This is a genomic window from Micrococcus endophyticus, assembly GCF_014205115.1.
GTDB classification, from domain to species: Bacteria; Actinomycetota; Actinomycetes; order Actinomycetales; family Micrococcaceae; genus Micrococcus; species Micrococcus endophyticus.
The window spans coordinates 854,711-967,575 of record NZ_JACHMW010000001.1; the positions used below are offsets into that span (position 1 = coordinate 854,711).

Here is a 112,865-nt window from a genome sequence, read left to right on the forward strand (position 1 = left end):
GCGCCGAAGGGCACCAGCTTGGTGACCTTGCCCGGCACGACCTGGCCGAGGGCGTGGGTGCGGGCGAAGAGCTGCCACGGGTCCTCCTGGGTCGCCTTCAGCGACAGGGAGACACGCTCGCGGTCCATGTCCACCTCGAGGACCTCGACGGTGACCTCCTGGCCCACCTCGACGACCTCGGACGGGTGGTCGATGTGCTTCCAGGACAGCTCGGAGACGTGCACGAGGCCGTCCACGCCGCCCAGGTCGACGAAGGCGCCGAAGTTGACGATGGAGGACACGGTGCCGTTGCGGACCTGGCCCTTCTCCAGCTTGTGGAGGAAGTTGGAGCGGACCTCGGACTGGGTCTGCTCGAGCCAGGCGCGGCGGGAAAGCACCACGTTGTTGCGGTTCTTGTCCAGCTCGATGATCTTCGCCTCGAGCTTCTGGCCGATGTAGGGGGCCAGGTCGCGCACGCGGCGCATCTCGACGAGCGAGGCCGGGAGGAAGCCGCGCAGGCCGATGTCCAGGATGAGGCCGCCCTTGACGACCTCGATGACGGTGCCCTCGACGACGCCGTCCTCCTCCTTGATCTTCTCGATGTCGCCCCAGGCGCGCTCGTACTGGGCGCGCTTCTTCGAGAGGATCAGGCGACCCTCCTTGTCCTCCTTGGTGAGGACCAGGGCCTCGACGGTGTCGCCCACGGCCACGACCTCGTCCGGGTCCACGTCGTGCTTGATGGACAGCTCGCGGGACGGGATGACGCCCTCGGTCTTGTAGCCGATGTCGAGCAGGACCTCGTCGCGGTCCACCTTGACGACGGTGCCCTCGACGAGGTCGCCATCGTTGAAGTACTTGATGGTCGCGTCGATGGCGGCGAGCAGGTCCTCGGCGGTGCCGATGTCGTTGATGGCGACCTGCGGGGCGTTGGAAGTGGTGGTCATGTAGGAGGGACTCCGTTGGGATCAGGGGTCACGCCGGGATCCATGCCGTCGGGCGACGGCGTCCGGGCGCCTCAGGCGCCCCACCCGGCGTGGGTCGTGATGGACATGTTTCAAGTGCGCACGAATGTGCTCGACCAGCGTATCAGAAGCCCGTGAGCAGATGCACGGCGGCCGCGGGGGCCAGCAGCGCGTCCAGCCGGGCGGCCGCGCCCGGCTCCCGCTCGTCCACGACGCCGGCCCGCACGAGCGCGCCGGCGCGCACGCCGCCGAGCCACACCGCGGACAAGTGCGCGACGTCCAGGGCCAGGTCCGCCCGTGCGTCGTCGGCGAGCCGCTCGGCGCGGCCGGCCCCGTCGGCCACGCGCAGCCGCCACGTGCCGGCCGCGTGGCCAGCGGCGTCCGCCACGGCCAGCACGGCCTCGCCGGCGACCTCGGGCGCGTAGCCGCGCCCGCCCAGGCACGCCGGCACGTCCAGGACGCGCAGGTAGAGGTCGTCCCAGACCGACTTCGTGCGCACCCGCCGGCGGTCGGCGAGGACCTGCTCGAGCCCGCCGTCGTCCGGGCAGCGGGTCATGCGCAGCCTCTCGATCAGGTCCAGGCGCGTCAGGTACCGCCACAGCTGGCGGGCGGCGGCGTCCGTGGCGGCGAGGAACACCTCGACGGACACGGTGGCCGGCTCCTTCTCCCACCCGTCGAAGCGGTAGAGCGCGACGCCCTGCACGGCCCCGTCCGCGTCGCGGTGCACGGCGGCGAACAGGCCCGAGCCCCTGCCGTCGTTCTTCGCGGCGCTGCGGTCCTCCCACCGGATGACGTGCCCCGTCGGGCGGTGCACGCTGCCGGGGGTGCCGCGCCGCACGCGATCGTGCAGCGCCTCGACGACGCCGGCCAGCTCCCGCGGGTCCTCCCGCAGCACCGTCCCGGCGTCCTCGTCCGGCCGGCCGGCGGCGTCGGCCGCCAGCACGACGTCGCCGCGCACGTCCACGCGCACGCTGCGCCCGGTGCAGGCCGGGCCAAAGCCGAAGCGGCCGTAGATGGTGGCCTCCGAGGCGGTGAGGGCGGCGACGGGCATCCCGGCGGCGACGGCCTCCTCGAGCGAGGCCGTCATCATGCCGCGCAGGATCCCGCGGCGACGGTGCCCGGGCGAGACGGTCACGTTCGAGATCATCCACACCGGCAGCTCGGCCCCCGGCGAGGTGGTCAGCCGGGACGTCCAGTCCACGAACGTGCCCACGGGCTCGCGCCGCGCCGGGTCGTCCGCGGCGAGGTAGACGCCGCGCAGGACCTTCGCGTCGTCCGCGGAGACGCCCAGATCCTGGTCCGCCGCCGCCCCCTGGGGCACCTCCTCGTAGAAGCCCTTCTCCACGGCGGCGGTGTGCCGCACGTGCGCGGGGTGCTCGGCGCGGGCCGGGTCCGCGCCGTCGACGCCGCGGCTCAGCGGGGCCAGGGTGCGCAGGACGAGGCCGTGCCGGGCCAGGGCGTCCTGCGCGGCGGGGGCGTCAGCGGCGTCGGCGTCAGCGGCATGGGCAGCGGCGGCGGGATCGATGCTCATCGGGTCCTCGGGGTCCTTCGGGCGGGGCGGGCTCAGAAGCCGGTCAGCGAGTAGGGCGGGCGCGCCTGCCGCAGCAGGGTGTCCAGGTCGGCGGCGGCGCCAGGGCGGTGCGCCAGGAGGATGCCGGCCTCCCGCATCATCTCCGCCTTGACCCCGCCGAGCAGCACGGAGCCCAGCTCGGCGACGTCGAGGGTGAGCTCTGCCGCGTCCTGCGGCGCGGGCCGGACCCGCCCGACGCCGTCGGCCGCGGCGATCTCCCAGGTGCCGGCGGCATAGCCCAGGTCGTCCTCCACGGTCACCGTGACGGCGCCCTCGTGCAGGTAGGGGCGCGCCTCGAAGCACGCGGCCACGTCGAGCACCCGGTGCCACAGGTGGTGGTGGACGCCGCGGGTGTAGATGCGGGACTCGTCCAGCACGAGGAACTCGAGCAGGCGGTCGGCGGCGACCGCCGGCAGGCGCAGGCGCACCACGAGGTCCAGGTTGCCCAGGAACTCCAGCAGCGCCCGGTGCGCCTCGGGGGTGGCGGCCCACAGGGCCACCACGGTGGCGGTCACGGGGTCGTCGGCGACCAGCTCGGCCGTGGAGCCGGTCACCCGGTACACGGCCACGCCGAGGTCCTCGCCGTCCGGCGCGGAGTACACCACGGCCCGCAGGCCCTGGGGCCGGCCCTCCCCCACGCGCGGGTCCCGGTCCGTCTCGCGGGCCGCGTGGAAGCGGATGCGCTCCACCGAGCCGGCCTGCGCCTCGAAGGCCCGGCGCCACAGGCCGTCGATCAGCGCGCCGGAGGCGGTCGGCTCGACGAACCGGAAGGAGCCGTCCGGGCGGCGTCCGCGCAGCTGCACCCCGCGGGTCACGTCCAGCCACACGGAGCGGTGGTAGGTGGAGACCCCGAAGCCGAAGCGCCGGTAGAGGGTGGCCTCGGTGGCCGTGAGCAGGGCGATCGGCACCCGGGCGGCGTGGGCGCGGCGCAGCGACTCGGTCATCATGGCGCGCAGGATCCCGCGGCGCCGGTGCGTGGGCGAGACCGTCACCTCGGTGAGGCACCAGGCCGGCAGCATCCGCCCGTCCCCCACGTTGAGGTCCTTCGTGAAGTCCACCAGGGTGCCCACCGGGTCCGTGGCGGCCGGGTCCGCGCCCTGCGGGTACACCCCGCTGAGGCGGCGGCGGTCCCCCTGCTCCACGCCGATGAACCGGTCCGCGAGCGCGAAGTCGGGGTCGCCGACCTCGTGGAAGTTGCGCTGCAGCACGGCCGTGTGGCGGCGCACGGCGGGCGCGTCGGCCCAGCGGCGGGCGTGGTCGAAGGGGGCGTCGGGGTCGGCGTCGCCGGTCTCCCACGGGGAGGGCACCCGCAGCAGCTCGAGGCCGTGGGCCGCGAGCGCCTCCGCGGTGGCGGGGGCGGGGTCGAGCCAGGCGTCGGGGGCGTCAGTGCGCGGCGTCATGCCAGCTCCTCCCCTGCCCGACGTGCACGTCCAGCGGCACGGCGAGCTCGGCGGCGCGGCCCATGCGCTCCTGCAGCAGGGCGGTGGCCTGCTCGAGCTCGGCGGCGGGGACCTCGAGGATGAGCTCGTCGTGCACCTGCAGCAGCAGCCGCGAGGCCATGCCGTGCTCGGCGAGGCCGGCCTGCACGTCGAGCATGGCGCGCTTGATGATGTCCGCGGCGGAGCCCTGGATGGGGGCGTTGAGGGCGGCGCGCTCGGCCATGTCCCGCAGCTGCCGGTTGTCCGAGCTGAGGTCCGGCAGGTAGCGGCGGCGCCCCTCGATGGTGGAGGTGTAGCCGTCCTGGCGGGCCTGGGCGACGACGTCGCGCAGGTAGTCCCGCACCCCGCCGAAGCGGTCGAAGTAGCCCTTCATGAGGCCGCGGGCCTCGTCCACGGAGATCTTCAGCTGCTTGGACAGGCCGAAGGAGCTCAGTCCGTACGCCAGGCCGTAGCTCATGGCCTTGACCTTGGCGCGCTGCTCGGAGCTGACCTCGTCCGGGGCCACGCCGAACACCTGGGAGCCCACGAAGGAGTGCAGGTCCTCCCCCTCGCGGAACGCCTGGATCAGGCCCGCGTCCTCGGAGAGGTGGGCCATGATGCGCATCTCGATCTGCGAGTAGTCGGCGGAGAGCAGGACGGCGTCCTCGCCGGCGACCCGGTCGGCCACGAACACCTCGCGGATGCGGCGGCCGGCCTCGGTGCGCACGGGGATGTTCTGCAGGTTGGGGTGCAGGGAGGACAGGCGCCCGGTGGCGGCGGCGGTCTGCGAGTAGGTGGTGTGGATGCGCCCGTCCGGGGCCACGGTCTCGAGCAGGCCCTCGACGGTCTGGCGCAGCTTCGTGGCGTCGCGGTGGCGCATGAGGTTCTCGAGGAACGGGTGGCGGGTCTGCTCGAGCAGGTCCTGCAGCGAGTCGACGTCGGTGGACCAGCCGGTCTTCGTCTTGCGGGTGCGCGGCATGTCCAGGTGCTCGAACAGCACCTCCTGCAGCTGCTTGGGCGAGCCGAGGTTGACCTTCATCCCCCCGGTCTCTTCCGCCACGGAGGCCCAGGCGGACTCCTGGGCGGCGGCGGCCGCCTCGGAGAAGTCGGCGCGCAGGGTCGCGAGCGCCTGGGCGTCCACGGCGATGCCGGTGAGCTCCATGCGGGCCAGCAGGCGGGCCAGCGGGATCTCGAGCTCCTGGAGCAGGCGCTGGGCGCCGCGCTCGAGGACCTGCGGGGTGAACAGGACGGAGAGGCGGCGGACGACCCATGCCCCGCGGACGGCGTCGGCGGCCCGGGCGGCGCGCTCGGCGGCGGCCGCGCCGCCGTCGAGGTCGAAGGCCCCCTGCGCGTCGGCCTCGGCGGGCTCGCGGGGGGCGGCCAGCGGGGTGTGCAGGTGCGCCTCGGCCAGCGCCTCGAGGGAGGTGTCGCGGCGGTCCGGCTGGATGAGGTAGGCGGAGAGCAGGACGTCGTCCACGACGCCGTCCAGGGGCGTGCCGGCCTCGAGGGCGGTCGCCTCGGCGGGCTCGGCGATCGCCTTGAGGACGCGCTTGAGGTCGTGGACGGCCTTGGAGAGCCCGCCCTCGCCGAGGGCCTCCCGCAGGGCGGCCAGCAGCGCGGGGTCGGGCGCGTCGGCGTCGAGGCTGACGTGCAGGCCGGCGTGCTCGCCCACGAGGGCGACGCCCACGGCGGTGCCGAAGGTCCCCGGCACGGGCACCTTGCGCTTGGGCAGCAGGGCCGGGCCCTCCACGTCCACGTGCACGCCGAGCAGGTTCCCGGCCTCGGCGGCGAGGAAGTCGGCGACGTCCTGGGCCGTGGCGGCCTCGGTGAACTCCGGCGCCTCCTCCACCTGGGCGGCGGGCGCCGTCTCGCCGACCCGCTCGGAGAACACCTCGAACACCCGCTCGCGGATGCGGTTGAACTGCAGGGCGTCGAAGAGCTCCTCCACGGGCTCCCGCTCGGGCATCTCCAGGGCCATGGCCTCGAGGCCGATCGGCAGGTCCAGGTCCCGGACGAGGGCGTTGAGGCGGCGGTTGCGGCGCACGTCGTCCAGGTGGGCGCGCAGGGCCTCGCCCTTCTTGCCCTTGATCTCGTCCGCGTGGGCCAGGACGCCGTCGAGGTCCCCGTACTGGGTGAGCCACTTGGCGGCGAAGCCGGGGCCCACGCCGGGCACGCCGGGCAGGTTGTCCGCCGCCTCGCCCACGAGGGCGGCCAGCTCCGGGTACTGGGCCGGGGACACCCCGTACTTGGCCATCACCGCGTCGGCGTCCATCGGGGGGATGTCCGATACGCCCTTCTTCGGGTAGAGCACGGTGGTGCGCTCGGAGATCAGCTGGAACGCGTCGCGGTCGCCGGAGACGACGACGGCCTCCCAGCCGGCCTCCTCGGCGCGGGCGGAGAGGGTGGCCACGATGTCGTCCGCCTCGTAGCCCTCCAGGGTGATCGTGGGGATGCCGAGGGCCTCCATGACCTTCACGGTCAGCTCGATCTGCCCGGCGAACTCCGCGGGGGTCTCGGAGCGCCCCGCCTTGTACTCGCCGTACTCCTCGGAGCGGAACGTGGGGCCCGAGAGGTCGAACGCGACCGCCACGTGCGTGGGGCGCTGCTGGCGGATCATGGTGAGCAGCATGGCGGTGAAGCCGTACACGGCGTTGGTGTGCTGGCCCGTGTCCGTGGCGAAGTTCTCGGCGGGCAGCGCGTAGAACGCGCGGAACGCCATCGAGTGACCGTCCAGGACCAGCAGGCGCTGCGGGTCCTCCGGGGTCGGATCTGCCGCCATGGGTGCTCACGTCTCCTCTCGGCGCGCGGCGCGGTCGCGCCCGTCGCGTGTGCCAGCCTAGTGGCCATGACCGACCACGCCGAGCGCGCCGACGCCGCCCCCGCCCCGACCTCCGACCTCGTCTACCGGCCCGGGGTGACCCCCGGGCTGACCGACGCGCAGCTGGAGGCCGCGTGCGCCGCCGCGGGCCTGACGCCCGAGCTCGTGGCCGCCCTCGGCGGGGCCAACGTGAGCCCCCTGGCCCAGAAGATGGGCATCCGCTTCCTCGAGCTCACCCCCGAGCGCGCGGTCGCCACGATGCCCGTCGCCGGCAACGAGCAGCCCGCCGGCCTGCTGCACGGCGGCGCCCACCTGGTGCTCGCCGAGTCCCTCGGGTCCATGGCGGCGAAGCTGCACGCCGGACCCGAGCGCGGCGTCGTCGGGATCGAGATCGGCGCCACCCACCACCGCGCCGCCCGCTCCGGGCTGGTCACGGGCACGGCCACGGCGATCCACCTCGGCGGCACGCTCACCACCCACGAGGTGGTGATGACGGACGAGCAGGGCCGGCGCCTGTCCACCGCCCGCATCACGAACATGGTGCTGCGCGGGCGCGGCTGAGCCGCCGGGCGGGCGCCCTCAGGCGGTGCCCGCGTTCAGGCAGCGCCTGTGCTCAGGACGCGTCGGGGGTGCGCGGGGCGGGCTCGCCGTGCTCGCGGCCCGGCGTGTCCTCGGCGAGCTCGTCGTAGTGGCCCGGGTTCATGGGCACGCCCGTGAGGTACGCCGACCGGCCCAGGGCCATGGTGGCCACGGCGGCCGAGCCCAGCTGCAGGACCACGATCAGGGCGACCTTGACGACGTTTGCCACGCTCGGGGCGAGCACGAGCCCGCCCACCACGATGAGGATCATCCCCACGCCGCCGGCCGTGCCGGTCGCGGAGATGCGGGTGTACGGGTCGGGGAAGCGGATGAGGCCGAGCCCGGCGGTGACGAACACCAGGGCGCCGGCCACCACGAGCACCGAGCCGATGACGGTCAGGACGAGGTCCACGGAGTCCTCCTCAACGCTTGCCGCGCGTGAGCGCGCGGGCCAGGGACATGCCGGACAGGAACGCGACGATCGAGGCCACCAGGACGAGGTCGAAGGTGAACGGGTTGTCCATGCGCACGCCGAACAGCACCAGCATCCCGAGGATGCTGAACGTGAGCAGGTCGCCGGAGACCGCGCGGTCCGCGTCGAGTGGGCCCTTCACGATCCGGTAGGCCGAGACCAGCGCCGCCACGGCCAGCAGGGCCACGGCCACGTCGATCCCGAGGTGGGACCAGTCGTAGTCCACGGGCATCAGGCCACCCCCTGCTTCCGCATCGCGTGGAGCAGCCGGCGCTCCATATCATGGATCTCCCCGCGCAGGGCGTCCGCGTCGTCCGCGTAGAGCCCGTGCACGTAGAGCAGGCGCGTCGCGCCCGGGTCCCCCGGCTCCTCGCCGCGGGCGCCGGCCCGGCGCGTGCCGAGCGTCAGCGTGCCCGGGGTGAGCGTGATGAGCGCGGAGAGCAGGGTCACCTCCGTGTCCGTGCGGCAGTTGCTGCGGATCCGGGCGATCCCGGAGCGCGCCTGGTCGCCGGGCGTCACCAGGTCCTTGAGGACGGCCTTGGAGGAGGTGACCAGCGCCCAGGCGTACCAGCACCAGAACACCAGCCAGCGCCAGGGCCAGGACAGCGCCGAGGCGCGGCCCGGCGCCAGCACCACGGTGCCGTCGGCGGGGACGGGCCGGTCGGATGAGGGGTCGGCGTGCACGGGGACTGCTCCTCTCGAGCCGTCGGTCGGGGTGCTCGTCACGGGGCCAGCACCGCCTCGATGTACCGCGCGGGGTCCAGCAGGCCCTGCGCGGCGACGTCGGTGAGGGTCCACAGCCCCTGGCCGGCGAGGCCGAGCACCAGGGTGGCGGCCGCGAGCACGACGCCCGGCATCGCCAGGCGGACCGGGATGCGCGAGCGCGTCACGTCCTCGTCCGCGGCGAAGGTGACCGGCATGACGCCGGTGGGCGGGTCGATGGTCTGGGTGGAGGTCCACGACTCGGTCCGCTCGTGGTCCGTGCTGGAGCCCCGGCCCGAGGGCCCGGTCCGCTCCGCCCCGAGCCCCACCACGGGCAGGGCGGCGGTGGCCAGTCGCTCCCGCAGGCCGTGCGGCGATCCGGGCTGACCCCAGAACCAGGCGTCCCACACGCGCAGCAGCGCCCACAGGCTCACGAGGCTGCCCACGAGGACCACGGCGACCGTGACGAGGCGCCCGGCCTCGACGCCCGCGGTGACCAGCATGAGCTTGCCGACGAAGCCGGAGAACGGCGGGATGCCCACGATCGAGAGCAGCCCCACGAAGAAGACCACGGCGACGAGCGGCTCGCGCCGGGCCAGCCCCTGCAGGTCCGCGAGCCGCCCGGTGCCGTAGCGCACCTCGACGGCGGCCGTCGCGGCCAGCAGGCACCCCATGGCGACCATGTGGTGGACGAGGTAGAACAGGCCAGCGGACAGCCCCAGCTGCGTGGACAGCCCGAGCCCGACGAGGATGCCGCCGATGCCGCTGACCATCTGCCAGGAGAGCACGAGGCGCACGCCGTGCACGCCGACGGAGGCCAGGGCGCCCACGGCCAGCGTGAGCCCGGCCAACGCGAGCAGCAGCGGCAGGAAGCGGGCGTCGTTGTCGAAGAGCACGGAGAACACCCGGTACAGGGCGTAGACGGCGACCTTGGTGTGCAGGGCCGCGAAGATCGCGGTGACCGCGGGCGACGTCGAGGGGTAGGCCCGGGCCAGCCAGCCGTGCAGGGGCACGACGGAGGCCTTGATGGACAGGGCGAACAGCACGAGGCCGCCGGCGATCGCCACCCGCTCGTCGCGCGCCGCCGCCCCGGCCATGACGGCGAGGTTGACGGTGCCGGTGAGGGCGTAGAGGAAGCCCACGGCCACCACGAGGATCGTGGAGGTGAGCAGGTTCAGCGTCACGTACAGGCGGGCGCCGTCCACGCGGCGCAGCGGCTCGCGACGGTTCGCGGAGAGGACGTAGAGGCCGTAGCTGGGCAGCAGCATGACCTCGATGAACACGAAGAGGTTGAACAGGTCCGCGGTGAGCAGCGCCCCGTTCACGCCGGCCATCAGCACGAGCATGAGCGGGCCGAAGTACAGCGAGTTCACCACGCGGGTGCCGTGGGCCAGGTTGACGCCCACCAGGGTGAGCAGGCTCGTGAGCAGGAGCATGAGCCCCGTGAGCATGTCCGCAGCGAAGCCGATGCCGATGCCGCCCGGCCAGCCGCCCACGGAGGTGGCGAGCACGTCGCCGTCGAGGGAGCGGGCGACGATCAGCGCGCCGGCGCCCGCGGTGAGGCAGAGGACGAGCGCGACGACGAGCCGGTGCACGCGCGGCCGGTCGCCGGCGAGCGTCAGCAGGCCGGCCGTGATCAGCGGGACGGCGACGAAGAGGGGCAGCAGCTGCCCGAGCGCCTCGGGGCTCATGCGCGGCCCCCGTCCCGGGCCTCGGCCTCGCGGCCCAGCTGGGCGGCGGCGGCGCGCAGCTCCTCGCGCGGGAAGCGGGCGTCGGCGGCGGCCTGCTCGAGGGGGTCCGGCGCCTCGTGGCCGTCCGCCACGGCGTCGTCGTCGCGGCCGGTGACGGCCAGGGTGAGCAGCAGGACGGTGATCGCGAAGGCGATCACGATGGCGGTGAGCACGAACGCCTGCGGCAGCGCGTCGGCCTGGGTCTCGACGTCGCCGCGGCCGGCGAACGGCAGGCCGCGGCGGTCCGTGCCGCCGGCGGCGATGATCGCGAGGTTGGCGGCGTGCCCGAGCAGCACCATGCCCAGGATGACGCGCAGCAGCTCGCGCTTGGAGAACAGGTAGAACGCCCCGAAGGTCAGCAGTCCCACCGTGATGGCGATGGTCATCGACTCGTCTCCTCTCGTGCGGCGGCGGGGGTCGGCGCCGTGGTCTGCCCCGTGGTCTGCTCAGCGGCCGGGTCGGCGATCGGCGACGTGGGGTCGGGCTCGGCGCCCGCCTCCGTCTCCGAGCGCTCGGGTCCGAGCAGGGAGAACGCCGCCACGATCAGGCCGAGCACGGCGAGGTAGACGCCCAGGTCGAACGCGAGCGTCGTGGACAGGCCGTAGCCGAGGATCTTGACGCCGGCCGCCCCGAGGAAGCCCTTGCCCGTGAGGTAGCCGGCGACGCCGGTGAGCGCGCCCAGGGCGATGCCGCCGCCGATCAGCGTGAGGTACGGCCACTGCAGCCGGCGGTCCGTGTCGTGGTCCGCGGCGAGGTAGAGCAGGGCGTAGCCGGCGCCGGCGACGAGGGCGGCGATGAAGCCGCCGCCCGGCTCGTAGTGGCCGCGCAGCAGCAGGAGCACGGAGAGCGCGATAATCAGCATCCCGAAGACGCGGCCGAACACCCGGATGTGCACGAGGTTCTCGCGCACGTGCGCCAGGGGCGAGCGCAGGTCCACCGCCGAGCGCTGGGGCGGGGCAGGGCGGCGGTTGAGCAGCAGGGCGGCCACGGTCAGGCCCGTGGCGCCGAGGACGGTCATCTCCCCCAGCGTGTCCAGCGCGCGGAAGTCGACGAGGATCACGTTGACCACGTTCACGCCGCCCGCCTGCGCGTAGGTCTGCGTGAGGTAGAAGTGCGCGATCTCGGACATCTCGCTGCGTCCGGTGAACGCGAGCACGCCGAGGGTGGCGGCGACGCCGGCGATGGTCGCGGCGACGACGGCCTGCACCCGGTGGGGGGCCTCCTCGTCCCGGAACCGCCCCGGCAGGCGCCGCAGCAGCAGCACCATGACGCAGACGGTGAGCACCTCCACGAGCAGCTGGGTGAGCGCGACGTCCACGGCGCCGAGGGTGAAGAACCATAGGGTCACGCCGAAGCCGACCACGCCCACCACGACCATGGCGCTGATGCGCGTCTTGGCGCGGATGGTGGCCACGACGCCGGCGCCGACGAGCACCACCAGCGCCCAGTCGTGCCACCGGGAGGGGGCGCCCACCACGGCGGGCAGGTCGTCCACGGTGAGCGCACCGGCGAGGGCGAAGGCCCCGAGCACGAGGGCCGGGATCAGCAGGTGCACGCGCGGGGCGACGGAGCCGGACGCCCGGTCCACGAGGGCGCCGAGCCGGACCAGGCCGTGGCGCGCCTCATCCACCGCGCCGAGGCCGGAGACGGGCAGGGCCGCCCGGGCGGCGACCCGCTCGACGGGCCGGCGCAGCAGCACCAGCACGGCTCCCGTGGCGATCACGGCCGCGGAGACCAGCAGGGCCGGATTCACCCCGTGCCACAGGGCCAGGTGGGCGTGGTGCTCCTCGCCGGCGGCCGCGTGGGCGGCGGCGGAGACGGGGGCGTCGAGCACGTGCGGGACCAGGCCCAGCACGACGCCGGCCGCCGCGGCCAGCACGGGCATCGCCCAGAACGCGGCGGGCGCCTCGTGGACCTCCTCGCCGCGGCCGGACTCCCAGGGCTCGGGCGCGCCGGCGGGGCTCGGCCCCCACAGGCCGAGGGCGCCGAGCACGAGGCGGCCGGAGTAGGCGACCGTGAAGACGGAGGCCAGGGCGATGGCCGCCGTGACGGCCGGGCCCGCCCAGGCCGGCCCGGGGGTGCCGAGGGCGGCGTCGAGCAGGCCCTCCTTGGAGACGAAGCCGAGCAGCGGCGGGATGCCCGCCATCGACAGGGCGGCCACGGCCAGGGCGGTGCCCGTGACCGGCAGCCGGACCCGCCGGCCGGCCAGGACGCGCAGGTCCCGGGTCCCGGCCTCGTGGTCCACGACCCCGATGAGCATGAACAGGGAGCTCTTGAACAGCGCGTGCGCCACGGTGTGCACGATCGCGGCGGTCAGGGCCGCGGGGGTGCCGATGCCGATGACGGCGGTCAGCAGGCCGAGCTGGCTCATGGTGGAGTAGGCCAGCAGCCCCTTGAGGTCGTGGCGGCGGACGGCGGCCACCGCGCCGAACACCGCGGTGGTCAGGCCGGAGATGAGCAGCAGCGCGGACCAGACGGCGTGGCCGGCCAGCACGGGGCTGAACACGAGCAGCAGGAACACGCCGGCCTTCACCATCGCCGCGGCGTGCAGGTACGCCGAGACCGGGGAGATGGCCACCATGGAGTCCGGCAGCCAGGACTGGAACGGGAACTGGGCGGACTTCGTGAAGGCCGCCACGGCCAGGAGCACCGCGAGCACCGTGCTGAGCGTCGGGTCCTGCCAGATCCCGCTGTCGAGCACCCCGCTCAGGGACGCGGTGCCCGTGGTGGCGACCATGGTCGCGACCGCGGCCAGCAGGGCGAGCCCGCCGCCGACCGTCACGAGCAGCGTGCGGATCGCGGGGTCGCGGGCGTGGTCGCCTGAGCGTCCGATGAGGAAGAAGGAGGCGAAGGAGGTGAACTCCCACGCGACGAACAGGACGACGAGGTTGTCGGCGAGCACCAGCAGGAGCATGGAGGCCGCGAACGCCGTCATGAGGAGGTAGAACGTGCCGTGCCGGTGCACCGCGGGGTCGCGACCCAGGTAGCGGCTGGAGTAGGCCAGGATCGCGGCGCCGATCACGAGCACGATCATGGAGAACACGAGGGCGAGGCCGTTGAGGCGCAGGTCCAGGTCCACCCCGATCGCGGGGATCCACGGGTGGTCCTCCGCCTCGACGCCGCCGCGCCACGCGGCGGCCAGCACGCCGGCGGCGGCCAGCAGCGGCAGGGCGAGCACCCAGCCCGCGTCCCTGCCCAGCCGGCGGGAGACCGGCACGGCGGCCGCCACCGGGAGGAGGGTCAGCAGGAGGCTGGTCAGGAGCACGGGACACCCTCGGGTTCGGTCGTACGGACACGGATGCGGCGGCGCGGACCGTGGCCGCACGCCTGCGGTGCCCGAAGTGGGACTCGAACCCACACGCCTCTCGGCACCGCATTTTGAGTGCGGCGTGTCTACCGATTCCACCATTCGGGCAGGGCCGCCCGGAGGCGGGGTGTGACCACCCTATCAGCGCCCCGGAGCCCTCCGGCCGGGCGGGAACACGAACCGGCCCGCCCCGGACGGGGGCCGCGCGGGGCGGTAGCCTGGAGGCTGACCGGCGTCGCCACCCGCGGCGCGCCGCCCGGCCCTGCACGCGAAGGAGCTGACGTGTCGATGACGACGCCTGCCGAGGGGACCGGCCTGCGGGCCGTCGTCGCCGAGGACGAGACCCTGATCCGCCTAGACCTGGTGGAGGTGCTGACCGGCGCCGGCTACGAGGTGGTCGCCGAGGCCGGCGACGGCGCCGCCGCCGTGGCCGCGGTGCGCGAGCACCGCCCGGACATCGTCGTGATGGACGTGCAGATGCCCGTCATGGACGGCATCGCGGCGGCGAGCGAGATCGCGCAGGAGCGCCTGGCCCCGGTCGTCATGCTCACCGCGTTCAGCCAGCGCGACCTCGTGGAGCGCGCCCGCACGGCCGGCGCCATGGCGTACGTGGTCAAGCCGTTCACCGAGCACGACCTCGTGCCCGCAGTCGAGCTCGCCGTGGCCCGGTTCGAGGAGCTGCGCAGCCTCGAGTCCGAGGTGCGGGACCTGGGCGACCGACTCGAGACGCGCAAGCTCGTCGACCGCGCCAAGTCGGTGCTGCAGGACCGCTTGCGCCTGAGCGAGGCGGAGTCCTTCCGCTGGATCCAGAAGACCTCCATGGACCGCCGGCTGACCATGCGCGAGGTGGCCCAGGCCGTCATCGACCAGGTGCGCTGAGCCGCCCCGCGCCCGCCCCGCTCAGAGCGGGGACCGGGCCGGCCAGAAGCCCACCGGCTCCTTCTGGACCGGGCGCGCCGGGGACGAGCCGCCGCCGGCGTCGTCCCCCACGCGGTGCACGCGCAGCGTGTTCGTCGAGCCGACCATTCCGGGAGGCGAGCCGGCCGCGATCACCACGAGGTCCCCGCGCTCGGCGATGCCCTCGGAGGTGAGCGACTCCTCCACCTGGAGGGTCATCTTGTCCGTGGAGTCCTGGAAGGAGACCATCTTCGGGTAGACGCCCCACGTCAGGCACAGGATGTTGTGGGTGTGCTCGCGGTGCGTGAACGCGTAGATGGGCTGGCGCGGGCGCAGCCGGCTCAGGCGCCGGGCCGAGTCCCCGGACTCGGTGAACGTGGCCAGGAACGGGATGTCCAGCTGGTCCGCGACCTCGACGGCGGCCCGGGTGATGGCGCCGCCGCGGGTGCGCGGGCGCGAGCCGAGCGGGTGGATCATCTCGAGCCCGTGGGTCTCCGTGGACTCGATGATCCGGGCCATGGTCTGGACCGTCTCGACCGGGTAGCGGCCCACGGAGGTCTCGCCGGAGAGCATGACGGCGTCGGCGCCGTCGAGGACCGCGTTGGCGCAGTCCGAGGCCTCCGCCCGGGTGGGGCGCGGGTTCTCGATCATGGACTCGAGCACCTGGGTGGCCACGATCACGGGCTTCGCCCAGCGGCGGGCCAGGTCCACGGCGCGCTTCTGCACGACCGGCACGTCCTCCAGGGGCAGCTCGACGCCGAGGTCGCCGCGGGCCACCATGACGGCGTCGAACGCGTCCACGATCGCCTCGAGGTTGTCCACGGCCTGCGGCTTCTCGATCTTGGCGATGACGGGGATGCGGCGCTCCTCCTCGTCCATGATCGCGTGCACGCGCTCGATGTCTGCGGCGTCACGCACGAAGGACAGGGCCACCATGTCGACGCCGATGCGCAGGGCCCAGCGCAGGTCCTCCTCGTCCTTGTCCGAGAGGGCCGGCACGTCCACGGCCACGCCGGGCAGGTTGATGCCCTTGCTGTCGGACACGTCGCCGCCGACCTCGACCTCGGTGACGACGTCCGTGTCCGTCACCTCGACCGCGCGCAGGCGCACCTTGCCGTCGTCCACGAGGAGGGTGTCGCCCGGGCGGACGTCCCCGGGCAGGCCGGCGTGGGTCGTCCCCACGAGCTCCGCGGTGCCCTCGACGTCGCGCGTGGTGATGGTGAAGCGGTCCCCCGTCTCGAGGCGGTGGGGGCCGTCGGCGAAGCGGCCCAGGCGGATCTTGGGGCCCTGCAGGTCCGCGAAGATCGCGACCGGGCGCCGCTCCTCCACGCTGAGCCGGCGCACCCGCTCGAAGGAGGCCGCGTGCACCTCGTGGTCGCCGTGGCTCATGTTGAGGCGGACCACGTCCGCCCCCGCCCGGATGATCGAGCGGGTGGTCTCGTCGGAGGAGGTGGCTGGCCCGAAGGTGGCGATGATCTTTGCGTGTCGCATGGGTCCACTCTAGGCGCGGGCGCGCTCCTCGTCCGAGGGGCGCGCCCCGCCGTTCACCTCAGGACGAAACCGTGGTCGGAGGGCCGGACCGGCGCCGGGAGCATGGTGTCCCCCGTGAGGAACCGGTCCACCTCGGCCGCGACGGCGCGGCCCTCGGCGATCGCCCACACCACGAGCGAGGCGCCGCGGGAGACGTCGCCGCAGGCGAACACGCCCGGGGCCTGCGTGGCGTACGTCTCGTCGCGGACCACGAGGCCGCGCTCAAGGCTCACGGCGGAGCGGTCCACGAGCTCGTCCAGGTCCGCTCCCGTGAAGCCGAGGGCCAGCAGCACGAGGTCAGCCGGGATCTCGTGCTCGGTGCCGGCCCGCGGGCCGCGGGTGCCGTCGGCCCGGATCTCGGTCTCGGCCACCTTGAGGGCGCGCACCCGGCCGTCCGCGTCGCCGAGGAACTCGACGGTGGAGGCCAGGTAGGTGCGCTCGCCGCCCTCGGCGTGCGCGGAGGCGACCTCGAACAGGGTGGGCACGGTGGGCCAGGGCTGATGCTCGGGGCGCTGCTCCGGTGGCCGCCTGCCGATCGCCAGCGTGGTGACCGAGGCGGCCCCCTGGCGGTGGGCGGTGCCGATGCAGTCCGCGCCCGTGTCGCCGCCGCCGAGGATCACGACGTGCCGACCCTGGGCGCTGATCGGCTCGGGCGCGCCGCCGGCGACCCGCCGGTTGACGGGCACGAGGTAGTCCATGGCCAGGTGGATGCCGTCCAGGCCACGGCCCGGCAGGGGCAGCTCCCGGCCGACGGGGGCGCCGGTGGCCAGCACCACGGCGTCGTAGCGGCGCTGCAGCGCCTCCCAGCTCATGTCCGTGCCGATCCGCACGCCGGTGCGGAACCGGGTGCCCTCCTCGGTCATCTGGGCGATGCGGCGGTCGATCAGATGCTTCTCCAGCTTGAAGTCCGGGATGCCGAACCGCAGCAGCCCGCCGAGCGCCTCGTCCTTCTCGTAGACCACCACGGTGTACCCCGAGCGGGTCAGCTGCTGGGCGGCGGCCAGGCCCGCCGGGCCCGAGCCGACGACGGCGACGGTCAGCCCGTTCTGCCGCTGCGGCGGGTGCGGGGTGAGGGAGGGCGCGTCGAAGAGGTGGTCCGCGATCGACTCCTCCACCTGCTTGATGGACACGGCCGGCTGGTTGATGCCGAGCACGCACGAGGCCTCGCACGGGGCGGGGCAGATCCGGCCGGTGAACTCGGGGAAGTTGTTCGTGGCCTCGAGGCGGGCGCCGGCCTCGTCCCAGTCGTCCCGGTACACGAGGTCGTTGAACTCGGGGATGAGGTTGCCCAGGGGGCAGCCGGCGTGGCAGAAGGGCACGCCGCAGTCCATGCAGCGGGAGGCCTCCGTGCGCACGATCGCCTCGTCCTGGCGCACGTGGACGTCCTTGAAGTCCATGATGCGGACGGAGACGGGGCGCGAGGGGCGCGCGACGCGCTCGCGATGCTTCAGGAATCCGCGCGGGTCAGCCACGGGTCACCTCCAGGATTCGGGCCCAGGCGGCGTCGCCGTCGGGGTCGGTGCCGGCGTCCCGGCTCTCGGTTCGGATCTCCTGCACGGCCGCGTAGCGGCGCGGCAGGACGGTGGTGAAGCGCTCCCAGAGCGCCTCGGCGGCCTCGGCGGGGCCGTCCAGCTCGGTGAGCAGGCGCGCGGCCAGGTCCGAGCCGGTGGCGGCCCGGTGCTCCTCGAGCAGCTCGCGGATGAGCGCGCGGTCCGCACCCTCGGGGCGGCCGAGCAGCAGCTCGTCCTCCTTGACGGCGAGCGGGTTGAGCTGGGCGGGGTCCAGGTCCAGGAAGAACCCGACGCCGCCGGACATGCCGGCCGCGAGGTTGCGGCCGGTGTTCCCCAGCACGAGGGCGGTGCCGCCCGTCATGTACTCGAGGCCGTGGTCGCCGATGCCCTCGACGACGGCGACCGCCCCCGAGTTGCGGACCAGGAACCGCTCCCCCACGCGGCCGTTGAGGAACAGCCGCCCCGAGGTGGCGCCGTAGCCCACCACGTTGCCGGCGATCATGTTCTCCTCGGCCGCGAAGGGGGCCTCGGGGGCGGGTCGCAGGGCCACCGTGCCGCCGGAGAGGCCCTTGCCTACGTAGTCGTTGGCGTCCCCGGACAGGGTGATGCTCACGCCGGCCGGCAGGAAGGCGCCGAGGGACTGGCCGGCCTCGCCGGTCAGCTCGATGCGGATGGTGTCCCGGGGCAGCTCGTCGTCGAGCCGGGCCGCGGTGACGCGGTGGCCCAGCAGGGTGCCCACGGAGCGGTCGGTGTTCACGAGGCGGTCCGTGACGGTCACGGGCGTCTCGGTGACCACGGCGTCCGCCACCTGGTCCAGCCAGCGCTGGTCCGCCTGGTCCTGGAGCCGGTGGTCCTGCTCCGTGAGCCGGCGGCGCGGGGCCTCCTCGGGCACCCCGGCGTCCGAGAGCACGCCGGACAGGTCCAGGCCCTCGGTCTTGAAGTGCCCGATCGCCGCGTCCTTGTGCAGCAGGTCCTGGCGGCCGATCGCCTCGTCCAGGGAGCGCAGGCCGAGCTCGGCGAGCAGCTCGCGCACCTCCTGGGCGATGTACTCGAAGAACGTCACCACGAACTCCGGCCGGCCGGTGAAGCGGGCGCGCAGCTCGGGGTTCTGCGTGGCCACGCCCACGGGGCAGGTGTCCAGGTGGCACACGCGCATCATGATGCAGCCCGAGACCACGAGCGGCGCCGTCGCGAAGCCGAACTCCTCGGCGCCGAGCAGGGCCGCGATCACCACGTCCCGGCCAGTCTTGAGCTGGCCGTCCACCTGCACGGTCACGCGGTCGCGCAGCCCGTTGAGCCGCAGCGTCTGCTGGGCCTCGCTCAGCCCCAGCTCCCACGGGGTGCCGGCGTGCTTGAGCGAGTTCAGCGGGGAGGCGCCGGTGCCGCCGTCGTGCCCCGAGATGAGCACGACGTCGGCCTTCGCCTTGGTCACGCCGGCCGCCACCGTGCCCACGCCGGTCTCGGAGACCAGCTTGACGTGCACGCGGGCCTGCGGGTTGGCGCGCTTGAGGTCGTGGATCAGCTGGGCGAGGTCCTCGATCGAGTAGATGTCGTGGTGCGGCGGCGGGGAGACGAGGGAGACTCCCGGCGTCGAGTGCCGCGTGCGCGCCACCCACGGGTACACCTTGGCGCCCATGAGCTGGCCGCCCTCGCCGGGCTTGGCGCCCTGGGCCATCTTGATCTGCAGGTCCGTGGCGGTGGACAGGTACAGGCTCGTGACGCCGAACCGGCCCGAGGCGATCTGCTTGACGCGCGAGTTGCGCTCCGGGTCGAGCAGGCGCTCGGGGTCCTCGCCGCCCTCGCCCGAGTTCGAGCGCCCGCCGAGGCGGTTCATGGCCACCGCGAGCGTCTCGTGGGCCTCCTGGGAGATCGAGCCGTAGGACATGGCGCCGGTGGAGAACCGCTTCACGATCGACTCGACGGACTCGACCTCGGAGACCGGCACGCGCTCGCGCCCCTCCGTGGCGAGCCCGAGCAGGCCGCGCAGGGTCATCAGGTCCGCGGACTGCTCGTCCACGCGCCGCGTGTAGTCCTTGAAGATGTCGTAGCGCCGCTCGCGGGTGGCGTGCTGCAGGCGGAACACGGTCTCGGGGTTGAACAGGTGCGGCGGGCCCTCCCGGCGCCACTTGTACTCGCCGCCCACGGGCAGGCCCGAGGTGCCGCGCGGGCCCACGGTGGAGGCGGAGGAGCCGTCCACGGGGAACGCCGTGGCGTGGCGGGCCGCGGATTCGGCCGCGATCACGTCCAGCCCCACCCCGTCCATCGGCGAGCGGGTGCCCGTGAAGTAGCGGTCCACGAAGGACCGGGAGAGGCCGAGCGCCTCGAACGTCTGGGCGCCGCAGTACGAGGCCACCGTGGAGATGCCCATCTTGGACATGATCTTCTGCACGCCCTTGCCGAGCCCGTGGATCAGGTTCCGGGTGGCCTCCTGCTCGGTGACGCCGGTGAGCGTGCCGGTGCGCACGAGCTCCTCGGCCGTCTCCATGGACAGGTACGGGTTGACGGCGGAGGCGCCGTAGCCGATCAGCACGGCCACGTGGTGGACCTCGCGCACGTCGCCGGCCTCCACGAGCAGGGAGGTGCGGGTGCGCGAGGCGCTCGCCAGCAGGTGGTGGTGCACGGCCGAGGTGAGCAGCAGGGACGGGATGGGCGCCCACTGCGCGTTGGCGTCCCGGTCCGAGAGGACCACGTACTGCACGCCGCGCTGGACGGCCGCGGAGACCTGCTCGCAGATCTCCTTCAGGCGGGAGCGCATCTCCTCGGCACCGCCGGCCACGAGGTAGAGCCCCTTGACCTTGAGGGCGCGGCGCGTGCCGTCCTCGGCGCGCACCGCGGCAATGCGGGCGAGCTGCTCGTTGTCCAGCACCGGGAAGGGGATCTCGACGGCGTCCGTCGTCACCTTGCCCGCGGCGAGCAGGCTCGCCTGGGGTCCGATGCACGTGCGCATCGAGGTGACCTGCTCCTCGCGGATGGAGTCCAGCGGCGGGTTGGTCACCTGCGCGAAGTTCTGCGTGAAGTAGTCGAAGAGCAGGCGCGGGCGCGGGGAGAGCACCGCGATCGGGGTGTCCGTGCCCATCGCCCCGAGGGGCTCGGCGCCGTGCCGCGCCATGGGCTCGATGATCGTGCGCACCTCCTCGTCCGTGTAGCCGAACAGGCGCTGGCGCAGGCGGACGGAGTCGCCGTGATAGCGGACGGGCTCGCGCTCGGGCAGGTCCTCGATCCGCCGCAGCGAGTCGGCCACCCAGTCCTTCCACGGGGCGGAGGCGGCGATCTCGGCCTTGACCTCCTCGTCCTCGATGATGCGGCCCTGCTCGGTGTCCAGCAGGAACATCCGCCCGGGCTTGACCCGGCCCTTGCGGACCACGGTGGCCGGGTCGATGTCCAGGACGCCGACCTCGGACGCGAGCACCACGAGCCCGTCCCGGGTCTCCCAGTAGCGGGCGGGGCGCAGGCCGTTGCGGTCCAGCACCGAGCCGAGCTGCACGCCGTCGGTGAAGGCGATCGCGGCGGGGCCGTCCCACGGCTCCATGAGCATCGAGTGGTACTGGTAGAACGCGCGCCGGTCCTCGTCCATGGTGGTGTGGTTCTCCCACGCCTCCGGGACCATCATCATGATCGCGTGCGAGAGCGGGCGGCCGGCCAGGTGGATCAGCTCGGCCACCTCGTCGAACGACGCCGAGTCAGAGCCGGAGGCGCTCACGATGGGGAACATCTCCTCGGGCACCTCGCCGAGCAGCGGGTGGCGCAGCTCGCCCTGGCGGGCCCGCATCCAGTTGCGGTTGCCCTTGACGGTGTTGATCTCGCCGTTGTGCGCAATCGTGCGGAAGGGCTGGGCCAGCGGCCACGAGGGGAACGTGTTCGTGGAGAAGCGGGAGTGGACCACGGCCAGGCGGGTCACGTACCGCTCGTCCGAGAGGTCCGGGTAGAACGGCTCGACCTGCGCCGTCGAGAGCATGCCCTTGTAGACGAGGGTGCGCGAGGACAGGGAGGGGAAGTAGACGCCGCTGCGCTGGGCGCGGCGGCGCAGGCGCCAGGCGCGGGCGTCCAGCGACTCGCCGGGGGCCTCGACGTCCTCGCCGGCGGAGACGGCCAGGAAGAGCTGCTCGAAGACCGGCATGACGGCGCGCGAGCCCGGGCCGAGCACGGACTCGTCGGTGGGGACGGGCCGCCAGCCGAGCAGGTCCAGGCCCTCGACGACGGCGGCCTCGGCGATCGCCTCCTGCGCGGAGGTGCGGGCGGCCTCGTCCTGGGGCAGGAAGGCGGTGCCGACGGCGTACTCCCCCGCCGCGGGCAGCTCGAAGGAGACGGTGGCGCGCAGCAGGGCGTCGGGGACCTGGGTGATGATGCCCGCGCCGTCGCCGGTGCCCTCGTCCGCGCCCACGGCGCCGCGGTGCTCGAGCGCCCGCAGGGCGGTCAGCGCGTCCTGGACGATCTTGTGGGTGGCCGGGCCGCGCAGGGTGGCGACGGCGGCGAGGCCGCACGCGTCCTTCTCCTGCTCCGGGTCGTAGAGACCCGCCGCCTCCGGCTGGGCCGCGAACGCGCGGAACGGGTCGGCGTGCGGGGTCTTCGATGGGTGCTGCATGGCGCGTCCTTCTCCTGTGGCCGGCCGGAGGGCCGGGGTGAGGAGGGGACGACGTTGGCCCCTGCGATGGTGAGCGGACCCTGCCGCGGGGATCGCCCGGCGGGTCGCGTTGCGCTCGAGAGTAGCGAGGAAGGCGACTCGCGCCACATTCTCAGACGCGGATGTCCGAATGCTGGACGCTCAGCGGTCCTCGCGGACCCCCGCGGCCGTGGCTCCGGCGCCGTCGTCGGGGCCCTGCCCCGCGACCGCCGCGTCGACGGGCGCGCCCGCGCCGGCCTCGAGGGCGGGGCCGCGGCCGGGCAGCCACACGGAGTCGTCCGAGCGCGGGCCGGCGGCGGCCGGGCCGTGCTTGACCAGGATGACGGCGAGCATCACGAGCGCCAGCAGGAGCATCGCGATCGAGGTCCACACGTTCAGGCGCTGGGTGAGGCCGAACAGGGTGACCAGCTCCGCGTCGTCGATGCGCAGCGTCTCGATCCACACGCGCCCGGCGGTGTACCAGGCCACATAGGCCCAGACCATCGCTCCGCGGCGCAGCCGCCACCGGCGGTCCGCCAGAAGCAGCGCGGCCACGCCGAGCAGGCACCACAGGGACTCGTAGAGGAACGTGGGGTGGAACAGGGTGTCCGGGGCGACGCCGTCCGGGAAGTTCGGGTGGTCGGCGTCCACGCGCAGGCCCCACGGGGCCGTGGTGGGCCCGCCGAACAGCTCCTGGTTGAACCAGTTGCCCCAGCGGCCCACGGCCTGGGCCAGCAGGATGCCCGGGGCGACGACGTCGCCGAAGGCGCTCAGGCGCAGCCCGTACCGGCGGCACGCGATCCAGGCGCCCACGGCGCCCAGCGCGATGGCGCCCCAGATGCCCAGGCCGCCGTTCCACACGTGCAGGATCTGCACGGGGTCGCCCGTGCCGTCGAAGCCGGGGCCGAAGTACCGGTCCGGCGAGGAGAACACGTGGTAGAGCCGCCCGCCGACGAAGCCGAACGGGATGGCCCACAGGGCCACGTCCAGGACGCGCCCCTCGGGGCCGCCCCGGGCCTTCCAGCGGCGCTCGGCCAGCCACAGCGCCAGGACGATGCCCAGGATGATGCTCAGCGCGTACGCGTGGATCTTCACCGGGCCGATCTCGAAGCCGTCCCAGGTGGGGGCGGGGAACGCGGCCAGGGGTGCGAGGGCGGCGGGGGACGCCAGGGAGGCCAGGGCGGTCATGCTCAGCCCTCCCGGACGGCGCCGGCGGCCAGCTCATGGGCGAGGGCGCCGACGGCCTGCGGGCCGCCCTCGCCGAGGGCGCGGACCAGGGCGGTGCCCACGATGGCGCCGTCGGCGTACGCGCCGATCTCTCGCACGTGGGCCGCCTGGGAGACGCCCAGCCCGACGCACACGTGGTCGGCACCGGCCTCCTTGGCGCGGCGCACCACGGTCTCGGCCGCGGTGGAGACGGCGTCGCGGGCGCCGGTGACGCCCATGACGGACACGGCGTAGACGAAGCCGCGGGAGGACTCGACGGCCAGGCGCACCCGCTCGTCCGTGGACGAGGGGGCGGTGAGGAAGACGCGGTCCAGGCCGTGGCGGTCCGAGGCCTCGAGCCAGGCCCCGGCCTCCTCGGGCACGAGGTCCGGGGTGACGAGCCCGGCGCCGCCGGCCTCGGCCAGCCGCCGGGCGAACTCGTCCACGCCCATGCGGTCCACGAGGTTCCAGTAGGTCATCACCAGCACGGCGGCGTCCACGCGCTGCGTGACGCGCCGGATGATCTCGAACACGTCCGCCACGCGGAAGCCGGCCTGCAGCGAGGCCTGGGTGGCGGCCTGGATCACGGGGCCGTCCATCACCGGGTCGGTGTAGGGCAGGCCGAGCTCGATCACGTCCGCGCCGTTCTCGGCGGCGGCGACGACGGCCTCGACGCACTCGTCGACGCTCGGGTAGCCCGCGGGCAGGTAGGCGACGAGGCCGGTGCGGCCGGCGCGGCGGGCGGCGTCCAGGGCCGCGGCGGTCTTGGAGTGCACGGTCATCCCGGTCACTGCTCCTCTCCGGGGGTGAGCTCCTCGAGCGGGTCCTTCTCGGCGTCCGCCTGGCCGAGTCCGAACCAGGCGGCGGCGGTGGCCACGTCCTTGTCCCCGCGGCCCGAGAGGTTCACGACGATGATGCGCTCCTCGCCCTCGGGGGTGTCCGGGCCCACGAGGCCCTCGTCGAACCAGCGGCGGGCCAGGCGCAGGGCGCCGGCGAGGGCGTGCGCGGACTCGATGGCCGGCGTGATGCCCTCGGTGCGGGTCAGGCGCAGGAACGCGTCCATGCACTCGGTGTCCGTGACGGGCTCGTAGACGGCCCGGCCGGTGTCGTTGAGGAAGGCGTGCTCGGGGCCGACGGCCGGGTAGTCCAGGCCGGCGGAGATCGAGTGGGAGTCGATGGTCTGCCCGTCCTCGTCCTGCATCAGGTAGGTGCGGGCGCCGTGCAGCACGCCGGTGCGCCCGAGCGTGATGGACGCGGCGTGGCGGCCGGTCTCGAGGCCGTCGCCGCCGGCCTCGAAGCCGTACAGCTCGACTTCCGGGTCGTCCAGGAACCCGTGGAACAGGCCCATGGCGTTGGAGCCGCCGCCCACGCAGGCCGCGACGGCGTGCGGCAGGCGGCCGGTCTGGGCCAGCACCTGCTGGCGCGCCTCCTCGCCGATCACCGAGTGGAAGTAGCGGACCATGGCCGGGAACGGGTGCGGGCCCGTGACGGTGCCGAGCAGGTAGTGGGTGGTGTCCACGGAGGCGACCCAGTCCCGCAGCGCCTCGTTGATGGCGTCCTTGAGGGTCCGGGCGCCGATGGCCACGGGCACGACCTCCGCGCCGAGCATCTGCATGCGGGCCACGTTGAGGGCCTGGCGGCGGGTGTCCTCCTCGCCCATGTAGACGGTGCACTCCATGCCGAACAGGGCGGCCGCCGTCGCGGTGGCCACGCCGTGCTGGCCGGCGCCGGTCTCGGCGATCAGGCGGGTCTTGCCCATGCGGCGCGCGAGCAGCGCCTGGCCGATGACGTTGTTGATCTTGTGCGAGCCCGTGTGGTTGAGGTCCTCGCGCTTGAGCATGATCCGCACGCCCGGGGAGTCGGCGGCGAACCGCGGCACGTCGGACAGCAGCGAGGGCCGGTTCACGTAGTCGCGGAAGAGCGTGCGCAGCTCCTCCTCGAAGGCCGGGTCCTGGCGGGCCTCCTCGTAGGTGCGCTGCACCTCCTGCAGCGCGGCCATCAGCGACTCCGGCATCCACTGTCCCCCGTAGTCCCCGAAGTAGGGCCCGGACTGGCCCTGGTAGGGGCCCTCGAACTCGACGGTGGGCTCGGTGCTGGGACGGTCGGCGCTCATGGCGGCCACGCTCCTGGGGGGTCGGTGGGTCAGCGGACGGTGAGGGAGGCGGCGCGGAACGCGCGCAGCGCCTCCTCGGGCGCGCCGTGGCGCACGAGGGCCTCGCCCACGAGCACGGCGTCGGCGCCGGCGGCGGCGTAGGCCTTGATCTGCTCGTCGGACTCGACGCCGGACTCGGCCACCCGCACCACGTCCTCGGGCAGGCCGGCGGCCAGGGCCGCGTAGCGGGCCGGGTCCACGTCCAGGGTCTTGAGGTTGCGCACGTTGACGCCGAGGATGCGGGCGCCGGCGGCGACGCCGCGCTCGATCTCCTCGGGGGTGTGCGCCTCCACGAGGGCGTGCATGCCCAGGGACTCGGTGAGCTGGAGGAAGCCCGTCAGCTCCGCGTCGTCGAGGGCGGCCACGATCAGCAGCACGAGGTCGGCGCCGTGGGCGCGGGCCTCGTGGATCTGGTACTCGGTGACGGTGAAGTCCTTGCGCAGCACCGGCAGGTCGACGGCGCCGCGCACGGCGTCGAGGTCGGCCAGGCTGCCGCCGAAGCGGCGCGCCTCGGTGAGCACCGAGACGGCGGAGGCCCCGCCGCGCTCGTAGGCGCGGGCCAGGGCGGCCGGCTCGGGGATCTCCGCGAGGGCGCCCTTGGAGGGGCTGGAGCGCTTGACCTCGGAGATCACGCGGATCCCCGCCGGGTCGGTGCGCCCGCCGAGCAGGGCCGCGTGCGCGTCCCGGGGGGCGGGGGCGGCCGCCACGAGCTCGGCCAGGCGGGCCTCGGGCACGTCACGACGGCGCGGGGCGAGGTCCTCGCGGACGCCGTCGATGATCTCCTGGAGGACGGACACGCGGATCAGTGCGCGCGGTGGCCCGAGCGGGCGGAGCCGCCGCGACCGGCCACGATGCCGACGAGGACGCCGACCACCACGAGGGCGACGCCGATCCACACGACGATCATCCAGTCGGCCAGCAGGCCGATGCAGCCGGCCACGAAGCCGACCAGCACGAGGGCGACCATGGCCCAGCCGCCCGGGGTGTTGCCGTGGTCCGGCAGCTCCAGGTGGGTGGGGTCGTTGAGCACGCGGCCGTCCTCGGTGACGACGACGTCCTCGACGGCGCCGTTGCGGGCGGCTCGACGGGTGGTGTGCTCGGTGTTCGCGGTGTGGCTCATGGCTGTCCCTCACTGGTGCGTGGTGTACATGACGACTGCCCCTCATTGTGCCATGCGGCGGCGTCACGGGGCCCCGGTGACGTGCCGCGTCCGCGGGGGTCCGGCCCGGTCAGGTCGGGTCGTTGCCCCGGGAGAGCTCGTCCCAGGCGTCCATCTGCTCCGTGCGGCGGCGCTCGGCCTCCGTCCGCTCCGGCGCGGCGGCGCGGCCGGGCGCGGCCGGCTCGGCGGCGTCAGCCGCCTCCGCCTTCTCGTAGCGGCGGACCGACACCCAGCCGCGCCCGGCCAGGGCGGCGACCGCGCCGCACAGGGCGGCCAGCACTCCCCCGGCCGCGGCGACCCACGGCCACGCGGTGACCGCGTAGGAGCGCGCGTCGGCGGTGGTGCCGGTGGCCTCGGCCACGGCGGAGGCGGCGGTGCCCGCCGGGTCGAGGGCGGCGCCCGCCGCCCCCGTGACGATCATGATCCCGGCCAGGACCAGCAGCGCCCCCACGACGACGACGCCGACCCGGCGCGCGGTGGTCAGGGCGATCGCGCCGGCGAGCACCACGAGCGCCATGGCCGTGGCGCCGGGGGCGGCGGCGCCGCCGGACGTCGTCGCCTCCTCGCTCAGGCCGCCGGTCAGCCCGGAGGCGACCACCCACGTCTGCCCCGCGGCCAGCAGCACGAGGGCCCCGGCCGCCAGGGCGGCGAGCACGACGGTGCGGCGGCGCATCACGCGCGCCCCATCTCGCCGGCGGTGAGGACGGAGCGCAGGGGCGCCGTCGCCTTGGTGACGGTCTCGGCGGTCTCCGCGTCCGGGTCGGAGTCGGCGACGATGCCGGCGCCGGCCTGCACGTGGGCCTGACCGCGGTGCAGCGTGGCCGAGCGGATGTTGATGGCCATGTCCATGTTGCCCGCGAGGTCGAAGTAGCCGACCACGCCGCCGTAGGGGCCGCGCTCCGTGGGCTCCCACTCGTCCAGCAGCTGCAGGGCGCGGGGCTTGGGCGCCCCGGAGAGCGTGCCCGCCGGGAAGGCGGCGCGCAGCACGTCGAGGGCGTCCACGTCCTCGCGCATGCGACCCTCCACGTGGGAGACGAGGTGGAGGATGTGGCTGAAGGCCTCGAGCTCCATGAACTGGGTGACCTCCACGGTGCCGGGGCGGCACACGCGGGAGAGGTCGTTGCGGGAGAGGTCCACGAGCATCAGGTGCTCGGCCCGCTCCTTCTCGTCCTCCATGAGGTCCTTGCCCAGGAGCCGGTCGTCCTCGAGCGTGGCACCGCGGCGCCGCGAGCCGGCGATCGGGTGGGTGACCACGCGGCGGTCCTGCACCGTCACGAGCGCCTCCGGGGAGGAGCCGACGATCTCGTAGGGCTCCCCGTCCGGGGTCTCGAAGGAGAACAGGTACATGTAGGGGCTGGGGTTGACCATGCGCAGCACCCGGTAGACGTCCGCGCCGGTGGCGCCCGTGGTCACGGACAGGCGGCGGGAGACGACGGCCTGGAAGACCTCGCCGTCCCGGATGGCGTCCTGCGCCTTCCCCACGGCCTCGCGGAAGCCGGCGGCGCCCCAGCGGTCCTCGGCCTGCGCCGCCACCTCGTCCGCGTCGGCGTCGAGCCAGCGGCGGGGCACGGTGCTGACGGGCTCGGCGGCGGGCGCCGCGAGCTGGTCCACCATGGCGTCCAGGCGGGCGAGGGCGTCCTCGTAGGCGCCCTCCGCGCCCGTGGCCAGGCCGTTGCCGTTCACCGCGTTGGCGATCAGGGTCACGGTGCCGTCGAGGGCGTCGTGGACGGCGAGGTCGGTGACGAGGTTCATCGCCAGGTCCGGCAGGCCCAGGTCGTCCTGCGGCGGGTTCGGCAGGCGCTCCCAGGCGCGCACCGTGTTCCAGCCGAGGAAGCCGGCCATGCCCGAGACCAGGTGCGGCAGGGCGCCGTCGAGGTGGGTGCGCGCGTCGGTGCGCAGCAGCCGCAGGCACGCGGCGAGCACGTCGAGGGCGCGGCCCTCGGTGGGCAGGCCCTCGGGCGGGACGCCCTGCCAGTGGGCCTGCCCGTCCCGCGAGGTCAGGGTGACCGCCGAGCCCGCGCCCACGAAGCTGTACCGGGACCACACGGCCCCAGGGGCCGCGGACTCCATGAGGAAGGTGCCCGGGCGCGAGCCGGCCAGGCGGCGGTGGATGGCCAGCGGGGTGAGCCCGTCGGCCAGGACGGTGCGCACCACTGGGATGACGCGGGAGGTGTCCGCCAGGCGCAGGAACTCCTCGCGCGAGGGCGTGGTGGCGGCGCTCATCGGCCGGCCCCCTCAGCCTGATCTCCGGCCTGGTCCCCGGCGGGCGCGGCCGGCTCGGCCAGCAGGCGGTCGGTGAAGCACGAGCGCGTGCCGGTGTGGCACGCCGGGCCGGTCTGGTCCACGGTGAGCAGCAGCGTGTCCGCGTCGCAGTCGGCGTGGACGGCGAGCACCCGCTGCAGGTGGCCCGAGGTCTCCCCCTTGCGCCACAGCTCGCCGCGGGAGCGGGACCAGTACGTCGCCCAGCCGGTCTCGAGGGTGAGCCGTAGGGACTCGGCGTTCATCCACGCCATCATCAGCACCTCGCCCGTCCCCTCCTGCTGCGCGATGGCGGGCACGAGCCCGCGGTCGTCGAAGGCCAGCGAGGCCACGAGGTCGTGGCGGGAGGAGGTGCTCATGGTGCTCCACTATAGGAGCGGGAGGAGTACCGTGGCCGCCATGGCCGACTTCCCCGTCACCGCGGACCGGCAGGGTCCCGACTACGCGGCCGCCTCGCGCGCCGCCCTCGTGGAGGCGCTCACCGCGGCCGGGCCGGGCATGCCCACGCTGTGCGCCGGCTGGCGCACCGAGCACCTCGCCGCCCACCTCGCCCTGCGGGACTCCTCTCCCACGGCCGCCGGGCTGCTCCTGCCCCCGCTCGCCGCCGTGCTCGAGCGCCGCACCCGCGCGCTCGGGGACGCCCACGCCGGGGACCGGGGCTACGCCGAGCTCGTCGCCCGCATCGGGCGCGGGCCGCTGTCCGCGCCGGCCGACGACGGCGTCCGCGGCCGACTGCGCGGGCTCGCCGCCCGGGCCCGCGGCTCCCGGCCCGGGCGCGCCGTCGCAGGCCGGGTGCAGCTGCTGGAGTTCTTCGTCCACACCGAGGACGTGCGCCGCGCCCAGGACCGCTGGGCCCCGCGCATCCTCGCCGACGACTACGCGGACGCCCTGTTCACGCGCCTGCACGCCCGCGCCGCGCTGCTCTACCGCGGCGAGGAGACGGGCGTGGTCCTGGTCCGCCGGGCGCGGGCCGGATCCCGCACGGACAACGCCCCGCTCACCGCGCGCCGGCCCGGCCCGGACGGCGTGGGCGTGCGCGTGACGGGCCCCGCCGGGGAGCTGGTGATGCACGCGTTCGGCCGGCGCGGGGCCGCGCTCGTGACGCAGGACCGGTTCGACGCCGACCGGGCCGAGGACGGGCCCGGCGCGGCCTGAGGCGACGCCGCAGGCGTCAGCGGACCGTGTGGCCCGCCTGGCGCAGGGCGTCCTTGACGCGGGCGAGCATGTCGTCCGGGCCGAAGTGGAACATCGAGGCCGCCAGGACGGCGTCCGCGCCGGCCTCCACCGCCGGCGGGAAGTGCTCGGGCACGCCCGCGCCGCCGGAGGCGATCAGCGGCACCCGGGTCACGGCCCGCACGTCCCGGATCATCTCGAGGTCGAAGCCGTTGCGCGTGCCGTCGGCGTCGATGGAGTTGAGCAGGATCTCCCCCACACCGCGCTCCGAGGCCTCGCGGCACCACGCGACGGCGTCGATGCCGGTGCCCCGGCGTCCGCCGTGGGTGGTGACCTCGTAGCCGGAGGCGCAGCCGGGGTCCTGCGTGCGCCGTGCGTCGAGGGAGAGCACGAGCACCTGCGAGCCGAACCGGCGGGTGATCTCGGTGATCAGCTCGGGCCGGGCCACGGCCGCCGTGTTCACGGACGCCTTGTCCGCGCCCACGCGCAGCAGCCGGTCCACGTCCTCCTCGGTGCGCACGCCGCCGCCCACGGTGAGGGGGATGAAGACCTCCTCGGCGGTGCGGGTCACCACGTCGTAGGTGGTGGCGCGGTCCGCGGTGGAGGCGGTGACGTCCAGGAAGGTGATCTCGTCCGCGCCGGCCGCGTTGTAGCGGCGGGCGAGCTCGACGGGGTCGCCGGCGTCGCGCAGGTTCTCGAAGTTCACTCCCTTGACCACGCGGCCGGCGTCCACGTCGAGGCAGGGGATCACACGCACGGCGACACTCACGTCGGCTCCTTCGTCAGGGGGCGGGGTTCGGGGGCGGGACGCGGCCTGTCAGAGGCGGATCGCGTGGATGGCGGAGATCAGGATGCCGCGCGCGCCGAGGGCGTAGAGGTCGTCCATGGCGCGGTTGGCGTCCGCCTTGCGGACCATGGAGCGCACGGCCACCATCGACTCGTCGCGCAGCGGGGAGATGGTCGGGGACTCCAGGCCGGGGGTGACGGCGGTGGCCTGCTCGAGCAGCTCGCGGCGCACGTCGTAGTCGATCATCACCCAGCGGCGGGCCACGAGGACGCCCTTGAGGCGGCGCAGCAGCACGTCCAGGCCCTCGGGGCGCGCGCCCACGCGGGCGATCATCACGGCCTCGGAGTCCAGGATCGACTCGCCGAAGGTCTCCATGCCGGCGGCGCGCAGGGTGCTGCCGGTCTCCACGACGTCGGCGATCGCGTCCGCCACGCCGAGCTTCACGGAGGACTCCACGGCGCCGTCCAGGTGCACGACCTCGGCGTCCAGGCCGGTGCGCTCCAGGTAGGCGGAGAGCAGGCCGTCGTAGCTGGTGGCGATGCGCTTGCCGGACAGCTCGGTTTCGGAGGAGAAGGCGCCCACGGGGGCGGCCAGGCGGAACACGGAGCGGCCGAAGCCGAGCGCCATGATCTCCTCGGCGCCGCCGTCGACCTGGGCGTCGCGGAACAGGTCGCGGCCGGTCAGGCCGACGTCCAGGGTGCCCTGGCCCACATACACGGCGATGTCCCGGGGGCGCAGGTAGAAGAACTCCACCTGGTTCTCGGGGTCCACGAGCACCAGCTCGCGGGAGTCGCGGCGCTGGCGGTAGCCGGCCTCCTGCAGGATCTCGCGGGCGGCCTCGGCGAGGACGCCCTTGTTCGGAACGGCGATGCGCAGCACGCGTCGGCCTCCTCGGGATGCGGTGGGGGCGGAAGGGGGTGGGAGCGGGGCGCCGCTCACAGGTGGCGGTAGACGTCCTCGAGGGCGATGCCGCGGGCGATCATCATGGTCTGCACGTGGTACAGCAGCTGGGAGATCTCCTCCGCCGCCGCCTCGTCGGACTCGTACTCGGCCGCCATCCAGACCTCGGCGGCCTCCTCGACGACCTTCTTGCCGATGGCATGGACGCCGGCGTCGATCTGGGCCACGGTGCCGGAGCCCTCGGGGCGCTCCTGCACCTTGAGCGTCAGTTCCGCGTACAGCTCGTCGAAGGTCTTCACGGGGACACCCTATCCACGCGGCCCGGCCCCGCCCGCACGGGCGGCGGCAATGTGACGGTTCTCGCCCGTCCTCGCCGCCGCCCGGGGCGGGCGGCTCAGGCCTGCACGTCCCGCAGCGCGAGCTCGGTGAGCACGGCCGCCTCGAGGGACTCCCGGCCCTTGTCCTCGCGGGATCCGGGCAGTCCGGCGCGGTCCCGGGCCTGCTGCTCGGTGTCCACGGTGAGCACGCCGAAGCCGACGGGGGTGCCGGTGCGCACCGAGACCTCCGTCACGCCCTGCGTGACGGCCTGGCAGACGTAGTCGAAGTGGGGGGTGTCCCCGCGGACCACGACGCCCAGGACCACGACGGCGTCGAAGTCCTCGGCCAGGCGCGCGGCGGCCACGGTGAGCTCCACGGTGCCGGGCACACGCACGAGCACCGGCTCGAGGCCGAGGTCTGCGGCGGCCGCCCGGGCGCCGGCGATCAGGCCGTCCATGATCTCGGTGTGCCACTGCGCGGCGACGACCGCCACGCGCAGGCCGCGCGCGGCGGCGGGGTCGAGGGCGGGGGTGGGGGCTCCTGCACCGCTCATGGGGTGTCCTCCTGGTGGGTCGGGGGCTCGTGTCGGGGGTCCTCGTGGCCCGGTGCCGCCGGGTGCTCGAGCACCCGGTCGGCGAGGGCGTGGGCCATGCGGTCGCGCTTGGTGCGCAGGTAGTCAAGGTTGTGCTCCGTGACCGGCGTGGGGGCCGGCACGCGCTCGACGACGTCGATGCCCGCCGCCTGCAGCCCCGCCACCTTGGCGGGGTTGTTGGTCACGAGGCGGACGCGGGTGTGCCCGGCGGCGGCGAGCACGGCCGCGGCGCCCGCCCAGTCGCGGGCCTCCGTGGGCAGGCCGAGGGCGATGTTGGCCTCGACGGTGTCCAGGCCCTGCTCCTGCAGCCGGTAGGCGCGCACCTTGTTGGCCAGGCCGATCCCCCGGCCCTCGTGGCCGCGCAGGTAGAGGACGGCGCCGCCTTCGGACCCGGCGCGGGACAGGGCGTCCTCGAGCTGGGGCCCGCAGTCGCAGCGCAGAGAGCCCAGCACGTCGCCCGTGAGGCACTCGGAGTGCACGCGCACGGTGAGGGGGCTCTCCGGGTCGGCCTCCCCCGCCTCGCCCGCCTTCTCCGCCACGAGCAGCACGTGCTCGGCGCCGGTGACGGCGTCGGCGTGGACGCTCACCCGGAACACGCCGTGGCGCGTGGGCAGCGTGGCCTCGGCGGGGACGGGCAAGGGGGTCGGCCCCTCCTCCTCGAGGTGCCGCACGAGGTCCTCGATGGAGATGAGGACCAGCCCGTGCTCGTCCGCGAACTCGCGCAGGGCGGGCAGACGCATCATGGTGCCGTCGTCGTGGACCAGCTCGGCGATGGCCGCCACCGGGGCGACGTCCGCCAGGCGGCACAGCTCCACGCCGGCCTCGGTGTGGCCGCGGCGGGCGCGCACGCCGCCGGGCACGGCCCGCAACGGGAACACGTGGCCGGGGCGCGTGAGGTCCGCCGGCCCGGCGGCCGGGTCGGCGAGCACGCGCAGGGTGCGGGTGCGGTCGGCGGCGCTGATGCCGGTGGTGACCTCGGTGGCCGCGTCCACGCTCACAGTGTATGCGGTGCCCTTGGGGTCCTCGTTGCGCGCGGTCATGGGCGGCAGGGCGAGGCGGTCGGCCAGGTCGGCGGGCATGGGCGCGCAGATCACGCCCGAGGTGTGGCGGACGGTGAACGCCGTGACGGCGTCCGTGGCCAGGGCCGCCGCATAGACGAGGTCACCCTCGTTCTCGCGGTCGGCGTCGTCCACGACGACGACGGGACGGCCCGCGGCGAACGCGGCGATCGCGGCGGGGACGGCGTCCAGGGGGATGGAATCGCTCATGGGCGGACCTCCTCGGCGGGGGCGGCGGACGGGGACGCGGCGGGTGCCGCGGGCAGCAGGGCGAGGCGCTCGGCATAGCGGGCGAGCACGTCAGTCTCGAGGTTGACGCGGTCGCCGGGGCGCAGCGCGCCCAGGGTGGTGGCCTCGAGGGTGGCCGGGATGAGGCCGACCTCGAACCAGTGGGCGTCGGCGCCCGGCTCGGAGACGGCGGAGACGGTGAGGGAGACGCCTTGCAGCGCGATCGCCCCCTGCGCGGGGACGTAGCGCGCCAGGGCGGCAGGCAGGCCGATCCGCACCGTGGTCCACGCCCCCTGCGGGGTGACGGAGAGGACCTCCCCCACGCCGTCCACGTGCCCCTGGACCACGTGGCCGTCCAGGTGGTCCGTGGGGCGCAGGCAGCGCTCGAGGTTGACCCGGTCCCCCGGCGTGCGTCCGCCGAGGCTGGTCACGCGCAGGGTCTGCCCCATCAGGTCCGCGCGGAACACGCCCGGCTCGGCCCCGGGGCCGTCGAGGGCGGTGAGGCAGACGCCGTCGACCGCGAGGGAGCCGCCAGCGGGCAGGCCCTCGAGGGCGCCGCCGGCGTCGAGCACGAGCCGGGCGGTGTCCGCGGCGGGGTCCGGCTCGAGGGCGAGCACGGTGCCGAGGTGGGTGACGATGCCGGTGAACATTCAGTCCTCCTGGGGGTCGGGGCCCTCGGGGGCCGGGGCGGGGACGGGGGCGAGGTGGGTCCAGACGTCCTCGCCGAGGGCGCGGACGGGCCCGTCCTCGGCGGGGTCGGGATGCCAGCGCAGGCCGTCGGCGAGGGTGCCGACGTCCAGCCCTGCGACGGCGGGGCGTCCGGCCCCGAGCAGCAGCGGGGCCGTGTAGACCATGAGCTCGTCCACGAGGCCGGCGCGGATCCAGGCGCCGAGCACCCGGGGCCCGCCCTCGATCAGCACGTGGCCCGGCCGCGCCCCGCCGTGCGGCCACGGTCCGGGGCGGGCGGCCAGGGCGGCCAGCACGGCCTCGGGCTCGTGCGCGGGCACGTGCAGCGTCTCCGGGCGGGCGCGCAGGGCAGCGCCGGCCGGGATCGGGGTGCGGCCCTGGACCACGGGCACGGGCTGGGGGCCGGTCTCGGCCCCGGCCGCGTCGCGGACGGTCAGCCGGGGGTCGTCCGCGAGCACCGTGCCGGTGCCCACCACGATCGCATCCACGCGGGCGCGGACCCGGTGGGCGTGCGCCCGGGAGGCCGCGCCGGTGATCCAGCGGCTCGTGCCGTCGGCCGCGGCGGCGTGGCCGTCGAGGGACTGCGCGAGGTGGCCGGTGATCCAGGGGCGGCCGGCGTCGCGCGCCCGGCGCCACCGCTCGGTGAGGGCCAGGGCCGCCGGCTCCCCCGTCGGGCCGCTCACGCGCACCCCGTGCGCGGCCAGGCGGGCCGCGCCGCCGCCGTCGACCCCCGTGGGGTCCGCGACGGCGTAGCGCACCGCGCCGACGCCGGAGGCCAGGATCGCGCCGGAGCAGGGGCCGGTGGAGCCGGTGTGGTCGCAGGGCTCGAGGGTGACGTGCAGGGTCAGGCCCGCCGGGTCGAGCGCGGCCAGGGCCGGGTCCGCGGCGCGGGCGGCCTCCCAGCGGGCGAGGGCGTCGACCTCGGCGTGGGCGGTGCCACGCCCGCGGTGGTGGCCCGCCGCGAGGACGCGGCCGGCGTCGTCGGTGAGGACGGCCCCCACGAGGGGGTTGGCGCCGCGCACGCCGCGCAGCGCGGCGCCGACGGCCAGCGCCATGGGGTCCGGGGCGCCGCTCATCGGGCCGCGTGCTCCTCGGGCCCGTCCGGCAGCAGCGTCTCCACGGCCGGCTTGTCCCGGTCCTTGGCCCGCAGCCACACGAAGAACCCGATCAGCGTGAACGCGCCGTAGAAGGCGTACATCACGGCCGAGGCGTAGTACCCGGTGCTCCACAGCAGGGGCACGCCGACGACGTCGACCGCCACCCACACCAGCCAGAACTCCACCCAGCCGCGCGCCATGCCGTACGTGGCCAGCAGGGAGCCGACGAAGGTCCACGCATCCGCCCACACCGGCTCCCAGGAGCCGAGGGCCCGGAACACCGGGGTGAGCGCGAGGGTGCCGATCAGCATGCCCAGCACGAGGAAGGCCCGGCCGCCCAGGCCCGCCCACTCGGGGGTGATCGCGGTGGCGTGCTCGGAGCGGCCGCGGCGGGCCTCGTTCCAGCGGACCCAGCCGTACACGGAGACGGCGATGAACATCACCTGGCGGCCGGCCTGGCCGAGGAGGGTGGCGTGGTCCGCGCCGGTGAAGAGGGAGGCCAGGAAGACCGTCAGCAGGATGAGGTTGCCGAGGATGCCCACGGGCCAGGCCCAGACCTTGCGCGCCATGCCGCCGAGGGCGGAGGCGAGGCCGAAGACGTTGCCCAGCACCTCGCGCATGAGCAGGCCGCCGCCGGCGACGGGGATGGTCCAGTTGAATGCGTCGACGAGCCAGTCCATGTCCGTGACGCCACCTCCTCGGTTCGGGACTCCGAGGGGTGCGCTCCGTGGCCCTCCCGCGCGAGGGTGCGGGACGGCTCGGCCGCGTGCCTCTCCCATCCCGACTGTACGGTCGGCACCGGAATTCCACCGGTCAGGCCGCCCGGCACCGGCCTCGGGTCGAGGTCGGGCCGCGCGGTTAGCGGGCTGTCACCGCCGGTGCGGACTTCCACCGCATCTCGGAGCACGTTGCTGTCCAGCAGTATCACACGGCCGACCGTGACCCGCCGCCCAGCGGCGGCGTGCGACCGTCAGCAGCAGGCGCGGGCCGCGGCCCGGCGCAGCCCGTCGACGGCGGCGTCCGGGTCCTCGGCGCCGAACACGGCCGAGCCGGCCACGAAGACGTCCGCCCCGGCCTCGGCGGCCCGCTCGATGGTCTCGGCGTTCACGCCGCCGTCCACCTGCAGGGCCAGCGGGGCGGCGGCGCCGTCCAGGGCGCGGCGGGCGCGGCGGATCTTGGGCAGCACGACGTCGAGGAAGGCCTGGCCCCCGAAGCCGGGCTCCACGGTCATCAGCAGGAGCATGTCCAGCTCGGGGAGCATGTCCAGGTAGGGCTCCACGGGCGTGGCCGGCTTGAGGGCCATGCCCGCGCGGGCGCCCGCGGCGCGCAGCTCGCGGGCCAGGCGCACGGGGGCCGCGGAGGCCTCCGCGTGGAAGGTCACCGACTCCGCCCCGGCCTCGGCGTAGCCGGGGGCCCAGCGGTCCGCGTCCTCGATCATCAGGTGGATGTCCAGCGGCAGGTCGGTGGCCCGGCGGATGGCCTCCACCACGGGCAGGCCCAGGGTGAGGTTGGGGACGAAGTGGTTGTCCATGACGTCCACGTGCACGGCGTCCGCGCCGCGGATCCGGCCCAGCTCCTCGGCCAGGCGCGCGAAGTCCGCGGAGAGGATCGACGGGTGCAGGCGGGGGGCGCGGGGGCTCATCCTCGGGTCCTCTCGGGGCTCTCGGGGGTGTCGGACGGGGCGCGCAGCAGCGCCAGGAACATGGCGTCGGTGCCGTGGCGGTGCGGCCAGAGCTGGGCGGTGCGGGCCGCCACGTCGTCCGGGGCCGCCGCTCCGGCGGCCTCGTCGCCGCCAGGCTCGCCCTCGTCCAGGCGCAGGTCGCCGAGTGCGACCTCCGAGAGGACCGCGCCGGCGTCGAGCAGCTCCAGCTCGGGGCGACGGCGCAGCAGGTCCTGGACCTGCACCGTGGTCTCGGCCACGTGCGGGGAGCACGTGACGTAGGCCAGGACGCCGCCCGGGGCGAGCACCGCGGCGGCGGCGTCGAGCAGCTCGGACTGGAGCCCGGTCAGCTCGGCGAGGTCGGCCGGGGTGCGGCGCCAACGGGACTCGGGCCGGCGGCGCAGCGCGCCCAGGCCCGTGCAGGGGGCGTCCACGAGGACGCGGTCGAACCCGCCGGCGGCCTCGGGGGCGTCGGCGATGGCGCGGCCGTCCCCGGCGCGCACGGTCCACGCCGCGGCGGGCACGGCGCCGAGGGCCTGGCGGACCAGCTCGGCGCGGTGCTCGGCGACCTCGTTGGCCACCAGCGTGGCCCCGCGCTCGGCGGCGAGGGCGGCCAGCAGGGCCGCCTTGCCGCCGGGGCCGGCACAGAGGTCGAGCCAGCGCTCGGGCCGGCCCTGGGCCGCGGCGGCGGGGGCCGCGACGAGCGCGCGGGCGGTGAGCTGGGAGCCGGCGTCCTGGACGCGGAGCACACCCTCGCGGACGCCGGGCAGCCGTCCGGCGTCGCCGCCGGCGTGCAGGGCGGAGTCCGGGGCCAGCGGGCCCGGCTCGGCGCCGTCCTCGAGGGCGGCGGCCAGGGCCTCGCGGCCGCCGGGCACGGGCAGGGCGACGAGGTTGACGACGGGCGAGGCGTTGTCCGCCTCCAGCAGGGCGCCCAGCTCGGCGTCCCGGTCGGCCACGTGGCGCGTGCCCCGGTGGGCCGCCAGCGCCTGGCGCAGCGCCCGGACGATCCAGACGGGGTGGGAGGCGCGCACGGCCAGGGCGGCGTCCCCGCCGTCCTCCGGGGCGACGTCGGCCAGCCAGTCCTCGAGGGGGCGCTCGGCGACCCGGCGCAGCACCGCGTTGACGAAGCCGGAGGGGCCGGCGCCGATCTCGGCGCGCACGAGCGCGACGGTGGCGTCGAGGGCCGCGTGCGCGGGCACCCGCATGGCGAGCAGCTGGTGGGCGCCCAGGCGCAGGGCGTCGAGGACCGGCGGGTCGATCTTCTCCAGCGGCCGGTCCACGCAGCGGGCGAGCACAGCGTCGTAGAGGCCGATGCCGCGCAGCGTGCCGTAGGCGAGCTCGGTGGCGAAGCCGGCGTCCCGGCGGTCGAGGCGCGCATGGCGGATCCGGCCGGGCAGCACGAGGTTGGCGTAGGCGTCCTCGGCGTGCACGGCCCGGATCACCTCGAACGCGACCCGGCGGGCCGGATCCGCCGTTCGGGAGCGCTGGGCGGGCGCCTGGGCGGAGTAGCGCCGGCCCGCGCCGGAGCGGCCGCGGCTGCGGGTGCGCCCCTGGGCGTCGCGCCGCTCCTCGCCGCCGGACTCCCGGCGGGCCCCGCCGGAGCCGCCGCGCGGGCCTCCGTGGGAGCCTCCCCGGGGTCCGCCCCCGGAGCCGTTGCGAGAGCCGCCGCGCGATCCCCCGCGGGCTCCGCCCCCGGAACTGCCGCGTCCGCGGCCCTGGCCGCCCTGTCCCTCGCCGCTCATGCGTGCGCCTCCGTCTCTCGTGCGGCCTCACGCCGCGCCGCCCGTGCGGCGGCCTCCTGTCCGAGCCGCGCGGTGTGCGCGGCGAGCGCCTCGCCGGCGAGCAGGGCGGCGCCGTCGGCGGCGCCGCGGGCCCAGTCGGCGGCGGGCATGAGCTTCTTGCCGGCGGGCTGGACCCGGCCGAGCCGGACCGCCCCGTCGGCGGTGCGCAGCCAGGCGGCGCCCCCGGCCGTGCGCAGGGCGCCCGGGGGCGCCGCGTCCAGGTCGGCGGGCCAGTCCGCGTCGGCCGGGGTCGCCGGGGCGACGCCGTCGAGCTTGAACCGGGCGGGCTCGCCGCCCTCCCCGACCGTCAGCCAGCCCCACGCGCCGGGCTCGGGGGTGACGCCGTTGATGCGCGCGGCCACCTCGGCGGCGGGGCGGGCCGGGTCGACGAGGCCGTCGGCCGCCGTGAGCTTCGGGGCGTGGGAGGGCTCGCCCTCCTGGGGCCGCGCCGCGGCGGTGCCGTCCGCGATCCGCCCGAGCACCTCCAGCACGAGCGGCCCGCCGCGCTCGGCGAGGTCGGCGAGGATCTGCCCGGCGGTCTCGTCCGGGGCCACCGCGCGGGTGAGGCGGGCGTGCACGGGCCCGGTGTCCAGGCCCTCCTCGAGCTGGAATACGTCCGCGGCGATCTCGGGCTCCCCCGCCATGACGGCGCGCTGCACCGGGGCGGCCCCGCGGTAGGCGGGCAGGGCGGAGAAGTGCAGGTTGAGCCATCCGTGGCGCGGCAGGGCCAGCGCCTCGGCGGGCACGAGCGCCCCGTAGGCGACGACGACGGCCACGTCCGGCTCCAGGGCGCGCACGGCCTCGAGCGCGGGCTCGCCGGCCGGCCCGCGCAGCCGGTCGGCCTTGACGACCGGCACCCCTGCCTCCTCGGCGACGACGGCGACCGGCGAGGGGGTCAGCACCCGGCGGCGGCCGATCGGCGCGTCGGGCCGGGTGAGCACCCCCACGACCTCGTGGGGCGAGTCCAGCAGGGCGCGCAGGACGGGCACGGCCGTCTCGGGCGTGCCGGCGTAGAGCACGCGCAGGGGCGTGGTCGCGGTCATCGGGTCTCTCCTCGGGGGGCGCGGGCGGGGGTCGGCGGAGCAGCCGGTGCGGCGAACACGGAGCCGACGGCGGCGGCCCGCTCGGCGCCCACGCGACGGGCGGTGCGGTCCACCTCGCCGGCGCGCATGCGGCGACGGGCCTCGCGGCGCTCCTCGCCGTCGAGGCGGTCCACGTAGAGGATCCCGTCGAGGTGGTCGGTCTCGTGCTGCAGGCAGCGGGCGACCAGTCCGGTGCCGCGGTGCTCCACCGGACGCCCGTCCACGTCCAGGCCGCGGACGACGGCCTCGGCGGCGCGGGCCGGGTGATAGCGCAGTCCGGGGACGGACAGGCAGCCCTCGCCGGGCTCCCGCACGGTCTCCTCCCCCGTCTCGAGCACGGGGTTGACCACGTGCCCGGCGACCCCCTGGACGTCGAACACGAACACGCGCAGCCCCACGCCCACCTGGGGCGCGGCCAGGCCGACCCCGCCGACGGCGTGCATGGTCTCCACCATGTCCGCCACGAGGGCGCGCACGTCCATGCCGGCGGGCACGGGGCGCGCGGGGGTGCGCAGCACGGGATCGGGGACGGTGCGGACGGGCAGGACGCTCACGCGGTCACCCTATCGTCGCCGTCGGAGGCGGCCGGGGCGGGCTCGGACGAGCTGGCCGGGGCGGCGGGTGCGGGGTCCTTCGTCGCCGGGCCGGTCGGGGCGGGACCGGCCGGGGAGGCCGGGTCGGCGGGCGCCGGGGCCGCCGAGCCGAACGCGGCGGCGCGCACCGCCTGCAGCCCGCCGGCCGCGGCCGGCGGCACCGAGGGCGGGGGCGGGCCGATCACACGCAGCGCGGGGCCGGCGTCATCCGCGGCCTGGGCGTGCTTCCACACCTGCCGCAACGCCCAGAACTTGTGCCAGTGGCGGGGCAGCACGCCCGGGTTGGCCTGGTGCACGGCCACCTCGGTCTCCCCCAGCGCGACTCCGAGCAGCATCTCCGCCTGGCCGTGCCGCCACTCCTCCCAGGTGCCGGCCTCGGGGTCCACGAGGGACTCCTCCGCCTTCAGGCCGGCGGTCAGCTGCATGACCACCTTGGGGTCGAGCGCCTTGACCCGGCCGTCGCGGCCGGTGCCCTTGGTCTTGTAGTCGATCAGGCACAGCCGCCCGCCGATCCGGGCCACGAGGTCCAGGGTGCCGGCGTAGCCGACCGTGTGGTTCCACACCGTGATCTCCGCGGCGACGGGGCGCACGTCGTACAGGTCCCACCACTCGTCGAACCGGTCGGCGTAGGCGCCCTCCCCGTGCTCGATGAGCTTGGCCCGCGTCTCGGCCAGCGTGTGGGGCCTGCCCAGCGCGCGCTGGGCGACCTGCTCGGCGTAGTCGTGCACGCGGTCCCCGCGTTCCGCGGCCGCGTCCCGGTAGCGCGCCGCGGCGTCCGCCGACTGGCGGGCCACCTGCTTGAGCCGGGCCGCCGAGCCCACGGATTCTGCCAGGCGCGGATCCTGGGTGACGGACTGGGCGGCCATCCATCCGATCCACCCGTCCAGGTCCGTGCGCTCCATGCCGATCACCGTGGTGATGGACGGGACCTCGGGCAGGCCCGTGAGGGAGCGCGCGTACATGCGCCCGAGGGGGGTCTGGTGCGCGAGGCGTGGCTGGGTCATGGTCAGCCATTCTGGCAGGCGCCGCGGACGCCGGACGGGGCCGGCCACGACGCGCCAGGAAGCCGATTTTGCATCCGGGCGGAGATGCCCTAGAGTTCTTTCTCGTTGGAAAACGCAGTGCAGGAGCCCGAGAGGGCGGCTGAATGCGGCACCGACACGCGGATGTAGCTCAGTTGGCTAGAGCGCCACCTTGCCAAGGTGGAGGTCGCGAGTTCGAATCTCGTCATCCGCTCGCTCAACCTTCACCCCTGGTCGGGTGGCCGAGAGGCGAGGCAGCGGCCTGCAAAGCCGTATACGCGGGTTCGAATCCCGTCCCGACCTCGCAGGCTCCTCCGACCAGGAGTGGCGGCATGTTCACCACCTCCTCCGAGGTGGACGAGCGCGATTGGCGCAGCGGTAGCGCGCTTCCCTGACACGGAAGAGGTCACTGGTTCGATCCCAGTATCGCGCACGGAGAACGGTCCGTGAGGACTGATCTCATGCGGATGTAGCTCAGTTGGCTAGAGCGCCACCTTGCCAAGGTGGAGGTCGCGAGTTCGAATCTCGTCATCCGCTCCACATCGAAGGCCCCCTCCCACCGGGAGGGGGCCTTCGTCGTGTCTGCCTCGGTCGTGCCGGCGGGCAGGCGCCCGTGCGCACAGGCCTGCGGCGCGGCCGGGGATCCCCCGGCCGCGCCGACGGGTCACTTCTCCTCGGCGATGCCCAGCTGGCCCTCCCGGACGAGGGCGGTCATGCGGGAGACCGTGCGGAAGTACTTCTTCATGTACCCGCCGTGCATCATCTCCTGCGTGAACAGGTCGTCGAACGGGATGCCCGAGGCGACCACGGGCACGTCCTTGTCGTAGAGCCGGTCGGCGAACACCACGAACCGCAGGGCGGTGGCCTGCTCCGTGATGGTCTTCACGTCGTGCAGCGCGATCACGTCCACGTCCTTGACCAGCTCGCGGTACCGCGAGGGGTGCACCCGGGAGAGCATGGCGGTGAGCGCGTCGAAGTCGTCCACGGCCAGCACGCCGGCGTCCGGGAAGTTGGCCTCGGCGGTGGAGACCACCTGGTCGTCCGGCAGCGGGTCCGGGGCCGCGGAGAGGCCGCGGTGGCGGTAGTCCTCGCCGTCCACCCGGATGACCTCGAACTGCTCCGCCAGGACCTGGATCTCGCGCTGGAAATCCTGCGCGGCGAACCGGCCCTCGCCGAGCGAGCCCGGCAGGGTGTTGGAGGTGGCCACGAGATGCACGCCCGCGTCGGCGAGCTCGCGCATCAGGCGGGACATCAGCACGGTGTCCCCCGGGTCGTCCAGCTCGAACTCGTCGATGCAGACCAGCGTGTACTCCTTGAGCACGTCCACGGCCTTGCGGAAGGACAGGGCGCCCACGAGGTTCGTGTACTCCACGAACGTGCCGAAGGCCTTGGGACCCGGGGCGGCGTGCCAGGTGGAGGCCAGCAGGTGGGTCTTGCCCACGCCGAAGCCGCCGTCGAGGTAGATGCCCGCCGGGCCCGCGGCGCGCTTGCGCCCGCCGCCGAACAGGCCGCCGAGGAATCCGCCGCCGGAGCCGGAGCCGCGCCCGAGGGACGCCGCGAAGCGCCGCAGCCGCTCCACGGCCTGCGCCTGGGAGGGGTGCGCCGGGTCCGGGATGTAGGTGTCGAAGGACACCTCGCCGAAACGGTACGAGGGGTGGAAGCCGGCCAGCAGCTGGTCCGGCGTGACCTGCGGCGAACGGTCGGCGAGGTGGACGATCTGAGCCACGGGGGCGCTCCCAGGGTCGACGGAGGGGACTGAAGGGCCATGCTATCCGCCGCGGGCCCGCACCCGTATGACCTCGCGTGTCCGCGACTGAGGCCTCCCTATCCTCTTACGTGACACGGACGTGCCGTAATCTGACGCGTAGGGCACGGACGGGGCACCCCGCCGTCGTCGTGCCGCCCGACCCGACGGGCCCCGCGGGCCCGCCCCCGACGCGAAGGAAGGCAGCATCATGACCGAGACCGCCGCCGAGTTCTCCCAGTACGCGCACCCCGAGAAGCTGGTGAGCACCCAGTGGGTCGCCGACCACGTGGGCGAGGAGGGGGTGGTGGTCCTCGAGTCCAACGAGGACGCCCTCCTCTACGCCACCGGCCACATCCCCGGCGCCCAGCGCATCGACTGGCACACCGAGCTCAACGACCCGGTGACCCGCGACTTCATCGGCCCCGAGGCGTTCGCCGAGATGGCCGCCTCCAAGGGCATCTCCCGCGACACCACCGTGGTGTTCTACGGCGACAAGTCCAACTGGTGGGCCGCCTACGCCCTCTGGGTGTTCACGCTCTACGGCCACGAGGACGTGCGCCTGATGAACGGCGGCCGCGACAAGTGGATCGCCGAGGGCCGCGAGACCACCCGCGAGGTCCCGACCGCCGCCCGCGGCGAGTACCCGGTGGTCCCCCGCGACGACACCACCGAGCGCGCCGCCCGCGAGGACGTCCTCAAGGCCATCGGGACCACCCCGCTGATCGACGTCCGCTCCCGTCCCGAGTACACGGGCGAGACCACGCACATGGCCGGCTACCCGCAGGAGGGCACCCTGCGCGGCGGCCACATCCCCACGGCGGCGTCCGTGCCGTGGGCCTCCGCGGCCAACGAGGACGGCACCTTCAAGTCCCGCGCCGAGCTGGAGCAGATCTATCGCACCGACGCCGGGCTGCAGGAGGGCGACGACGTGATCGCCTACTGCCGCATCGGCGAGCGGTCCTCCCACACCTGGTTCGTGCTCAAGCACCTGCTCGGCCACGAGGACGTCCGCAACTATGACGGCTCCTGGACCGAGTGGGGCAACGCCGTGCGCCTGCCGATCGCCGTCGACGAGGAGCCCGGCGCGGCCCCGGCCCGCTGATCCGGCCCCGCACCGCGACGCGAGATCGGCCCCCGCCCGCCCGGCGGGGGCCGATCGCTGTCACTAGACTGGCTCACCATGACCCAGAACCACGCCGTGCCCGCCGCCCTGGCCGAGATCGTCGACGACTTCGCCGGGGTGCCCGACGCCGAGAAGCTCGAGCTGCTGCTCGAGTTCGCCGACGAGCTGCCCGCCCTGCCGGAGCGCTACGACGGCCACGAGGCGGAGATGGAGCAGGTCGTGGAGTGCCAGTCCCCCCTGTTCCTGGCCGTCGAGCTGGAGGGCGAGGACGAGCCCGGCCCCGAGTCGGTGGTGCGCCTGTTCATCACGGCCCCGCCCGAGGCCCCCACCACGCGCGGCTTCGCCTCCGTGCTGTCCCAGGGCCTGGACGGGCTCACCGCCCGCCAGATCGTGGACGTGCCCGAGGACATCCCCTCCCGCCTCGGCCTGGCCAAGGCCCTCACGCCGCTGCGCCTGCGCGGCATGTCCGCCATGCTCGGCCGCATCAAGCGCAACGTGCGCGAGCAGACCGGCGTCGCCTGAGCCGCCCCGTGGCGAAGACCGGACGCGGCCGCGGCAGGGCGCACGGGGCCGCCACCCCCGCCGTCACCGCCCTCGAGACGGCCGGGGTGCCCTACACGCTGCACACGTTCGAGGTGGACCTCGACGCCGGCGGCGAGCGGTTCGGCGTCCAGGTCGCCCGGGCCATGGGCGTGCCGCCGGAGCGCATGTTCAAGACGCTCATGGTGGCCGCCCCGGACGGGGGCCTCGCCGCGTGCGTGGTGCCCGTGTCCGGGCAGCTGGACCTGCGCGCCGCCGCCGCGGTGCTGGGCGTGAAGCGGCTGGCCCTGGCGGACCTCGCCCTCGTCGAGCGGCGCACCGGCTACGTGCGCGGGGGCGTCTCCCCCCTGGGCCAGCGCCACCGCCACCCGGTGCTGCTCGACTCCTCCGCCCTGGACGCCCCCGTCATGTACGTCTCCGGCGGCCAGCGCGGCCTCGACCTCGAGCTGGCCCCCGCCGACCTCGCGGCGGCGACGGACGCCGTCGTCGCGCCCATCGCCGCCCGCTGAGTCGGGCCGCGCCGGGCCCGGGGCCGCCCGGGCGGGCGGGATCACCGCCGCGTCAGGGCAGCAGCGCCTCGATCTGCTCGCCGAGCTCCGGGGCGAGGGTGCGCGCGAAGGTCGCCGTGAAGTGGTTGGTGTCGAAGAGCACGAGCGCCTCGCCGATCACGGGCGCGCACGCGTCCTCGCCGGGGCAGACGAGGTGGTTGACGTCGACCAGGCCCCACTCCGGGTCCGCCGCGGCCGAGGCGGCGGCCGCCTGCAGGGCCGGGGAGCCGGACTCCTCGATCCCCACCGCCTTGTCGTAGGCGCAGGCGGCCGGGTCGTCGCGGTGCTGCTCGAGGCAGCGCGGCATCGACGTGTCGGAGCGCGGATTGTCCATGAGCACGGCGAGGCGGCCGGCGTCCGGGGTCAGCTCCCGCCACGCCGCGGCCATCGCCGCGGCGGGGTCCTCCGCCACGGTCTCCCGCCGGGCGCCCGTGACCAGCACGAGGTCCGGGTCGAGCCCGTCCACGACGTCGGGCAGGGCGCGGTTCCACTCGTCGCACTCCGGGTAGGGCTCGCCGTCCTCCAGCACGCCCGCCGTGGTGACCACGCACGAGGCCTTGGTGTGCGAGACGACGCGCCAGCCGCGCTCCTCGGCGAGCACCTCCAGCGGGGCCGTCCACTGGCTGGCATGGGAGTCGCCCACCACGAGGATGACGGTCTCGGAGTCCGGGTCGCCGAACTCGCAGGCCTCGGGCTCGACGTCCTCGTAGCCGAGCTGGCAGCCGGCCACGTGCGCCGGCGAGCGGTCCTCCTTCGCGACCGCCGGGTCCGGCACGATCCGCATCCCGGCCGACAGAGCGGCCATCGGGTCCTGCCCGTCCACGACCGCCTGGGCGCCGGCCACGGGGGCCTCCTCCCCCGGGCGCGCGGGGGCGAGGGCCGCGCCGGCGGCGAGCACGAGGGCGCCGGCGGCGGCGACGGCGGCCATCCCGAGCCCGCCGCGGGTCAGCGCCCGACGCCGGCCGGCCAGCAGGGACCCGTGCATCGCGGGCACCTCCACCCAGCGGCGCAGCGCCCAGGCCAGCCCGACGGAGACGACGGCCAGCACCAGGCCGAGCCACAGCGGCAGCCGGCCGTCCGGGAAGCGCCAGGCGGCGAGCGTCAGCACGGGCCAGTGCACGAGGTAGAGGGAGTAGGAGAGATCGCCGACCCACTGCATGGGCCGCGTGGCCAGGAGCCGGGCGGGGTGCCCGGGGGTGCTGCCGTCCTCGTGGGCGCCGGCGAGGATCACGAGCGCCGAGCCGACGACGGGCAGCAGGGCGACGGCGCCCGGGTAGGCCATGGCCCCCGTGATGAGCACGAGGGAGACGGCGATCATGCCCAGGCCCGCCCAGCCCAGCACCGTGCGGACGGCGGGCCGGATGACGGGCAGCACGACGAGCGCCGCGGCCAGCCCGGCGCCCAGCGTGAGCTCCCACACGCGGGTGGTGGTGACGAAGTAGGCGGCGCCCGGGTCGGACGCGGAGTACGAGACGGAGTGCACGAACGAGGCCAGACCGATCACGGCCGAGGCCAGCAGCACCCGGCGCGCGGCCACCGGAGCCGAGGGCCGTCGTCGTGCGCCGGCGTCGGCGTCGGGCGCGGCGTCACCGGACCCGCGACGGCGCAGCGCGGCGACGCCCACCGTCACCAGGATCAGCAGCAGCGGCCAGACGAGGTAGAACTGCTCCTCCACGGCCAGCGACCAGTAGTGCTGGAAGGGGCTGGCGGCCTCCTCCTGCGCGAAGTAGTCCGTGCTCTCCTGGGCGAAGAGCCAGTTGACGACGCTCAGGGCCGAGGCCACGGCCACGGAGCCGAGCCGGGTCCACTCCGAGACCGGGTAGACGAGCAGGCCCGCGGCCACCGTCAGGATGATCACCGCCAGGGCCGCCGGCAGGATGCGCCGGGCGCGGCGGGCGTAGAACTCGGCCAGCCCCACCCGCCCCGTGCGGTCCACCTCCTTGAGCAGCAGGCCCGTGATGAGGAAGCCGGAGATGACGAAGAAGACGTCCACGCCCACGAAGCCGCCGGGCAGGGCCGTGACGCCCGCGTGGAAGACGAGCACGGACAGGACGGCCACGGCGCGCAGGCCCTGGATGTCGCCGCGGAAGCGGTGCAGGCCCAGTCCGGGGGTGAGGGCGCGCGGGGTGTCGGCGGGGGTCATGTCTCTCCTGGGAAAGTCGGCGCGGCTCAGGCCGCGCGCCGCGTCTGGCGGCGCACGGCAGACACGCGCTGACCGACGGTGACGAGGGAGGCCGCGGCGAGCAGCCCGAGGGTGGCGGCCAGGAAGGCAGGGGGCAGGCCGAGCCCGGTGAGGCCGGCGAGCACGAGCGCGGCCACGAGGCGTTCGGCGCGCTCGGCGATGCCCACGTTGGCCGTGAGGCCGAGGGCCTCGGCCTTGGCGCGCACGTAGGACACGAGCATGCCGAGGGCGAGGCAGACCGCCGCGAGCGTGCCCACCGCCGGCTCGCCGCCGACCCCGAAGCCCCACAGGCTCAGGCCGAGGAACACCGCGGCGTCCTGCACCCGGTCCAGGGTGGAGTCCAGGAACGCGCCCCAGCGGCCCGTGGTCCCGGCCTCGCGGGCCATGATCCCGTCCACCAGGTCCGAGAACACGAACGCCGTGATGAACAGGGTGCCCCAGAAGAGCTCGCCCAGGGGGAACAGGACGAGCGCGCCGAGGCTCACGCCGAGCGTGCCGACCACGGTGACGGCGTCCGGGCTCACCCCCGCGTGGAGGAGGGCGCGGGCCACCGGCGTGAAGACGCGGGTGGTGGCCCCGCGCGCGTGACGGTCCAGCATCAGGGGCGGTCCTCGTCCCCCCGGCCGGCGCGCTCGGCCGCGGCCCGCGCGTTCGCCTCCTGGCGCCGCGCGTGGTCCGCCGCCGCCTCGTCCCAGACCCCGGCGAGGATCTCGCGGGTCTCGCCGAGGGTCTGCGACATGTTCTTGGTCCGGGCGATGATCGGCAGGAAGTTGCCGTCGCCCGTCCACCGGGGCACGACGTGCTGGTGGAGGTGGGCGGCGATGCCCGCGCCGGCGACGGAGCCCTGGTTCATGCCCAGGTTGTAGCCGGCGGCCCGGGTGGCGTGCCCGAGGGCGAGCATGGCGGTCTGCGTCAGCTCCGCCATCTCGGCGGCCTCCTCCGCCGTGGTGTCCGTGTACAGGGGCACGTGGCGGTACGGGCAGACGAGCAGGTGGCCGGGGTTGTACGGGTACAGGTTCAGCACCACGTACGCCGTGCGCCCGCGGTGGACGATCAGGGACTCCCCGTCCGAGCGCTGCGGGGCGGCGCAGAACGGGCAGGTGTGCTCGTCCTTCACCTGGTCCGAGCCCTGGGTGACGTACGCCATCCGGTGGGCGTTCCAGAACCGCTCGAATGCGTCCGGGGCGCCGGGCAACGCGAACCCGTCCGTGGCGGACGCGTCCGCCGACGCGCGGGCGAGGTCGCGCGCGTCGGCGTCCGAGGCCTCGGGCCTGGTCACGGCGTCGCCTCACGCTCGCGCACGGCCCGCACGATGCGCTCGATCGCCTCGTCCACGGGCACGCCGTTGTCCTGCGAGCCGTCCCGGAAGCGGAAGGACACGGCGCCGGCCTCGGCGTCCTCGCCGCCGGCGATGAGCACGAACGGCACCTTCTCCTTGGAGGCCGTGCGGATCTTCTTGGGGAACCGGTCCGAGGAGTCGTCCAGGCGGGCCCGGATCCCCTCGGCGCGCAGGCGCTTCACGACGTCGCCTAGGTAGTCGGCGAACGCCTCGGCCACGGGGATCGCCACGACCTGCTCGGGGGCCAGCCAGGCCGGGAAGGCACCCGCGTAGTGCTCGGTGAGCACGCCAAGGAAGCGCTCGATGGACCCGAACAGGGCGCGGTGGATCATCACCGGGCGCTGGCGGGAGCCGTCCGGGGCCTGGTATTCGAGGTCGAAGCGCTCGGGCAGGTTGAAGTCGAGCTGGATGGTGGACATCTGCCAGGTCCGCCCGATCGCGTCCTTCGCCTGGACCGAGATCTTGGGGCCGTAGAACGCCGCGCCGCCCGGATCCGGGACCAGGTCCAGGCCGGAGGCCCGGGCCACCTCGTCGAGGGTGCGGGTGGCCTCCTCCCAGATCTCGTCCGAGCCCACGGACTTCTCGGGGTCGCGGGTGGACAGCTCCAGGTAGAAGTCGTCCAGGCCGTAGTCCTTGAGCAGGTCCAGCACGAAGTTCAGGGTGGTGGTGAGCTCGTCCTTCATCTGCTCGCGGGTGCAGTAGATGTGGGCGTCGTCCTGCGTCATGCCGCGCACGCGGGTCAGGCCGTGCACCACGCCGGACTTCTCATAGCGGTAGACGGCGCCGAACTCGAACAGGCGCAGCGGCAGCTCGCGGTACGAGCGGCCGCGGGACCGGAACACCAGGTTGTGCATGGGGCAGTTCATCGGCTTGAGGTAGTAGTTCTGCCCCTGCCGGGTGACCTCGCCGGTCTCCGGGTCGCGCTGCTCGTCGATCTGCATGGGCGGGAACATGCCATCCGCGTACCAGTCGAGGTGGCCGGAGGTCTCGTAGAGGTGCTGCTTGGTGATGTGCGGGGTGTAGACGAACTCGTAGCCGGCCTCGGTGTGGCGCCGACGGGAGTAGTCCTCCATCTCCTTGCGGATGATGCCGCCCCGCGGGTGGAACACGGGCAGGCCGGAGCCCAGCTCGTCCGGGAAGGAGAACAGGTCCAGCTCGGAGCCCAGGCGGCGGTGGTCGCGGCGCTCGGCCTCGGCCAGGCGCTCCTGGTAGGCCTTTAGGTCTGCCTTGGTGGGCCAGGCGGTGCCGTAGATGCGCTGCAGCTGCTTGTTGTCCTGGTTGCCCAGCCAGTACGCCGCGGCGGAGCGGGTGAGGGCGAACGCGTTGGAGATGAGCTTGGTCTGCGGCAGGTGGGGGCCGCGGCAGAGGTCGCACCAGACGGCGTCGCCCGACTTACGGTCCACGTTGTCGTAGATCGTGATCTCGCCGGCGCCGACCTCCACGGAGGCGCCCTCGCCGGCGGTCGCGGCGTCGTTCTTCTTGCCGAGCAGCTCGAGCTTGTAGGGCTCGTCCGCCATCTCGGCGCGGGCCTCGTCCTCGGTGACCACACGACGGCGGAAGGCCTGCCCGGAGTTGATGATCTTCTGCATCATCTTCTCGAGGGTGCGCAGGTCCTCGGGGGTGAAGGGCTCAGCGACGTCGAAGTCGAAGTAGAACCCGTCCGTGATGTACGGGCCGATGCCGAGCTTGGCGTCCGGGCGCAGCTGCTGCACGGCCTGGGCCATGACGTGGGCGGTGGAGTGGCGGAGCACGTCCAGGCCGTCCTGCTCCGTGATGGCCACGGACTCGACGGAGGCGCCGCCGGGGATCTCACGGGAGAGGTCCCAGAGCACGCCGTCCACTCGCATCACGACGGTGGTGGACTGGTCCCGGAAGAGCTCCAGGCCGGTGATGCCGTGCGCCACCTCCCGCATCTGTCCGTCCACGGTCAGCAGGATGTTGTTCGGCTCCGACACGGTGCTCCTTCGAGGTCTGGCTTCGGGATCGGTGGCATACGGGGGCCACCGTCGGCCGCGTCCCATTCTAGGGGCGCGCCGGGACCACGACGGGACGGGGCGTCACCCCGGCGGGCCGTCCGCCGTGCCGGGGGCGACGGCGGCCGGGCGGTCGCCAGGGCGGGGACAACACGGTCCACGGCGGGGGCAGCCATCGGACGGACGGGCGCGGCGGGGCGGCGGGACCCGGGCGCACCGGTTCCGTCTGCCCTGTCCGACCTGTCCGTCCTGCCCGTCCCGGCGTTTGCGGCGGTTCCACTGGCCCTGCCTGTTCCGGCGTCGTCGGCGGCGCCGGCGGTGCCACTCCCCCGGTGCCCGAGGCCGCCGCCGGGCCGTGGATCCGGTGGTGCCGGTTCCTCCGGGGCGTCTGGGCGGGGTCGAGGTGGCGCGCGGGGGTGAACCAGGGGATCCCTGCGACGACGGCGACCGTCCACCACCCGGCGTGGACGGCGTGATGATGATGTGAGCAGAGCAGGACCCCGTTGTCGACGTCCGTGCGCCCGCCGTCCTCCCAGTGGCCGATGTGGTGGATCTCGCACCAGCTGGCCGGGAGGGTGCACCCCGGCGCGGCGCAGCCGCCGTCCCGGGCCGTGACGGCCCGTCGCTGGGCTCGGGTGAAGAGTCGTCGGGACCGGCCGAGGGCCAGGATCTCGCCCTCGCCGCCGAGGACGGCCGGGATGATCTCCGCGTCGCACGCGATCCGGCGGATCTCGCGGGGGTCGATGGGGCCGGTGAACTCGGCCTCGCTCAGGACGGCCGCCGTTCCCGAGGCGGTGCGCACGCGACGCAGGAGGGTCTCGTGGTCGATCGTGACGAGCACCTGCGGCCGGTGGCCCGCCGTGGCGGGGAGGACGCCAGGGGTGGCGAGGGCGAGGGCGGCCTGCAGGGCGCTGACGAGGGTGTCGGCCTGCCGCTGGCCACGCGTCCGCGGATCGAGGTCAGGCGATCCCGCGGGGGCGTCCACCTGGCCGGACGGTCCCGCGCCCCGGGCGCGGGGATTCGTGGCTGCGGCGGCGACCGTCTGCAGCACCTCGTGCTGGGTGTCGGTCAGGTGCAGGTCCCAGCGGTGCAGGCCCCGGCGCCGGCCGCGATGGAACAGCCCCTGGGCGGCGCGGAGTTCGGCCTCGGTGGGGATGCCGCTGTCGGGCAGGACGACCGCATCGAGGTGCTGGCGCCACCGCGCGCACAGCCGGCGCATCCCGTCCGGGTCCGCGTGGTGGAGTTGCGCGGCCAGCAGCGACTCCCCCGCGGCGAGCAGCGCGTCGGCCTCGTCCTGCGGGACGGCCGCGAGCGCGAGGTCGGTCCGCGCCCGGGTGAGGGTCTCGATCACGGCGTCGCAGGCGGCCTCGTCGGCGGCGCCCTCGGACAGGACCGCGGCGACCTCCGGCAGCGCCGGATCGGCGAGGGGCGCGGTGACGAAGTCCCGCCGTGGGCGCGTGGCCGCGGCTCGGCGGAGCCGCCGCTGGGCGGTGCGCCGGTCGATCCGCACGGTGTCCCGCAGGCAGTCCGCGGCGTCCCGGTGGGGGCCCTTGCCGGGCGGGATCCCCAGCACCTCCTGGCGATCCGCCTCGTGCTCGTACGCCTCCGCGAGGTGTCCGGCCAGCGCGGTCTGGAGCGCCGCGACCGTGCGCGACAGCGTCTCCGCCTGCACGAGCAGGTCCGGGAGGAGGCCGCCGCCCGGGACGTCCTTCCAGCGCGGAGCCGCCACCGCCGCGAGGGCGTGCTCGACCGCCTCGCGTGCCCGGTCCACGTCCTCGGCGATCATGGCGCTCCCCCCTCTCCTGCGTCCGGTGCGGCCTCTGGTCTTGATGTGATCCCAGTCCATCGCACGGGGTGGACACGTTAAGAGGGATTCAATCGGGTCTGTGGACTTCCCCGGGCGTCGGTCCCGGGGCGCAGTGGACCCGGTGCTGCGTCCGGCGCCCCGGGGTGGGGGCCGCTGCCACCGCCGCCGGCGGGCGCGTCCCCGGCAGCCGTGCGCCGGGGCTGTGGGCCGACGTCGGGAGTTCCGAGGGGGCGGCTCTCGACCACCGCCGGTCCGGGGTCGGGCGGGCACCCCGGTGTTCCCACCCCTGCGCCCCAGTCCCGCTCCCCCAGCCCGGCTCTCCTCACCTCTCCGGGGTGGGCAGCAGCTCCCAGGTGTCCGGGTGGGGCACGGGGATGGGGCGGCGGTCCTCCGGCACCCCGCCGGCCCCGACGCGCGCCGCGGCGCCCTGCCCCGCCGCGCCGGGCCCGGCGCCGGCGGAGACGCCTCGGCCGGGGAGGGTTCGCGCGTCGGACGAGGGCGACGGCATCCCCGCGCCGCCGGGGGCCACCTTGACCGGCCAGCCGCCGGTGCCGTGGTGCGGGATGTCCGGCAGGCGGGGGGCGCCGGCGTCCTCCTGGCCGCGACGTCGGGCGGCGGCGGCACGGCGGTCCGCGGCGAGCCACTCCCGCCACTGCCGCCGCGTGGCGTCCAGGTAGTCGGGGTCCGGCAGGCTCTCCGGCCGGTGCAGGTCCCAGGCGCGCACGGCCTGCACCGAGACGGCCCGCGGCCCGGTGCGGCGGACGGTGCCCTCGATCAGCAGGAGCCGCGCGGAGAAGAGCATCTCCCGCGAGGCGTGCTGGGCCTCCGTGAAGAAGGAGGCGTCCACGCAGCCGGTGCCGTCGTCCACGGAGAGGAAGACGACGCGCTTGCCGCTGCGCATGGGCGGGGTCTGGGTGGCCACGCGCACCCCCGCCACGAGCACGCGGGACTGCGTGCGCAGCCCGAGCAGGTCCGCCGCCCGGGTGACCCCGAGCGCGTCCAGGTACGGCGCGTGGGAGTCCATCAGGTGGGCCGTGACGTCCAGGGCGGTGAGCTCGAGCTCGGTGCGGACCCGGGCCGCGACGGACGGGTCCGGGAAGAGCGGCGTGAGGGCGGCCAGCTCGGTGTCCGGCAGGTCCAGGGCGAGCTGGCCGTCCACCTGGCGGGGGCGGGCGGACCGCGAGCGCGCGGCGGCACGACCGGGACCGGACCCGCGGGTGGCGGAGTGCTGGAGCTCGAGGTGGTGGACCAGGTCCGTGCGCGAGGCGCCCCCCGCGGGCAGCAGGCAGTCCAGGGCGCCGAGCTGGGCGAGGCGTTCGAGGTTGCGGGCCGTGGGGCGGGCGCGGTCCCGGACGTCGGCGAGGGAGCGGTAGGGACGGCCGGCGTCGAGGCGCTCGGTCTCGGCCTCGCTCAGCCCGGAGAGGCCGGTCAGGGGCAGGCGGATGCCCCAGCGGCCCGGGCCGCGGCCGGCACCCTCGGCGCCTCCCTCGGCGAGGTCCGCCTCGCGGCCGCCCTCGGTGTGAGGCCGCGCGACGACGTCGCCCGGCTCGCCGCCGCCCGCCCCGGCGTCCTCGGCCGGGGGCCCGTCCAGCTCGGGGTGCCAGGGCACCCACTCGACCCGGACGTGGCGGGAGGAGGCGTTGACGTCCACGGGCAGCACGGGGATGCCCATGCGGCGGGCCTCGGCGACCATGAGGCGGGCCGGGTACATGCCGGGGTCGTGCTCCAGGATCGCGGCCATGAACGCCTCGGGGTGGTGCGTCTTGAGCCAGGCCGAATGGTAGGTGGGCACGGCGAAGGCCGCGCCGTGGGCCTTGCAGAACCCGAAGGAGCCGAAGGCGGCCAGCGTGGCCCAGACCTCGTCGATGACGTCCAGGGAGTAGCCCCGGGCGAGGGCGCCGGCGCGGAAGGCCTCCTCCACGCGGTGCTCCTGCGGGCCGCCGAGGAGGCGGCGGTGCTCGTCGGCGCGGGCCAGCCCGCAGCCGGTCATCACGTCCATGGTCCGCAGCACCTGCTCGTGGAAGACCGTGACCCCGTGGGTCTCGGCGAGGACGGGGCGCAGGTCCGGGTGCGGGTAGCGGGCGGGGGCCCAGCCGTGCCGCTGCTCGAGGAAGGGCCGGACCATGTCCGACTGCATGGGGCCGGGCCGGAACAGGGAGATGTCCACCGTGAGGTCGTTGAACTCGCGGGGGGCGAGCTTGCCCACGAGCTCGCGCTGGCCGGGGGACTCGATCTGGAAGCAGCCGAGGGTGTGGGTGGTGCGGATCATCGCGTAGGTGGCCGGGTCGTCGAGGGGCACCTGCTCGAGGTCCACCCGCTCCCCCGTGGTCCGCTCCACCTCGGCGAGCGTGTACGCGATGGCGGACTGCATGCGCACGCCGAGGATGTCGAGCTTGAGGAAGCCCATGGGGTCCATGTCGTGCTTGTCGAACTGGCTCATGGGCAGGCCCATCCCGGAGGGCTGGACGGGGGTGCGGTGCAGCAGGGCGGCGTCCCCCAGGATCACGCCGCAGGGGTGCATGGAGATGTGGCGGGGCAGCCGGTCGAGGCGCTCGGTGAGGTCCACGAGCAGGTCCAGCTGACGGCTGCCCTCGGCGCGGCCGGACTCGATGCGGCGGGAGAGTCCGCCGAGCTCGGGCATGCGCTCGAGCGCCTCCCGGAAGCTGGAGGCGGAGAAGCGCCAGAGCTGCTTGGCGATGCCGTCCACCTCGGGCTCGGGCATGCCGAGGGCCAGGCCGGCGTCCCGGACGGCGCCGCGGGCCCGGTAGGCGTTCTGCATGCTCATCAGGGTGGTGCGCTCGGCGCCGAAGCGCTCGAAGACGGCCCGGTAGATCTCGTGGCGGCGGGCGGACTCCACGTCGATGTCGATGTCCGGGAGGGTGGAGCGGGCGTCGGAGAGGAAGCGCTCCATGATCAGGCCGTTGGCCACGGGATCCACGTTCGAGATGCGCAGCGCGTGGTTGACGAGGGAGGACGCGCCGGAGCCGCGGGCGGCCACGCGCACGCCCATGCCCTCGATGAGGTCCACGACGGCGGCGACGGTGAGGAAGTAGGAGGAGAAGCCCAGGCGCGTGATGATGCCCAGCTCGTGCTCGGCCCGGGCCTCGAGGTCGCGGGCCTCGGCGGCGGAGGTGAGGCGGCCCCCGGCGTGGAGGCGGGGGTAGCGGGCGGCGAGGCCGGCGTAGGTGCGCTCGCGCAGCACGCGCTCCGGCGGCCCCTCGATGCCGATGACGGCGGCCTCGGGCACGCGGGGCACGCCCCAGCCGAGGTCGGCCTCGGGGTCGAGGACGCAGGCCTCGGCGAGGCGGCGGGTGGCCTCCAGCAGCGGGGCGGCGCGCTCGTCCGCGGCGCTCGCCACCTCGTGGGCGACCCGGTGCATGGCGGCGGTGGGCTTGAGCCAGCCCTGGCCGTTGGGCTGGAGGTCGTGGACGGCGTCGAGGGAGCTGAGGGCGCGCACGGCGTCGAGGACGTCGGCGGTGGCGGCCCCGTCCGGGCCCGCGTAGCGCACGGCGTTGGTGAGGACCGCGGGCACGCCGGCCCGGCGGGCGGTGCGCAGTGCCTTCACCGCGTGGCCGGCGTCGAGGCGCCGGCCGGGGGCGGAGAGGTGGGTGACGACGTCCGCGTGGAGGCTGCCGGCGGGCAGGGCCGCCTTCCAGCGGCGCAGGGCGGCGAGGCCGGCGGCGGAGCGGCGGCGGGCCAGGTGGCGGCCGACGTCCGCGTCCGGGCCGACGAGGACGAACAGCTCGGGGGTGGGCGGGTTGTCCCGGTTGGCGGCGGTGGGGACCCGGCCGGCCGCGGCGGCGGCGAGCTCGGCGACGGAGGCCCACGGGCTGCCGCCCGCCGCGCCCCCGGAGGTGCGGGCGTGCGCCGCGGAGACGACCTGGCACAGGGCGCGGTAGCCGGAGCCGTGGCAGCCGCCGCGGGCGAGGACTACCACGCGCCCGGCGTCCTCCTCCGCGCTCCAGCGCACGGCCAGGTCCACGCCCACCACCGGGGCGATGCCGTGGCGCAGGCAGGCGCCCACGTGCTTGGCCATGCCGTAGAGCCCGTCCCGGTCGGTGCAGGCCAGGACGTCCATGTCCGCGGCCGCGGCGGCGGCCACGAGGTCCTCGGGCCAGCTGACCCCGTAGTGGGCGCTGAAGGCGGAGGCCACGTGCAGATGGGCGAACGGGGCGGCGGTGCGGCCGGCCGCGGCCTCGGGGACCGGGCTCACGCGGACCGCCTCAGGTCCCGGGCCTGCTCGTGGACGCGGACGAGCCGCCAGCGCCCGGAGTCCAGGTGGTGGGCGACGTCGACGGTCTGCACCGGCGCCGACCCGGCGCGGGCCAGGCGCACCTGCAGCCGCCAGATCTCGTGGTCCACGAGGCCGGCCCCGCGGCCCTTCTCCGCCCGGACCTCCTCGGCCCACCAGCGGCGGCGCTCGAACCAGCGCACGGGCGGCTCGGCGAGGACGTAGTCCCGCCCGTTCCACCGCAGTCCCTGCGGGGTGCCGTCCGCCGCGCGCTCCACCGCCACCGACTGTGTGAGGACTCCCATGCTGCTTCTCTCCCTCTGCACTGCTGACCGAGCCGACGGCGGACGCCGTCGGGCGACGGGAGTGCGGCCCGCCCGGCGAACCGGACGCGGGGAAGAAGTGGGAAGGTGGGGCCGCACCCCCGATCGTACTCGAACATGTGTTCGAATGCGACGGGTGTGACGCTAGGGCCCCGGGCGGACACGTTAAGCGGCGCGGGGTGCGGCGGGTCCGGCGTCGTCCCCCGCCCGGGACGGGTCACCGCACGGGACGGCTCACCACGCGGGACGGCTCACCACGCGGGCAGCGTCGGCAGCGGCCCGTCGGCCTCCACCTCGGAGCCGTCCCCGCGGGCGAGCCAGGCCAGCAGGCCCTCGCGCTCGGCCTCGACGCGCAGGGCGCCGTCGCCGATCGTCCACTCGTCCCCCTCCTCGGTCACGAGGGTCATGCCCGGCGCCTGCCGCACCCGCAGGGCGCGCACCGCCGCCTCCACGGCGTTGAGCAGGGAGCCCGGGTCGGCCTCCTCCACGGTCCACGCGGTGTCCAGGTCGCCGTGGTGCACCACCACCTCCGCGATCCGCAGGGCCACGAGCGAGGTGGCCGGCACCTCCATGCCCGCCACCTCGAGCTCCTCGACGGCGAGCCCGCCGCCCAGCCGGCCGGCCCGCTCGGCGAACAGCGCCGAGGCCGACCGCAGCCGCTCGAGCAGCGCCTCGCCCAGAGCCCCCGCCTCGCCCAGAGCCCCCGCCTCGCCCAGAGCCCCCGCCTCGCCCAGAGCCTCCGCCCCGACCCGAGCCCCCGTCCCGAGTCCCCGCCGCCTCGGCCTCAGAGCAGGGTGCCCTGCGCGGGCTTCTCCGCCTGGATCAGCTCGGGGCCGTCGTTGCGGACGTTCCCCACGGCCGTGCCCACGGGCCGCAGCACCCAGCCCGCCGCGACGTCGTAGGCTCCGGCGCACACCCGCCCCACGAGCGCGTCGGCCTCCTCGGCCGAGCCGAGCCGCCCCGGGGTCAGCCAGGCGTCCATGGTCTCCGCGTCCAGGGGCACCGGGAGGCGGTCGTGCAGGTCGCCGAGCGACCCCAGGACCTCGTCCTCGTCGTCCGCGTCCGGAGCGGCCATGGTGAGGATCGTCGTCGAGAGCACCCACGGGTCGCGCCCGGCCGCCTCGGCCTCGGGGTCCTGCCACCACTCGTAGAGCCCCGCGAACCAGATGACCGGCCCCTCGCCGTCGCCGGCGCCGGCCGGGTGCACATAGTGCGGCTGCTTCTTCGCGGCCTTCCCGTCCGGGCCCTTCGCCCCCGGAGCGGGGGCCTTCCACTCGTAGTAGCCCTCGACCGGCACGGCGCACCGCCGCGCGCGCACGGCGGCCCGGAAGGTGGGCTTGGAGGCCACGGTCTCGGAGCGGGCGTTGAACGCACGCGAGCCCACGGCCAGCTCCTTGGCCCATGGCGGGACCAGGCCCCAGCGGGCCACGTGCAGCTCCCGGCGCACGGCGCCGTCCGCCTCGCGCTCCAGCAGGATCGGCACGTCCGAGGTGGGCGCCACGTTCCAGCTGCGCCGCAGCTCCAGCCGCTCGTCCGGCAGCTCCCCGCCGCCGAGCGCCACCAGGTCACCGGCCGCCCGGGCCATCACATACCGTCCGCACATGCACCCCAGTGTGCACCGCCGCGTGCCCGCGGTCACCGGGCGTCCCTCCGTGCGTGCATCCGCCGCCCCGTGGTGGAATGGAGGCAAGTCACCCCATCGACCAGGAGGTCCCCCGTGCCCCAGAAGGTCCGCGGCGTCGTCGCCATGGCGAAGGACGCCCCCGTCACCGTCGAGACCATCGTCATCCCCGACCCCGGACCCGGTGAGGCCGTCGTGGACGTGAAGACGTGCGGCGTCTGCCACACGGATCTGCACTACGTCCAGGGCGGGATCGGCGACGAGTACCCCTACCTGCTCGGCCACGAGGCCACGGGTGTGGTCTCCGCGATCGGCGAGGGCGTCGACCACGTCAAGGTCGGCGACACCGTGATCCTCAACTGGCGCGCCGTGTGCGGCGAGTGCCGCGCATGCCGCAAGGGCGAGCCAAAGTACTGCTTCAACACCCACAACGCGACCCAGAAGATGACCCTCGAGGACGGCACGGAGCTGTCCCCGGCCCTGGGCATCGGGGCGTTCGCGGACAAGACGCTCGTCCACGCCAAGCAGTGCACCAAGGTCGACGGCGTCGACACTCCCGAGGAGCAGGCCGCGGTCGGCCTCCTCGGCTGCGGGATCATGGCCGGCATCGGCGCGGCCATCAACACTGGCGAGGTCAAGCGCGGCGAGTCCGTGGCCGTGATCGGCTGCGGCGGCGTCGGCGTGGCCGCGATCGCCGGGGCGAAGCTCGCCGGCGCCACCACGATCATCGCGGTGGACATCGACGCCAAGAAGCTCGCCAAGGCTAAGGAGCTCGGCGCCACCCACACCGTGAACTCGAAGGACGAGGACCCCGTGGAGGCCATCCGCGCGGCGACCGGCGGCTTCGGCGCCGACGTGGTCATCGAGGCGGTCGGCCGCCCGGAGACCTACGAGCAGGCGTTCTACGCCCGGGACCTGGCCGGCCGCGTCGTCCTGGTGGGCGTGCCCACCCCCGGCATGGAGCTGAAGCTGCCCCTGCTGGAGGTCTTCGGTCGCGGTGGCGCGCTGAAGTCCTCGTGGTACGGAGACTGCCTGCCCGAGCGCGACTTCCCGATGCTCGTGGACCAGTACCGCCTGGGCCGCCTGCCGCTGGACGAGTTCGTCACGGAGACCGTCGCCCTCGACGAGGTGAACGAGGCCTTCGAGACGATGAAGGCCGGTGACGTCCTGCGCTCGGTGGTGGTGCTCTGATGGCGCGCATCGACCACCTGGTCACCTCCGGCACGTTCTCCCTGGACGGGGAGACGTTCGACGTGGACAACAACGTGTGGATCGTCGGCGGTGCCGAGCAGTGCATCGTCATCGACCCGGCCCACGACGCCTCGGCCGTCTGGAAGAAGGTCAACGGCCGCCAGGTGCTGGCCATCGTCCTCACCCACGGCCACGACGACCACATCCGTCAGGTCCAGGAGTTCCGCCAGATGGTGGACGCCCCAGTGCTGCTCCATCCTGCGGACCGCATGCTCTGGGACGACGTGTTCCCGGACGAGGAGCCGGACGGCGCCCTCGCCGACGGTGACGTGCTGAAGGTGGCCGGCGTCGAGCTGCGGGTGCTGCACACCCCCGGTCACTCCCCCGGCTCGGTCTGCCTGTACGCCCCCGCCCTGGGCGAGGCCGGCGACGACGGCGCCCCGACGGGCGTCGTGTTCTCCGGCGACACCCTGTTCCAGGGCGGGCCCGGCGCCACCGGCCGCTCGTACTCGGACTTCGACACGATCATCGAGTCCATCCGCGAGCGACTGTTCCCGCTGCCGGAGGCCACCGTGGTCCACACCGGCCACGGCGACTCCACCACGATCGGCACGGAGAAGGCGCACCTGCAGGAGTGGATCGACCGCGGCCACTGAGGACGCGACGAGGTGGGGAAGAATGGTCCCCCGTGACCATCCTCCCCGCCTCGCCCCGCCCGTCTGTGATCCTGCTCGGCGGCGCGTCCGGCTCCGGCAAGTCCTACCTGGCCCGCCGACACGGCCGGCCCCACCTCTCGCTCGATGCCTTCTACCGTGAGCAGTCCGACGACGGCGCCGCGGGCGGGCCCGGCCCCGTGTTCCCGCGCACCCCGTACGGCGAGATCGACTGGGACCACCCCGGAACGTGGGATGAGCAGGCGGCCGTGGACGCCGTCGTCGAATTGCTCGAAGAGGGCGCCACGCGCGTGCCCGACTACGACATCTCCACGTCCTCCGTGCGGGGGCACAGCACCGTCGCGCTCGAACCGGGCGGGGTGATCGTGGCGGAGGGCATCTTCGCCGAGCGCATGCCCGCCGCCCTGGACCGGGCCGGGGTCGACTACGCGGCCTGGTACATCGACCAGGCGCGGACCACGACGGCGGCCCGCCGGTTCGTGCGCGACGTCGCCGAGCGTCGCAAGCCGGTGCCGTTCCTCGTGCAGCGGGGCTGGTCCCTGTATCGGACGGACGCGGCGCGCCGGGCGGCGGCCGTGGCGGCCGGCTTCACCCCGCGGCGCAAGCGGGAGATCATCGCCGACCTCACGGCCTGACGGCCCGCCCGCAGCCGGGCCGCCCGTGCCCTCAGCCGGAGGTGCCCGCGCCGAGGACGGCGAGCTGCTCGTCCACGACCTCGATCCCGGCGGCGGCCGCCCACGCCGTGTACTCCTCCCGCAGGGCCGCGGCGAACGCGGGCACGCTCGCGCCGGGGCGCACGTCCTCGGCCGCGCCCGCCGTGCGCGGGTCCATGTCCAGGCCGAGCTCCCGGTAGACGTCGACGAGCACGGCCCGCAGCGGGGCGGGGTCGGACACCACCACGTGAGTGGAGAACAGGAACGCCCCCTTCACCACGCGCTGCGCGGAGCCGGCCAGCTTCACCGGGTATGTCGGCGCAGGACCCTGCACGGAGAACTCGCCCGGGCAGTACTCCCCCGGGATCTCGCCCACGGAGGCGGGCACGTCCATGCGCGCGAACGCCCGCACGAACAGGTCGGCGAATTCCGCGAACCGGGCCTGCTGCGTGAGCGCCGCGTCCTCCTGCTGGCTCAGGTGGTCCACCACCAGGCAGCCGTGGTGGTAGGCCGCCGCGCGTCCGCCGGCCCGGCGCACCGCCGGCTCGAAGCCGTGGGTCCGAGCCGCCGCGGCTGCGGCCTCGAAGCCGGGCAGCCGCGCGTCGCGCTGGCCGAACGCGACCGTCGGTTCGGGCACGTAGACGCGGATCAGATCGTCGAGGGCCCTCCCCTCGGCCGCGGCGGCGCGGAAGACGGCCAGCTCGCCCATGGCCCAGTCGAGGTCTTCGGCGGCCCCGAGGGTCCGCTCCTGCACGGCCCAGCGCAGCCGGGGAGTTGCTCTCACAGGCCGCCCTCGACCGGCCAGGAGCGCAGGGTGAGGGTCTGCTCGACGTGGGCGAAGGGGCCGTCGTCGTCGTGGAGGACGGTGCTGGTCAGGCCCACGCCGTCCGGGCCCACCGTGACCTGCCCCGCGAGGCCGAGCCAGTGGCCGGTGGGCTCGCGGTACAGGTGGATCTGCAGGTCCACGTTGGGGAAGAACCACCCGCCCGGCTTCGCCGGCAGGGCCGGGGCGATCCCGTTGGCCGCATCGGTGAGGCCGATCAGGCGCACCAGGTCGCTCGTGCTCTCCCCCGCCACCATCTCGCGGTCCGTGGTGAGCCACACCCGGCCGTGGCCCGGCCCGTGGCCGGGCAGGACGACGCCGTCGAGGGAGGCGATGTACCCGCCTGCCCATCCGTGGAGCGCGTTGTGCGCCTGCGCCTGCGAGCGCGGCGGGAGGGGCTCGTCCGGCAGCTGGGCGACGGCGGAGGTGTCCGAGGTGGACAGCAGCCAGGCGCGCAGGGTCAGCACGGTGCGGCCCCGGGCGTGGAGTACGGCCTCGACGAGCTCGATGGTGCGGCCCGGACGCAGGGTGCGCGTGACCACCTCGAGCTCGCCCGACCAGAGCGTGCCCAGGATGTCGTAGGAGAGCCGTCCCACCCGCAGCCCGGGGGTGGTCTCGTGCGCGGCCACCTCGTGCAGCAGCAGGCCCGAGACGGCGGCCATGTGCATCTCCTCTTCCCGCCATGCGCCCTGAGCGTGCACGGTGGAGCGTACGCGGGAGGTGCGGACGCCGTCGGCGTCCACGGTGGGCTCGCCGAGGCGGACGTAGAAGGCCAGGGGATCGTCGGCGACGGAAGTCGCCGGGGTGGAGGAGATGTCGGTCATGGGCCGAAGTCTGCCAGAACGACGACGACGGCCGGTGACGTCCCCGCGGGGATGTCACCGGCCGTCATGGCGTGGGCCGAGCCGGGGTTCAGCGGCGCATGACCTTGCGGGCGATGCCGTTGCCGATCAGCTGCAGCCCCTGGACGAACACGATCACCACGATCACGGCCAGCCAGGTGACCTCCGGACGGAACCGGTTGTAGCCCTCCACGATGGCGAAGTTGCCGACGCCGCCGCCGCCAATGATGCCCGCCATCGCGGACATGTCCACGAGCGCGATGATCACGAACGTGAAGCCGAGGATCAGCGGGCCGAGGGCCTCGGGCAGCACCACGGTGCGCACGATCCGCATGCGGGAGGCGCCCATCGCGCGGGCGGCCTCGATCACGCCGGGGTCGAGGGAGACGAGGTTCTGCTCCACGATGCGGGCGATGCCGAACGTGGACGCCCAGATCATGCAGAACACCACGGCGGTGTTGCCGATGCCGCTGCCGAGCACCGAGATGGTCAGCGGCTGCAGGGCGGCGATGAGGATGACGAACGGGATGGGCCGGATCAGGTTCACGACGAAGTTCGTGACCAGGTAGACGGCACGGTTGGCGAAGATGCCGCCCGGACGCGTGGTGTAGAGGACGAGCCCGATCACCAGGCCGAGGATGCCGCCGAGGATGAAGGCCCAGCCGACCATGTACAGGGTGTCCCCCATGGCGATCAGCAGCTCGGGGCCGTAGTACCCCCAGTCGAGGTTCTGGAATCGGTCGATCACTGGTGCACCTCCTGCACGTCCCCGGCGCCGGCCAGGTCCGCGACGAACGCGTCCACCGCGGCGGCCTCGCCCGTGAGCGACACGGTGAGCAGGCCGTACGCGGAGTCCTTGGTGGCGGACATGCCGCCGTGGACGATCTCGAAGCCCACGCCGCGCGTCGAGGCGGTGCCGAGCACCGCCGAGACCGCGGCGGAGTCCTTGAGCGAGACCATGATCAGCCGACCCTCGGTGCGCGCTCGGATGCGCGCCACCTCCTCGGCATTCGGCCGGTCCTTGAGCGCCGTGGCCACGAAGGACGCGGCGTCGGCGGAGTGGGCGGGCCGGGAGAAGAGGTCGTAGACCTTGCCGGACTCCACCACGCGGCCGGTGTCCATCACGGCGACGCGGTCGGCGATCGAGCGGATGACCTCCATCTCGTGGGTGATGGCCACGATCGTGACCCCGAGCTCCTCGTTGACGCGGCGCAGCACGGAGAGCACCTCGTGCGTCGTCGAGGGATCCAGGGCGCTGGTGGCCTCGTCCGCGAGCAGGATCTCCGGCTCGGCGGCCAGGGCGCGGGCGATGCCGACGCGCTGCTTCTGGCCGCCCGAGAGCTGCTCCGGGTAGTGCTTGGCCTTGTCCGCCAGGCCGACGAACTCGAGCAGCTCCGCCACGCGGGCGCGGCGCGTGGACCGCGGCCAGCCGGCCGTCTCCAGGGCGAACTCGATGTTCCCGGCCGCCGTGCGGGAGGTCAGCAGGTTGAACTGCTGAAAGACCATGCCGATGCGGGTGCGTAGCGGACGCAGCTTCGCCTCGGAGAGGTGGGAGACCTGCTGGCCCAGCACCGTGACGGTGCCCGAGGTCGGCTTCTCCAGCCCGTTGATCATGCGGATCAGGGTGGACTTGCCGGCGCCGGAGAAGCCGATGACGCCGAAGACCTCGCCGCGGTTCACGGTGAGCGAGACGTCGTCCACGGCCGTGACGCCGCGGCCCTTCTTGGCGGCGTAGACGCGGCTGACGTGGTCGAAGACGATGACCGGCTCTCCCGGGGCGCCCTCAGAATGGCGCCCCGGGGTGACCGCGTCACGGTCGGACGTATGGAAACCTGCCATGGATCAGGCGCCCTGCTTCGCGATCGCGTCCTGGTACTGCTTCAGGGTCTCGTCGATCTCGGCGGCGTCGAGCTGCACCGGCACGCTCGTGTCGGAGGAGAGCTTCGCGGACTCGTCCAGCACGGCCTGCTCGTGGTACAGGGCCGCGACCTTCTGGTAGGTCTCGTTGTCGCGGTCCGCGCGACGCACGGCGAAGCCGTTGACGAACGGCTTGGCGGAGTCGGCCTGGGGGTCGTCCTTGAACAGGGCGGTGTTCGTGTCGATGCCGGCGTCGGCCGAGAACGTGTTGTTGATGACCGAGCCCTGGACGGACTCGAGCGCGTTCACGGTCTGCTGGGCGGCCACGGGCTGGACCTTCACGGTGGAGGCGGCCTCGTCGATGTCGCGGACCTCGGGACGGATGGTGTCGTTGGACAGCGTCAACAGGCCGGCGGCGACGAGCACGTTGATGGCGCGGGCCTGGTTCACGGTGTCGTTGGGGATGGCGACCGTGTCGCCCTTCTGGAACTCGGAGACGTCGTTGTACGTCTTGGAGTACAGGGGCAGCGGGATGATCTCGGTGGTCCCGATCAGCGTCAGGTCCTTGCCGGAGGCCTGGTTGTAGTCGGCCAGGTAGGCGATGTGCTGGAACCAGTTCATGTCGATGTCGCCGTTGTCCAGCGCCGGGTTCGGCTGCGTGTACTCGGTGAAGTTGCGGATCTCGACGTCGATGCCGTGCTTCTCCTTGGCGAGCTTCACCAGGGCGCGGTGCGTCTCGTTCTCGGACACGACGCCGATGCGCACGGTCTGGGCGCCGTCGTCACTCTTATCCTCGGCCTGCGAGTTGCAGGCGGTCAGGGCGAGCGCGCCGACCGCGGCCAGGGACAGGCCGGCGAAGGAGCGGCGGGAGATGTTCGAGGCGGTCATGGGGTTCTCCTTGGAGGACAGGGCGAGGCCGCCGGCGCGGGTGGGCACGGCGGGCACGGAACGGTGCGGGGTGGGCCGTGCGGTGGGTGGTTCCCCGCGGGACAACAGCACGGCGGGCGGGGGCGAGAGACGCCCCGAGTCGGAGGCAGGGATCCTTTCGAACGCTGCTCTTGCCCGTCCCCCAGTCACCGCGGGCTCCCCTCGAGGGGTCTGCACGCAGCGGAGGCGGGCCGCTTCTCGGTCCGTTGCCACCCGTGAACATGGGGTTGGCGAGCGGCTCGTCGTGGGACCACGTGGGCCCGCCGAGGCGGGGTCCACAGCCGCTTCTCCTGAAGCTGGGCTCCAGCGTATCGCAGCGTGTGTGCTCCATCGGGCAGGGCGGTGACGCGCAGCGTCATACTCCGGGGCCTGGGCGCCGGAGTGTGGTGCATCTCGCGAAACGACGACGGCCGGGCACCTCCGTGGGGAGGCGACCGGCCGTCGTCGGGACGGAGATCAGGCGGACGGGATCAGAAGTCCCAGTCCTCGTCCTCGGTGTTCTCGGCCTTGCCGATCACGTAGGAGGAGCCGGATCCGGAGAAGAAGTCGTGGTTCTCGTCCGAGTTCGGGGACAGCGCGGAGAGGATGGCCGGGTTCACGTTGGTGGTCTCGGCCGGGAACATCGGCTCGTAGCCGAGGTTCATGAGCGCCTTGTTCGCGTTGTAGTGCAGGAACTTCTTGACGTCCTCGGACAGGCCGACGGCGTCGTAGAGGTCGTGCGTGTACTCGACCTCGTTCTCGTACAGCTCGAACAGCAGCTCGAAGGTGAAGGCCTTGAGCTCCTCGCGCTTCTCCTCGGGCAGGGTCTCGATGTTCCGCTGGTACTTGTAGCCGATGTAGTAGCCGTGCACGGCCTCGTCGCGGATGATCAGGCGGATCAGGTCCGCGGTGTTGGTCAGGCGCGCGTGGGCGGAGAGGTACATGGGCCAGTAGAAGCCCGAGTAGAACAGGAACGACTCGAGCAGGGTCGAGGCGATCTTGCGCTTGTACGGGTCCTCGCCGTCGTAGCGCTCCACGATCAGGGAGGCCTTGCGCTGCAGGCTCTCGTTCTCCCGGGACCAGCGGAACGCCTCGTCGATCTCCTTGGTGGAGGCCAGCGTGGAGAAGATCGAGGAGTACGACTTCGCGTGCACCGACTCCATGAACGCGATGTTCGTGAGGACGGCCTCCTCATGCGGGGTCATGGCGTCCGGGATCAGCGAGACGGCGCCCACGGTGCCCTGGATGGTGTCCAGGAGCGTCAGGCCGGTGAACACGCGCATGGAGAGCAGGCGCTCCTCGTCCGTGAGGTGGGACCAGGACTGGACGTCGTTGGACAGCGGCACCTTCTCGGGCAGCCAGAAGTTGTTGACGAGGCGGTTCCACACCTCCACGTCCTTGTCGTCCTGGATGCGGTTCCAGTTGATGGCCTCGACGAGGTGGTTCGTCTTCACGGTGTCGGTCACTTCGGTCATCGTTCCTTCGGGGATCGGGCGGGCGGGGGCGACGGCGGTGCTGGGGTCCGGCGGGGGGCGCCGGTCACAGCATGCAGGACACGCAGCCCTCCACCTCGGTGCCCTCGAGCGCGAGCTGGCGCAGGCGGATGTAGTAGATCGTCTTGATGCCCTTGCGCCACGCGTAGATCTGGGCGCGGTTCAGGTCGCGGGTGGTGGCCGTGTCCTTGAAGAACAGGGTCAGGGACAGGCCCTGGTCCACGTGCTGGGTGGCGGCGGCGTACGTGTCGATGATCTTCTCGTAGCCGATCTCGTACGCGTCCTCGTAGTACTCGAGGTTCTCGTTGGTGAGGTACGGCGCCGGGTAGTACACGCGGCCGAGCTTGCCCTCCTTGCGGATCTCGATCTTCGAGGCCACGGGGTGGATCGAGGAGGTCGAGTTGTTGATGTAGGAGATCGAGCCGGTCGGCGGGACGGCCTGGAGGTTGCGGTTGAAGATGCCGTGCTCCATGACGGACGCCTTGAGCTCGCGCCAGTCCTCCTGCGTGGGCAGGGTGATGCCGGCGTCGGAGAAGAGGCCGGCCACGCGCTCGGTGGCGGGCGTCCACTCCTGCTCGGTGTACTTGTCGAAGAACTCGCCGGAGGCGTACTTCGAGTCCTCGAAGCCGCCGAAGCGCTCGCCGGTCTCGATCGCGATCTTGTTCGAGGCGCGCAGCGCGTGGAACAGCACGGCGTAGAAGTACATGTTGGTGAAGTCCACGCCCTCCTCGGAGCCGTAGTGGACCCGCTCGCGGGCGAGGTAGCCGTGCAGGTTCATCTGCCCCAGGCCGATGGCGTGGGAGGCCGAGTTGCCCTTGGCGATGGACGGCACCGACTGGATGTCCGACATCACGGACACGGCGGTCAGGGCGCGGATCGCGGTCTCCACGGACTGCCCGAAGTCCGGGGAGTCCATGGTCTTGGCGATGTTCATGGAGCCGAGGTTGCAGGAGATGTCCTGGCCGATGTGGGAGTAGGTCAGGTCCTCGTTGTACTCGGACGCCTCGGAGACCTGGAGGATCTCGGAGCAGAGGTTGGACATGGTGATCCGGCCCTTGATGGGGTTGGCGCGGTTCACGGTGTCCTCGAACACGATGTATGGGTAGCCGGACTCGAACTGGATCTCGGCGAGGGTCTGGAAGAACTCGCGCGCGTTGATCTTGGTCTTCTTGATCCGCGCGTCGTCGACCATCTCGTAGTACTTCTCGGTCACGGAGATCTCGGAGAAGGGCACCCCGTAGACGCGCTGGACGTCGTAGGGCGAGAACAGGTACATGTCCTCGTTCTTCTTGGCCAGCTGGAAGGTGATGTCCGGGATCACGACGCCCAGGGAGAGGGTCTTGATGCGGATCTTCTCGTCCGCGTTCTCGCGCTTGGTGTCGAGGAAGCGGTGGATGTCCGGGTGGTGCGCGTTCAGGTAGACGGCGCCGGCGCCCTGGCGCGCGCCGAGCTGGTTGGCGTAGGAGAAGGAGTCCTCGAGGAGCTTCATCACGGGGATGACGCCGGAGGACTGGTTCTCGATCTGCTTGATGGGGGCGCCGTGCTCGCGGATGTTGGTGAGCGAGAGGGCGACGCCGCCGCCGCGCTTGGACAGCTGCAGGGCGGAGTTGATGCCGCGGGCGATCGACTCCATGTTGTCCTCGATGCGCAGCAGGAAGCAGGACACGAGCTCGCCGCGCTGCTTCTTGCCGGAGTTGAGGAAGGTGGGGGTGGCCGGCTGGAAGCGGCCGGCGATCATCTCGTCCACGAGGTGGGTGGCGAGCTCCTGGTCGCCGCGGGCGAGGTGCAGGGCGACGACGGCGACCCGGTCCTCGTAGCGCTCGAGGTAGCGCTTGCCGTCGAAGGTCTTGAGCGCGTAGGAGGTGTAGAACTTGAACGCCCCGAGGAAGGTGGGGAACCGGAACTTGGCCTTGTAGGCGCGGTCGAAGAGCCCGCGGATGAACTCGAACGGGTACTGCTCGAACGTCTCGGTCTCGTAGTAGTCGTTCTTCTGCAGGTAGTCGAGCTTCTCCTCCAGGTCGTGGAAGAACACCGTGTTGGTGTTGACGTGCTGCAGGAAGTACTGGCGCGCGGCGGCGTGGTCGGACTCGAACTGGATGCGGCCGTCCGCCCCGTAGAGGTTCAGCATCGCGTTGAGCTCGTGGTAGCCGAGGTTCTGCCACTCGGCCGGCATGTTCTTGGCCTGGCGGATGAGGTCCGCCTCGGTGGGTGCGGTGAGGGTCATGTCCACAGTCCTTCCAGGCCGCCCCGGACGCGGTCCACGTCCTCGGGGGTGCCCATGAGTTCGAATTTGTACATGAGGGGCACCTGGCACTTGCGGGCGATGATGTAGCCGGCCAGGCAGTAGGCCTCATGGAAGTTGGTGTTCCCGGATGCGATCACGCCCCGGATCCAGGTGCGGTTCCCGGGGACGTTGAGGAACTTGATCACCTGCTTGGGCACCGCCCCTGGTCCGTCGCCGCCCCCGTAGGTGGGGGTGAGGAGGACGTAGGGGGCGGTGGCGCTGAGCGTGGGCTCCCGGGTGATCAACGGCAGGCGAGCTACCCGGTCCTCGGGGAGCTCGAGCTTCTGCACGAAGCGGTGCGTGTAGTTGGAGGCGGAGGAGAAGTAGATCAGTCCCGCGTCCGTGGGGACCAGTCCCTGCGCCTCGGCCGAGCGGATGTGGCCCGGGTCCGCGGCGACGGTCACCGTCGCTCCGGTCAGGCCACCGACGCGGCGGCGGCCTCGGCGAGCTCGGCGATCTTGTCCGGGCGGAAGCCGGACCAGGAGTCGGTCTCGGTGACGACGACGGGCGCCTGCATGAAGCCGAGGCCGCGGACGCGCTCGAGGGCGGCCGGGTCCTGGGACATGTCGACGATCTCGTAGGCGATGCCCTTCTTGTCCAGTGCACGGTAGGTGGCGTTGCACTGCACGCAGGCCGGCTTGGTGTACACGGTGACGGTCATGGCGATCCCTGTTCCTTCGTGGTCTCTGATGGTCGTGCAGGTGGCGGCGCGGCGCCCGCGAGGTGAACTCCGGGCGCACGCCGAACGTCTGCGTCGATACTACATCTAGTGACGACCGACGTTGGCTGTCCCTACATGTAGTAGTGACACCCGTGTAGTTACGGATCCTCAGTCCCTCCCCACACTGTCCACATCCGGGCTCCGCGCGCGATCCGCACGGCCATGCGGGACACGCCGAGGCCGCCCCCGGATGTCCACAGTCGGTGGAGAACCCTCGTCCCCCGTTTCCGGTGCCGGAAGTCACGTGCGCCACCCCTTCTCGTCGGCGTGTCCCCCTCGCCCCGGACACTAGATGTGGACCCGGACGGGATAAGGGCCCGCCCCGCACACGCGACGACGGCGGCCACCGGACTCCGGTGACCGCCGTCGGGAGACGTGGACGCGGCCTCCCACCGCTCCCCCGCCGGGTTGTGCTCACGACTCGCCGTCCGCGCGATCTGCAGGCGGCGAGTCGTGCGCGCAACGAGGTGCGAGCAGCCGGGATCAGACCAGGCCGAGTCCCTTGCGGAAGCGGACCAGCACGCCCGCCGCGGCCGCGCCGAGGGCGGCGAGCCACCACGCGGCGCCGTCGCCGGTCTCCACGGTCTCGGGGACCTCGTGGGCGTCGTCGTCCGCGGCGTCGTCGTCACCGGGCGCCGGCGTGCCCGGGTCCTGGATGCCGGGCGAGACGGGCGGGGGCCCTGGCGGACGCCGTCCTCGTCGTCGCCGCCCAGGCCGTGGGCGCGCAGCAGGGCCCAGTCCGTGGGGCGCAGGGCGTCGCCGGGAGCTCCTCCATGGACAGGAGCGGGCCCGTCTCCATGAGGGAGTTCGTCTCCCGCGTGGTCGTGGCGACGTCAAGCCAGTGCAGGGCCGACGGGTCCGCGGGGTCGGACACCGGGATGCAGTCCGCATCAGGCGAGGTCACCAGCACGCCCGTGCCGTCGGCATTGCCCGAGTCGTTGACGCGCAGCACGGCCGCGCTCCGGCGTGCCGATCGCCTCCTGGATGTCCCGACTGCTGACGGCGCCGACCGGGTCGGCCCCGCTGCGGTGCGCCACCGTCGTCCAGGCGTCGCCGCCCTCCGGCCGCACCCGGACGTCGACGTCCTCGGCGGCGTGGGCGTCCGGCGTGGAGGCGGCGAGACGGACTCGGCGGGACGGGGCGGTGGGCGCGGTGGTCGAGGCCGTGATGGTCATGGTGATCTCCGCGGATGCTGAGTGGCAGCGACGGGACGATTCGTCCCGTCCGCGGCCCGGCCGCAGCGGGCCGCGCGCGGCTCCGCCCTCCCGTCCCGCCCCGCCCGGAACTACGGTGGACCCACGTTCCGCCGGATCGAAAGGAAGCGCCATGCCCTCCGTCCTGTTCGTCCTCTCCGCGTCCGACCACTGGACCCTGAAGGACGGCACCCGCCACGAGACCGGCTTCTGGGCCGAGGAGTTCGTGGTCCCGCACGACGTGTTCGCCGACGCCGGCTGGGACGTCGCCGTCGCCACCCCCGGCGGCGTGGCGCCCACCGTGGACCAGACCAGCCTGGGCCTGATGGGCGGCGCCCCCTGGAAGACCGACCGGCTGAAGAGGGACCTCGAGCGCCGCGGCGCGGACTACTCCTCCGCCACCCTCCCCTACCGGCCCCACGTGGTGGTGGACCGCCACCTCTACACCGGCCAGAACCCCCAGTCCTCCCGGCCGCTGGCCGAACGGATCCTCGCGGACGCGGAGGCCCGGCGATGACGGCGCGCGACGCCGCGGGCGGCCCCGCCGTCACGCGCAACGACGCCGAGTCCCGGTACGAGCTGCACGACGGCGGCACGCTGCTGGCGGTCCTGGACTATCGGGACAACGGCACCGCCGTGGCCCTGACCCGGGCCTTCACGATCCCCGTCCACCGCGGGCACGGGCACGCGGCCACGCTCACCGCGGGCGCGGTCGAGGACATCGAGGCGCGCGGCGGAGCCGCCGGAGGCCGGCAGATCGTCCCGCTGTGCTGGTACGTGGCGCAGTGGCTCGAGGAGCACCCGGAGAAGGCGCACCTGGTCGCGCCGCGCTGAGCGCCGTTCCGCTGCCGGGACGCCGCGCGCGCCCGTCAACGGCCCGGTCCGCACGTCAGCGGTTCGTGCCGCTCGGCGAGCCGGTGGTCGCGCTCGGCGAGGGGCTCGCCGCGGAGGACGGGCTCGGCGAGGGCCGGGCCGTGTCCGCAGGGGTCGGGGACGGGCTGGCCGTGGCGGAGTCGCGGCCGCGGCGGTCCTCCGCGTCGCCCGGCGAGCTCGACGTCGGCAGCACCGGGCGCTGCGTCGCCCGGAAGGACTGTACGCGCTGCAAGGGCTCGGGCACGAAGTCGGACGGGACGGGGCCGCCGTCGGCGCCCGTGCCCTCGATCTTGATGGGGCCGGTGTAGCCCGAGGGGAGGGCGGTGTGCGAGGCGTCCGCGCCGATCGCCCCCATGTCCGCGAGCACCTCCACCATGCGCTGCATGTCCTCCTGGTGGTCCGCCACCACGGAGGCGGCCAGCGCCTTGGCCTCCTCGTCGGTGCCCGACTCCGCCTCGGTGGCGGAGATCGTGAGCGCCCCCTGGTACACGCGGTGCATCTGCAGCAGGTAGATGCGGCCGGCGTCCTCCGCGTCCGCGGCGGCCAGCACGTTCTTCTCGCGCTCCGAGAGCAGCCCGGCGCGCAGCTCGTCGCCGGTGACCGGCACGGGGTCCCCGCCCTCCGAGGGCTGGGCCTCGGGGGTGGGGGTGGCCTCGGCGCCGACGCCGCGCAGGTCCTCCGTGGACACGCCCCAGCCCTCGAGCATGGCCTCCAGGCGTCCGGCGCGCTCCTCGTGCTGCGACTGGGCGCGCTCGGCCATCGAGCGGATCTCGCGGTCCACGCCGTCCGTGGCGAGCAGCTCCTCGGACTGGCCGATCACGTCGCGGTGGTTGCGCAGCAGCAGCCCGGCGAACTGGATGTCGCCGGCGAGCGGGTCCGCGGAGGTCTGGCTGGGCGTGGCCAGCACGCCGTCCAGGTAGGTGTTCCCCGCCTCGGTGCCGCTCGACTGCGCGGGCTCGTCGGCCACGCTGCAGCCGCTGACGGCGAGCGTCAGGGTCAGGAGCGCACCGCCGACGGCCACGCTCCAGCGGCGGGAGCGCGCGCGGGCGGGGGCGATGTCGGCTCGGATCATGGGCGCAGGTCCTCTCGGCGGTCGTCTCCCGGTCTACGGGGTCGGGGTCGGGGTCCACCGACGCGGTCGGCGCGTCCCCGGCCTCCCCAGGGTACCCCTCCGGCCCGGGACGGCCGGGGGTCCGGGCGGGCCCGTCAGGCCACGCGGGTGGCCTGGACGACCCAGTTGTTGAACGCGTTCCCGGCCATGCCGGTGCCGGGCACGAGGTCGCACGTGATGAGGGTGAGCCTGGCGTCGTCGCCGCCCGGCTCCCACGCCCACCGGTTCGCCGGGTCCTGCGTGAGCGCCTCCTTCTCCACGGACACGGCGTCCGCGTCCGCCTCGAAGACGGCCTGGCTGCCGTCGTCGTAGGTGAGGACGACGACGTCGCCCGCCCGCACCGCGTCGAGGTTCCAGAAGACGTCCTTCACCCCGTAGTAGACGACGTGCCCGGCCAGGATGCCGGCGTACGGGGAGCGCTCCCCCGGATCCGTGCCCCACTGGGGCGCGCCGTACCAGCCCACGGTCTGCGGGTCGGGGTCGAGCTCGCCGGCCTCGTTCATCTGCGTGTGCTCCACCGAGGCGCCCACGATCCGCTCCCCGTCCTGGTGCACCTCCACGTGCACGGGGGCGGCGTCGATCGACTCCCACGGGGCGGCCGGGCCGGTCATCAGGCCCTGCCACGCCGGCGCGTCGGCCTCCGCCGGCTTCGTGCTCGGCGCCTCGGCCTCGGCGGGCTCCGTGCTCGGCGCCTCGGCCTCGGTGGGCTCCTGCGACGGCGCCGCCTCGTCGGAGGGCTCGGCGGCAGGCTCGGACTCCTCGGCCGGCGCCTGACTCGGGGCGGCGGCCGACGCCGGCGCGGAGGTCGAGGGGGCCACCGTCGGCGCGGCGCTCTCGGGGGCGGGCGTGCCGCTCGCGGATGCGGCCGGGGACGGGGCGGCGCTGATGGGCGCCCGGCCGATCGCCAGGGTGCCGCTCAGCGCGAGCCAGACCAGGCCGGCGCAGGCCAGCAGCAGGACGGCCCATAGGGCGCGCTTGGCGGTGGTGCTCATCGGACATCTCCCCCGGTCGGGCACCGGCGCGCGGGGCGGCGGCGTGGTGGACGGCTGGATCGTGTCACTGCGAGGGCGCGGCGGACAAGGGAGACGCGCGGGTCGTCACCGGAATGTCATCTGCGGGTCCCGGCTGCGGGTAGCGGGTGCGCACGAAGTCCTGCAGCGAGGCGGCGATCCGCGCGAGCGTCGCGGCGGCGAAGTGGTCCGCGCGCCAGGCGGCGTGCAGCCCCACGGACAGGGCGCGCCCGTCGAGCAGCACGCGCAACGGGACGAGGCCGAAGGCCGGGTCCTCGGTCACCACGGCCACGCCGGCGCCGGTGGCCACGAGGGCCTGGGCGACGCGGCCGGAGTTGGCCTCGCTCAGCTCGGGGGCGGTCAGGCCCGCCACGGCCACGGCGCCGTCCAGCACGCGGCGGGCCATGAAGGACCGCGACGGCGCGACCACGCGCACGTCCACCAGCTCCTCGAGCGCCACGTCCGCGCGGTCGGCCCAGGGGTGGCCCGGGGCGACGTACGCCCACACGGGCAGGTCGATCAGGTGCAGGGCCTGCACGGTGGGCCCCGGGGCCATGGGCATCACCACGAGGTCGTGCCGGGCCAGGGCGTCCTGCAGGGAGTCGTCCAGCTGGGTCTCGGCGACGCGCGGGCGGGGGTCGTCCTCGTCCAGGGTGGCGACGAAGGGCAGGACCACGTCGATCAGCGTGGTGCCCGGCGCGGCGATCGCGACCTCGGCGAGGCTGCCGGAGGCCAGGGTGCGGGCCGCCTGCTCGGCCTGGCGGTGCGCGGCGAGCACCCGGCGGGCCACCGGCAGGAACGCCTCCCCCGCGGTGGTGAGCTCGAGGCGGCTGCCCACCCGGGCGAACAGCGGCAGGCGCAGCTCGCGCTGCAGCCGCTGCAGCTGACGGCTCAGGGCCGACTGGACCAGGTCCAGGCGCTGGGCGGCCGCCGAGACCGTCCCGGCCTCGGCCACCGTCACGAACGCCCGCAGCAGCCTCTCCTCCATGACGGCCGAGCATAGCCCCCATGCCGGATCATCACTGGACGGCATGGCCCATCGGCCCCACGATGGGAGCAGATCCATCCGCCGCTCCCCCGCGAGCCGACCCCAGGAGGCCCCTCCGTGTCCTCGACCCCCGACCTCGAGCAGAGCCGTCACCTCGCCACCGCGCTGCCCGGCCCCCGCTCCCAGGCCCTCGCCGAGCGCCAGAAGGCGGCCGTGCCCGCCGGCGTCGCCACCACCATGCCCGTCTACGCCGCGCGCGCCGCCGGGGGCATCCTCGAGGACGTGGACGGCAACCGCCTGATCGACCTGGCCTCCGGCATCGCCGTGACTTCCGTGGGCGCCGCCCACCCGCGCGTCGTGGCCGCCGTCCAGGAGCAGGTCGCGCAGTTCACCCACACCTCCTTCATGATCACCCCCTACGAGGGCTACGTGGCCGTGGCCGAGCAGCTGGACCGCACCGCGCCGATCTCCGGGCAGACCCGCACCGCCCTGTTCAACTCCGGCGCCGAGGCCGTGGAGAACGCCGTCAAGGTCGCCCGCTCCTACACCGGCAAGCAGGCCGTGGCCGCCTTCGACCACGCCTACCACGGCCGCACCACCCTCACCATGGCGCTGACCGCCAAGAACATGCCGTACAAGCACCACTTCGGCCCGTTCGCCCCCGAGATCTACCGCGTCCCCGGTTCCTACCCGCTGCGGGACGGCCTGTCCGGCGCCGAGGCGGCGCAGCACGCCATCTCCGCGCTGGAGAAGCAGATCGGCGCGGAGAACCTGGCCGCCGTCATCATGGAGCCCATCCAGGGCGAGGGCGGGTTCATCGTCCCCGCCGAGGGCTTCCTGCCCGCCGTCGTCGAGTGGTGCAAGGCCAACGACGTCCTGTTCATCGCGGACGAGGTCCAGTCCGGCGTCGCCCGCACCGGCTCCTGGTTCGCGTGCGAGGCCGAGGGCGTGGAGCCGGACCTGATGACCACCGCCAAGGGCATCGCCGGCGGCATGCCGCTCTCCGGCGTCACCGGCCGCGCCGAGGTGATGGACTCCGTGCACCCGGGCGGCCTCGGGGGCACCTACGGCGGCAACCCCGTCGCCACGGCGGCGGCGCTCGCCGTGTTCGAGGCGATCGAGGACGAGGACCTGCTGGCCAAGGCCACCCGCATCGAGCAGGTCATCCGCGAGCACTTCGATCAGAACGCCGACGACCGCATCGCCGAGGTCCGCGGCCGCGGCGCGATGATGGCGATCGAGCTCGTGGAGCCCGGCACCCGCGAGCCGGACGCGGCGCTGACCGCCGCCGTCGCCGCCGCCGTGCGCGCCACCGGCGTCATCCTGCTCACCTGCGGCACCTACGGCAACGTGATCCGCTTCCTGCCGCCGCTGACCATCGGTGAGGACCTCCTCAAGGAGGGCCTGAGCGAGGTCACGAAGGCGCTGCAGTCCGCCTGAGCCCCCGCCACCGGCGGACCGACGACGACGGCCCCGCATCCCTGCCCGGGATGCGGGGCCGTCCGCCTGTCGGCAGCAGACTCAGATGTCGTCCTCGTACGCGGGGCCGCCTTCATTCTCCAGGGCCTCGAGGCGCCGGGACTTCTCGGCGGTGAAGATCCGGCGGACCCCCGTGCCGCCGAACTCGTCCTCCGGGACCAGCCCGACGCCGTACTTCCGCAGGGCCTTCTCCAGACGCAGACGCTCGTCCACCCGCAGGTCAGCCAGCCCCTTCTCGAAGCGGCGCAGCTGCTCCTTCTCGAGGCCGGCCGCCGCGGCCAGGGCGCCCACGCCGACCTGGGCCAGGGCACGGCCGGCACGGGCGACGTCGGAGGTCAGGGGGGTGGGGTACATGGAGGGCTCGTTTCTGCAGGGTACGACGGGAATTCGGCCACCATGGTGGCCGCCGCCCGGGGGCGGGGACAAGTCCCGGACGCCCCGGGCACCGGGCCGGCCCGCCCCGCTGCCCGCGCTCAGGCGGTGAAGGAGCGGCGGACGCCCACGAGGCCCGCGCCGGCCAGCAGGGCGGCCAGGGCCGCCCACGGGCCGACGCCGACGCCGGTCTCCACGGTCGAGGGCACCACGTGCTCCTCGCCCGCCGCGGCGGTCTCGTCCCCCTCGGCGACCGGAGCGCCCGGTGCCGGCTCGGTGTCGGACCCGGCCGCCGGGAGGGTCTCATCGGACCCGAGGTCGGGGACGGAGCCGTCCTCGGCGGCCGCCAGCCACGCCTCGAACTCGGCGAGCAGCTCCGGGTCCGTGATGAGCACGCGGACCACCTGGGTCATGCCGTCCATCGTGGTCTCGATGCGCAGGGTCTCCGGGGCGGCCAGGTCGGCGGCGGTAAGGCCCTCGCACGGGACGAGGCCCGCCACGAAGGTCCACTCCGTCTCGATGGCGAGGGCCTCCTCGTCGACCTCGCGGAGCTCGCCGTGGACGACGTCGCCCAGCGTGAACACCAGGGTGTCCCCGGCGAACAGGCAGACGGAGTCGGCGTAGCGCTCGAGGGCGGCCAGCTCCTCCTCGGTGAGGCCCGCGAGGGGGTCGGTCTCCGCGTCCCAGCCGATGCGCTCCAGCAGCGCCTGCTGCTCCGGGGTGGGCTCCGCGGACGGGTCCGTCTCCCACAGCAGGAACAGCTCCTCCAGGAGCGTGACCTCCTCGTCCGTGAGCTCGGACCACGGGTCGTCGTACCAGCCGATGCGCTCCAGCAGCGCCTCCTGCTCGGCGGTGAGCTCGGCGTCCGGGTCTTCCTCCCAGAGGGCGAAGATCTCGTCGACGGCGGCCCACTCCTCCTCGGTGAGGTCATCGTCGGTGTCGAGGCCGTCACCGATCCCGGGGAACCAGCCGAAGTCCGACGTCCAGCCGAAGTCCTCGGGCAGGACGATCTCCTGGCCGTCCGGGCCGAGGACGCGGACGACGAGATCGCCGTCGGTGACCTCACCGGCGTCGTCGGCCGTCATGGCCTCGGTGAGGGCGGCACTGGCGGCGGGGAACGCGACGGCGGGGGCGGGATCGACGGCGAGGGCGGGGCCGGCGGTGACGCCGGCGGCGAGCGCGACGCCGAGCACGGCGGCGGACAGGCGCGAGGAGGTGGGGGCCATGGCGGGTCCTTCGAGCAGGGGCCCGCCGACGCGGCCGGCGGGCGGATCCGGCCCCGGGGCCGAGCGGCGGCGGGACCACGACTGTGTCGTGGGCCACATGCTACCTGGGTGCTGACTGGACGGCGACGGGCCCGCCTCCGGTCACCGGAGGCGGGCCCGTCGTCGTCGTGGGGTTGTCAGTCCTGGACGAAGTACATCTGCTTGTTGACGAACTCGTCCATGCCGAGCGGGCCGAGCTCGCGGCCGAAGTCGGAGCGCTTGACGCCGCCGAACGCCAGGCCCGGGCGCTGACCGAGTCAGTGCACTACCGGACAGTTATACAGCTTGCCCTCAGCATCGACATCCCAGCCGCCGCCGTCAATGTCATTGAAGTGCACTCGCACTATGACGGGATCGCTCATGTCTTCATCCCACAACACCGCGACGGGTTCCTCCCCACCTGGCGGTATGGGCGCAACATCCACAATCTTCTTGCCTAAGCGGTCGAAGACATACACGTTCGAGATCGCGGCTCCAGTTTGGTTTCTCACTAGAGCCTTGTACGCGAAGGGGTCACTGGCTGGCTTTCCCTCGCTGTTCTGGAGGTGGTACTTAGTTAGGGTTTGGTCAACCGATACTCCGGCCACGCGGCGACGCTGCTGCTCCACCTCGCGCTTACGTTGGTTGACACCCTGGACGAGCGCGTACCGCACTGCGGCGACAGTGCCAAACCCGGCGACCCAGTCTGGGACTGAACCCCAGTCCTGATTCCAAAGCGATTCAGACTCCCCCGCCTGCGCCGCCAGCCATACGCTCATAGGGCGCAGCATAGACGCCCCTGACCGGGTCAGGGGCCTCCTCCTCCCTCTCCGTCTCTCTCCCGCGAGCGCGGGCCCCAGGTGCGCCCGCGTCCCCTTCGATGCGGAACGTCCCCGAGAAGCGGGGAGAGGGACGGAGAGGGAGTGTTAGGCAGCTGTGACCATCTGCTCGGCCTGGGCCAGCACGCGGTCGATGGTGGAGGAGCGCCACACGCCCCCGCCTCGGGCCGTCGGCATGCCCTCCTCGGTTAGGGTGCGGGCGATGTGGGAGACGCGGACGCCCTCAGCACGCATGCGGAGGATACGCTCGCGGACCTCGTCCGGGATCTCGTTGGGGCGGCCGAACCGGACGCCCTCGGCCTTCCGCTGGGCCATGCCCTCCCGGATGCTCTGACTGATCAGCTCCCGCTCATACTGCGCGGCGGACGCAAGCACGTGCGCCGTGAAGCGGCCCGCCGGGTCAGCGGTGTCGATGTTTGGTGAGAGGAGGACCAGCGCCCCCAGCCTCGGCGCTGGCAGCGGTCGAGTAGCCCGGCGAAGTCGGCGACCGAGCGGCTGACCCGGTCGAGCCTGACGGCAAGCAGGACGTCCGTCTCCCCTCGGTCGAGGCGGGTCAGGGCGGATTGGGGGCCGGGACGTTTCAGGGACTTGCCGGACTGGCCCTCATCCGCCACCACCTCGACGTCCCAGCCTCGGCGGTCAGCCTCGGCCGCGAGCGCGGCGCGCTGGGCGTTGAGGAAGGCTCCATGCTCGGCCTGGTCCTCGGTCGAGACGCGGACGTATGCGAGGGCCAGGGGGCGGGTGCGGGGGGCAGCTTGGCGGTGGTGAGGTCGCGGCGGCGCTCAGCGAGAACGGCCGGGGAAGCCTTGGCGCGGCCGGCGCGCGCCACGTCGAAGGTCATCGGGGTGGGGTACATGGGTCCTCGATTCGCGATGAGTGGGAGGGTGTCCCGTTCATGGTGGGCGCGGGACGCCCCCGACGCAACCGTGGGGCGGCCCGCCCCGGGGCCGTCGACGTCGAGTCCGGCGACAGCCCTCAGGCGCGGCCCGCGACGGCCTCCTTCATGGCCTCGTAGGCGTCCAGGGCCTCCCGCCGAGACACCGTCAGGTCCACCACCGGCGCAGGTGGGTACCCGCTGAGCGGCTGCACGGCCTCGGGCAGCCACTGAGCCACGTAGCGGCCCTCCGGATCGAATTTCGCGGCCTGAGTGTCCGGATTGAAAATCCGGAAGTACGGGGACGCGTCCGCCCCCGAGCCGGCCACCCACTGCCACGACACCGGGTTGTTCGCCTCGTCCGCGTCTACCAGCGTGTCCCAGAACCACGCCTCCCCTTCCCACCAGGGCTGCAGGAGGTTCTTGCAGAACAGGGAGGCCGCGACCATCCGCACCCGGTTGTGCATCCAGCCGCTCTCCCAGAGCTGGCGCATGCCGGCGTCCACGAGCCGGATGCCGGTGCGGCCGCGCCGCCACGCCTCGGCGAGCTCCTCATCCTGTCGGTAGGGGAACACGGCGAACTGCGGCCGCAGTGGCCGCTCGTGCAGGTCGGGGTGGTGGAAGGTGAGGTGCCAGGAGAACTCCCGCCAGTGCAGCTGGCGGATCCAGGCCCGAGCGTCCTCGGCCGACACCTGCCCATCCACGGCCGCGCGGCGGACGGCATGCCAGGCGGTGCGCACGGACAGCTCCCCGCTGCGCAGCCGCGGGGAGAGACCGGTCGTGGAGTCCGCGTCCGCGGGGACGTCCCGGGTCGCGCCATAGTTGGCCACGCCCTGCGCCATCCGGGCCAGCCCGTCCAGGGCCGCGCGCTCCCCCGGCTCCCAGTGCAGCGCCACGGTCTCTTCCCACCAGCGGGGGCGTTCGTCCAGCAGGCCCAGAGCCGGCAATCGGAGCAGCAGACCCTCCTCGTGCAGTCGGTCCAGCGCATCTCGGACGGCAGGCCCGGGCGGGTCCACGGGCTCGGGCACCTCCAGCTCCGGTGCGATCTCCACCTCGGAGAGGGTGCGGTGGAAGGGGGTGAACACCCCGTACGGGCCGCCGACCTTCGTGGTGACCTCCCAGGGCTCCGCCAGCAGCGCCCCGGGGTGGCTGTGCGCCGCCACGCCGGCGTCCACCAGCATGGACTTGATGCGGGCGTCCAGGGCGCGGGACCGTGGCGCGTAGCGGCGACTCCACCGCACCACGTCGGCCCCGAGCCCCGCGGCCACCGCCGGCACCACCGCCGCGGCGTCCCCCCGGGCGAACACCAGCGGCACCCCGAGGGCCTCGAGCCGGGGGGCCAGGGCCTCCAAGCTGCGGTGGTTCCACCAGCGGGCGGCCGCACCGAGGGGGCGGGCACCCAGGCGGCCGCCGTCCGCGTCCACTTCCGCCTCCTCCCGAATCCACAGCCCCACCACGGCGCCGCCGGAGTCACGGACGTCCTCGCACGCGGCGGTGAGGGCCTCATGGTCGAGGGTGCGCAGGTCATCGCGCAGCCACAAGAGCGTCGTCATCGCTCCGGCACCTCCGCCCGCTGCCTCTCTTCCCGCCGGATGGCCTCACCGATCACGGCCGCCCCCATGGCGTCGACGTGGACGGCTCCTGTCGGCGTCCCCCCACCGCACCGCTCCGTCGCCCCCACCGCACCGCTCCGTCGCCCCCACCGCACCGCCCCGTCGCCGCCGGCGCAGCGGTCCGGGAGAGGGCGGGGTCTGCCGCGAGGCGTGGGTGGGGCGGGCATGCGTGTACCCCACCATGCCCGCGGCCGCTTTTCCAGCCTTCAACGTCCGACGCCGGGGACACGGTCCGGCGACGGGTGCGGGCATCCGCTCACTGCGACGAGCTCATGGCCCCACGTCAGTCCTGGACGTAGAACATCTGCTTGTTGACGAACTCGTCCATGCCGAGCGGGCCGAGCTCGCGGCCGAAGCCGGAGCGCTTGACGCCGCCGAACGGGATCTCTGCGCCCTCGCCGGCCGGCGTGTTCACGTTCGCCATGCCGACCTCGAGCTGCCGGGCGACCCGCTCGGCCTGGGCCTCGTCCTGGGAGAACACGGCGCCGCCCAGGCCGTACTGGGAGTCGTTGGCGAGGGCGAGCGCCTCGTCCGCGGACTCCACCTTGTAGACGACGGCGACGGGGCCGAAGAGCTCCTCGCGGTAGGCGTCCATCTCGGAGGTGACGCCCGTGATCACGGCCGGGGCGAAGCGGGCGCCCGCCTCGTCCGTGACGGTCCCGCCGACGTGGACGGTCGCACCCTGCTGCCGGGCCCGCTCCACCTGCTCGCCCAGGCCCTCCGCGGCACCGCGCGAGGACAGCGGGGTGAAGACCGTCGGGTCCTCGTCGGCAGCCTCCCCGGGCTTCATGGCCTCGGCCAGGGACACCAGCTCGGCCACGAAGGCGTCATGGATGTCCGCCGAGACGATCATGCGCTTGTTGGAGTTGCAGGCCTGGCCCATGTTGTACATGCGGGTCGCCCACGCGGTGCGGGCGGCCTCCGCCGGGTCCTCGGCGTCGAGCACGATGTACGGGTCCGAGCCGCCGAGCTCGAGGACGGCCTTCTTGAGGTGCTGGCCCGCGAGCGCGCCGATCACGGAGCCGGCCCGCTCGGAGCCGGTCAGGGAGACGCCGGCCACGCGCGGGTCGGCGATGAACTCGGCGATCTGGTCGTGCGTGGCGAACACGTTGGTGTACACGCCGGCCGGCACGCCGGCGTCGTCCATGATCTGCTGCACGGCCAGGGCCGAGCGCGGGCAGATCTCGGCGTGCTTGAGCACGATGGCGTTGCCGAGCATGAGGTTCGGTGCGGCGAAACGGGCGATCTGGTAGTACGGGAAGTTCCAGGGCATGACGCCCAGCAGCACACCCAGGGGCAGGTGGCGGATCATGGCGCGGCCGCCCTCGAAGGTCTCGATGGGGCGGTCCGCGGCGAAGGTGGGGCCCTTGTCCGCGAAGTAGCCGAAGATGGCCGAGCTGAACTCCGCCTCCTCGACGCCCTCGGTCACGCGCTTGCCCATCTCGGTGGCGATGATCTGCGCGAGCTCGTCCTTGCGCTCCTCGAAGAGGTCCGCGACCTTCTGCACGATGGTGGCGCGCTCCTCGATGGGGCGGGCGGCCCACGCACGCTGGGCGGTCTCGGCGGCGGCCAGCAGCTGGTCGACCTCACCGTCGGCGAGGGCGGGGAAGGTCTCCACGACCTGGTCGGTGCTGGGGTCCTGCACGCGATAGCCGGTGGGGGTGCTCATGAGTGGGTCCTCTCGTTCGGGTCCCGGACCACGGCAGTGCCGTCGTCGTCCGGACGGATGATCGGGATGGGTCGGGTCGAGTCCGTCTGCGGCAGGGTCTCGCCACGGAAGTAGGCCGGGTGGCGCAGCCGCGTCCACATCATCAGTACCACGCCGATCGCCAGCACGCCCATGCCCAGGACGAACACGGTGCCGACGCCGAACACGGAGGAGCCGGAGCCGTAGTCGGGGTCGGTGGAGTCCAGCGCGGTCACGCAGAACATCACCAGCAGCACGAGGCCGGGGAGCACCGTGAAGATCGGCTCCTGGCTGTCCGGGTTGCCCGCGCCCATGGCGGGACTCGGCGACTGACCTACGGACCGCCGGCCGCGTGTCATGCCGGTACGGACGCGCCGCCCCTCCGCGTGAGAGGGGCGGCGCGTCGAAGGATCTGTGTGCGGCGGGCTGTCAGTCGGTCAGGCCCAGACGACGGCGGGCCACGACCAGCCCCCCAGCGGCGGCGGCGCCGAGGCCGGCAAGCCACCAGCCGGTGGACTGCCCCGTCTCGACGGTGTCCGGGGTCGTGTGCTGCTCGTCGGCGTCGCCCTCGACCGGAGCGGTCTGCTCCTCCTCATCCTCCGGAGCCGGGGCGGCCTCGTCGCCCCGGAACGCGGCGAGCGCCGCAGCGGTGTCCGGGTCGGTCAGGTCGAGCGGCTTCCCGTTGAGGACGCCGTCCTCGGCATCGAGGAAGCCGTCATACGCGGCGGGGATCTCCTCGCCGACCTGCACGGTGACGGTCTGGACGTGGGCGATGCGGTCGCTGTGGAAGTCGACGGTGAAGGTGTCCGTGCCGACGAAGCCCTCCTCGGGGAGGTACCAGGCACGGAGCTCGGAGTGCTCCGAGTCACGGAACGCGAAGACCTCACCGTGGGCCGGTTCGGCCACGACCTCCGCGTAGGTGCTCTCCATCGTCGGCGCGGCGACCAGGTGGACGATCTCGGCGCCTTCCACCCCGGGTGCCAGCTGCATGGCCGAGTCCCAGACCAGGGGCCGGTCCCCGAGGTGGGCCATCTGCGGGCCGTCGACGGCGTGCACGGCCGCCCCCTGATCGTCGGTGAGGTCAGCGTCCGCCTGGAGCGTGATGCCCATGTTCAGCATCTGCCCGTCGGCCACGACGTCGTACCGCACGAGGCCTTCACCGGCCGCGCCGAGCGCGCGGCGGGTCTCCAGGACGTCCACCGCGCCGCCGTCGATGACGTCCAGGGAGGTGAACTCGACCTCCTGGCCGCCCTCCAGGCGGGTGCCGTCCTCGGCCACCGGGGTGAGCGTGAGCGTGAGGTCCTCCGGGTCGTAGCCGTCGTAGGTCTGGAAGAAGGCGGTGGTGACGTTCTCGTGGTCGACGGCCTGGAAGTAGCCGGCCTGGGGGCCATGGGCGTCGTCCCAGGCGGCGGCGGGGCCGGCGAGGGCGACGGTGGTGATGAGGCCGGCGGCGGCGACGGTGGCGGGCAGGTGACGGAGAGAGGGACGACGGGTACGGATGACGGACATGGCAGCTCCTCACTGAGTCGGCCGGACAGGGCCGGCGGCCCCCGCCTCTGCAGCACCGGTGTTCCGGGCTTCACGGGTGGGGACGCTTCGAGTCTGTCCGCTCAGAGCCTGCCGTGAAAGGGCTGTGCGACGCCGATGCCTGATCGACGCTGGACCGCAACCCGGCCGTGACCGGCGGGTCTCGACGGCGAACCGGCTGCCACGACGACGAAGGCCCGGTCCATATGGACCGGGCCTTCTGACGGGTGGAGGTAAGGGGATTCGAACCCCTGACCTTCTGCATGCCATGCAGACGCGCTACCAACTGCGCCATACCCCCAGGTGGGTGGTGACTCCGTTTCCGGCGGACCGGCCGGAGCACCTGAATAGAATACCCGAACTGCCTCAACTGTGCAAACCGGCCGGGCGGCGTCGATGGACCGCCGTGGCCCCACGGCCTAGCGTGCAGGAGACACCCCCATTCCCTCCGCCCGACCAGGAGGTCCTGCATGCCCCCCATCGACGCACCGATCCGCACCGCCCTGATCGGCTACGGGTTCGCCGGGAAGACGTTCCACGTCCCCCTGCTCCACGCCACGGAGGGACTCGCTCTCACCCATGTCGTCTCGAGCCGCCCGGACGCGGTGCACGCGGACCTGCCGGACGTCGTCGTGGTGCCCGACGTGGACGCGCTCCTGGCGCGGCACGACGTGGACGTCGTGGTGATCGCCGCCCCGAACGATCAGCACACGCCGGTCGCGCGCGCCGCTCTGAGGGCGGGCAGGCACGTGGTGGTGGACAAGCCGTTCACACTGAGTCTCGCCGAGGCGCGGGAGCTGCGCGGCCTGGCGGCCGAGACGGGGCGGGTGCTGCGGGTGTTCCAGAACCGCCGCTTCGACAGCGACTTCCTGGGCATCGCCGAGCTGGTCCGCTCCGGCCGGCTCGGGGACGTCGTCCACCTCGAGTCCCGGATCGACCGCTTCCGCCCGACCGTCCGGGACCGCTGGCGGGAAGCCGCGGTGCCCGGGGGCGGCATCTGGTTCGACCTCGGCCCGCACCTGGTCGACCAGGCGCTCCTGCTCTTCGGCGTCCCCGAACGCGTGGACGCCGACCTCGCGGCCCTGCGTCCGGGCGCCCCAGTCGAGGACTGGGCCCACTGCGTGTTGCAGTACCCGGGCCGGCGCGTGGTCCTGCAGGCGTCGATGCTCGTGGCCGGCGGCAGCCCGCGCTTCGCGGTCCACGGCACGCGCGGCACCGCGGTGAAGGAACTGCCGGACCAGCAGGAGGCTCAGCTGCGCGCGGGCCTGCTGCCCGACGCCGAGGGCTGGGGCGCCGACCCCGACCCGATCCTCCTGCACGACGGGGAGGGGAACACCGAGCGCGTCCCCGCGCCGACCGGAGCCCAGCAGCGGTCCTATGCGGGTGTGCGCGACGCGATCCTCGGCCGCCCGAACGGCGACGCCGCCACCCCCGACCAGGCCGTCGCCGTGATGGCGGTGCTCGAGGCCGCCGTCGCCTCAGCGCGGGAGGGCCGTGCGGTGGAACCCGCACTCACGTCGGTGGAGCGCGCCGCGTACCCCAGCGTGTCCCCCGCACCGACCGCGGCGGAGCGACATCACCGCAGTGCTGCAGCGCGGTGATGTCGCAGGGCGGCGGTCGCCTCCCGGGGCCGCACAGGAGCCCGACGACGACGAAGGCCCGGTCCGTATGGACCGGGCCTTCTCACTGGTGGAGGTAAGGGGATTCGAACCCCTGACCTTCTGCATGCCATGCAGACGCGCTACCAACTGCGCCATACCCCCAGATGTGGGCGTCACCCGCGATGTTCACGCGCCGTTTCCGGCCCGTTCGCCTCGCTGGCAACTCGACCAGCGTACACGGTCCCCGCGCGGGCACCAAATCGGCGTCCGGGCCGGGGCGCCCTCAGACGTTGTAGCCCTCGAGGGTCCAGTCGCCCCAGCCCTCCGTCGCGGGAGAGAACGCGCCCTGCAGCACGGCGGCGCGGGCGTTGTCGATCCTCTCCAGCGCGGCGAACGCCTCGCCCTCGTGGCGCAGCAGCAGCCCCACGGCCGCGCGGATCACGCCGCCGTGCGCCACGGCGAGCAGGGTGCGGGCACCCTGCCGGCCGTCGTCGTGAGGGTCGCCTGCCGTGCCCGCGCCGGCCGCCCAGTGCTGCGGCACGCGGCCGCGCAGCGCACCGAGCGCCCGCTCGCCGCCCCCGCGCAGAGTCTCCCCGCCCACGGGTCCGGCGTCGAGCGCCGGGACGGCGCGCCAGCTGCGGTGCTCCTCGGGCCACCGCTGCGCGATCGCCGTCAGCTCCAGCCCCTCCCAGTCCCCGCCGTGCAGCTCCATGAGCTGCTCGTCCAGGGCCAGGTCGGCCGCGCCCACGCGCGCCTCGAGGAGGATCTCGGCGGTGCGGCGGGCCCGCGCCAGCGGGGAGGCGACGGCCACCAGCTCGGCGGCCTCCTCGAGGAGGTCGCCCACGGGCCCGACCGCGGCGCGGCGGGCCTGGCGCTCCCCCACGGCGTTGAGCTCCACGTCCGTGCGGCCCTGGTAGCGGTCGCCCGCATTCCAGTCCGTCTCGCCGTGGCGCAGCAGGATCAGTCGCACTCCGTGCCCCGGGCCGCTCAGGAGGCGTGCGGGGCGGCGTCGTCCGCGGCGCCCTCGCCAGCGGCGTCCGGCCGCGTGTGCTCCTCGGCGAGGCCGAGGTCGATGGCCGGGGTGTCCTTCCACAGCCGGTCCAGCGCGTAGAATTCGCGGTCCTCGCGGTGCTGGACGTGGACCACGAAGTGGCCGTAGTCGAGCAGCACCCAGTGGCCGTCCGAGCGGCCCTCACGGCGCAGGGGCTTGAGCTGCTCCTCCTTGAGCAGGGCCTCCTCCACGCCGTCGACGATGGCATTGACCTGGCGCTCGGAGGCGCCGGAGGCGATCAGGAAGGCGTCCGTGAGGCCGAGTCGCTCGGCGACGTCGAACGCCACGATGTGGGTGCCCAGCTTGTCGGCCGCGGCGGCCGCGGCGACGGTGAGGGCGTCCAGGGTGGTCTGGGGAACGGTCAAGGGGTCTCCTCATCCGAGACGTAGAGATGATGCTTGGCGATGTACTGGACCACGCCGTCCGGCACGAGGTACCAGACGGGCCGGCCCCGGGCGACGCGCTCCCGGCAGTCCGTGGAGGAGATCGCCATGGCGGGGATCTCCATGAGGGACACGTCGTCCTTCAGGCCCATGTCCGTGAGGTCGTGGCCCGGGCGGGTGACGCCCACGAAGTGCGCCAGGTCCCAGAGCTCGTCCACGTCCTTCCACGTGAGGATCTGGCCCATGGCGTCGGCGCCGGTGATGAAGAACAGCTCGGCGTCCGGATGCAGGCGGCGCAGGTCCCGCAGGGTGTCCACGGTGTAGGTCATGCCGGGGCGGTCGATGTCCACCCGGGACACGGTGAAGCGCGGGTTGGAGGCGGTGGCCACCACGGTCATCAGGTACCGGTCCTCGGCCGGGGAGACCGAGCGGTCCGCCTTCTGCCAGGGCTGGCCGGTGGGGACGAAGATCACCTCGTCCAGCTCGAACTCGGCGGCCACCTCGGAGGCGGCCACGAGGTGCCCGTGGTGGACGGGGTCGAAGGTGCCGCCCATGATGCCCAGGCGACGACGACGGGCGCCTCCGGCGGTGGGCTCGGAGGCGGTGGCGCGGGAGGCGACGGTCATGCGCTCAGGCGGGAGTCCGCAGGACGCCGCGCCGCCCCGGGGGTCCGGGACGGCGCGGCGGTCCGATGCGGAGTCAGTGGCCGGGGGTGTGCGAGCCGTGGCCGGTGCCGTGGTGCTGCACGGCGGTGGTGGGCTCGGGCAGGCGCAGGGCGCGCGAGCGCATGGACATGGTGGCCAGCAGCGCGGCCATGAGCAGCGCGAAGACGATGATGCCGTACCAGACGGTGGGGATCGGCAGCTCGTTCACGACGTGGTGGCCCTCGGCGGCGGCCAGGACGAGAGAGGTGTTCAGCATGGGTGCTCCTCGGTGCAACGGGTCAGACGGCCGGGCCGAGGCCGGGCCGCAGGGGTCCTGTGGTCCATCCTAGCGCCGGTCAGCGACGGACCTGGCCGTCGCCGCGCAGGATCCACTTCGTGGTGGTCAGCTCCTCCAGGCCCATGGGCCCGCGGGCGTGCATCTTCTGGGTGGAGATGCCGACCTCGGCCCCGAGGCCGAGCTCGCCGCCGTCGGTGAAGCGGGTGGAGGCGTTGACGATCACGGCCGCCGCGTCCACCTGGGTGATGAACTGCTCGGCCGCCGCGAGGTCGTTGGTGACGATGGCCTCGGTGTGGCCCGTGGACCAGCGGCCGATGTGCTCGATCGCCTGGTCCAGCGAGTCGACGATCCGCACGGCCATGTCCATGTCCAGGTACTCGGTGCCCCAGTCCTCCTCGGTGGCGTCCACCGCGTCCCGGGCGTGGTCGCCGCGGTCCGTGGGGCCGGGCAGCCAGGCCTTCGCGGCCTCGTCCACGTGCAGCAGGACGCCGCTGCGCATGAGGGTGCGCAGCACCTCGCGGCCGGTCTCCTCCGCCTCGCGGTGGATCAGCAGGGTCTCGGCGGCGTTGCACACGGAGGTGCGGTGCGTCTTGGCGTTGAGGGCGATCTCCACGGCCATGTCCTTCGGGGCGGAGGCGTCCAGGTACAGGTGGACGTTGCCCTCCCCCGTCTCGATCACGGGCACGCGGGCCTCGCGGACCACGCGCTGGATGAGCTCGCGGCCGCCGCGCGGCACGAGCACGTCCACCGCGCCGCGGGTGGCCATGAGGGCGGCCACGCCGGGGCGGCCGAGGTCGTCGATGCCCTGGACCACGTTGGGGTCGAAGCCCTGGTCCGCCAGGGCCTCGCGCAGCACCTGGATCAGCACGGCGTTGGTGCTCTGGGCGGCCGAGCCGCCGCGCAGGATCACGCCGTTGCCGGACTTCAGGGCGATGCCCGCGATGTCCACGGTCACGTTGGGGCGCGCCTCGTACACGGCGCCCACCACGCCCAGGGGCACGCGGGTCTGGGTCATCCGCACGCCGTTGGGCAGGGTCCCGCCCCGCACGACGGCGCCGACGGGGTCCGGCAGGGCGGCGAGGGCCTCGAGGCCGAGCGCCAGCGCCTCGACGCGCGGCTCGTCCAGCTTCAGGCGGTCCAGCAGGGCGGCGGAGGTGCCGGCCTCGGCGCCGCGGGCGCGGTCCTCCTGGTTGGCCGTGATGATCGCGGCCGCGTTGGAGCGCAGCGACTCGGCCATGTGGCGCAGGACGGCGTCCTTGCGGGTGCGGCCCGCGGTGGCCAGCTCCGGAACGGCCAGGCGGGCCCACTCCGCGCGCTGGCGGATCGTGTCCACGACCTCCTGCGAGGGGGCCTCGGCCTCCTGGCCGGCGGACTGGTCCTGGGGTGCGGTGCTCTCCTGGTTCTCCATGCCGCCCACCCTACCGAGGGGACCGGACCCGGATCGAGGCCGCGGCGTCGTGCGACGCGCGGCGCCGTCGGGCCGCCCGCGCCCCGGGACCGGGGTCAGCGGCGCGGCGGGGCCAGGCGCACCCAGTCGTCCGCGTGCACCACCACGCCGTCGTAGCCGGCGCCGAGGTCCTCCTTGAGGTCGGACGTGGAGCGCCCGAGCATCGGGGGCAACTGGGACGAGGAGTACTGCACGAGCCCGCGTGCCAGCACGCGGCCGGTCGCGTCGAGGATCTCGACGACGTCGCCCGGCGTGAACCGGCCGCTGAGGCCGGTGATGCCCGCGGCGAGCAGGGAGCGGCCGCGGTCGATCGCGCCGGCCACCGCGCCGTCGTCGATCACGAGCTGGCCGCGCACCTCCGCGGTCAGGCCCAGCCAGGCCGCGCGGGCCGAGCGGCGGCGGCCGGTGGCCTCGAACCACGTGCCCACGTCCTCCCCCGCGAACGCCGAGCCCGCGTTCGGGGCCGAGGTGAGCAGGGTGGGGATGCCGGTGGTCGCCGCGATGCCCGCCGCGTCAACCTTGGTGACCATGCCGCCCGTGCCCACGCCGGCCGAGCCGGGCACGCGCACGTCCACGCCCTCGAGGTCCGCGTCCGTGGCGACCACGGGGATGCGCCGCGAGTCCGGGCGCGAGGGGTGGCCCGTGTAGAGCGCGTCCACGTCCGAGAGCAGCACGAGCAGGTCCGCCTTGACCAGGTTGGCGGTGAGCGCGGCGAGGCGGTCGTTGTCGCCGAACCGGATCTCGCGCGTTGCCACGGCGTCGTTCTCGTTGACGATCGGCATGACGTCGAGGGTGAGCAGCCGCGCCAGCGCGCGGTGCGCGTTGGTGTACTGCGTGCGGCGCATGAGCTCCTCGGCGGTGAGCAGCACCTGCGCGACCTCTGTCTCGTGGCGCCCGAAGCTGTGCGTGTAGTGCGCCAGGAGCCGGCCCTGGCCCACCGCGGCGGCCGCCTGCTGGGTGGCGGTGTCCTTGGGGCGGCGGTCCAGGCCGAGGTGCGGGAAGCCCGCGGCGATCGCGCCCGAGGAGACCAGCACCACCTGGGTGCCCCGCCCGCGCAGCTCCGCGATGACGTCCACGAGGCGGTCGATGGCCGCCACGTCCAGGCCGGTCGCGGTGGTGAGCGAGGACGAGCCGATCTTGATCACGACCCGGCGCGCCGCGGCCATCGTGTCCCGCGTGGTGACGGGGTTGGCCCGCGGATCTTCCGCGCCACGGGTGGCGGGGGTGGGGTAGCGGGTGACGACGGTGCGGCGTGTGCTCATGCGATCAGTCCTCTCGGTCGTACGTCTCGGTCCAGAGGCCGGAGCGGCGCTCGGCCTCCATCTCGGCGCGCGTGGCGGCGCGGGCGGCGCGGCGCTGGTCCTGCTCCGCCCGCTTCTCCGCGCGGGTGGCGCGCGTGCGCTCGTCCAGGCGCAGGTCGGTGCCGCGCGGGCCGGCCAGCAACTCGGCGCCGGCGGACAGGGTGGGCTCCCAGTCGAAGAGCACGCCCGAGGCGTCGTCGCCGATCACGACGGCGTCGCCCGGGGTGGCGCCGGCCTTGAACAGGGCGTCCTCCACGCCCACGCGCTGCAGTCGGTCGGCGAGGTAGCCGACGGCCTCGTCGTTCTGGAAGTCGGTCTGGGCGACCCAGCGCTCCGGCTTCTCGCCGCGGATGCGGAACAGCGGCTCGAGGTTGCGCTCCTCGCGGCGGACGGTGAACTCGGCGTGCTCGCCCTTGCGGCGGTGCCGGCGGGGCACCTCCACGGGGGCGGCCGGCTCGGGCTCGGGGACCCGCTCGCGGGCCTCGGTGACGAGCCCGGCCATGGCGTACTTGAGCGCCTCCAGGCCGTCGCGGGCCAGCGCGGAGATGTCGAACACGCGCAGGCCGCGGCCCTCGAGCTCGGCGCGGACCATCTCGGCCATCGCGGCGCCGTCGGGCAGGTCGGTCTTGTTCAGGGCCACCAGGCGCGGGCGCTCGTTCAGGGGCACCACGCCCTCGCCGCCCTGGGAGAACACGGGCTCCACGGCGTACGCCTCGAGCTCGGCCTCGATGGCCTCGAAGTCGGCGATCGGGTCCCGGTCCGACTCGAGGGTGCCGCAGTCCAGGACGTGCACGAGGGCCGCGCAGCGCTCCACGTGGCGAAGGAACTCCAGGCCGAGGCCGCGCCCCTCGGAGGCGCCGGGGATCAGCCCGGGCACGTCCGCCACGGTGAAGCGGACCTCGCCGGCCTGGACCACGCCGAGGTTGGGCACGAGCGTGGTGAACGGGTAGTCGGCGATCTTCGGGCGCGCCGCGGAGATCGCCGCGATGAGCGAGGACTTCCCAGCCGAGGGGAAGCCCACGAGGGCGACGTCGGCGACCGTCTTGATCTCCAGGGTGAGGTCGCGGCTCTCCCCCGGCAGGCCCAGCAGGGCGAATCCGGGGGCCTTGCGCTTGACCGAGGACAGCGCGGCGTTGCCGAGGCCGCCCTGGCCGCCGGCCGCCGCGGTGTAGGACGCGCCCTCGCCCACGAGGTCGGCCACGATGTTGCCCTGCTCATCCTTGACCACCGTGCCGTCCGGCACCGGGATCACGAGGGACTCGCCGTGCTTGCCGGCGCGGTGGTCGCCCATGCCCGGCTGCCCGTTCTCCGCCGAGCGGTGCGGGGCGTGGTGGTAGTCGAGCAGGGTGGTGGTCTGGGAGTCCACCACCAGGGTGATGTCGCCGCCGTTGCCGCCGTTGCCGCCGTCGGGACCGCCCAGGGGCTTGAACTTCTCGCGGTGCACGGAGACGCACCCGTGCCCGCCGTTGCCGGCGGTGAGGTGGAGGACCACGCGGTCCACGAAGGCTGCCATGGGAGTGCTCCTTGAGCTGGAGGGGGTCGGACGGGCGGCCACGGAGGCCGGGAACGCGAACGGCGGGGGCGGGTCCGGTGGATGCCGGGCCCGCCCCCGCCGGGGCGTCACGTGGTGCGGTGCTCCTCGCCGGGCGAGGGGCCGCACGCAGACCGCGAGAGCGTCAGATCACTCCGCGGCGGGGACGATGTCCACGACCTTGCGGCCGCGGCGCTGGCCGAAGGCCACGGAGCCGGCGGACAGCGCGAAGAGCGTGTCGTCCTTGCCGCGGCCGACGTTGCGGCCCGGGTGGAACTTGGTGCCACGCTGGCGGACGATGATCTCGCCGGCGTTGACGTCCTCGCCGCCGTAGCGCTTGACGCCGAGGTACTGGGGGTTCGAGTCGCGGCCGTTCTTGGAGGAACTGCCGGCCTTCTTATGTGCCATTGCTGTTGCCTAACCTCTCGGATGCCCGGTTTCGCTGATGCCGCGGACGGCTCAGGCGATCCCGGTGATCTTGACCGTGGAGAGCTCAGAGCGGTGGCCCTGGCGCTTCTTGTAGCCGGTCTTGTTCTTGTACTTCATGATGACGACCTTCTTGCCGCGGGAGTGGGAGACGACCTCAGCCGTCACCTTCACGCCGGCGGCGTCGGCGCCTGCCGTGACCTTGTCCCCGTCCACCAGCATCAGAGCGGGCAGCTCGACGGAGCCACCGGTCTCAGCGGGAACGCGGTCAAGGGTAACGAGGTCTCCGACGGAAACCTTCTCCTGGCGGCCGCCAGCGCGGACAATCGCGTACACCACTTGGGACTCACTTCTCTCGACGTTTTCAATGGATCAGTCCGGGTTCTGCTCGCCTCGCACCTCGACCGCGACTGCGTCCGGGTCCGGCGGTCCCTCACCGGGACATGCGGGAGCCTGCGGGCGGTGAACACCGATGGTCCAGCATACTCGGTGCCCCGCATCCGGACCAAACGGGGCGGCCACCGGCGCGTCGCCGCCGCCCGGAGGGGCCTCCGGGCGGCGACGACGAGGCGGTCAGCGGCTGCGGCGCGCCAGGTCCGCGGCCTTGACGCCCACGCCCAGCATCACGGGCGCCGAGGCGCCCTGCTCGGCGGGGGCCGTGGGCTCGGCGGCGGTCGCCGTGAAGCGTCCGCCCCGTGCCGCCCCGGAGGCGTCCTCGACCTGCACGCGCACGCCGTCCGAGGACACCGCGCGACGGGACCGACGGCGCCGGGCGACGGAGGCCTCCTCGCGCGCCGGCTCGGGCCGCGCCGCGGGGGCGGGCTCGGCCTGCTCGGCCGGGGCGGGGTCGGCCGCCACCGGCTCGACCATCAAGGCCTCCTCCGCCGGGGCGGGGGCGGCCGGGTGCTCGTGCACCTCGGTGGCGTCCGTGGACTGCTCCGCGGTGGGCTCGGTCGCCTCGACGGCGGCCTCCTCCCCGCGGGACGGGGTCGCCGGGCCGGACGACGCCGGGGCGCCGCCCTGGCCCGCGCCCGGGCGCACGACGCCGTCGCTCGAAGCGCGGCGCGAACGGCGGCGGCGCGGGGCGGCCGGCTGCTCGGCGTCCGCCGCGGCCACGGCCGGGGCCGACTCGGGCTGCACGGGCTGCACCGACTCGACCTGCGCGGCCGGCTCGGGCTCGGTCGCCGCCGGCTCCGCGTCGGCCTGGGCCGGCTCCTGCGCGGGCTGGGCGGCCTCGTCGTCCGCGTCGGCGGTCGAGGCCTCGCGGTCGGCGCCACGGCGGGAGCGGCCGCGGCCGCCCCGGCGGCGACGGGCGCGGCGCGGTCGGGCGCCCTCCTCGTCCCCGGCCGGCTCGGCCTCGCGCTCCTCGCCCCCGGACTCGGCGTCGGCCTCCGCCTCGGCCACCGCGGTGACGGCCGCCTCGGCCTGAGCGACCGGATCGGCGGCGGGGGCCTCCTCCTCGTCCGCGGCCGGGGCCTGCCCGGCGGGAGCGGCGTCGGCGTCGCGGGACCCGTCCTCGGACGCGGCCTCGGCGGCCTCGGCGGCCTCCTCCGAGCGTCCGCGGCCGCGGCGGCGGCCACGACGGCGGCGACGGCGCGGGGCCTCGTCCTCGTCCTCGGCGCCCTCACCGTCCTGCGCACCGGCCTCGCCGGTCTCCTCGGCCGCGTCCTCGCGGGCGGCCTCGACGGCCTCGGCGGCCTGGTCCTCGGCGGCGTCCGCAGCCTGCTCGGCGGGCGCGGCCTGCTCGGCCGGGTCCTCGTCCTCGCTCACCTTGCCGGAGGCCTTGGCGATCGAGTGCAGCGCGGCGCGGGCGGCCTCGGCGCGCTCGCGACGCTGGCGCTCGTCCTCCGCGTCGACCTCCTCGCCGCCGGCCGTCGTCGTCGACTCGGCGGGCTGGGCCTGCTCGCCCTCCCCGGCGCCCTTGCGGCGACGGCGACGGCGGCCCTCCCCCTCGCCGCGCGGCTCGCCGCCGGAGCGGCCCCGCTCGACCGGGGTGTCGTGGATGAGGATGCCGCGGCCGGCGCAGTGCTCGCAGGTCTCGGAGAAGACCTCGACCAGGCCGGTGCCCATGCGCTTGCGCGTCATCTGCACGAGGCCCAGGGAGGTCACCTCGGCCACCTGGTGCTTGGTGCGGTCCCGGCCGAGGCACTCGACCAGGCGACGCAGCACGAGGTCCTGGTTGGCCTCGAGCACCATGTCGATGAAGTCGATGACGATGATGCCGCCGATGTCCCGCAGGCGAAGCTGGCGGACGACCTCCTCCGCGGCCTCGAGGTTGTTCTTGGTGACGGTCTCCTCGAGGTTGCCGCCCGAGCCGGTGAACTTGCCGGTGTTGACGTCCACCACGGTCATGGCCTCGGTGCGGTCGATCACGAGGGAGCCGCCGGAGGGCAGGTACACCTTGCGCTCCAACGCCTTGTGCAGCTGCTCGTCCACTCGGTGGGTGGCGTAGAGGTCCTCGCCGTCGTGGTCCTGGGGCACCCAGTGGTGCAGGCGGTCCAGCAGGTGCGGCGCCACGTAGGTCACGTACGCCTCGATGTTGTCCCACGTGGCCTCGCCCTGCACCAGCACGGCGGAGAAGTCCTCGTTGAACACGTCGCGGACCGTCTTGATGGTCAGGTCCGGCTCGGCATAGAGCAGCTCGGGGGCCAGCACCTTGGTGGAGGAGGCCTTCTCCTGGATGCCCTCCCACTGCGCGCGCAGGCGGTTGATGTCGTTCTGCAGCTCCTGCTCCGAGGTGCCCTCGGCGGCGGTGCGCACGATCACGCCGGCGTCCTGCGGGAGGTGGTCCTTGAGGATCTTCTTCAGGCGCGAGCGCTCCACGTCCGGGAGCTTGCGGGAGATGCCGGTCATGGAGCCGCCGGGCACGTACACGAGGTAGCGGCCGGGCAGCGAGACCTGGCTGGTCAGGCGGGCGCCCTTGTGGCCCACGGGGTCCTTGGTGACCTGCACCAGGACGGTGTCACCGGACTTCAGCGCGTTCTCGATCTTCTTGGGCTTGCCGTCCAGCTGGGCGGCGTCCCAGTTGACCTCGCCGGCGTAGAGCACGGCGTTGCGGCCGCGGCCGATGTCCACGAACGCCGCCTCCATGGAGGGCAGCACGTTCTGGACCTTGCCCACGTAGACGTTGCCGATCAGCGAGTCCTGGGTGGTGTTGGACACGAAGTGCTCGGCCAGCACGCCGTCCTCGAGGACGGCGATCTGGATGCGGTGCTCGCGCTGGCGGACCAGCATCTTGCGGTCCACGGCCTCGCGGCGGGCGAGGAACTCGGCCTCGGTGATCACGGTGCGGCGGCGGCCGCCGGAGCGGGAGTCGCGGCGGCGCTGGCGCTTGGCCTCCAGGCGGGTGGAGCCCTTGACGCCCTGCACGGCGTCCGAGCCGGTGCTCAGGGCCTGCCGGGGGGCGCGCACGCGGGTCACCGTGTTCTCCGGGTCGCCGTCCTCGCCGCCGTCGAGCTCCATGTCCACGTCCCCGCGGCGCCGACGGCGACGGCGGCGGGACACCACGGCGCCCTCGCCGCGCTCGGCGGTCTCGGCGTCCTGCTCGCCCTCGGCCGTCTCCACGGCCTCGTCCTCGGCGCCGGCCTCGGTCTCGGCCTGGTCGCGGTCCCGGGACGGGCGGCGACGGCGGCGGGACCGGCCGGGGGCCTCGTCCTCGTCCTCGGCGCCGCGGGCCGGGCGCTCGTCGCGGGCGGGGCGGCGCTCGGACTTCTCGGTCCGCAGGATCTCCATGACGTTCGCCGGCACGGCGAAGGGGTCGGTGGGGTCGAACTGCAGCGCGGGCGCGCCGGGCGCCTCGTCCGGCTCCGGCTCGGCGGCCGTGTCCGTCTCGGCCTCGTCCTCGAGGTCCGCGGCCTCCGCGGTGCGCTCGCGGGCGTCGGCGCCCTCGGCCGCGTCGGCCTGCGCCTGCGTCACGGTCCCGCCGTCCTCGACGGGGCTCTCGACCGCGGCCTGCCCCGCGACCGCCGCGGAGGTCTCCGCGGTCGTCTGCTCCGTCTGCTCCGCGCGTTCCTCCGCGCCGGTCGTGTCCTCGTTCGCCGCCATGGCAGCACCTCCCGCCGTCCGACGACGCCACACCCGCCGCCGTCCGGCGTGTCCAGGTCCGCCGCCGGCCGCGTTGCCCCGGGCGCCGCGCGCCGCGGGTGCGCCGGGAGGCGGACACCGAGAAAGTCGTCTGGTGGACCGCGGCGGCCGTGCGGGCCCGTCGCGGAACCGCTGCGCCCTCGAGGTCGGGGCCTGGGCGTCTTGTGCCGTCCGCCTGTGCGGCGCGCGGACGCATGCGGGGCGTCCCCGGCGTCCGCCTCCCGCGCGATGATCGGTGCGGGCGGCGCCTCGGCGGCGGCCCGACGTCGGGCGCGCAGCGGGCTGTCCCGCGGTGTGGCCACGGGACGGCCAGGCCCGATTGTCTCACACCCGCCTCCGCCGCGCGCGTAGACTCACAGCATGCCTTCGACCCCCACGGCGGACCGCGTCCGCCCCGCCCAGCCCGCCCAGCCCGCCGAGACGCCCGCGTCGGACGGGACCCTGTCCTGGTACGCCCGCCCGGCCGGCATGGCCTGGACGCTGCTCGTGACCTCGCTCGTGGCCCTGGCCGCGACCATCGTCATCATCGTGGAGCGGTCCATCCTGGCCGCCGACCCGGGGCACCGCACCAGCTGCGACCTCAACCCGTGGGTGTCCTGCGGCAAGGTGATGCAGTCCTGGCAGGCCATGACGTTCGGCTTCCCCAACACGTACATCGGGATCGTGGCCTTCTCCGTTCTGATCACCGTGGCCGTGTCCCTCTTCGCCGGCGCCCGCTTCGCCCGCTGGTACTGGCTGCTGATGAACGTGGGGATCCTCGCGGGCTTCGCCTTCTGCGTGTGGCTCTGGTACTCCGCCGTCTACAGCATCGGCACCCTGTGCCTGTACTGCATGATCGTGTGGGCCATGGTCATCGCCCAGCTGGTCCTGGTGACCTCGCGGAACATCCAGACCGGGACGCTGCCGGCCTCCCCCGGCGCCGCCCGCCTCGCCCGCGAGCTCGCCTGGCCCGTCATCCTGATCCTGTACGTGCTGGTGTTCGCCACGATCCTGCTCGAGCTGGGGTTCGGCGTCATCGGCCTGGGCTGAGCGCCCTCCCCCGGACGCGACGACGGCCGGTCACCCCGCGGGGTGACCGGCCGTCGTCGTCCGGGCCGTCGCCGTCGTCAGCCGAACCAGATGCCGAGCTCGCGCTCGGCCGAGAGGGACGAGTCCGAGCCGTGCACGAGGTTCTTCTGCACGCTCTCGCCCCAGTCACGGCCCAGGTCGCCTCGGATGGTGCCCGGGGCGGCCACGGTGGGGTCGGTCTTGCCGGCCAGGGAGCGGAAGCCCTCGATCACCGAGTTGCCGGTGACGCGCACGGCCACCACGGGGCCGGAGGCCATGAAGTCAACCAGCGGGTCGAAGAACGGCTTGCCCTGGTGCTCCTCATAGTGGCGCTCGAGCATGGAGCGGGTGGGGGTGAGCATCTTCAGGTCCGCGATGACGTAGCCCTTGCGCTCGATGCGCGCGAGGATCTCGCCCACGAGGTTGCGCTCGACGCCGTCCGGCTTGACGAGGACGAGGGTCTCTTCGATGTGCTGGGCCATGGTGGTGCTCCTTGCGTCGGCGGACGGGTGCGTCCGGGTCCGGTTCTGCACCCACCCTAGTGGGGGCGCCGGGCTCACTGTCCGTGCTCGGCCTCCCACTCGGCCTGCAGCCGGTCCCGCTCGGCGTTCTCCACGTCCATGCTCCCGCCCTTGATCACGGCGTACGCCCACGTCAGCGCGAAGAGGGCCCCCACCACGAACATCGAGTACTCCCAGAACCCGGAGAGCACGAGCACGGCCTGGATCGCCCAGCCGATCGCGATGCCGACCGGCCGGCGCACCAGCGCGCAGGTGAGCACGGCCACGGCCGCGAGCAGCGTGTAGCCCGCGATGAACCACACCGCCCCCGGCTGGTCCCGGTTCATGCCGAACAGCATCATGCCGAGGAAGAAGATCACCACGGCTTCGAGCATGAGCACGGTGGAGGTGAACAGGGCGCGCACGGAGCGGCGGCGCCGGCGGGTGCCCGGCCGCCAGGCCCGCTGGGCCCGCGTCTCGCGCTCGGGGCGCCAGGACTCGTCGCCGAAGCGCTCGTCCTCCTCGGGGGTGCGGCCCGTCCCGGGCTGCGGCGTGCTCATCGGTCCTCCTCGGTGCGGCGGCGGGAGCCGGCGTCGTCGCGGTCCTCGAGCAGCTCGAGGATCTCGGGGTCCAGGTCGTCCTCGTCCGCCTCGGCCAGGCCGACGGCGTCGAGGAGGTCCGCGGGGTCCAGCCCGCGGGCGGCCACCGTCACGGGGCCGGCGTGCCGGGGCTCGCCGACCAGGGCGCGGACCTCCGCGGCCAGGGTGACGGAGCCGAGCACGAGGACGCCGCCGCCGGTGCCGGAGGCCAGCTCGTCGGCGCTCGTCTCCAGCGCCTCGGCCCGGCCGACCGCCCACTCGAGGGCGTCCGGGACGGACTCGGCGGCGAACACGTCCGCCTCGGGCCAGCCGGCGTCCACGGCCATGCGCGCGAGGTCGCCGGCCGGGATGGCCCGCGGCGAGGAGGACTGCGTGAGGGCGAGGTCCTCGACGTCGTCGCCGAAGGCCCGGAAGAGCGCCTCCAGCATGGCCGGGGCGTCCTTCTCCCGGAGGATGCCCACCACCAGGGCCAGGCGGGTGAAGCCGAAGGCCTCCTGCACCGCCCTGGCCGTGGCGCGGACGCCGTCCGGGTTGTGCGCGGCGTCCACGATCAGCGTCGGCGCGGTGCGCAGCACCTCGAGGCGGCCGGGCGAGGCGACCTGCGCCAGTCCCTCCCGCAGCAGCTCCTCGTCCAGGGGGCGGTCTCCCCCGCCCAGGAACATCTCGAGGGCGGCCACGGCCACCGCGAGGTTCTGGGCCTGGTGCTCGCCGTGCAGGGGCAGGAAGAGGTCGCGGTACTCCGCGGCGAGCCCGCGCACGGAGACCTGCTGGCCGCCCACGGCCAGGGAGCGCTCCAGGACGCCGAACTCGACGCCCTCGAAGCGGAACGGCACGTCCGCGGCCCGCGCGGCCTCCAGCAGCACCTGCGCGGCGTCCCGCTCCTGGACCGCGGAGACGAGCGCCCCGCCGGGCTTGACGATGCCGGCCTTCTCCTCGGCGATCTCGGCCTCGGTCTCCCCCAGCAGGTCCGTGTGGTCCAGGGAGATGGGGGTGACCACGGAGACCGCGCCGTCGGCCACGTTGGTGGCGTCCGTGATGCCGCCCAGGCCCACCTCGAGGACGACGACCTCCACGGGCTCGTCCGCGAACACCGCGAAGCCCAGGGTGGTGACGGCCTCGAAGTAGGTCAGCCGCGGCCGGCCCTCGGCCTCCAGCTCGGCGTCCACGGCCTGCACGATCGGCAGGATCTCGCCCCAGACGCGCACGAACGTCTCGTCGGACACGGGGGCGCCGTCGATGCTGATCCGCTCGGTCACGCTCTGCAGGTGCGGGGACGTGTAGCGGCCGGTGCGCAGCCCGTAGGAGCGCAGCACCGCCTCGATCATCCGCGCCGTGGACGTCTTGCCGTTGGTGCCGGTCAGGTGGATGACGGGGGCCGCGTGCTGCGGGTCGCCGAGCAGCGCGAGCACGCGCCGCATCGGCTCCAGCCGCGGCTCCATGGCGTTCTCCGGGGCGCGGTCGAGCAGGTCCGCGTAGACCTGCTCGACCGTCTGCGGGGCGGGCGCGCCGCTCACGCGTCCGCCTTCGCCACGGTGACGGCCACGGTCTTCATCGCGTCGTCGGCCGGGTCCTTGCGGGGGTCGGCCTCGCCGGAGTCCACGAGCTCCAGCTCCACCGTGAGGGTCTCCTCCGCGACGAGGTCGCGGTGGGCCTCGAGCGCCGCCACGACGGCGGTGGGGCCTTCGATCCGCGTGCGCACGCGGTCGGAGACGTCCAGGCCGGCGTCCTTGCGGGCCGCCTGGACGGCGCGGACCACGTCCCGGGCGGTGCCCTCGGCGGCCAGCTCCGCGGAGACCTCGGTGTCCAGCACGAGGAAGCCGGCGGCGCCGGGCAGCACGCCCACCGCGGTGCCCTCGGGGGCGCCGGTGGAGACGGTGCGCAGCTCGTACAGGGCCGGGTCCAGGGTCACGGTCGCACCGTCGGCCAGGGTCACGGCGAGCCCGTCCGCGGTCTCCTCGTAGGAGCCGGCGTCCACGGCCTTCTTCACGAGCGGCACCTGCTTGCCGTAGGCCTTGCCGAGCTCGCGGAAGTTCAGCTTCAGCTCGGTGCCGATCCCGTAGCGGGCGATGGCCTCGTCCGAGAGCTCGGTGAGGCTCACGTCCTTGAGGTTCAGTTCGTCGGCCACGATGCGGGCGTAGGTGCCCTCGAGGCCCTCCGCGTCCGGGACGACGACGGACAGGCGGGGCAGCGGCAGGCGCACCCGGCGGCCGGCCCCCTTGCGCAGGGCCGAGCCGGCAGAGCTGATGCGGCGCACCGCGTCCATGCGGGCCACGAGGGAGTCCGCCTCGGGCCCGTGCGGGAACAGGTCGGCGTCCGGGTAGTCGGTCAGGTGGACCGAGCGGCCGCCGGTGAGGCCGCGCCAGATCTCCTCCGCCACGAGCGGCATGAGCGGGGCGGCGGCCCGCGCGAACGCCTCCAGGGCGGTGTAGAGCACGTCCATGGCGGCGGTGTCCTCGTCGAAGAACCGCTGCCGCGACCGGCGGATGTACCAGTTGGTCAGGGTGTCCATGAAGCCGCGCAGCGCGTCCGTGGCGTCCGAGACCTCGTACGCGTCGAGCGCCGTCTTGACGTCCCGCAGCATCCGCCCCGTGGCCGCCAGGATGTACTGGTCCAGTGGGTCCTGCGCCGAGTGCCGCGCCTGCGCGCGGTACCCGTCGGGGCGGGCGCCGCCGTCGTGGGCCGTGTTCGCGTAGAGGGTGAAGAAGTGGTAGGCGTTCCACGCCGGCAGCAGCACCTGGCGCACGCCTTCGCGGATGCCCTCCTCGGTGACCACGAGGTTGCCGCCGCGCAGGATGGGGCTGGCCATGAGGAACCAGCGCATCGCGTCGGCGCCGTCGCGGTCCAGGACCTCGGTGACGTCCGGGTAGTTGCGCAGCGACTTGGACATCTTCTGCCCGTCCGAGCCGAGCACGATGCCGTGGGAGATCACGTTGGAGAACGCGGGCCGGTCGAACAGCGCGGTGGCCAGGATGTGCATGGTGTAGAACCACCCGCGGGTCTGGCCGATGTACTCCACGATGAAGTCCGCCGGGTTGTGCGTGGGGAACCAGTCTGCCCGCTCGAAGGGGTAGTGCACCTGGGCGTAGGGCATGGAGCCGGAGTCGAACCAGACGTCCAGCACGTCCTCGACCCGGCGCAGGGTGCCGCCGCAGCCGGCGTGCTCGCGTGTGAGGTCGTCGATCCAGGGGCGGTGCAGGTCCACCTCGCCCTCGGCGTTGAGGGGCAGGCGGCCGAAGGCCTCCTCGATCTCGGCGAGGGAGCCGTGCACCTCCTGGTGGCCGCAGTCCGTGGCGTCGCACTCCCACACCGGGATGGGAGAGCCCCAGTACCGGTTGCGGGAGATGGACCAGTCGCGGGCGTTGGCCACCCACGTGCCGAACTGCCCGTGCTTCACGTTGCCGGGGATCCAGGTGATCTCCTCGTTCAGCTCGAGCATGCGCTCCTTGATCTGGGTGACCTTGACGTACCAGGACGTCACTGCCCGGTAGATCAGGGGCGTGCGGCAGCGCCAGCAGTGCGGGTAGGAGTGCTCGTAGGAGGCCTCGCGGGCGACCCGGCCAAGCTCGCGCAGGGCGCGGACGATGGTGCGGTTGGCCTCGAAGACCTGCACGCCGGCGATCTCGGCGAGGTCGCCGCGGCCCACGTCCTCGCGGGCGAACAGCGGCAGGAAGCGGGCGCCGGAGTCCACGGAGAGGAGCACGGGGATGCCGTTGGCCTCGCAGACGCGCTGATCGTCCTCGCCGTAGGCGGGGGCCTGGTGGACCACGCCGGTGCCGTCCTCGGTGGAGACGTAGTCGTCCACGAGGATGCGGTGGGCGGCCTCGAGGCCGAGGTCGCGGCCGTTGACGGTGAAGGTCTCGTCCGCGTGGGCGTCGAACACGTCCGTGAAGAGGGGCTCGTAGGCCAGGCCGCCGAGGCGGGCGCCGGGCACGGTCTCGACGACGGCGGCGCGGGCCGCCTCGGCGTCCGCGTAGCCCAGCTCCTTGGCGTGGGCGGCCACGAGGTCCACGGCGAGCAGGAAGCGCTCGCCCTCGGCCGTGGCGCCCTCGGGGCCGGCCGGCACCACGGCGTACGGGATCTCCGGGCCGACGGCGAGCGCGGCGTTGGTCGGCAGCGTCCAGGGCGTGGTGGTCCAGGCGAGGACGCGGACGCCGGCCAGCTCGGCCGCGAGCTCCGCGTCGGCGCCGCCGTCGGGGACGAGGGCCGGGTCCTGCGGGAGGCCGGTGATCGGGAAGGTGACGGTGACCGAGGGGTCCTGACGCATCTTGTAGACGTCGTCGTCCATGCGCAGCTCGTGGTTGGACAGCGGGGTCTCGTCGTTCCAGCAGTACGGGAGAACCCGGAAGCCGCGGTAGGTCAGGCCCTTGCGGTGCAGCTCGGAGAAGGCCCAGATCACGGACTCCATGAAGTCCGGGGTGAGGGTCTTGTAGTCGTTATCGAAGTCCACCCAGCGGGCCTGGCGGGTCACGTAGTCCTGCCACTGGTCCGTGTACTTGAGAACTGAGGCGCGGCAGGCGTCGTTGAACCGGTCGACGCCCATGGCCTCGATCTCGGACTTGTCCGTCATGCCGAGCTGCTTCATGGCCTCGAGCTCGGCGGGCAGGCCGTGGGTGTCCCAGCCGAAGCGGCGCTCCACGCGGCGGCCCTGCTGCGTCTGGTAGCGGGCCACGAGGTCCTTGACGTAGCCGGTGAGCAGGTGGCCGTAGTGCGGCAGGCCGTTGGCGAAGGGCGGGCCGTCGTAGAACACGAACTCGTTCTGGGAGCCGTCCTCGTTCAGGGCGGGGCGCTGGTCGATGGAGGCCTGGAAGGTGCCGTCCTCGTCCCAGTACGCCAGGATGCGGCGCTCGATCTCCGGGAAGCGCGGGGAGGCGGGGGTGCGGCCGTCGGGGGCGGTGGAGGCGAGGGGGTACACGGGGGTCCTTTGCGTCCGGGCGTCGGTTCCGTGCAAGGACGCCCGTGAAGCCGGCCCTGGGGCCGGCCGCGGACGCGGTACCACCTTGCTTGCCGACGTCGGGGGGTCCCCGGGCGCGGGCCGCTTGATGACTGCTGTGACGGGCTTACCCGTCCGGTTCTACTGAGGCCGCCGCGGGCGGCCCGTTCTTCCGGAGGCTCGCCGGTGATGGCCGGGTCGACGCCTGTGCCCGCCAGTGTAGTGGACGACGCGTCGGCCCGTGGCCGCGGGGCCGGAGCGCGTCAGAGGGCGGTGCGCACGGCCGCCGACGCGTCGCCGTCGAGCTCCACGTGCACGGCGTCCCGGCCCGAGGCCCAGAGGAGGAGCTCCCCCACCTCGCCGGTCACCGTGACGGGCGCCCGCAGCGCCACGGCCCCACGGGTGACGGTGACCGGGGCGCGGCCCGGGCCCTGGAGGACCACCGGCGCCGTGGACCTGCGCAGGAACAGCGGGGCCATGCGGCGCAGCGAGCGGTAGAGGGCGTCCTCCTCGTCCGGGGAGAACGAGCGCGGGGCGGGCAGCGGGCCGCCGGCCGCGGACTCACCGCGCCGGACGTCCTCGAGGTGGATGAAGTGCTCGACCGCGTTCACGTGCCTGTCCGCCGCCCGCATGGGGTTCAGCGCCGACGGGCCCGCGGCCCACTCCCGCACGACCTCGGCGTAGTCGCGGCGCGTGGTCTCCGCGGACAGGCGGTCGAGGTGGCGGGACAGCGGCGGGATGAACAGGGCGGCGAAGGCGTCGGGCCGGCTCTCCCGCAGCCAGAGGTGGGCGGCGAGGTCGCGGGTGCTCCAGCCACCGCACAGGGTGGGCGCGTGGGGGCCCTTCTCGAGCAGGAGGTCAGCGAGGCGGGCGCGTTCGGCTGCGGCGAAGGTGGTCATGGGCACCACGGTAGGGAGCGGGCCGCGGCACGGGCGAGGGGTGGCGCCCCGCCGCGGCCTCGCATCCACCCGACGGGAGGGCTCAGCCTCCGGCGCCGAGGAGGACGCTCTCCCGGGAGATGCGCGTCATCTCCTCGCGGTCCACGACCTTCACGCGCTCGCGCTCGACCGGGCCGGCCTCCGTGGCCTGCACACCCAAGGCCTTCTCGTGGTCATCCAGAGCAAGCCAACCAGCCCATGTCGTGTACCGCACCTCACGGGACTCCAGCAGCTCGATCACGGACTCCTCCGAGGGCTCCTGAGCGGTCCACAGCCCCGGCTCGTCCTCGATGAGGTGCTTGATGGTCTCGAGGGAGTCACCCTTGGTGTGACCGATCAGGCCCACGGGGCCGCGCTTGATCCAGCCGGAGGCGTAGAGGCCGGGCACGGGGGCGCCGTCGGCGTCGAGCACACGGCCCTCGTCGTTGGGCACCACGCCGCGGGCGGCGTCGAACTCCACGCCGTCCAGGGGCGAGCCGAAGTAGCCCACGGCACGGTAGACGGCCTGCACGGGGTAGTCCACGGTCTCGTCCGTGGGGCGCACGCCGCCGGCGCCGTCCAGCTCCATGCGGCGCATGCGCAACCCGTCCACGCGGCCGTCCCCGTCCGCGTCGAGGAACTCCTCCGGGGCCTGGAGGAAATGCAGATGCAGGCGGCGCGAGGCGGACTGCTCGCGGTCCTCCTGCTCCATCAGCCAGTTCGTCAGGGTGCCCACCATGGTGCGGACCTGGTTGCTCTCCTCGATCGCCTTCTCCGAGGCCTCATCGAAGTCGAAGTCCTCCTCGTAGAGCACGATGTCCACGTCCCGGGAATGCGCCAGCTCGCGCAGCTCCAGCGGGGTGAACTTCACCTGGGCGGGGCCACGGCGGCCGAACACGTGCACGTCCGTGACCGGGGAGGCGGCGAGGTCGCGGTACACGTTGTCCGGGATCTCGGTGGGCAGCAGATCCTCGGCATGCTTGGACAGGATCCGGGCGACGTCCAGGGCCACATTCCCGTTGCCGATGACGGCGACCTGGGTGGCGTCCAGCGGCCAGTGGCGCGGCACGTCCGGGTGCCCGTCATACCAGGAGGCGAAGTCCGCGCCACCGAACGAGCCGGCGAGCTCGACGCCGGGCACGTCCAGCCGCGCGTCGCGCACCGCCCCGGTGGAGAACACGATCGCGTCGTAGTGGCGACGCAGGTCCGCCAGGCTCAGATCCGTGCCGTAGTCCACGTTGCCCAGGAACCGGATGTCCCCGCGGTCCATCACCTTGTGCAGGGCGTTCACGATGCCCTTGATGCGCGGATGGTCCGGGGCCACCCCGTAGCGGATCAGACCGAACGGGGCCGGGTAGCGGTCGAACAGGTCGATGCTGACGCGGAAGTCCCGCTCCTCCTTGGTCAGGATGTCCGCCGTGTACACCCCGGCGGGTCCGGCACCGATGATGGCGATGCGCAACGGGCGCTCAGGCCTCGGGTACGAGGGGGTCAGGGTCATGCTCGTGCTCCTTCGGAGGTCGGGTTCAGGGTCAAGATCGGGGCAGGGACACCGGCTGCAGGCGCGCCGGTGGCGTAGGGGCTCAGGCGCACGACGTCGCCCACGACGATCACGGCGGGGTTCGCCACACCGACGGCGGCCGCCTGCGCGGCGATGGTCTCCACCGTGCCCACGGTGACCCGCTGGTCCAGCATCCAGCCGCGCTCGATGATCGCCACGGGCGTCGCGCCGTCGAGGCCGCGCTCCGTCAGTCGGCGTGCGGTGTCCGCGAGCCGACGCACGCCCATCAGCAGGACCAGCGTGTGGTCGGCCCGGGTGGGCACTTCGGACAGCTCTTCGTGGCCGGTCACCAGCGTGAAGCCGGTGGCGACGCCGCGATGGGTGACCGGGATCCCCGCGGCGGCGGGCACCGAGACGGCGCTCGTGACACCGGGGACCACCTCGACGTCGACGCCGTGGGCGCGGCAGTGCGCCGCCTCCTCGCCGCCGCGTCCGAGCACGTACGGGTCGCCGCCCTTGAGTCGGACGACGAGGCGGCCGGCCCGGGCCTCCCGGACCAGGACGGCGTTGATCTCGTCCTGCGTGGCCAGGTGGTTCCCGGGGGCCTTGCCGACCTCGATCACGGGCACCGCCGGGTCCAGCTCGGCCAGGAGGGCGCGCGGGCCCAGCCGGTCGGCGACCACCACGTCGGCCTCCGCGAGCAGCTGGCGGCCGCGCACGGTGATGAGCCCGGAGTCGCCGGGGCCGCCGCCGACGAGGGCCACGCGGCCGGGCTCGGAGGACGCGCGCCGCCGGCGCAGGGGCAACCGCCCCGTGGACAGGGCGAGGGTGATCGCGTCCTTCAGGGCGCGGGCGCGGCGAGGGTCTCCCCCGGCGTTGACGGCCACGGTCACGTCCCCGGCCCGGGCGACGGCGGGCGTCCAGGCGGCGGAGGACTCGGCGTCGGAGGCGTCGACGCACCAGACGTGGCGGGCCTCGGCGTCGGAGGCCACGGCCCCGTCCACGGCCCGGTCGCCGGTGGCGGTCTGGGCGAACCAGACACCGTCGAGGTCGGACGGGCGGTAGGGGCGGCGGTGCAGGGTGAGCAGGCCGGCCGCCGCGAGCCGCTCCACCTCCTCCCCCGGCTCCGGGGCCACCACGGTGACGAGCGCACCGGCGTCGAGGAGGGCGCCCACGCGGCGGCCGGCCACGCGCCCGCCGCCCACGATCAGGACGGGACGGCCGAGCAGTCGCAGGGAGGTGGGGTACAGATCGGACGCGGTCATCGCGTGCTCCCTTCCAGCAGCCCCTGGCGGCGCAGCATGCGCCGCTCGACGGGGCCGAATGCGGTCAGTTCGACGAGGACGCCGACGGCCAGGATGGCCAGGACGGCGCAGAGGACGACGGCGAGGTCGGACTCGGTCCGTCCCTGGTGGAGCAGGGTCCCGAGTCCGACGCCCATGGGCGCGCCGACGGCGATGATCTCGGCGGCCATGAGGCCTCGCCACGCGAAGGCCCAGCCCTGACGCAGTCCGGAGACGAAGGCGGGCAGGGCGGCCGGGAGGACCACCAGCAGGGCGGTCTCGAGGCGCGAGGCGCCCAGCACGCGGGCCGCGCGACGCAGCTGCGGCGGCACCTGGTCCGTGCCGGTGGTGAGGCCGGCGACCACGGCGGGGACGGCACCGGTGAGAATCACGAAGTACGCGGTGGCGTCGCTGAGGCCGAACCACAGCACCGCGAGCGGCACCCAGGCCACGTTGGGCAGCACCATCAGGGCCGTGAGCAGCGGGCCGAACGCCCGTCGCAGGACGCCGACCTGTGCGAGCAGCAGGCCCAGCCCGACGCCGACGACCACGGCGAGTGCGAAGCCCACGACGGCGCGGCCCACCGACGTCGCCACTGCTTGCTGGACGAGGCCCTGGGCCCACAGCGCCCCGAAGGCCCCGAGGACGTCGACGGGACCGGTGATCGGCTCGCCGCGCGCACCGGTCAGCCACGCGGCGACCTGCCAGATCGCCACGAGCAGGACGACGGCGGCCACCGGGAGCAGGACCCGGCTCCAGTCCCACCCGGCCAGACCCGTCCGGCGGGCCGAGTCGACGGCCTGGAGCGCGTCGAGGCCGCTGTCGAGCTCGCGCAGCTCGTCGTCGGCGGCGGCCCCCGGCGCGCGGCCGGGGGCGTCGAGGGTGGGGGTGTCAGTGCGCATGGCGACGGATCTCCTGACCGAGTCGGGCGGTGATGGCGGCCGTGAGGGCGGCCGCGGCGGGCGCGTCGTGGCGGGCGGCTGCGGGCACGTCCCATTCGGCGACGACGCGGCCCGGCCGTGAGGACAGCAGCAGCACCCGCTGGCCGAGGCGGACGGCCTCGGTCACGTTGTGGGTGACGAACACGACCGTCCGACCGGTCTGACGCCACACCCGCTCGAGCTCCACGTGCAGCAGGTCGCGGGTGATCGCGTCCAGCGCGGCGAACGGCTCGTCCATGAGCAGCAGGGGGCGGTCCTGGGCGAGGGCCCGGGCCAGGGCGACGCGCTGGCGCATGCCGCCGGAGAGCTGGTGGGGTCGCAGGTCGGCGGCGTCGCCCAGGTGGACGAGACGCAGCAGCTCCCCGGCACGCCCCCGACGCTCCGCCGCGGGCACACCGGCGAACCGGAGGGCGAGCTCGATGTTGCCGCGGGCGGTGAGCCACGGGAAGAGGGCGGCGTCCTGGAACATGAACGCCGCCCCCTCCCGGGGAGCCTTGACGACGCCCGCGGTGGGCGCCTCGAGCCGGGCGATGAGGTTGAGCAGCGTGGACTTGCCGCATCCGGACGCGCCGAGCAGGCAGACGAACTCGCCCGGCTCGATCCGCACGGAGACGCCCTCCAGCACGGGCGTGGGCCCGCCGAAGCTCATGCCCACGTCCTCCATCACCACTGTCATGACCGCTCCCCTCGCGCCCTCGTCATCTGGATCAGGCCTCGTCGCCGCCGCGCACCATGCCGGCGGCGAGCGTGGCCCCGTCCTGGGGGTCGATCACAAGGAACGCCCCGGTGCGCCGATGCACGGCGTAGGGCTCCACGGGCAGCGGCGCGGCCAGGTGCAGGCGCACCTGTCCGATGTCGTTGAGCCCGAGGGTCTCGGCCGGGTCGAGCCGCAGGGTGTCCAGGTCGAGCCGGCCGGCCACCTCCTGGACGAGCGCCCGGACGACGGCGGTTCCGTGCTTGACGAGGACCTGCTGCCCGACGCGCAGCGGCGCGGCGGAGAGCCAGCACAGCGCGGCGGCCACCTCCGCGGTGGGACGCGGGGCGGTGTCCGCGGCGGCGATCGTGTCCCCGCGGGCCACGTCCACCTCGTCGGCCAGGCGCAGGACCACCGACTGCGGGGAGGAGGCCTCCTCGAGGGACTCGCCGGCGGCGTCGACGCCCACCACGGTGGTGGTGCGCGCCGGCTGCCCCGGGGTGAGGACGGCGACGGCGTCCCCGGGCCGGACGGTGCCCGCCACGACCTGCCCGGCGTAGCCGCGGTAGTCGCGGAAGACCTCGGGGTCGAGGCCGGGGGCCAGGGCGCCCTGGGGGCGCAGCACGAGCTGCACCGGGAAGCGGAAGGAGGCCGCGGCGTCGTCCTCGGCGTCCGCCCCGGGCAGGGACTCGAGCAGCTCCATGAGCGTGGGGCCGGTGTACCAGGCCGTCCGCTCGGAGCGGGTGACCACGTTGTCGCCCTGGAGGGCGGACACCGGGACGCTCACCGCGTCGGAGAGGCCAAGCTCCCGGGCCACGCGCCGGACGTCGTCGGCGATCGCGGTGAAGACCTCCTCGGAGTAGTCCACGAGATCGATCTTGTTGACGGCGACGATCACGTGCGGCACCCGCAGCAGGGCCACCACGCTGAGGTGGCGCCGGGTCTGCTCCACCACGCCACTGCGGGCGTCCACGAGCAGCACGACCGCGTCGGCCGTCGAGGCGCCCGTGACGGTGTTGCGGGTGTACTGCACGTGCCCGGGGCAGTCGGCCAGCACGAAGGTGCGCCGGTCCGTGGCGAAGTAGCGGTATGCGACGTCGATCGTGATCCCCTGCTCCCGCTCGGCGCGCAGGCCGTCGGTCAGCAGCGCCAGGTCCAGCCCGCCCTCGGCGCCGCCGAAGCCGCGCTCGGCGGAGGTGCGGGCCACGGCCTCGAGCTGGTCGGCCAGGACGGCCTTGGAGTCGTGCAGGAGGCGGCCCACGAGGGTGGACTTCCCGTCGTCGACCGAGCCGGCCGTGGCCAGGCGGAACAGGGTCCCGGCAGGGGCGTGCCGGTCCAGCAGTGCGGTGCTCATCAGAAGTACCCGTCCTTCTTGCGATCTTCCATGGCCGCCTCGGAGATGCGGTCGTCGGCGCGGGTGGCCCCGCGTTCGGTCAGGGTGGAGGCGGCGACCTCGAGCACGACGTCCTCGACGGTGGCGGCCTCCGAGAGGACGGCGCCGGTGCAGGACATGTCACCCACCGTGCGGTAGCGCACCGTCCGCGTGGTGACCTCCTCCCCCTCGGCCGGCCGGGAGTGCTCCCCCACGGCGCGCCACATGCCGTCGCGGCGGAAGACCTCCCGCTCGTGCGCGTAGTAGATGGGGGGCAGCTCGATGCCCTCGCGGGCGATGTACCGCCACACGTCCAGCTCGGTCCAGTTGCTGATGGGGAACGCGCGGACGTGCTGGCCGGGGGTGTGACGGCCGTTGTAGAGGTTCCACAGCTCGGGGCGCTGGTTGCGTGGGTCCCACTGCCCGAACGCGTCCCGCAGGCTGATGATCCGCTCCTTGGCCCGCGCCTTGTCCTCGTCACGGCGGCCTCCCCCGAAGACGGCGTCGAACCGGTTGGTCCGGATCGTGTCCAGCAGGGGGGTGGTCTGCAGGGTGTTGCGGGTGCCGTCGGCGCGCTCACGCAGCTCACCGCGGTCGATGTACTCCTGCACGGATCCCACCACGAGCCGCAGGCCGAGCCGCTCCACCGTGCGGTCGCGGAACTCGAGGACCTCGGGGAAGTTGTGGCCGGTGTCCACGTGGACCACCGGGAAGGGGATCCTCCCCGGCCAGAAGGCCTTCGCGGCCAGGTGGAGCATCACCACGGAGTCCTTGCCGCCCGAGAAGAGCATGGCGGGGC

100 protein-coding genes, 7 tRNA genes, 1 pseudogene and 1 riboswitch (2 of these 109 running past the window's edge) are annotated in these 112,865 nt (G+C 74.1%); of the genes and pseudogenes, 18 read left to right on the forward strand and 90 right to left on the reverse strand.

What is annotated here, in order from left to right; translation table 11 throughout:
* From rpsA to polA, 4 genes are all read right to left on the reverse strand, one after another.
* On the reverse strand, positions 1-923 hold the 5' portion of the coding sequence (rpsA, locus tag HDA33_RS03835) for a 30S ribosomal protein S1 (RefSeq protein WP_017489147.1). The gene continues 535 nt to the left of window position 1, outside the view; the window shows 923 of its 1,458 coding nt (coding positions 1-923); its start codon is at positions 921-923; its stop codon lies beyond the left edge, outside the window.
* A gap of 142 nt (positions 924-1,065) precedes the next feature.
* On the reverse strand, positions 1,066-2,472 hold the full coding sequence (locus HDA33_RS03840) for a GNAT family N-acetyltransferase (protein WP_184171092.1): 1,407 nt from the start codon (positions 2,470-2,472) through the stop codon (positions 1,066-1,068).
* A gap of 32 nt (positions 2,473-2,504) precedes the next feature.
* Positions 2,505-3,911: a GNAT family N-acetyltransferase gene (locus tag HDA33_RS03845; protein ID WP_158494645.1), complete on the reverse strand. Its 1,407-nt coding sequence runs from the start codon at positions 3,909-3,911 to the stop codon at positions 2,505-2,507.
* Positions 3,895-6,708 (reverse strand): DNA polymerase I, encoded by a 2,814-nt coding sequence (gene polA / locus HDA33_RS03850; protein WP_184171095.1) that lies wholly within the window; start codon positions 6,706-6,708, stop codon positions 3,895-3,897. The genes HDA33_RS03845 and polA overlap by 17 nt, the downstream gene beginning before the upstream one ends.
* Before the next feature lie 66 nt (positions 6,709-6,774).
* Here polA and HDA33_RS03855 point away from each other — a divergent pair, with 66 nt between their 5' ends.
* The gene (locus HDA33_RS03855) at positions 6,775-7,308 is read left to right on the forward strand and encodes a PaaI family thioesterase (protein ID WP_184171098.1); all 534 of its coding nucleotides are present in this window, start codon (positions 6,775-6,777) and stop codon (positions 7,306-7,308) included.
* A gap of 52 nt (positions 7,309-7,360) precedes the next feature.
* On the opposite strand, the gene HDA33_RS03860 is transcribed toward HDA33_RS03855, so the two are convergent.
* The 7 genes from HDA33_RS03860 to HDA33_RS03890 form a co-directional block, all read right to left on the reverse strand.
* The gene (locus tag HDA33_RS03860) at positions 7,361-7,738 is read right to left on the reverse strand and encodes a cation:proton antiporter (RefSeq protein ID WP_158494648.1); all 378 of its coding nucleotides are present in this window, start codon (positions 7,736-7,738) and stop codon (positions 7,361-7,363) included.
* Positions 7,739-7,748: 10 nt separating this feature from the next.
* Positions 7,749-8,030 carry an MrpF/PhaF family protein gene (locus HDA33_RS03865; protein ID WP_184171100.1) on the reverse strand — a complete coding sequence of 94 codons (282 nt, stop codon included), beginning with the start codon at positions 8,028-8,030 and terminating at the stop codon, positions 7,749-7,751.
* Positions 8,030-8,482, reverse strand: a complete 453-nt coding sequence (locus HDA33_RS03870; protein ID WP_184171103.1) for a Na+/H+ antiporter subunit E — start codon at positions 8,480-8,482, stop codon at positions 8,030-8,032. The genes HDA33_RS03865 and HDA33_RS03870 overlap by 1 nt, the downstream gene beginning before the upstream one ends.
* Positions 8,483-8,520: 38 nt before the next feature.
* Positions 8,521-10,191 carry a monovalent cation/H+ antiporter subunit D family protein gene (locus tag HDA33_RS03875; RefSeq protein WP_184171106.1) on the reverse strand — a complete coding sequence of 557 codons (1,671 nt, stop codon included), beginning with the start codon at positions 10,189-10,191 and terminating at the stop codon, positions 8,521-8,523.
* Positions 10,188-10,616, reverse strand: a complete 429-nt coding sequence (locus tag HDA33_RS03880; protein ID WP_184171111.1) for a cation:proton antiporter subunit C — start codon at positions 10,614-10,616, stop codon at positions 10,188-10,190. The genes HDA33_RS03875 and HDA33_RS03880 overlap by 4 nt, the downstream gene beginning before the upstream one ends.
* A complete protein-coding gene (locus tag HDA33_RS03885; RefSeq protein WP_184171114.1) occupies positions 10,613-13,495 on the reverse strand; it encodes a DUF4040 family protein in 2,883 nt (960 codons plus the stop codon). The genes HDA33_RS03880 and HDA33_RS03885 overlap by 4 nt, the downstream gene beginning before the upstream one ends.
* A 68-nt stretch (positions 13,496-13,563) precedes the next feature.
* Positions 13,564-13,645 (reverse strand) — tRNA-Leu (locus HDA33_RS03890).
* A gap of 174 nt (positions 13,646-13,819) precedes the next feature.
* Between HDA33_RS03890 and HDA33_RS03895 the strand changes: the two genes are divergently transcribed.
* Positions 13,820-14,416, forward strand: a complete 597-nt coding sequence (locus tag HDA33_RS03895; RefSeq protein ID WP_184171117.1) for a response regulator — start codon at positions 13,820-13,822, stop codon at positions 14,414-14,416.
* Positions 14,417-14,437: 21 nt separating this feature from the next.
* On the opposite strand, the gene pyk is transcribed toward HDA33_RS03895, so the two are convergent.
* The 11 genes from pyk to hisI all read right to left on the reverse strand — a co-directional run bounded on the left by pyk (position 14,438) and on the right by hisI (position 29,210).
* A complete protein-coding gene (gene pyk, locus HDA33_RS03900) occupies positions 14,438-15,925 on the reverse strand; it encodes a pyruvate kinase (protein WP_184171120.1) in 1,488 nt (495 codons plus the stop codon).
* Between the two features lie 53 nt (positions 15,926-15,978).
* Entirely contained in the window at positions 15,979-17,436 is a 1,458-nt protein-coding gene (locus HDA33_RS03905) for a glutamate synthase small subunit (protein ID WP_184171123.1), read from the reverse strand.
* Positions 17,429-22,057, reverse strand: coding sequence for a glutamate synthase large subunit (gene gltB / locus HDA33_RS03910; protein WP_184171126.1), 4,629 nt, complete (start codon positions 22,055-22,057; stop codon positions 17,429-17,431). The genes HDA33_RS03905 and gltB overlap by 8 nt, the downstream gene beginning before the upstream one ends.
* Positions 22,058-22,237: 180 nt before the next feature.
* The gene (lgt, locus tag HDA33_RS03915; RefSeq protein WP_184171129.1) at positions 22,238-23,263 is read right to left on the reverse strand and encodes a prolipoprotein diacylglyceryl transferase; all 1,026 of its coding nucleotides are present in this window, start codon (positions 23,261-23,263) and stop codon (positions 22,238-22,240) included.
* 2 nt (positions 23,264-23,265) lie between these two features.
* A complete protein-coding gene (gene trpA / locus HDA33_RS03920) occupies positions 23,266-24,072 on the reverse strand; it encodes a tryptophan synthase subunit alpha (RefSeq protein WP_184171133.1) in 807 nt (268 codons plus the stop codon).
* Entirely contained in the window at positions 24,069-25,394 is a 1,326-nt protein-coding gene (gene trpB, locus HDA33_RS03925) for a tryptophan synthase subunit beta (RefSeq protein WP_184171136.1), read from the reverse strand. Before trpB ends, trpA begins: the two co-directional genes overlap by 4 nt.
* A 29-nt stretch (positions 25,395-25,423) precedes the next feature.
* The gene (gene trpC / locus HDA33_RS03930; protein ID WP_184171139.1) at positions 25,424-26,230 is read right to left on the reverse strand and encodes an indole-3-glycerol phosphate synthase TrpC; all 807 of its coding nucleotides are present in this window, start codon (positions 26,228-26,230) and stop codon (positions 25,424-25,426) included.
* Positions 26,231-26,235: 5 nt separating this feature from the next.
* On the reverse strand, positions 26,236-26,553 hold the full coding sequence (locus HDA33_RS03935; protein ID WP_184171142.1) for an HGxxPAAW family protein: 318 nt from the start codon (positions 26,551-26,553) through the stop codon (positions 26,236-26,238).
* 109 nt (positions 26,554-26,662) lie between these two features.
* Positions 26,663-27,265 (reverse strand): Trp biosynthesis-associated membrane protein, encoded by a 603-nt coding sequence (locus HDA33_RS03940; protein WP_184171145.1) that lies wholly within the window; start codon positions 27,263-27,265, stop codon positions 26,663-26,665.
* Complete coding sequence (locus HDA33_RS03945; protein WP_184171148.1) at positions 27,265-28,815, reverse strand: chorismate-binding protein; 1,551 nt, start codon at positions 28,813-28,815, stop codon at positions 27,265-27,267. Before HDA33_RS03945 ends, HDA33_RS03940 begins: the two co-directional genes overlap by 1 nt.
* A complete protein-coding gene (gene hisI, locus HDA33_RS03950; RefSeq protein WP_184171150.1) occupies positions 28,812-29,210 on the reverse strand; it encodes a phosphoribosyl-AMP cyclohydrolase in 399 nt (132 codons plus the stop codon). Before hisI ends, HDA33_RS03945 begins: the two co-directional genes overlap by 4 nt.
* Before the next feature lie 40 nt (positions 29,211-29,250).
* On the opposite strand from hisI, the gene HDA33_RS03955 reads away from it, so the two are divergent.
* The gene (locus HDA33_RS03955) at positions 29,251-30,006 is read left to right on the forward strand and encodes a maleylpyruvate isomerase family mycothiol-dependent enzyme (protein ID WP_184171153.1); all 756 of its coding nucleotides are present in this window, start codon (positions 29,251-29,253) and stop codon (positions 30,004-30,006) included.
* Between the two features lie 16 nt (positions 30,007-30,022).
* Here the strand turns inward: HDA33_RS03955 and hisF are convergent, their stop codons facing one another.
* The 13 genes and pseudogenes from hisF to HDA33_RS04020 all read right to left on the reverse strand — a co-directional run.
* The gene (hisF, locus tag HDA33_RS03960) at positions 30,023-30,793 is read right to left on the reverse strand and encodes an imidazole glycerol phosphate synthase subunit HisF (RefSeq protein ID WP_017489612.1); all 771 of its coding nucleotides are present in this window, start codon (positions 30,791-30,793) and stop codon (positions 30,023-30,025) included.
* Between the two features lie 48 nt (positions 30,794-30,841).
* Entirely contained in the window at positions 30,842-31,690 is an 849-nt protein-coding gene (gene hisG / locus HDA33_RS03965) for an ATP phosphoribosyltransferase (protein ID WP_184171156.1), read from the reverse strand.
* A gap of 56 nt (positions 31,691-31,746) precedes the next feature.
* The gene (locus tag HDA33_RS03970; RefSeq protein ID WP_184171159.1) at positions 31,747-32,010 is read right to left on the reverse strand and encodes a phosphoribosyl-ATP diphosphatase; all 264 of its coding nucleotides are present in this window, start codon (positions 32,008-32,010) and stop codon (positions 31,747-31,749) included.
* 95 nt (positions 32,011-32,105) lie between these two features.
* Entirely contained in the window at positions 32,106-32,582 is a 477-nt protein-coding gene (gene ribH, locus HDA33_RS03975; RefSeq protein WP_184171162.1) for a 6,7-dimethyl-8-ribityllumazine synthase, read from the reverse strand.
* The gene (ribB, locus tag HDA33_RS03980; RefSeq protein ID WP_184171165.1) at positions 32,579-33,889 is read right to left on the reverse strand and encodes a 3,4-dihydroxy-2-butanone-4-phosphate synthase; all 1,311 of its coding nucleotides are present in this window, start codon (positions 33,887-33,889) and stop codon (positions 32,579-32,581) included. The genes ribH and ribB overlap by 4 nt, the downstream gene beginning before the upstream one ends.
* A complete protein-coding gene (locus HDA33_RS03985) occupies positions 33,886-34,557 on the reverse strand; it encodes a riboflavin synthase (protein ID WP_184171168.1) in 672 nt (223 codons plus the stop codon). Before HDA33_RS03985 ends, ribB begins: the two co-directional genes overlap by 4 nt.
* Entirely contained in the window at positions 34,558-35,670 is a 1,113-nt protein-coding gene (gene ribD / locus HDA33_RS03990; RefSeq protein ID WP_158492472.1) for a bifunctional diaminohydroxyphosphoribosylaminopyrimidine deaminase/5-amino-6-(5-phosphoribosylamino)uracil reductase RibD, read from the reverse strand.
* Positions 35,667-36,371, reverse strand: coding sequence for a nicotinamide riboside transporter PnuC (pnuC, locus tag HDA33_RS03995; RefSeq protein WP_184171171.1), 705 nt, complete (start codon positions 36,369-36,371; stop codon positions 35,667-35,669). The genes ribD and pnuC overlap by 4 nt, the downstream gene beginning before the upstream one ends.
* An 83-nt stretch (positions 36,372-36,454) precedes the next feature.
* A riboswitch (FMN riboswitch) is annotated at positions 36,455-36,601 on the reverse strand.
* 60 nt (positions 36,602-36,661) lie between these two features.
* A complete protein-coding gene (rpe, locus tag HDA33_RS04000; RefSeq protein ID WP_184171174.1) occupies positions 36,662-37,333 on the reverse strand; it encodes a ribulose-phosphate 3-epimerase in 672 nt (223 codons plus the stop codon).
* On the reverse strand, positions 37,330-39,093 hold the full coding sequence (locus HDA33_RS04005; RefSeq protein WP_184171177.1) for an RsmB/NOP family class I SAM-dependent RNA methyltransferase: 1,764 nt from the start codon (positions 39,091-39,093) through the stop codon (positions 37,330-37,332). Before HDA33_RS04005 ends, rpe begins: the two co-directional genes overlap by 4 nt.
* Positions 39,090-40,175, reverse strand: coding sequence for a methionyl-tRNA formyltransferase (locus HDA33_RS04010; protein WP_184171180.1), 1,086 nt, complete (start codon positions 40,173-40,175; stop codon positions 39,090-39,092). Before HDA33_RS04010 ends, HDA33_RS04005 begins: the two co-directional genes overlap by 4 nt.
* Entirely contained in the window at positions 40,172-40,768 is a 597-nt protein-coding gene (def, locus tag HDA33_RS04015; protein ID WP_184171183.1) for a peptide deformylase, read from the reverse strand. The genes HDA33_RS04010 and def overlap by 4 nt, the downstream gene beginning before the upstream one ends.
* 139 nt (positions 40,769-40,907) lie before the next feature.
* Positions 40,908-41,811 (reverse strand): annotated as a pseudogene (locus HDA33_RS04020) (cytochrome); the annotation flags it as partial.
* Positions 41,812-41,969: 158 nt separating this feature from the next.
* Between HDA33_RS04020 and HDA33_RS04025 the strand changes: the two are divergent.
* From HDA33_RS04025 to HDA33_RS04040, 4 genes are all read left to right on the forward strand, one after another.
* A tRNA-Gly gene (locus HDA33_RS04025) sits at positions 41,970-42,043 on the forward strand.
* 18 nt (positions 42,044-42,061) lie between these two features.
* A tRNA-Cys gene (locus tag HDA33_RS04030) sits at positions 42,062-42,132 on the forward strand.
* A 58-nt stretch (positions 42,133-42,190) separates the two neighbouring features.
* Positions 42,191-42,262: transfer RNA gene (locus tag HDA33_RS04035), tRNA-Val, on the forward strand.
* 30 nt (positions 42,263-42,292) lie between these two features.
* Positions 42,293-42,369: transfer RNA gene (locus HDA33_RS04040), tRNA-Gly, on the forward strand.
* Between the two features lie 124 nt (positions 42,370-42,493).
* Here HDA33_RS04040 and zapE read toward each other — a convergent pair.
* Entirely contained in the window at positions 42,494-43,555 is a 1,062-nt protein-coding gene (zapE, locus tag HDA33_RS04045; protein WP_184171189.1) for a cell division protein ZapE, read from the reverse strand.
* Positions 43,556-43,784: 229 nt separating this feature from the next.
* Here zapE and HDA33_RS04050 point away from each other — a divergent pair, with 229 nt between their 5' ends.
* From HDA33_RS04050 to ybaK, 3 genes are all read left to right on the forward strand, one after another.
* On the forward strand, positions 43,785-44,678 hold the full coding sequence (locus HDA33_RS04050; protein ID WP_184171192.1) for a sulfurtransferase: 894 nt from the start codon (positions 43,785-43,787) through the stop codon (positions 44,676-44,678).
* A 78-nt stretch (positions 44,679-44,756) separates the two neighbouring features.
* Positions 44,757-45,221: a SufE family protein gene (locus HDA33_RS04055; RefSeq protein WP_017489680.1), complete on the forward strand. Its 465-nt coding sequence runs from the start codon at positions 44,757-44,759 to the stop codon at positions 45,219-45,221.
* Between the two features lie 8 nt (positions 45,222-45,229).
* Positions 45,230-45,748 (forward strand): Cys-tRNA(Pro) deacylase, encoded by a 519-nt coding sequence (gene ybaK / locus HDA33_RS04060; protein ID WP_184171195.1) that lies wholly within the window; start codon positions 45,230-45,232, stop codon positions 45,746-45,748.
* Positions 45,749-45,800: 52 nt separating this feature from the next.
* Here the strand turns inward: ybaK and HDA33_RS04065 are convergent, their stop codons facing one another.
* The 9 genes from HDA33_RS04065 to HDA33_RS04105 form a co-directional block, all read right to left on the reverse strand.
* On the reverse strand, positions 45,801-47,930 hold the full coding sequence (locus HDA33_RS04065) for an acyltransferase family protein (protein WP_184171198.1): 2,130 nt from the start codon (positions 47,928-47,930) through the stop codon (positions 45,801-45,803).
* Positions 47,931-47,956: 26 nt separating this feature from the next.
* Positions 47,957-48,568 carry a phosphatidylinositol phosphate synthase gene (pgsA, locus tag HDA33_RS04070; RefSeq protein ID WP_184171201.1) on the reverse strand — a complete coding sequence of 204 codons (612 nt, stop codon included), beginning with the start codon at positions 48,566-48,568 and terminating at the stop codon, positions 47,957-47,959.
* On the reverse strand, positions 48,568-49,248 hold the full coding sequence (locus tag HDA33_RS04075) for an HIT domain-containing protein (RefSeq protein WP_184171204.1): 681 nt from the start codon (positions 49,246-49,248) through the stop codon (positions 48,568-48,570). The genes pgsA and HDA33_RS04075 overlap by 1 nt, the downstream gene beginning before the upstream one ends.
* The gene (gene thrS, locus HDA33_RS04080; protein ID WP_184171207.1) at positions 49,245-51,263 is read right to left on the reverse strand and encodes a threonine--tRNA ligase; all 2,019 of its coding nucleotides are present in this window, start codon (positions 51,261-51,263) and stop codon (positions 49,245-49,247) included. The genes HDA33_RS04075 and thrS overlap by 4 nt, the downstream gene beginning before the upstream one ends.
* A gap of 67 nt (positions 51,264-51,330) precedes the next feature.
* Entirely contained in the window at positions 51,331-53,067 is a 1,737-nt protein-coding gene (locus HDA33_RS04085) for an HNH endonuclease signature motif containing protein (RefSeq protein ID WP_184171210.1), read from the reverse strand.
* A 343-nt stretch (positions 53,068-53,410) separates the two neighbouring features.
* A complete protein-coding gene (locus HDA33_RS04090; RefSeq protein ID WP_184171212.1) occupies positions 53,411-57,301 on the reverse strand; it encodes a DNA polymerase III subunit alpha in 3,891 nt (1,296 codons plus the stop codon).
* Entirely contained in the window at positions 57,298-57,624 is a 327-nt protein-coding gene (locus tag HDA33_RS04095; RefSeq protein ID WP_017487888.1) for a DUF6504 family protein, read from the reverse strand. Before HDA33_RS04095 ends, HDA33_RS04090 begins: the two co-directional genes overlap by 4 nt.
* Before the next feature lie 269 nt (positions 57,625-57,893).
* Positions 57,894-58,223: a DinB family protein gene (locus tag HDA33_RS04100; RefSeq protein WP_246416863.1), complete on the reverse strand. Its 330-nt coding sequence runs from the start codon at positions 58,221-58,223 to the stop codon at positions 57,894-57,896.
* A 203-nt stretch (positions 58,224-58,426) separates the two neighbouring features.
* Entirely contained in the window at positions 58,427-59,245 is an 819-nt protein-coding gene (locus HDA33_RS04105) for an SOS response-associated peptidase (RefSeq protein WP_184171215.1), read from the reverse strand.
* Between the two features lie 114 nt (positions 59,246-59,359).
* Here HDA33_RS04105 and HDA33_RS04110 point away from each other — a divergent pair, with 114 nt between their 5' ends.
* From HDA33_RS04110 to HDA33_RS04120, 3 genes are read left to right on the forward strand one after another with little or no spacing between them, the layout of a single operon-like run.
* A complete protein-coding gene (locus tag HDA33_RS04110) occupies positions 59,360-60,454 on the forward strand; it encodes an S-(hydroxymethyl)mycothiol dehydrogenase (protein WP_184171218.1) in 1,095 nt (364 codons plus the stop codon).
* The gene (locus HDA33_RS04115; RefSeq protein WP_184171221.1) at positions 60,454-61,110 is read left to right on the forward strand and encodes an MBL fold metallo-hydrolase; all 657 of its coding nucleotides are present in this window, start codon (positions 60,454-60,456) and stop codon (positions 61,108-61,110) included. The genes HDA33_RS04110 and HDA33_RS04115 overlap by 1 nt, the downstream gene beginning before the upstream one ends.
* A gap of 32 nt (positions 61,111-61,142) precedes the next feature.
* The gene (locus HDA33_RS04120; RefSeq protein WP_184171224.1) at positions 61,143-61,763 is read left to right on the forward strand and encodes a uridine kinase; all 621 of its coding nucleotides are present in this window, start codon (positions 61,143-61,145) and stop codon (positions 61,761-61,763) included.
* A gap of 31 nt (positions 61,764-61,794) precedes the next feature.
* Here the strand turns inward: HDA33_RS04120 and HDA33_RS04125 are convergent, their stop codons facing one another.
* The 10 genes from HDA33_RS04125 to HDA33_RS04170 form a co-directional block, all read right to left on the reverse strand.
* Positions 61,795-62,565 carry a lipoyl protein ligase domain-containing protein gene (locus tag HDA33_RS04125; protein WP_184171227.1) on the reverse strand — a complete coding sequence of 257 codons (771 nt, stop codon included), beginning with the start codon at positions 62,563-62,565 and terminating at the stop codon, positions 61,795-61,797.
* A complete protein-coding gene (locus HDA33_RS04130) occupies positions 62,562-63,428 on the reverse strand; it encodes a thioesterase family protein (RefSeq protein WP_184171230.1) in 867 nt (288 codons plus the stop codon). The genes HDA33_RS04125 and HDA33_RS04130 overlap by 4 nt, the downstream gene beginning before the upstream one ends.
* An 88-nt stretch (positions 63,429-63,516) precedes the next feature.
* Positions 63,517-64,194: a methionine ABC transporter permease gene (locus tag HDA33_RS04135; RefSeq protein ID WP_338104244.1), complete on the reverse strand. Its 678-nt coding sequence runs from the start codon at positions 64,192-64,194 to the stop codon at positions 63,517-63,519.
* Complete coding sequence (locus tag HDA33_RS04140; protein ID WP_184171233.1) at positions 64,191-65,285, reverse strand: methionine ABC transporter ATP-binding protein; 1,095 nt, start codon at positions 65,283-65,285, stop codon at positions 64,191-64,193. Before HDA33_RS04140 ends, HDA33_RS04135 begins: the two co-directional genes overlap by 4 nt.
* 3 nt (positions 65,286-65,288) lie before the next feature.
* Positions 65,289-66,239, reverse strand: coding sequence for a MetQ/NlpA family ABC transporter substrate-binding protein (locus HDA33_RS04145; protein ID WP_338104245.1), 951 nt, complete (start codon positions 66,237-66,239; stop codon positions 65,289-65,291).
* Between the two features lie 461 nt (positions 66,240-66,700).
* A complete protein-coding gene (gene nrdF, locus HDA33_RS04150; protein ID WP_221432956.1) occupies positions 66,701-67,684 on the reverse strand; it encodes a class 1b ribonucleoside-diphosphate reductase subunit beta in 984 nt (327 codons plus the stop codon).
* A 64-nt stretch (positions 67,685-67,748) separates the two neighbouring features.
* On the reverse strand, positions 67,749-69,926 hold the full coding sequence (nrdE, locus tag HDA33_RS04155) for a class 1b ribonucleoside-diphosphate reductase subunit alpha (RefSeq protein ID WP_184171235.1): 2,178 nt from the start codon (positions 69,924-69,926) through the stop codon (positions 67,749-67,751).
* Complete coding sequence (gene nrdI, locus HDA33_RS04160) at positions 69,923-70,390, reverse strand: class Ib ribonucleoside-diphosphate reductase assembly flavoprotein NrdI (protein ID WP_184171238.1); 468 nt, start codon at positions 70,388-70,390, stop codon at positions 69,923-69,925. The genes nrdE and nrdI overlap by 4 nt, the downstream gene beginning before the upstream one ends.
* Before the next feature lie 11 nt (positions 70,391-70,401).
* Positions 70,402-70,647, reverse strand: a complete 246-nt coding sequence (nrdH, locus tag HDA33_RS04165) for a glutaredoxin-like protein NrdH (RefSeq protein WP_017487875.1) — start codon at positions 70,645-70,647, stop codon at positions 70,402-70,404.
* Between the two features lie 950 nt (positions 70,648-71,597).
* Entirely contained in the window at positions 71,598-71,882 is a 285-nt protein-coding gene (locus tag HDA33_RS04170; protein ID WP_158494676.1) for a hypothetical protein, read from the reverse strand.
* Positions 71,883-72,033: 151 nt separating this feature from the next.
* On the opposite strand from HDA33_RS04170, the gene HDA33_RS04175 reads away from it, so the two are divergent.
* Both HDA33_RS04175 and HDA33_RS04180 read left to right on the forward strand, forming a co-directional pair.
* Entirely contained in the window at positions 72,034-72,417 is a 384-nt protein-coding gene (locus HDA33_RS04175) for a type 1 glutamine amidotransferase family protein (RefSeq protein WP_184171246.1), read from the forward strand.
* A complete protein-coding gene (locus HDA33_RS04180; protein ID WP_158493022.1) occupies positions 72,414-72,734 on the forward strand; it encodes a GNAT family N-acetyltransferase in 321 nt (106 codons plus the stop codon). Before HDA33_RS04175 ends, HDA33_RS04180 begins: the two co-directional genes overlap by 4 nt.
* A gap of 55 nt (positions 72,735-72,789) precedes the next feature.
* On the opposite strand, the gene HDA33_RS04185 is transcribed toward HDA33_RS04180, so the two are convergent.
* From HDA33_RS04185 to HDA33_RS04195, 3 genes are all read right to left on the reverse strand, one after another.
* Positions 72,790-73,845, reverse strand: a complete 1,056-nt coding sequence (locus HDA33_RS04185; RefSeq protein ID WP_184171249.1) for a DUF305 domain-containing protein — start codon at positions 73,843-73,845, stop codon at positions 72,790-72,792.
* 134 nt (positions 73,846-73,979) lie between these two features.
* Positions 73,980-74,876, reverse strand: coding sequence for a class F sortase (locus HDA33_RS04190; protein ID WP_184171252.1), 897 nt, complete (start codon positions 74,874-74,876; stop codon positions 73,980-73,982).
* Between the two features lie 64 nt (positions 74,877-74,940).
* Positions 74,941-75,882 (reverse strand): LysR family transcriptional regulator, encoded by a 942-nt coding sequence (locus HDA33_RS04195; RefSeq protein WP_184171256.1) that lies wholly within the window; start codon positions 75,880-75,882, stop codon positions 74,941-74,943.
* Between the two features lie 117 nt (positions 75,883-75,999).
* Here HDA33_RS04195 and gabT point away from each other — a divergent pair, with 117 nt between their 5' ends.
* Positions 76,000-77,322 (forward strand): 4-aminobutyrate--2-oxoglutarate transaminase, encoded by a 1,323-nt coding sequence (gabT, locus tag HDA33_RS04200; RefSeq protein ID WP_184171259.1) that lies wholly within the window; start codon positions 76,000-76,002, stop codon positions 77,320-77,322.
* A gap of 81 nt (positions 77,323-77,403) precedes the next feature.
* Here the strand turns inward: gabT and HDA33_RS04205 are convergent, their stop codons facing one another.
* The 10 genes from HDA33_RS04205 to HDA33_RS04250 all read right to left on the reverse strand — a co-directional run bounded on the left by HDA33_RS04205 (position 77,404) and on the right by HDA33_RS04250 (position 85,818).
* The gene (locus tag HDA33_RS04205) at positions 77,404-77,715 is read right to left on the reverse strand and encodes a hypothetical protein (RefSeq protein WP_184171262.1); all 312 of its coding nucleotides are present in this window, start codon (positions 77,713-77,715) and stop codon (positions 77,404-77,406) included.
* Positions 77,716-77,834: 119 nt separating this feature from the next.
* A complete protein-coding gene (locus HDA33_RS04210) occupies positions 77,835-78,959 on the reverse strand; it encodes a hypothetical protein (RefSeq protein WP_184171264.1) in 1,125 nt (374 codons plus the stop codon).
* A gap of 296 nt (positions 78,960-79,255) precedes the next feature.
* Positions 79,256-79,756 carry a hypothetical protein gene (locus HDA33_RS04215; RefSeq protein ID WP_184171267.1) on the reverse strand — a complete coding sequence of 167 codons (501 nt, stop codon included), beginning with the start codon at positions 79,754-79,756 and terminating at the stop codon, positions 79,256-79,258.
* A gap of 147 nt (positions 79,757-79,903) precedes the next feature.
* Positions 79,904-80,260: a recombinase family protein gene (locus tag HDA33_RS04220; protein ID WP_375162454.1), complete on the reverse strand. Its 357-nt coding sequence runs from the start codon at positions 80,258-80,260 to the stop codon at positions 79,904-79,906.
* Positions 80,155-80,550, reverse strand: a complete 396-nt coding sequence (locus HDA33_RS13065; RefSeq protein ID WP_158508123.1) for a recombinase family protein — start codon at positions 80,548-80,550, stop codon at positions 80,155-80,157. The genes HDA33_RS04220 and HDA33_RS13065 overlap by 106 nt, the downstream gene beginning before the upstream one ends.
* Before the next feature lie 241 nt (positions 80,551-80,791).
* Entirely contained in the window at positions 80,792-82,243 is a 1,452-nt protein-coding gene (locus HDA33_RS04230) for a cryptochrome/photolyase family protein (protein WP_184171273.1), read from the reverse strand.
* 343 nt (positions 82,244-82,586) lie between these two features.
* Positions 82,587-83,972 carry an NAD-dependent succinate-semialdehyde dehydrogenase gene (locus HDA33_RS04235; RefSeq protein WP_184171276.1) on the reverse strand — a complete coding sequence of 462 codons (1,386 nt, stop codon included), beginning with the start codon at positions 83,970-83,972 and terminating at the stop codon, positions 82,587-82,589.
* Positions 83,969-84,304: a hypothetical protein gene (locus tag HDA33_RS04240; protein ID WP_246416865.1), complete on the reverse strand. Its 336-nt coding sequence runs from the start codon at positions 84,302-84,304 to the stop codon at positions 83,969-83,971. Before HDA33_RS04240 ends, HDA33_RS04235 begins: the two co-directional genes overlap by 4 nt.
* A 115-nt stretch (positions 84,305-84,419) precedes the next feature.
* A complete protein-coding gene (locus tag HDA33_RS04245) occupies positions 84,420-85,499 on the reverse strand; it encodes a hypothetical protein (RefSeq protein ID WP_184171279.1) in 1,080 nt (359 codons plus the stop codon).
* A 246-nt stretch (positions 85,500-85,745) separates the two neighbouring features.
* Positions 85,746-85,818 (reverse strand) — tRNA-Ala (locus HDA33_RS04250).
* Between the two features lie 169 nt (positions 85,819-85,987).
* Between HDA33_RS04250 and HDA33_RS04255 the strand changes: the two genes are divergently transcribed.
* Positions 85,988-87,118 carry an oxidoreductase gene (locus HDA33_RS04255; RefSeq protein WP_184171282.1) on the forward strand — a complete coding sequence of 377 codons (1,131 nt, stop codon included), beginning with the start codon at positions 85,988-85,990 and terminating at the stop codon, positions 87,116-87,118.
* Positions 87,119-87,204: 86 nt separating this feature from the next.
* Here the strand turns inward: HDA33_RS04255 and HDA33_RS04260 are convergent.
* From HDA33_RS04260 to HDA33_RS04310, 11 genes are all read right to left on the reverse strand, one after another.
* Positions 87,205-87,280: transfer RNA gene (locus HDA33_RS04260), tRNA-Ala, on the reverse strand.
* A gap of 121 nt (positions 87,281-87,401) precedes the next feature.
* The gene (locus HDA33_RS04265) at positions 87,402-88,088 is read right to left on the reverse strand and encodes a histidine phosphatase family protein (protein WP_184171285.1); all 687 of its coding nucleotides are present in this window, start codon (positions 88,086-88,088) and stop codon (positions 87,402-87,404) included.
* A gap of 17 nt (positions 88,089-88,105) precedes the next feature.
* Positions 88,106-88,534, reverse strand: coding sequence for a ribosome silencing factor (rsfS, locus tag HDA33_RS04270; protein WP_017489127.1), 429 nt, complete (start codon positions 88,532-88,534; stop codon positions 88,106-88,108).
* Entirely contained in the window at positions 88,531-89,178 is a 648-nt protein-coding gene (gene nadD / locus HDA33_RS04275) for a nicotinate-nucleotide adenylyltransferase (protein ID WP_184171288.1), read from the reverse strand. Before nadD ends, rsfS begins: the two co-directional genes overlap by 4 nt.
* Before the next feature lie 73 nt (positions 89,179-89,251).
* On the reverse strand, positions 89,252-89,473 hold the full coding sequence (locus HDA33_RS04280) for a hypothetical protein (RefSeq protein ID WP_017489126.1): 222 nt from the start codon (positions 89,471-89,473) through the stop codon (positions 89,252-89,254).
* 79 nt (positions 89,474-89,552) lie between these two features.
* Positions 89,553-90,902: a glutamate-5-semialdehyde dehydrogenase gene (locus HDA33_RS04285; RefSeq protein WP_184171292.1), complete on the reverse strand. Its 1,350-nt coding sequence runs from the start codon at positions 90,900-90,902 to the stop codon at positions 89,553-89,555.
* 95 nt (positions 90,903-90,997) lie between these two features.
* Positions 90,998-92,203, reverse strand: a complete 1,206-nt coding sequence (proB, locus tag HDA33_RS04290; RefSeq protein WP_184171295.1) for a glutamate 5-kinase — start codon at positions 92,201-92,203, stop codon at positions 90,998-91,000.
* Between the two features lie 4 nt (positions 92,204-92,207).
* Positions 92,208-93,755 carry a GTPase ObgE gene (gene obgE, locus HDA33_RS04295; RefSeq protein ID WP_158494687.1) on the reverse strand — a complete coding sequence of 516 codons (1,548 nt, stop codon included), beginning with the start codon at positions 93,753-93,755 and terminating at the stop codon, positions 92,208-92,210.
* Between the two features lie 168 nt (positions 93,756-93,923).
* Complete coding sequence (rpmA, locus tag HDA33_RS04300) at positions 93,924-94,181, reverse strand: 50S ribosomal protein L27 (RefSeq protein WP_002853915.1); 258 nt, start codon at positions 94,179-94,181, stop codon at positions 93,924-93,926.
* A gap of 51 nt (positions 94,182-94,232) precedes the next feature.
* The gene (gene rplU / locus HDA33_RS04305; protein ID WP_017489123.1) at positions 94,233-94,538 is read right to left on the reverse strand and encodes a 50S ribosomal protein L21; all 306 of its coding nucleotides are present in this window, start codon (positions 94,536-94,538) and stop codon (positions 94,233-94,235) included.
* A 234-nt stretch (positions 94,539-94,772) separates the two neighbouring features.
* Positions 94,773-98,243 carry an Rne/Rng family ribonuclease gene (locus tag HDA33_RS04310; protein WP_184171298.1) on the reverse strand — a complete coding sequence of 1,157 codons (3,471 nt, stop codon included), beginning with the start codon at positions 98,241-98,243 and terminating at the stop codon, positions 94,773-94,775.
* 399 nt (positions 98,244-98,642) lie between these two features.
* On the opposite strand from HDA33_RS04310, the gene HDA33_RS04315 reads away from it, so the two are divergent.
* A complete protein-coding gene (locus tag HDA33_RS04315; protein ID WP_184171302.1) occupies positions 98,643-99,311 on the forward strand; it encodes a vitamin K epoxide reductase family protein in 669 nt (222 codons plus the stop codon).
* A 77-nt stretch (positions 99,312-99,388) separates the two neighbouring features.
* Here HDA33_RS04315 and ndk read toward each other — a convergent pair whose 3' ends face one another.
* The 11 genes from ndk to cysD all read right to left on the reverse strand — a co-directional run.
* Positions 99,389-99,811, reverse strand: a complete 423-nt coding sequence (ndk, locus tag HDA33_RS04320) for a nucleoside-diphosphate kinase (protein ID WP_158492707.1) — start codon at positions 99,809-99,811, stop codon at positions 99,389-99,391.
* Positions 99,812-99,885: 74 nt separating this feature from the next.
* The gene (locus HDA33_RS04325) at positions 99,886-100,389 is read right to left on the reverse strand and encodes a DUF4233 domain-containing protein (RefSeq protein ID WP_184171305.1); all 504 of its coding nucleotides are present in this window, start codon (positions 100,387-100,389) and stop codon (positions 99,886-99,888) included.
* Positions 100,386-101,942, reverse strand: coding sequence for a glutamate ligase domain-containing protein (locus HDA33_RS04330; protein WP_184171308.1), 1,557 nt, complete (start codon positions 101,940-101,942; stop codon positions 100,386-100,388). The genes HDA33_RS04325 and HDA33_RS04330 overlap by 4 nt, the downstream gene beginning before the upstream one ends.
* Entirely contained in the window at positions 101,939-105,340 is a 3,402-nt protein-coding gene (ileS, locus tag HDA33_RS04335; protein WP_184171311.1) for an isoleucine--tRNA ligase, read from the reverse strand. Before ileS ends, HDA33_RS04330 begins: the two co-directional genes overlap by 4 nt.
* A gap of 281 nt (positions 105,341-105,621) precedes the next feature.
* Entirely contained in the window at positions 105,622-106,257 is a 636-nt protein-coding gene (locus HDA33_RS04340) for a TIGR03085 family metal-binding protein (RefSeq protein ID WP_184171314.1), read from the reverse strand.
* Positions 106,258-106,339: 82 nt separating this feature from the next.
* The gene (locus tag HDA33_RS04345) at positions 106,340-107,776 is read right to left on the reverse strand and encodes an FAD-dependent oxidoreductase (protein WP_184171317.1); all 1,437 of its coding nucleotides are present in this window, start codon (positions 107,774-107,776) and stop codon (positions 106,340-106,342) included.
* Positions 107,773-109,041, reverse strand: a complete 1,269-nt coding sequence (gene cobA / locus HDA33_RS04350; protein ID WP_184171320.1) for a uroporphyrinogen-III C-methyltransferase — start codon at positions 109,039-109,041, stop codon at positions 107,773-107,775. The genes HDA33_RS04345 and cobA overlap by 4 nt, the downstream gene beginning before the upstream one ends.
* The gene (locus HDA33_RS04355; protein WP_184171323.1) at positions 109,038-109,961 is read right to left on the reverse strand and encodes an ABC transporter permease; all 924 of its coding nucleotides are present in this window, start codon (positions 109,959-109,961) and stop codon (positions 109,038-109,040) included. Before HDA33_RS04355 ends, cobA begins: the two co-directional genes overlap by 4 nt.
* Positions 109,951-110,676 (reverse strand): ABC transporter ATP-binding protein, encoded by a 726-nt coding sequence (locus HDA33_RS04360; protein ID WP_184171326.1) that lies wholly within the window; start codon positions 110,674-110,676, stop codon positions 109,951-109,953. The genes HDA33_RS04355 and HDA33_RS04360 overlap by 11 nt, the downstream gene beginning before the upstream one ends.
* 31 nt (positions 110,677-110,707) lie before the next feature.
* Complete coding sequence (locus tag HDA33_RS04365; RefSeq protein ID WP_184171329.1) at positions 110,708-112,048, reverse strand: sulfate adenylyltransferase subunit 1; 1,341 nt, start codon at positions 112,046-112,048, stop codon at positions 110,708-110,710.
* A protein-coding gene (gene cysD, locus HDA33_RS04370; protein WP_184171331.1) for a sulfate adenylyltransferase subunit CysD crosses the window boundary here: on the reverse strand, positions 112,048-112,865 show its 3' portion. Its footprint extends 118 nt past the window's final position; the window shows 818 of its 936 coding nt (coding positions 119-936); its start codon lies off the right edge, out of view; its stop codon occupies positions 112,048-112,050. Before cysD ends, HDA33_RS04365 begins: the two co-directional genes overlap by 1 nt.

Bases quoted from the DNA above. Each gene is read 5' to 3' on its own strand.
- HDA33_RS03840 (WP_184171092.1), bottom strand. From the start codon at position 2,472: ATGAGCATCGATCCCGCCGCCGCTGCCCATGCCGCTGACGCCGACGCC.
- HDA33_RS03845 (WP_158494645.1), bottom strand. From the start codon at position 3,911: ATGACGCCGCGCACTGACGCCCCCGACGCCTGGCTCGACCCCGCCCCC.
- polA (WP_184171095.1), bottom strand. From the start codon at position 6,708: ATGGCGGCAGATCCGACCCCGGAGGACCCGCAGCGCCTGCTGGTCCTG.
- HDA33_RS03855 (WP_184171098.1), top strand. From the start codon at position 6,775: ATGACCGACCACGCCGAGCGCGCCGACGCCGCCCCCGCCCCGACCTCC.
- HDA33_RS03865 (WP_184171100.1), bottom strand. From the start codon at position 8,030: ATGCCCGTGGACTACGACTGGTCCCACCTCGGGATCGACGTGGCCGTG.
- HDA33_RS03875 (WP_184171106.1), bottom strand. From the start codon at position 10,191: ATGAGCCCCGAGGCGCTCGGGCAGCTGCTGCCCCTCTTCGTCGCCGTC.
- HDA33_RS03880 (WP_184171111.1), bottom strand. From the start codon at position 10,616: ATGACCATCGCCATCACGGTGGGACTGCTGACCTTCGGGGCGTTCTAC.
- pyk (WP_184171120.1), bottom strand. From the start codon at position 15,925: ATGCGACACGCAAAGATCATCGCCACCTTCGGGCCAGCCACCTCCTCC.
- gltB (WP_184171126.1), bottom strand. From the start codon at position 22,057: ATGCAGCACCCATCGAAGACCCCGCACGCCGACCCGTTCCGCGCGTTC.
- lgt (WP_184171129.1), bottom strand. From the start codon at position 23,263: ATGACCGCCCTGGCCTCCCTGGCGTCCCCCGCCGCCCTCGCACCCCTG.
- trpB (WP_184171136.1), bottom strand. From the start codon at position 25,394: ATGAGCGCCGACCGTCCCAGCACCGAGCCCACCGTCGAGTTCGAGGGC.
- HDA33_RS03935 (WP_184171142.1), bottom strand. From the start codon at position 26,553: ATGAGCCACACCGCGAACACCGAGCACACCACCCGTCGAGCCGCCCGC.
- HDA33_RS03940 (WP_184171145.1), bottom strand. From the start codon at position 27,265: ATGCGCCGCCGCACCGTCGTGCTCGCCGCCCTGGCGGCCGGGGCCCTC.
- HDA33_RS03945 (WP_184171148.1), bottom strand. From the start codon at position 28,815: ATGAGCGCCGCCACCACGCCCTCGCGCGAGGAGTTCCTGCGCCTGGCG.
- hisI (WP_184171150.1), bottom strand. From the start codon at position 29,210: ATGAGCACCTCCTCCCGCCACGACCTCGTGGCCTCGCTGGCCTTCGAC.
- HDA33_RS03955 (WP_184171153.1), top strand. From the start codon at position 29,251: ATGGCCGACTTCCCCGTCACCGCGGACCGGCAGGGTCCCGACTACGCG.
- ribH (WP_184171162.1), bottom strand. From the start codon at position 32,582: ATGAGCGGTGCAGGAGCCCCCACCCCCGCCCTCGACCCCGCCGCCGCG.
- ribB (WP_184171165.1), bottom strand. From the start codon at position 33,889: ATGAGCGATTCCATCCCCCTGGACGCCGTCCCCGCCGCGATCGCCGCG.
- HDA33_RS03985 (WP_184171168.1), bottom strand. From the start codon at position 34,557: ATGTTCACCGGCATCGTCACCCACCTCGGCACCGTGCTCGCCCTCGAG.
- ribD (WP_158492472.1), bottom strand. From the start codon at position 35,670: ATGAGCGGCGCCCCGGACCCCATGGCGCTGGCCGTCGGCGCCGCGCTG.
- pnuC (WP_184171171.1), bottom strand. From the start codon at position 36,371: ATGGACTGGCTCGTCGACGCATTCAACTGGACCATCCCCGTCGCCGGC.
- rpe (WP_184171174.1), bottom strand. From the start codon at position 37,333: ATGAGCCCCCGCGCCCCCCGCCTGCACCCGTCGATCCTCTCCGCGGAC.
- HDA33_RS04005 (WP_184171177.1), bottom strand. From the start codon at position 39,093: ATGAGCGGCGAGGGACAGGGCGGCCAGGGCCGCGGACGCGGCAGTTCC.
- HDA33_RS04010 (WP_184171180.1), bottom strand. From the start codon at position 40,175: ATGACCGCGACCACGCCCCTGCGCGTGCTCTACGCCGGCACGCCCGAG.
- HDA33_RS04050 (WP_184171192.1), top strand. From the start codon at position 43,785: ATGACCGAGACCGCCGCCGAGTTCTCCCAGTACGCGCACCCCGAGAAG.
- HDA33_RS04055 (WP_017489680.1), top strand. From the start codon at position 44,757: ATGACCCAGAACCACGCCGTGCCCGCCGCCCTGGCCGAGATCGTCGAC.
- HDA33_RS04065 (WP_184171198.1), bottom strand. From the start codon at position 47,930: ATGACCCCCGCCGACACCCCGCGCGCCCTCACCCCCGGACTGGGCCTG.
- pgsA (WP_184171201.1), bottom strand. From the start codon at position 48,568: ATGCTGGACCGTCACGCGCGCGGGGCCACCACCCGCGTCTTCACGCCG.
- HDA33_RS04085 (WP_184171210.1), bottom strand. From the start codon at position 53,067: ATGATCGCCGAGGACGTGGACCGGGCACGCGAGGCGGTCGAGCACGCC.
- HDA33_RS04095 (WP_017487888.1), bottom strand. From the start codon at position 57,624: ATGGGAGTCCTCACACAGTCGGTGGCGGTGGAGCGCGCGGCGGACGGC.
- HDA33_RS04105 (WP_184171215.1), bottom strand. From the start codon at position 59,245: ATGTGCGGACGGTATGTGATGGCCCGGGCGGCCGGTGACCTGGTGGCG.
- HDA33_RS04115 (WP_184171221.1), top strand. From the start codon at position 60,454: ATGGCGCGCATCGACCACCTGGTCACCTCCGGCACGTTCTCCCTGGAC.
- HDA33_RS04130 (WP_184171230.1), bottom strand. From the start codon at position 63,428: ATGACCGACATCTCCTCCACCCCGGCGACTTCCGTCGCCGACGATCCC.
- HDA33_RS04140 (WP_184171233.1), bottom strand. From the start codon at position 65,285: ATGGCAGGTTTCCATACGTCCGACCGTGACGCGGTCACCCCGGGGCGC.
- nrdF (WP_221432956.1), bottom strand. From the start codon at position 67,684: ATGACCGAAGTGACCGACACCGTGAAGACGAACCACCTCGTCGAGGCC.
- nrdE (WP_184171235.1), bottom strand. From the start codon at position 69,926: ATGACCCTCACCGCACCCACCGAGGCGGACCTCATCCGCCAGGCCAAG.
- nrdH (WP_017487875.1), bottom strand. From the start codon at position 70,647: ATGACCGTCACCGTGTACACCAAGCCGGCCTGCGTGCAGTGCAACGCC.
- HDA33_RS04170 (WP_158494676.1), bottom strand. From the start codon at position 71,882: ATGACCATCACGGCCTCGACCACCGCGCCCACCGCCCCGTCCCGCCGA.
- HDA33_RS04175 (WP_184171246.1), top strand. From the start codon at position 72,034: ATGCCCTCCGTCCTGTTCGTCCTCTCCGCGTCCGACCACTGGACCCTG.
- HDA33_RS04180 (WP_158493022.1), top strand. From the start codon at position 72,414: ATGACGGCGCGCGACGCCGCGGGCGGCCCCGCCGTCACGCGCAACGAC.
- HDA33_RS04185 (WP_184171249.1), bottom strand. From the start codon at position 73,845: ATGATCCGAGCCGACATCGCCCCCGCCCGCGCGCGCTCCCGCCGCTGG.
- HDA33_RS04190 (WP_184171252.1), bottom strand. From the start codon at position 74,876: ATGAGCACCACCGCCAAGCGCGCCCTATGGGCCGTCCTGCTGCTGGCC.
- HDA33_RS04195 (WP_184171256.1), bottom strand. From the start codon at position 75,882: ATGGAGGAGAGGCTGCTGCGGGCGTTCGTGACGGTGGCCGAGGCCGGG.
- HDA33_RS04205 (WP_184171262.1), bottom strand. From the start codon at position 77,715: ATGTACCCCACCCCCCTGACCTCCGACGTCGCCCGTGCCGGCCGTGCC.
- HDA33_RS04210 (WP_184171264.1), bottom strand. From the start codon at position 78,959: ATGGCCCCCACCTCCTCGCGCCTGTCCGCCGCCGTGCTCGGCGTCGCG.
- HDA33_RS04215 (WP_184171267.1), bottom strand. From the start codon at position 79,756: ATGAGCGTATGGCTGGCGGCGCAGGCGGGGGAGTCTGAATCGCTTTGG.
- HDA33_RS04230 (WP_184171273.1), bottom strand. From the start codon at position 82,243: ATGACGACGCTCTTGTGGCTGCGCGATGACCTGCGCACCCTCGACCAT.
- HDA33_RS04235 (WP_184171276.1), bottom strand. From the start codon at position 83,972: ATGAGCACCCCCACCGGCTATCGCGTGCAGGACCCCAGCACCGACCAG.
- HDA33_RS04240 (WP_246416865.1), bottom strand. From the start codon at position 84,304: ATGGGCGCGGGCAACCCGGACAGCCAGGAGCCGATCTTCACGGTGCTC.
- HDA33_RS04245 (WP_184171279.1), bottom strand. From the start codon at position 85,499: ATGTCCGTCATCCGTACCCGTCGTCCCTCTCTCCGTCACCTGCCCGCC.
- HDA33_RS04255 (WP_184171282.1), top strand. From the start codon at position 85,988: ATGCCCCCCATCGACGCACCGATCCGCACCGCCCTGATCGGCTACGGG.
- nadD (WP_184171288.1), bottom strand. From the start codon at position 89,178: ATGACCGTCGCCTCCCGCGCCACCGCCTCCGAGCCCACCGCCGGAGGC.
- HDA33_RS04280 (WP_017489126.1), bottom strand. From the start codon at position 89,473: ATGCTGAACACCTCTCTCGTCCTGGCCGCCGCCGAGGGCCACCACGTC.
- HDA33_RS04285 (WP_184171292.1), bottom strand. From the start codon at position 90,902: ATGGAGAACCAGGAGAGCACCGCACCCCAGGACCAGTCCGCCGGCCAG.
- proB (WP_184171295.1), bottom strand. From the start codon at position 92,203: ATGAGCACACGCCGCACCGTCGTCACCCGCTACCCCACCCCCGCCACC.
- obgE (WP_158494687.1), bottom strand. From the start codon at position 93,755: ATGGCAGCCTTCGTGGACCGCGTGGTCCTCCACCTCACCGCCGGCAAC.
- rpmA (WP_002853915.1), bottom strand. From the start codon at position 94,181: ATGGCACATAAGAAGGCCGGCAGTTCCTCCAAGAACGGCCGCGACTCG.
- HDA33_RS04310 (WP_184171298.1), bottom strand. From the start codon at position 98,243: ATGGCGGCGAACGAGGACACGACCGGCGCGGAGGAACGCGCGGAGCAG.
- HDA33_RS04315 (WP_184171302.1), top strand. From the start codon at position 98,643: ATGCCTTCGACCCCCACGGCGGACCGCGTCCGCCCCGCCCAGCCCGCC.
- ndk (WP_158492707.1), bottom strand. From the start codon at position 99,811: ATGGCCCAGCACATCGAAGAGACCCTCGTCCTCGTCAAGCCGGACGGC.
- HDA33_RS04325 (WP_184171305.1), bottom strand. From the start codon at position 100,389: ATGAGCACGCCGCAGCCCGGGACGGGCCGCACCCCCGAGGAGGACGAG.
- HDA33_RS04340 (WP_184171314.1), bottom strand. From the start codon at position 106,257: ATGACCACCTTCGCCGCAGCCGAACGCGCCCGCCTCGCTGACCTCCTG.
- HDA33_RS04345 (WP_184171317.1), bottom strand. From the start codon at position 107,776: ATGACCCTGACCCCCTCGTACCCGAGGCCTGAGCGCCCGTTGCGCATC.
- cobA (WP_184171320.1), bottom strand. From the start codon at position 109,041: ATGACCGCGTCCGATCTGTACCCCACCTCCCTGCGACTGCTCGGCCGT.
- HDA33_RS04355 (WP_184171323.1), bottom strand. From the start codon at position 109,961: ATGCGCACTGACACCCCCACCCTCGACGCCCCCGGCCGCGCGCCGGGG.
- HDA33_RS04360 (WP_184171326.1), bottom strand. From the start codon at position 110,676: ATGACAGTGGTGATGGAGGACGTGGGCATGAGCTTCGGCGGGCCCACG.
- HDA33_RS04365 (WP_184171329.1), bottom strand. From the start codon at position 112,048: ATGAGCACCGCACTGCTGGACCGGCACGCCCCTGCCGGGACCCTGTTC.